Below are 87608 nucleotides of genomic sequence, written 5' to 3' on the forward strand. Positions count from 1 at the left end.
CATATGCCAGCTGGCGTACAGGAAACTGGGCAAGAGTAACAGTACCAAAACTAAAGGGTTATACTGCAAGTAGTGCCTTTGTTCCTGCAGAAAAAGTAACAAGTGATAGTCAAGACCAGCAAGTAGATATTTACTACACTGCTGATAAGTAATAAGGAGGTTTCTAGATTTAAATAATTTAGAAACCTTTTTTGTTGAAAAATTTCCAGAGTTCACAGAAAATTCATAAAAAGTTCAAATAAATATGTAATCATATAGTTAAATAATAATCGTTATTTAAAATGGAGGAGAAAAATGAATAGTAGAAATAGAAGTCTACTTATTTCGTCTGCAGTTGCAGGACTAGTATGTGGAGTTGCCTTAACTCAACAACAAGTAAAGGCGGCAACAGAAGATCCAGCAACAAGCAGTGAAAAAGTAGTAGAAGTGCAGGCTCCAGGAAGTAAGACTGAAGCAGATACAAGTGTTAATGATTCAAATGGACTAACTGATGCAGATGCAAATAGTGGAAGCGAAATAAATACCACCACTAACGAGTCTACTGAAGTAGATAAAAACGTTACTAATCGTCAATCAACTGAAGCTAAGCAGCAGGTATCAATCAAGGCAGGCCAGGGCAGTGAAGTAATTGACCAAGGAACATGGGGTACGAGTAAGTGGGAATACACTCGTGAGGGTGACGACTACGTTTTACATTTGCATGAAGGAACTTTAGGATTACCAAAATGGTATTCTGATAAATTTGCATATGCAGGTGTAGGCCAGCTAAATGAAAACTTTAAGAACCAATTAACTAAGATTAAATTTGATTCTGGTGTAATTGCAAACCAAAATTCGGCAGGTTTATTTTATGGTTTAACTAATTTGAAATCAATTGAAGGATTAGAAAATCTTGACACTTCAAATGTAACGAATATGCGCCAAATGTTTGAAGATTCTTCGAATTTGACTGAACTGGATTTAAGCAAATTTAATACGTCAAAAGTTACTAATATGTATAATATGTTTATGGGGTGTACTAATCTAAAGAGCTTAGATTTGAGCAGTTTTGATACATCAAAAGTCACAGATATGTGGAGAATGTTTTTTGGATGTGAAAAATTAATTAGCATCGATGTAAGTCATTTTAATACTTCAAATGTAACGACTATGAGTGAAATGTTCTTAGGCTGTAAGAAATTAGAGGAAGTTGATGTAAGCAATTTTGATACTTCAAATGTAACAGATATGTCCTGGATGTTTGAGCAATGCTATAGTTTAAAGACTATTGATGTAAGTAATTTCGATACTTCAAATGTAACAGATATGTCCTGGATGTTTGACGGCTGTTATAGTTTGAAGAACATTGATGTAAGTAATTTTGATACTTCTAAAGTGACAAAGATGAATTCTATGTTTATGGGGTGTTCTAATTTAAAAAGCATTAATGTAAGTAATTTCGATACTTCAAATGTAACAGATATGTCATTTATGTTTGACAGTTGCTCTAGTTTAAAGAACATTAATGTAAGTAATTTCAATACTTCGAATGTAACAGATATACATTCAATGTTCTATAGCTGCCATAGCTTGGAAAATATTGATTTAAGTCACTTTGATACTTCTAAAGTAGAAGAAATGACATTTATGTTTAATAGCTGTTGGAGTTTAACTGACTTAGATTTAAGCAACTTTGATACTTTTAATGTAACAGATATGAAGCATATGTTTAGAGGCGATGATAAATTAGACCACTTAGTTCTCGGTATAAATACTAAGTTCTCAGCTGATACTGCTTTACCTGTAAATCAAGCTAATGGTAAGAAGATTATGTGGAAAGCTACAGAGGGCTATCAAAAGGGTAAGCGTTACAGTTCAGATGAGTTAATGGCAATGCCAGGTCGTGACCAAGTTACTACTTATGACTGGTCAAATGAGAAGAATATCATCAAAACAACTACTGAAAGTAAAACTGTAACCCGCTTAATTAACATTCACCAACCAGTTGGTGGAGTTAAGAGTGTTGAACAAACTGCTGTAATTAGTAGAGCGGTCAATACATATGATGATGGCACTACTGATTATGGTGAATGGTCAAAATCACAATGGAATGCCTGTGAGATTCCAACATTTGCAGGATATGAAGCAAATATCAAAGAGATACCAGCTCAAGTTGTAACTGATCAAACCACCAATCAAACCATTGATGTTACTTATGGCCCTGCTAAGCAAATCGTTACTATTCAATATATCGATAAGGGCAATGTAATTGGTACCCAACAAATAAGAGGTGAAATTGGCGAGAAGATTAAGCCAAACTATGAAGTACCAGCTGGATACATCTTAGTTTGTCCGCCAACCATAATTACAGTAGATAAATCAGGAAATCAAGTAGTTAAAATTAACGTTAAGCATGAGATTGTCAAGGGAACAGAAAGTAGAACTGTAACGAGAACAATCAATGTGCATCAACCAGACGGTTCAGTTACAACTACTAAGCAGGTAGTAACGCTTAGCCGTTCGTATACAGAGGATAAAGCGACCGGACAAAAGACATATGCCAGCTGGCGTACAGGAAACTGGGCAAGAGTAACAGTACCAAAACTAAAGGGTTATACTGCAAGTAGTGCCTTTGTTCCTGCAGAAAAAGTAACAAGTGATAGTCAAGATCAACTAGTAGATATTTACTACACTGCTGATAAGTAATAAGGAGGTTTCTAGATTTAAATAATTTAGAAACCTTTTTTGTTGAAAAATTTCCAGAGTTCACAGAAAATTCATAAAAAGTTCAAATAAATATGTAATCATATAGTTAAATAATAATCGTTATTTAAAATGGAGGAGAAAAATGAATAGTAGAAATAGAAGTCTACTTATTTCGTCTGCAGTTGCAGGACTAGTATGTGGAGTTGCCTTAACTCAGCAACAAGTAAAAGCAGCAACAGAAGATCCAGCAGCAAGCAGTGAAAAAGTAGTAGAAGTGCAGGCTCCAGGAAGTAAGACTGAAACGGATGCAAATGGTAATAATTCAAATGGAATAAATGATACAGATGCAAGTAGTAGTAATTCAACTAGTGAAAGCGCGGAAAATAGCTCCACTAACCAGTCTACTGAAGTAGATAAAAATGTTACTAATAGTCAATCAACAGAAGCTAAGCAGCAGGTATCAACCAAGGCAGTCCAGGGCAGTGAAGTAATTGACCAAGGAACATGGGGTACAAGTAAATGGGAATACACTCGTGAGGGTGATGACTACGTTTTACATTTGCATGAAGGAACTTTAGGATTACCAAAATGGTATTCTGATAAATTTGTTAGTGCAGGTGTAGGACAGCTGAATGCAAACTTTAAGAATCAATTAACTAAGATTAAATTTGATTCTGGTGTAATTGCAAATCAGGATTCGGCCGGTTTATTTTGTGGATTAACTAATTTGAAGTCAATTGAGGGTTTAGCCAATCTAAACACTTCTAATGTAACAAGCATGTATGCGATGTTTCAAGACTGCTCTAATTTGACTGAATTAGATTTGAGCAAATTTAATACATCAAAAGTTATTAATATGTATGCGATGTTTTATAGATGTACTAATCTTAACAGCTTAGATTTGAGCAGTTTTGATACATCAAAAGTCACAGATATGTGGAGAATGTTTTCTGGATGTGAAAAATTATTTAGCATCGATGTAAGTCATTTTGATACTTCCAACGTTATAAACATGCAAGATATGTTCGGTTCATGTAAAAGCTTAGAAGAACTCGATTTAAGCAACTTTGAAACATCAAAGGTTACAAATATGAGAGATATGTTTTACGGGTGTTCTAGTTTAAAGAGTATTAATGTAAGTAATTTCGATACTTCAAATGTAACAAATATGTCCTGGATGTTTGAATCATGCTATAGTTTAAAGACTATTGATTTAAGCAATTTCAATACCTCGAATGTAACAGATATGCATTCAATGTTCTATAGCTGCCATAGCTTGGAAAATATTGATTTAAGTCACTTTGATACTTCTAAAGTAGAAGAAATGACATTTATGTTTAATAGCTGTTGGAGTTTAACTGACTTAGATTTAAGCAACTTTGATACTTCAAATGTGACAGATATGTCATATATGTTTAATGGTTGTTGGAGTTTAATTAGCTTGAATCTAGGTAACTTCGATACTTTTAATGTAACAGATATGAAGTATATGTTTAGTGGCGATAATAAACTAGATCACTTAGTTCTTGGGGTAAATACTAAGTTCTTAGATGATACTGCTTTACCTGTAAATCAAGCTAATGGTAAGAAGATTATGTGGAAAGCTACCGAGGGCTATCAAAAGGGCAAGCGTTACAGTTCAGATGAGTTAATGGCAATGCCAGGTCGTGACCAAGTTACTACTTATGACTGGTCAAATGAGAAGAATATCATCAAAACAACTACTGAAAGTAAAACTGTAACCCGCTTAATTAACATTCACCAACCAGTTGGTGGAGTTAAGAGTGTTGAACAAACTGCTGTAATTAGCAGATCAGTCAATACATATGATGATGGCACTACTGATTATGGTGAATGGTCAAAATCACAATGGAATGCCTGTGAGATTCCAACATTTGCAGGATATGAAGCAAATATCAAAGAGATACCAGCTCAAGTTGTAACTGACCAAACCACCAATCAAACCATTGATGTTACTTATGGCCCTGCTAAGCAAATCGTTACTATTCAATATATCGATAAGGGCAATGTAATTGGTACCCAACAAATAAGTGGTGAAATTGGTGAGAAGATCAAGCCAAACTATGAAGTACCAGCCGGATACATTTTAGTTTGTCCGCCAACCATAATTACAGTAGATAAATCAGGAAATCAAGTAGTTAAAATTAACGTTAAGCATGAGATTGTCAAGGGAACAGAAAGTAGAACTGTAACGAGAACAATCAATGTGCATCAACCAGACGGTTCAGTTACAACTACTAAGCAGGTAGTAACGCTTAGCCGTTCATATACAGAAGATAAAGCGACCGGACAAAAGACATATGCCAGCTGGCGTACAGGAAACTGGGCAAGAGTAACAGTACCAAAACTAAAGGGTTATACTGCAAGCAGTGCTTTTATTCCGGCAGAAAAAGTAACAAGTGATAGTCAAGATCAACAAGTGGATATTTACTACACTGCTGATAAGTAATAAAGAGGTTTCTAGATTTGAATAATTTAGAAACCTTTTTTTGTTGAAAAAATATAAGTGTAATCATATAATTAAATAATATATGTTATTTAAATCGGAGGTAAAAATGAACAGTAGAAACAGGAGTCTACTTATTTCGTCTGCAGTTGCAGGACTAGTATGTGGAGTTGCCTTAACTCAACAACAAGTAAAGGCTGCAACAGAAAATCCAGTAGCAAGCAGTGAAAAAGTAGTAGAAGTGCAGGCTCCAGGAAGTAAGACTGAAGCAGATACAAGTATTAATGATACAAATGGACTAACTGATGCAGATGCAAATAGTAGTAATTCAGCCAGTGGAAATGAGGAAAATAGCTCCACTAACGAGTCTACTGAAGTAGATAAAAACGTTACTAATAGTCAATCAACAAAAGCTAAGCAGCAGGTATCAACCAAGGCAGGCCAGGGTAGTGAAGTGATTGACCAAGGAACATGGGGTACAAGTAAATGGGAATACACTCGTGAGGGTGATGACTACGTTTTACATTTGCATGAAGGAACTTTAGGGTCGCCTAGTGATATTTCTGATGAAAATTGTCGTGTAGGTGTAGGTGTACTCCAATTAAATGAAAACTTTAGGAATCAATTAACTAAAATAAACATCGATCCAGGTGTAATTGCAAATGAATGTTCGAATGGTTTATTTTATGGTTTGACTAAATTGACTTCAATTGAAGGATTAGAAAATCTAGATACTTCAAAAGTTTATAGTATGTATAGTATGTTTAAAGATTGTTCTAGTCTAACCAAAATAGATTTGTCACACTTTAATACTTCAATAGTATTTGAATATAGTGAAATGTTCCGCGGTTGTACTAATTTGGTTAGTATAGATTTAAGCAATTTTTCAACTCCTCCTGAGCTTGGAGGACCTAGTACTATAGATATGTTTGATAACTGTATAAGTTTAACTGATTTGAAACTTGGTGCCTTAATTTCTGGTGATGCGTTTGAAATGTTCGCTAATTGTACTAGTCTAACAAGTTTGGATTTAAGCAAGTTTATTATGCCAACGGGAATGACCACAGGCATGTTTAAAAATTGCAGTAAGCTTAATCATTTAATTATTGGACCTAATTATACAAGCTTAATTAACACCAAATTACCTATTCCTCCAGTTGGTACTGTGATTCCAGGTACTAATAAAAAAGTCGCAGCTCCATATTGGGTAGCAACAGAAGGATATCAAAAAGGACAACTTTATACTTCAGAAGAGTTAGTATCACTAGAAGGACGTGATCAAGTTACTATTTATGATTGGGTTTCTACTGATCAGACAGCCAAAGAATCAACTGAGAATAAGGCTGTGACACGATTAATTAGCATCCATTTGCCAAATGGTGGACTTCAAAATGTCCCACAATCTGCAATTATTAGTCGCAAAGTTTATACATATGAAGATGGCTCCGTGGATTATGGTGACTGGACAACAGCTCAGTGGGATGCATATGAAGTGCCCGTTTTTTCAGGTTATAAACCAAGTAGTAAAGAAATTCCCGCCCAAGCTGTAACTGGGACAACTGTAGACCAAACGGTTGATATTTACTATACTCCTGCAAAGCAAGTAGTGACTATTCAATATTTAGATAAGGGAAAAATTGTTGGAACGCAGCAGGTAAGTGGTGAAATTGGCGAAAAGATTAAGCCAAACTATGAAGTACCAGATGGATATGTAGCAGTTTGCCCACCGTCTACCATTACAGTTAATAAATCAGGAAATCAAATAGTTAAAGTCAATGTTAAACATCAACTTGTTCAAACTAGTGAATTAAAGACTTTGACAAGGACAATAAATCTCCATTTACCAAATAATAGTGATCAAGTTTACAGCCAAATTGCTACAATTACTCGTCTTGTCACTGAAGATAAAGTAACAGGACAAAAGACATATAGTGCTTGGAAAACTGCAAAATGGGATAGATTTGAAGTGCCAAAATTTGCTGGTTATACTGCAACAAGTGCGGTAATTGCGGCTAAGACAGTTACAAGTACAAGTAAAAATGAAGTAATAGATATATATTACACAGCTAATAAGTAATAAAGAGGTTTCTAGATTTAAATAATTTAGAAACCTTTTTTGTTGAAAAATTTACAAAGTTCACAGAAAATTCACAAAAAGTTCAAATAAATATGTAATCATATAGTTAAATAATAATCGTTATTTAAATTGGAGGTAAAAATGAACAGTAGAAACAGAAGTCTACTTATTTCGTCTGCAGTTGCAGGACTAGTATGTGGAGTTGCCTTAACTCAACAACAGGTGAAGGCAGCAACAGAAGATTCAGCAGCAAGCAGTGAAAAAGTAGTAGAAGTGCAGGCTCCAGGAAGTAAGACTGAAGCAGATACAAGTGTTAATGATGCAAATGGACTAACTGATGCAGATGCAAATAGTAATTCAACTAGTGGAAGCGAAATAAATACCACCACTAACGAGTCTACTGAAGTAGATAAAAACGTTACTAATACTCAATCAACAGAAGCTAAGCAGCAGGTATCAGCCAAGGCAGGCCAGGGCAGTGAAGTAATTGACCAAGGAACATGGGGTACAAGTAAATGGGAATACACTCGTGAGGGTGACGACTACGTTTTACATTTGCATGAAGGAACTTTAGGGACACCTAAGTTTTTAGGTATAAATCAATTAAATTCAAATTTTAGGAATCAACTAACTAGAATAAAAATTGATTCAGGTGTAATTGCAAATGAAGATTCCTTAGGTTTATTTAGCGGCTTGACTAAATTAAACTCAATTGAGGGCTTAGCCAATCTGGACACTTCAAATGTAGCGAATATGTACCAAATGTTTAAAGATTCTTCGAATTTAACAGAACTGGATTTGAGTAAATTTAATACGTCAAAAGTTACTAATATGTATGCAATGTTTGATGGATGTACTAATCTAACAAATTTAGATTTGAGTAAATTTAATACGTCAAAAGTTACTAATATGTCTGCAATGTTTTATGGATGTACTAATCTAACAAATTTAGATTTGAGCAGATTTAAGACATCAGAAGTAGAAGGTATGGCTGATATGTTTACAAACTGTACTAGCTTAACAAAATTAGATTTGAGTAGTTTTGATACGTCGGCTGTCATTGGTATGATAGACATGTTTTATGGATGTAAGGAATTAACTAACATAGATGTAAGTCATTTTAATACTTCGAATGTAAAGAATATGAGATGTATGTTCTACAACTGTGAAAAATTGGAAGAAGTTGATGTAAGCAATTTTGACACTTCAAATGTAACAAATATGTCCTCAATGTTTGACGGTTGCTATAGTTTAAAGAACATAGATGTAAGTAACTTTAATACCTCAAATGTAACAAATATGTGCGCAATGTTTGAAAGTTGCTCTAGTTTAAAGGGTATAGATGTAAGTCATTTTAATACTTCGAATGTAACGACTATGAGTGAAATGTTCTTAGGCTGTAAGAAATTAGAGGAAGTTGATGTAAGCAATTTTGATACTTCAAATGTAACAGATATGTCCTGGATGTTTGACGGTTGCTCTAGTTTAAAGACTATTGATGTAAGTAATTTCAATACTTCAAATGTAACAGAAATGTATGCAATGTTCAGGGGTTGCTCTAATATAGTCAGTCTAGACTTAAGTAGCTTTGATACTTCTAAAGTGACAGATATGGCATCTATGTTTAATGGTTGTCGTAGTTTGAAGAACAATGATGTAAGTAACTTCAATACTTCAAACGTAACAAATATGTCCTTGATGTTTGAGGAATGTTGGAATTTAACTGATTTAGATTTAAGCAACTTTGACACGTCAAAAGTAGAAATAATGGTGTCTATGTTTTATAATTGTGTAAGTCTAATTGATTTAAATCTAAGTAATTTCGATACTTTTAATGTGACAGATATGAGGTATATGTTTAGTGGCGATGATAAATTAGACCACTTAGTTCTCGGTATAAATACTAAGTTCTCAGCTGATACTGCTTTGCCTGTAAATCAAGCTAATGGTAAGAAGATTATGTGGAAAGCTACAGAGGGCTATCAAAAGGGCAAGCGTTACAGTTCAGATGAGTTAATGGCAATGCCAGGTCGCGACCAAGTTACCATTTATGAATGGTCAAATGAGAAGAATATCATCAAAACAACTACTGAAAGTAAAACTGTAACCCGCTTAATTAACATTCACCAACCAGTTGGTGGAGTTAAGAGTGTTGAACAAACTGCTGTAATTAGTAGAGCTGTCAATACATATGATGATGGCACTACTGATTATGGTGAATGGTCAAAATCACAATGGAATGCCTGTGAAATTCCAACATTTGCAGGATATGAAGCAAATATCAAAGAGATACCAGCTCAAGCTGTAACTGATCAAACCACCAATCAAACCATTGATGTTACTTATGGCCCTGCCAAACAAATCGTTACTATTCAATATATCGATAAGGGCAATGTAATTGGTACCCAACAAATAAGAGGTGAAATTGGCGAGAAGATTAAGCCAAACTATGAAGTACCAGCTGGATACATCTTAGTTTGTCCGCCAACCATAATTACAGTAGATAAATCAGGAAATCAAGTAGTTAAAATTAACGTTAAGCATGAGATTGTCAAGGGAACAGAAAGTAGAACTGTAACGAGAACAATCAATGTGCATCAACCAGACGGTTCAGTTACAACTACTAAGCAGGTAGTAACGCTTAGCCGTTCGTATACAGAGGATAAAGCGACCGGACAAAAGACATATGCCAGCTGGCGTACAGGAAACTGGGCAAGAGTAGCAGTACCAAAACTAAAGGGTTATACTGCAAGCAGTGCTTTTGTTCCAGCAGAAAAAGTAACAAGTGATAGTCAAGATCAACTAGTAGATATATATTACACAGCTAATAAGTAATAAAGGGGTTTCTAGATTTAAATAATTTAGAAACCTTTTTTGTTGGAAAAATTTCCAGAGTTCACAGAAAATTCACAAAAAGTTCAAATAAATATGTAATCATATAGTTAAATAATAATCGTTATTTAAAACGGAGGGAAAAATGAACAGTAGAAACAGAAATCTACTTATTTCGTCTGCAGTTGCAGGACTAGTATGTGGAGTTGCCTTAACTCAACAACAGGTGAAGGCAGCAACAGAAGATTCAGCAGCAAGCAGTGAAAAAGTAGTAGAAGTGCAGGCTCCAGGAAGTAAGACTGAAGCAGATACAAGTGTTAATGATGCAAATGGACTAACTGATGCAGATGTAAATAGTAGTAATTCAAATAGTGGAAGCGCCGAAAATAGCTCCACTAACGAGTCTGCTGAAGTAGATAAAAATGGAATTAACACTCAATCAACAGAAGCTAAGCAGCAAGTATCAACTAAGACCGGCCAAGGCAATGAGTTAATTGACCAAGGAACATGGGGTACAAGTAAGTGGGAATACACTCGTGAGGGTGATGACTACGTTTTACATTTGCATGAAGGTATTCTAGGATCACCTAATTATTCTATAGAAGAATATGCTGGAGTAGGCGTAGGACAATTAAATGCAAACTTTAAGAATCAATTAACCAAGATTAAATTTGATTCAGGAGTAATTGCAAACCAAAATTCGACTGGTTTATTTTATGGCTTAACTAATTTGAAATCAATTGAGGGTTTAGCCAATCTAGACACTTCTAATGTAACGAATATGAGTCAAATGTTTCAAGATTCTTCGAATTTGACTGAATTAGATTTGAGCAAACTTAATACAGCAAAAGTTACTGATATGTACGCAATGTTTTATGGGTGCACTAATCTTAACAGCTTAGATTTAAGCAGTTTTGATACATCGGCAGTTACAGATATGATGAGGATGTTTGCTGGATGTAAAAAATTAACTAGTGTTGATGTAAGTAACTTTAATACTTCAAATGTAACAAGAATGACATTTATGTTTGACAGATGCTCTAGCTTAAAGAACATTAATGTAAGTAATTTTGATACTTCAAATGTAACAATTATGCCTTGGATGTTTAATGGTTGTCATAGTTTGAAGAACATTGATGTAAGCAATTTTGACACATCAAAAGTGACAGACATGTCTGAGATGTTTGGTAGCTGCCATAGCTTGGAAAATATTAATTTAAGTAACTTTAATACTTCAAATGTAACAAACATGTCATTTATGTTTGACAGTTGCTCTAGTTTAAAGAACATTAATGTAAGTAATTTCGACACTTCTAAAGTGACAGGTATGCCTTGGATGTTTAATGGCTGTCATAGTTTGAAGAACATTGATTTGAGCAATTTCAATACATCAAATGTAACAGATATGTATTCAATGTTTAATGGATGTTGGAATTTAACTGATTTAGATTTAAGCCACTTTGATACGTCAAAAGTAAAAAGAATGACATTTATGTTTAATGGCTGTTCTGACTTAGTCAGTCTAAACTTAAGTAATTTCGATACTTTTAATGTGACAGATATGAAGTATATGTTTAGTGGCGATAATAAATTAGACCACTTAGTTCTCGGTATAAATACTAAGTTCTCAGCTGATACTGCTTTACCTGTAAATCAAGCTAATGGTAAGAAGATTATGTGGAAAGCTACAGAGGGCTATCAAAAGGGTAAGCGTTACAGTTCAGATGAGTTAATGGCAATGCCAGGTCGTGACCAAGTTACTACTTATGACTGGTCAAATGAGAAGAATATCATCAAAACAACTACTGAAAGTAAAACTGTAACCCGTTTAATTAACATTCACCAACCAGTTGGTGGAGTTAAGAGTGTTGAACAAACTGCTGTAATTAGCAGAGCGGTCAATACATATGATGATGGCACTACTGATTATGGTGAATGGTCAAAATCACAATGGAATGCCTGTGAGATTCCAACATTTGCAGGTTATGAAGCAAATATCAAAGAGATACCAGCTCAAGTTGTAACTGACCAAACCACCAATCAAACCATTGATGTTACTTATGGCCCTGCTAAACAAATCGTTACTATTCAATATATCGATAAGGGCAATGTAATTGGTACCCAACAAATAAGTGGTGAAATTGGTGAGAAGATCAAGCCAAACTATGAAGTACCAGCCGGATACATTTTAGTTTGTCCGCCAACCATAATTACAGTAGATAAATCAGGAAATCAAGTAGTTAAAATTAACGTTAAGCATGAGATTGTCAAGGGAACAGAAAGTAGAACTGTAACTAGAACAATCAATGTGCATCAACCAGACGGTTTAGTTACAACTACTAAACAGGTAGTAACGCTTAGCCGTTCATATACAGAAGATAAAGCGACGGGACAAAAGACATATGCCAGCTGGCGTACAGGAAACTGGGCAAGAGTAACAGTACCAAAACTAAAGGGTTATACTGCAAGTAGTGCCTTTGTTCCGGCAGAAAAAGTAACAAGTGATAGTCAAGATCAACAAGTGGATATTTACTACACAGCTAATAAGTAATAAAGTTTTTTTAACCAAGTAAAAAGGAGCTCCTTTGAGCTCCTTTTTTGTATCTAATTGAAGGAATCAAGGCTTTATACTTGGTTTAGAGTTAGTTCACCGTGGTCATAACGATTTCGCGTTTGGGAGTACTCAAAGGGGATACCATTAGTCAAATAACAAACTTGTTCAACTTCAAAAACCGGATCAGTTTTGCTGCACTTTAAATATAGCTGATCATACGCATCTGGTTTATCAGCACGAAGAATTCTATTGGCCTTGCCAACTTTTAAATGAAGCGTATTTTCAATATATCCATAAACTGACTTCCTAAGAACTTCTTCAGTAATACCTGGAATAACCTTTACAGGCATCACTGTATATTCAAGACGTACCGGAAAATCACTTAACAAGCGTTGCCTAATTATGTCATATACTAAATCGCTGCGACTAATTTTTAAAAGAGCAACTTCTTTATCAGTTGGTTCGCGGAGGTCAAATGACACAATGTGATTGGTTAATAGAGCCGTGTTCTTGATTCGTTCGGTAAAGCCGACGTGCTCATTAGCATTATCCTTTTTGGCAATTTCAACTTCTTTTTCTGTCAAAATCAGGGTTCCGTGGCCACGAATCGGTTTGACAACGTTTTGATAGCTCAGAAAGCGAATGGCTTTTACAATTGTAACTTTACTAGTTGCATAATCTGTTGCTAGCTGGTCGATATGAGGTAGCTCTTTTTGATATTTATGCATTAGAATATCTTCTTCAATTTTGTTAGCAATTTTTATGTATTTAGGTCTTGTGATCATCATGCACCTCCAATTGTAAGTAAACTATTTACTTTACTTACAGCTTGCCAATCATTTACTTAAAAAGCAAGATGAAATATGATTATTTTTGAAAGCGCTTTTAATAAATAGAAAGAAGTTATGATAATGACAAAATTTTTCTGGGGCAATTCCAGTTCAAGTATGCAAACAGAAGGTGGGTGGAACGAAGGCGGTAAGAGTTTATCTGTTTATGATGTTCGTAAGTCCGGCCCGCATATTAGTGACTGGCACTTTGCAAATGATAACTACCATCACTTTGATGAAGACTTTGATTACATGAAAGATCTTGGAATGAATATGTATCGGTTCCAGATTTCTTGGTCACGTGTCATCAAGGATGGCGACGGTGAAGTTAATGAGGAAGGGCTTAAATATTATGACAAGCTAGTAGATGGTCTACTAGCACGCAATATTGAGCCAATGATATGTCTTTACCATTTTGATATGCCTTTACACTTAGCAGAAGATTACAACGGTTTTATTAGTAAAAAAGTGTGTGAAGACTTTATTCGCTATAGCAAGATCGTGATCGATCACTTTGCAGATCGAGTTAAGTACTGGATTACTTTTAATGAACAAAACTTGTATCACACTTCGGGTGTATTTCAAATTGCTGGTTATTTAAAAGGTGATAAGACTTTAACCGATATTTATCAAATTGCTCATAATGTTATGTACTGTCATGCGGTGGTTGCTAATTATTTACATGATCAAACAGATGCAAAAATTGGTGGGATGTTAGCTTACAACCAAGTTTATGGTGCAACTGCAAATCCTGCTGATGTCTTTGCGGCACATCAAATAGACGAATTCCTGAACTTTGATTTACTAGATGCGTTTAGCTACGGTAAGTACTCAGATGCAGTAATTAATTTTGTTAAACAGAATAAGTTAGAACTTGATGTTAATGACAAAGAAATGGCAGAAATTTCACGCCTTAAGAGTGATTTCCTGAGTTTTAGTTACTATGCTTCCAGTACGATTGATGCAAGTAAGATACCTGCTGGCACAGCACCAAATCTCTACCAGGATTATGGCAAAAAGGACAATCCTTATCTCAAAACGACCGAGTGGGGTTGGCAAATTGATCCCTTAGGTTTCCGTGATGTTTTAAGCAAGATCTATCTACGCTACCACTTACCTGTATTTCCAATTGAAAATGGGATTGGTGTGCGTGAGAAGTGGGATGGAGAACATCCTATTAACGATGATTACCGAATTGAATATCACCGCAATCATATTAAAGCTATGAAAGCAGCGATTGAAGAAGATGGAGTGGAAGTTATCGGCTACCTTGGCTGGGGACTAATTGATATTTTGAGTTCGCAAGGTGATATGGAGAAACGCTATGGCGTGGTTTATGTTAACCGAACGAATCATGACTTGCGCGATATGAAGCGCGTACCTAAGAAAAGCTATTATTGGCTCCAAAAAGTAATTAAGTCTAACGGACAAGACTTATCTTAAACATGTGAGGTGTTAAATATGAATGACGTTAGTAATACACAAGCTCATCCAAAGCTGCAACGGTTTTTGGATAAGTTTACGGACATATCTGTAAAAATTGGAAATCAAGTTCATTTGCGTTCTTTGCGAGATGCCTTTGCCACACTGATGCCGATGTTTATCTTGGCCGGAGTAGCAGTATTTTTTAACAACGTATTATTTACTTGGGTGCTCAAGGGCGACATGTTAGCAAAGTTTCAAGTATTTGGAACATCTTTAACCAACGGAACGCTAAACGTTGCAAGTATCCTAATTGCGCCAATGATTGCATACTATTTGGCCAAAAACAAGTCTTACGATAGTCCAATTTCAGCGGCGGCAATTGCTCTTTCCGCAGTTTTTATCATGTTGGCTATCCACGTTAGTGTGACTCCAGATGGAGCAAAAAAGGCAGTAGAAGTTACAGGAGCAGTGCTATATTCTCAAGTTGGTACAACGGGGATGTTTGCAGGTATTATTATCGGTTTATTGGCAACTGAAATATACTTACGACTTTCAAAAGTTAAAGCTTTAAAGATTAACTTAGGGGATCAAGTTCCACCTGCCGTAGGTCAGAGTTTTTCTGTTTTACTACCATCCTTATTAACGCTGGGATTATTTGGTGTATTTGCAGCAGTATTGGCATACTTCAATGCTGACTTGGTAACACTTATCTCACGGTTAATTCAAGAGCCATTGCGTTCAGTTAATACGTCACTGCCAGGATTCCTGCTAATCTACTCAACCGGTAATTTCTTATATACATTAGGAATTCACCAAACTGTAATTAATGGCTCCTTACTTGATCCGTTGAACTTGGTTAATATGAATGAAAATATGGCTGCTGTTCAAGCGGGCAAACAGGCTACACATATTATTAACACAGACTTCGTAACTGTTTATTCACAAATGGGTGGAACAGGTTTAACAATTGCCCTAATTATTGCCGTTTTGCTAGTTTCACACTATAAACCATATAAGGATGTAGTTAAATTGGCAGTTATCCCAGGAATTTTTGAAATCAATGAACCAATTATCTTTGGTTTCCCAATTGTCTTTAACATTCCAATGATTATTCCATTTGTTTTGAGCCCTGTTATTGGCTCGTTAATCGGCTACTTTGCAACTGCAATTGGTTTTGTAAAACCTTTGGCATACTTAGTTCCTTGGACTACACCACCAATTTTAAGTGGTTTGCTGGCCAGTGGTGGAGACTGGAAAGTAGTGCTAGTTCAAATCGTTATTTTAGTGGTCTGTACCTTGTTCTATATTCCATTTATCAAGATTTCAGAACGTGTTGCATTGAAGCAGGCTGAGCTAAATAATCAGTAGATTGATTCTAGCACTTAACAAAAGAAACTAATTTCTTCCTTGTTACATAACAGAAAAAGGTTAATTATTAGAATTCTCAATGTTACAATAGTAAATGATATTTTTAGAACTAGTGAGGATAATTAACCAATGAAGAAGGGCGTAAAGCTACTTACAATTTCTGCAGCCATCGCACTGTTTTCGGTTGCAACTGGTACAATCGCAACATCAGTTGTTGACGCATCAACCAGCGAGGAAAGTAAACAAGAGGCAAAGACCGATGAAAAGGCGTCAATCCGATTAGCTAAAGCAGGTTATGTTTTTAGATTAAATCATGATGCCACTATTTCCCTAAAAGCACATCAAGCAGCGCACCTACCCAAAGCAGAAGTAGAGAAGTTGGTTAATGATCAGGTCCTCTTTAAGGTGGATCAGGTTAGTTCATTAAGAAATGGCGTACAGGTTCATATTGTTGATCAGACTGGTCAAGCAAAAGGCTGGGTTAACATTGTTAGTGACTTATACAATGTTAATGCTCAAAAAAAGAGCCTTAAAAAGTTAATTAAGGCCGAGCTGAAGGTGATGGATTATTGCGATATTATGCAAATGAAATCAGCTAAGAAGCAACTCAAAAAGGCAACTAAACTAGCAGACCAAGTAAAAGATCCGGAAGAGCGAGCAATTGCTAAAACCTCCGTTAAAGAATTGAAAAAATGGATGGGTCAACTTGAATACAAGGATATTCCAGCACTGCTAATCGGACTATATCCTAGATATTAGTTCTGTTAATACGGGACTTAATAGGTAAAGTGAGAATTGATTTTTAGTTAACAGATTTTAAGAGCGTACTAATATAAGTCGACAAAAAAAGAAACGTGTATTCTTTTCTAGATATATCCGTGCATACTTTTTATTTTGCTGATATACTATACGTAGCAATTGAACGCAAACGGCTTTGTTAGTAGATTGCTACACACATTTTTCTTATAACTTTCAATACCGCCATGATAATCATGATGTTTCAAAAATTTATGTACTCAAATTGCTACCTCGAATGAAGAACTAGTTTTGAGCTGATTTATGGAAAATCTCTCCTCCTTCGTCTCAAAATAATTTTTAAAATTTTTCGCTGTATAATTCCACCTTGCAATTTAAACCGGTATTGAGAGAGTACGCTGTAAAAAGATAGGATACTTTATGTCCTATCTTTTTATTTACCAATTTTTTGACTGAGAAGTTAATTTGGTCAAAGTGATTTGAGAAAAAGAGCAAACAAAATAATAGGACAGAATTTTTAGGAAGCGCTAAAGATAAAAACTGAAGAATTGACTAAAAATGATTCTGAATTAAAAGGATTTGCTGATCAGTATGATTGTCAATTAGAAGCAGCAGTTGCGGGTACCATACTTAAAATGTTGGTTAAAACTGGTGCAGCTGTTGGTAAACACCTTTCCATTTCTTATGGTTAAAGACGTTGTGCAGATTGAAGTTCATGATTTTATTATGAACAAAAAAGAACCGTCATATCGGCTCTTTTTGGATTTTATTTTAAGTTAAAAATTAGCAATCAGCACTTACAACAAATGTCACTCCATTTACATAGTAGCCATTGGAGTGGGTCATTGCTAAGCCGATCCCAAAATACTTTAGCATAGGATCTTTTAAATGATTCCGGTGAGCATAGTTTGCACTAGCATCATTATTTATAAACTGGTCAAATGCTTGTTGTGCCATCTTTTCAGGGCTGCCATAGGAAACTAAGCAAAGTAACTCTCCAGGAGTCTTTGAACCAGCGTGTTTGTCAGACTGATGATACTTATCATAGTACTGGGCGACTTCAATAGCTCTAGATGCTTCATAGTCAAAGTTAAAGTCGGATTTCTGGGTAGTGTAGACCACTTTTGTTTGAATACCTTGTTGCATACGCCATTCATTAACAAGGCTTTCAAAGATTCTGCCTGTTTCTTCTATAGTATTTCTGTTTAGTGCAGTTCCGGTTGGAATAGAGTTCTGCTTTTCCTTTTGAACCTCTATACTTGTATTGTCTTCTGGGTCGTCCCAATTGTCAGAAGTTGGAATCTCTTCATCTTCTTTTGGTTTTGACTTTTGAGTATCAGTGGCTTTGGCCCAGTTTTTATATGGTAGGCGATACCATTCTAGTCCATTAGCATCCTTATATATTTCATATACCTTTTGTTTACCAATAAGTGTTTCCCGTGATGATTCTCCGTTTGGTCTAGAATAAAGAGTTATTCCAGGTTTCAAATAAACTGAAAATAAAACTGGGCCTTTATCTATAGTTTCATCGGGTGGTACTACTGCATTGTTAAACTTAATATATTTCCCTTTACCAATTTTATAATATTTCTTACCTCTGATGGATTTTTGACCAAGAGTTTGGAAATAAGTTCCTCTTTTTAGTGAAGACTTGCTTTTTCTTTTTCCTTTTGCAGAATACACATAAGCATTATGTCTTAATTGAATTCTTGGTGATGTACTTGCTTCAACAGGTTGTGTGGCTTGAGGCAAGGAAATAGTACTTAGGCCTAATAGAAACGACATTGAAGCCGTAGCTAATATTTTTTTATTTGACATGGATATTTACCTTTTTAAATATATTAGAACTTTACGATACTTATTATTTTAGACGATAAAGAACTTTAAATCATAAAATTTATAGGTTTTATGATTTAAAGTTGCTTTTTTCTTTTTGAGTAGAAGATGCTTAATTAAATAAGTAAAACTAGTGTATCCCGCAAAAGTGCCCAGGCATCTGTAATTTTTTGCTTTTGGCCACCAGACAAGTTCGTTCCATAGTTGGTTAATAAAGTGTTTAACCCATCAGGCAAATGTTCGATTGTTTCATCAAGACCACACGCACTTATTACTTGCTTTAATCTACTTTTTGAGTTGATTAAAATTAATCAAGTAACCAAAAATGGCACGCATTACATAGGCTAAGACCATAGTTATAATCCAGATTAAAAATTGCTGTGCATGTAGCTTAAGTTATTTGAGTTAAAGCATTGGCTCTAGCAATTTCCGCCAGAATTGTAGAACCAGCATTAATGACTGTTAAGGCAATTACCAAACTAAATTGCCACTTTGTTTAAAATTTTTGAATAGCGTTATATCTCTCCTAAAACTTATTTATAAATAGGAACTAAAATAGTATTTCTAATAGCTAAAAATGGCATTATTATTAGTTCAATGCCTGTTTTTAATATTAGCTTTAAAATATTTGCTTTATTTAGAAGAGATTATGCAGTTTAAAGTAGGGTATGGCTCCTTTTTAAGTGTCATAGTGCAAAATAGTAATAGCGGTTAGCAATTAAAAGAGAGCTGCACTCCGCTATTAAGCTAGTGCTTAAAAGATAAGATATTTTACATCCTATTTTTTTGGCAAAATTTTAACTATAAAGTTAATTCATTAAAAAATATTTAAATTAAACAGGCTTTATGAGTAGTTTTGTTAAACTTGAATTATTAGTTTGAAATTTTGTTTGTATTTAAGGAGACCACATATGCTAACAATTAACAATCTATCAATTAAAACACGCCAACCAATTTTACATGACTTTACTTATCAGTTTAAGCCAGGAGAGTTTTATCAAATTGCTGCAGAAAATGGTTCGGGAAAAACAAGCTTTCTTCGTGCAATCACAAATTTAATTCCAATTTCGGCAGGAAGCATTTTGCTAGATGGAGAGCCATATGCAAAGAAAAAGCAAAACTTCTTTTTCTTTGAAAGTAATGATTGGTTTAATGATAACCTCAACAGCTTGGATTATCTTAATTTTGTTAAAAAGCTATGGCACTCGAATGCAGACCTTGATCGAGAAATGGCCTTTTTGGGTGTTAATGAGTTTGCTAAGGTTCCAATTAAGAAATATTCCTTAGGGATGAAACAAAAGTTAATTGTAGCAATGTACTTTACAAGTGATGCTGATTACTATCTGATGGATGAAATAACTAATGGCTTGGATGAAGAAAGTCGTAATAAATTATATCAGCGACTAAATGATGAGATTACAAATAGGAATAAGTGTATTATTTTAACTTCGCATTATAGCAGTGAAGTTAAAGTTAATAATCTTCATCGGCTTGTTCTAGAAAAACAAATGATGCATGAGGTATAGACATGGGTACTTATTTTTCTTTACAACGCAAAAAAATCACTAAATCTAAGTTAACAGTAATCTCAGTAGTCATACTGCTCATCATTTCGCTTACTGTACTTTACTTAAATTCTAAAGATCTGAATAGTAACAATTCTTCCATTAAAGGCCAGCTACAAGGTAATATTATGTTGCAGAAAAATTTTGTTGCAGAAAGCAAGCGAAAACTCAGCGAGCTTAAACCTACGGATCACAGATACCAATCAACTAAGAAAGATTTGAAGGAAGTCGAGACTTCGTTAGCCAAAAAACAAAAATTGCTAGAGGATATCAACAATAATCATTGGGTGCCCGTATATGAAGAACAAATAAGGGCAACAAAAGAGTTGAAAAAAAATAATTCCGAAAGTAATTCGAAGAACTTTGTGAATGGCATTGAGCTGCGCTTTAAATATTTAAAAGCGCATCCGATGCCTTATGAAAGTGATACGCCAGTTTCAGGTATTCAAATTTTGCTAAATCTAAATGAGACATATTGGCCGATTTTATTAACTTTAGTCATGATTTTTATTTTGACCTATCTATATTCTGGTTCATATCGCAATGGAAAAGACATTACGATGGTTTTGCCAATAGGTAGAATCCAGAGTATTTTAACTAACGCAAGCATTGGCTGGATATGTGGAATTGTAATTTTGTTAGGAATGAGTTTATTAGTTTTTGCCTGTGCATCCTTGTTTTTTGGTACAGGTAATATTGCTTATCCATACATTATCCATCAGGTAGTAAACGGAAAATTTGCCTTGGGAATTGTTCCAGTAAGTCAAATTGTACCCAACGCATTGATTTTACAAATTTTTGCAATTCTATTTATTGCACTTTTTACGCAACTTATTGCTAAAATTTTCCTTAATCAATTGCCGTCATTGCTGCTAACAATTTTATTGTTAATTGGTGGCTCCTTAATAACAATAGTGATACAGCCGTTAAACGCGATTGCTCAATGGCTTCCAAGCACTTATCTAAATCCACTTAAGACAGTTTCTGGTACTTTGGCGTATGAGTTAGAGAACGTACAGGTTAATTTTGGAAACGGGATGCTTACATTGATTATTAGTTCCTGTTTTCTAATCGTATTACTGATTTTGGTCGATTATATTCAAACTAAGAATGAGTCAAAGAGGTAAATGAATGAGTACGTATTTAGCTTTTCAATTAAAAAAAGTCTTTAAAAATATCCTAACTCCCATTTCACTTCTATTAGTTATTGGTGCTTTAGCAGTCGTTCTGGTAATGAACAAGCGAACTGAATCTGATTTTAGACTCGAACAAATGGCAAAGACTAGTATTGAATACTCTGAAAAAGAGATTGTTAAAGCAAAAAAGACACTGTTAACTTTCCCAAAAGATAGTAAAAAAGTTGAGCAGGCTAAATTTTCTTTAGCTGAAAACAAGAGAAGCGAGAAACAAGATAGGAAGATAATAAAAGCAGTCAAAGCTGAGAATTGGAAAAAAGCATACGAGATATTATGGCAAAAAAGTAAGAGATTTATAGCCGCAGACGAACAAAATATGGTGGGTGCAGAGAAGGAAATGGCTCTTTACGGCTATTTAAAGAATAACCCACTAAAGTATGAAACGCAGGAAATGCCAGTTACTGGTTGGCAAATTTGGATGCAAGTCAATGAAATGTACTTGCCATATCTTTTTGCCATAGTAGCACTCTTTTTGCTCAGCCTACTTTTAACAGATTCTTATCGTCAAAAATTGGCGACAGCTAAGTTTTTACCACTCAGCAAATGGCAACGGGCTACAAGTGAAAATTTTGCCGGCTTTTTGTTGATTGCTGGTAGTTTCTTCGTTGCTAACTTATTGCTATTTATTTTTGCATCAGTTTTTTCTGGTACGGGTAATTTGGCTTTTCCGACAATTATTCAGCAGTTTGTTAAGGGAAAAACTGTCATAAAATGTGTTCCAACAGGTGATTTGATCTTACCAATCATTATTTTGCAAATTATGTACATATTTTTTATAGTTGCTTTGACCAGATTATTGGCTTGTATTTTCCGTGATAAAATGCCGACTTTGCTTGTTGCACTACTAGTGGTTCTTGGTATTAACCTTGCGACAATGGTGGCAGATCCTTTAAAACGAATTAGTGCATGGCTACCAATGACCTATCTTAATGCAGTAGATGTTGTTAATGGTAAATTGGGCTTGCAGTATCAAAACGGACAGATTAATTTCCAGACAGGTTTGGTAGTTTTGCTTATTGGCACAATACTTATGATAACTTTAACGGCAATCATTAGTAGTCTTCAAGACAATAAAAAAGTTTGACGCATTTTTATATAATGATGCATCTGCAAATTACGCTCACTGGGAACATTTGAAGAAGCCCAAGCTGCGCGCTATTGGAATTGGTTTAGCAACTTCTTATTGTAATGGCTATTATAAAAATGGTGTTTCATTTATTGTAAGTGAAAATATATAAATAAGGCTTTGCTGTAATTTTTAAAAAGGACTATCTTTCCAATATTTGAAAAGATGGTTCTTTTGTTTTTCATTTTCTTGAATAAATTAACTTAACTAATTAATTAAATGATACAATATTACAGAAAAAAGATTGATATTTAGGTATATTGCTAAAACTGCATATTGTATGATTTAGTAAAAAACTTTTTGTTAATTTAGTGCTATGTTCCTAAAATTAGTTTAAAGGGTCTAAAGATAAGTGAGGTGATAGCGTGCATGCTTATTTTTTATTTCAATTGAAAAAAATTGTTAAACAGAATCTAAAGCCTATTATTTTTTGTATCCTATTAATTGCGCTATTTATTTTTCTTGATTTGGACTTAAATATCTTAAAAAATTGTAGTTTCATTGAAAATCAAAATAATAGTGTAGTAACTGCTAGAAGTGTCGTCGTTTTGGATAGCGAACATCCTGAAGGCAAAGAAGGAGAGCTTCTAATTGATAAGAAAAAACCGCATAAAGATAAGCAGTTTAGCAAGCGTAAAGACTTAATCGCAAATGAAAATAGTGCTAGGCAATGGAGCAAAGTACCTAAGTCTAAGAAACATCATAGCAATAAGTTAGAAATTAGTTATCAAACCCCAGCAAAAAGAAGTTGGTTAAATCGGGCAAATAAGTTTTTGAAAGCACTACATGAATCGAAAATACCAAAGCGAAAGGATAATGCGCTGGCTGGCATTCAACTATTTCTAGCTCTGAATAATAAGTATTGGCTCACACTTTTTCTTTTACTAATTATTTTTATTTTGGCTAAGTTTTATACCAGTTCATATCAGAATGGCGAAGATCTTACACAGATTTTACCAGTTGGTCGAATGGGAAAAATAATATCTAACTTGGGTGTAGGGTTGCTGGTCATCTGCTCTACGTATTTGATAATTGCTTTTTCATTTTTTGCTAGTTCTATTCTATTTTTTGGCCAGGCTAGCCTAAGGTATCCGCTGATAGTTCACCAAACATGGGGATATAAAGCAACAGTAGCCACTGCTCCGGCAGTTAAATTAGTACCAACAACAGTTGCTCTTCAACTTTTAAACATTTTAACATTAGTAATTTTTATTAATTTGGTGGCTAAAGTATGTCATAAGCTATTAACAACGATTTTAGTTTCAAGTGCAACTATTGCTTCTCTTGTTTTGGCAACAATGTTTCTAACACCTTTCCATCAAATTGCGCAGTGGTTACCAACTACTTATCTTAGTTCATTAAGGATAAATACAGGCTCAATTTCTTATTATATGAACAATTTTTCAATTAATTTTGAGCACGGTGTGTTGACCTTAGTAATTAGTTCCTTGCTGATGTTGGTTTTAACCCTTATCGTTGATTATCGAAGCGAGTCTAGAATAAGACAAGCAAATATAAGCAACTAAAAAAGAAACATCATAGTGATGTTTCTTTTTAGTTTGGTGTTTTTTATAAGCTGTCCTTAATATTGTCAGCCAAGAAGTTATATAGCATACCTTCTTTTAGTGGCTTAGTATCAATACCTATAGCATCTGCAATTGCATAGGCAAAGGCCCAAGCAGTGGCTGGACCACGACTAGTGATGATTTTGTGTTCATTATCGGTTACTGTGATTGTTTCTTTAAAATGACCACTAGGTGCATCCGCTTTTGTTTGCTCATCAAAGCCAGGATAGCAGGTATAATCTGCATCATTTAAAACGCCATAACGCGCTAATGCGATTGGAGCAGCACACATTGCAGCGTCCCATTTTCCTTCATTATGGCGTTTATTCATTAATTCAGCCAATTTGGAACTATCACGAAGGTTCTCCGCACCGGTTTTTCCACCAGGAAAAGCGACGAGATCATAATCTAGCAAACTGTCATCAACCACTTTGTCACAGGTTAATTTGATTTGATGGTCACCATTGATATCCTTCTTGTTCAGACCAACCATGTCCGTTTGAACACCCAAGCGGCGCAAAACATCAACTGTGCTAAGACCTTCAACTTCTTCACATCCGTCAGCAAAAACTACTGCAACTTTACACATTTTAAAAGACCTCCAATCTATTTCTTTTATTATAAACTAGTTTAATTCAAGATAAAAAAGCAAGTCACTGAGTTTAGTTAAATACAGAGTAGGTCGGGGACTAATTGGCATTTTAACCTTTTTCGGTGCAATCCATAATGATTGCAAGCCAGCGTTTTCTGCTCCTTGAATTTCTTCAACTAAATCTGTCCCGATAACTAGGCAATTATCTGGATCTAATTCTTGCTCTTTTATAATTTGAAACAGGACATTTTTATTTGGCAAAGGATTAGCAAAATCTTCTTTAAAATAGGAAGCAGAAAAATAGTTAAGTAATTCGCTATCAGATAGGCGAGCTGAGATTAGTTCACGTTCTTCTTTGGCAAGGAGAATTAGCTTAACTTGGCTTGTTACTTGGTCAAGAAATGGAATAGCATCTTTGACTAGTTGTCGCTGACTTCCTAATTTTGTTTTGAAAATTTTTTCGGCCTCAGCCAAATCGTCGGCACAAAAATTTTGCAGGGTTAGTGCAATGCGCTCACTGAAACCCATTATTTTAACTTGTCCTTGTAAGCTAGAATATTTTAGGCGTTCAGCTGGTCCAAAATCATGTCCGAGTTCTTTTAAAGTTTGCCTGAGTGCGACTTGTTCAGCCGTTTTTTCATTTAATAAACTACCTTCAGGAACAAAAATTAACGTTTGATATTTAGTCACTTGAAATTACCCTCTTAATTTACTCTTAACTGCATTATAATAGATATTAATGCTAAAAAGGAAGTGAAGTTTTATGCCATCAATTTTAACACTTGTTTTCCTACTAATCGGGGGAATAGCAGGTGGATTACTGTCCTCAGTTGCATCAATGGCATCCTTAGCGTCATATCCGGTACTACTTGCAGTGGGAATTCCACCGGTATATGCTAATGTGACAAATGATGCTGCTTTGATTTGGACTGGAATAGGATCGACTATTTCGTCACTCAAGGAACTAAAAGGACACTGGAAACAGGTTGCTTTTTACGGCACCTTTACAGTTATCGGGTCACTAGTGGGGTGCCACCTATTACTAGCTTTTCCCTCAGCTGTTTTTGAAAAAGTTGTGCCGTTTTTCATTGCAGGATCAGGAATCATGGTAATTGTATCGGCTAAGCATCATAGCTTGGAACCACACAAAAGACCACTATGGCAAGAACTGCTTTCTATTGCAGCTCTTTTATTTATGGGTGTTTATACGGGCTATTTTGGTGCTGCGGCTGGCGTGATTGTGATAGTTTTGTTAACCTATGTAACAGATGAAAAATTCATTGTAGTCAATGCAATCAAAAACGTAATTTGCGGGTTGGCAAACTTAGTTGCCTTAATAGTTTTTGCTTTCACTTCGCATATCTATTGGATACAGGCAATCCCACTTGCAATTGGCATGTTTATTGGTGGCTACTTTGGTATGGATATTTTGCGTGTTGTTCCTGCTAAATATGTGCGCATTTTTATTGCTGTATTAGCATTTTTACAAGCGGGCTATTTCTTTTATAAAGCATATATGTTATAGTTTACCAACACTATTTGAATGAAGGGAGAATACAAAATGGCAACAGAAGTTTATCTAGTACGTCATGGCGAAACAATGTTTAACCAGTTGGATAAAGTACAGGGATGGTGTGACTCCCCTCTGACAATCAAGGGAATTGATGATCTTAAGTCAACCGCGCAGGCGCTTAGTCAGGTTCACTTTGATAACATGTATTCTTCTGATTTAAAAAGAGCAATTGACACAGTACACTTAATGAAAGATGCCAATCAAGTTTCTGAAATTGGCAAAATTAAAAAACTTCCGGAATTTCGTGAAGTCTTTTTTGGTTCATTTGAAGGCGATGATATCGCTACGACTTGGGAGCAAGTCAGTGAAGCAGCCGGAATTGGGCCTGAAGATGATGTTACTAAAATCATCAATCAAGTTGGCATTTATGAGTTCCGTGAAGCAACAAAAAAGGCTGATCCACGTCATTTGGCGGAAAATAAACGTGAACTTGATGAGCGGATGGAGCGAGCTGTATCTGTTCTGGGTGAATTGACCAAAATTGAACAACGTGTGCTAATTGTTTCGCATGGTGATTTTATCAAAACGCTGGCCATCAAATACTGGAATCAGAGTGATGGCTTACATGACATTGTTTTTCCTAATAACGGTAGCGTTACACGGGGGATACTCCACGATAACGGTCGCTTTGAAATTGTGGATTATAATGTTAATGCAGAAGATATGTAGAGTCCTACTGTAAAGGTAGGACTTTTTATTAAGTTAAGACAATGGGGTAAATTAATGAAGGATCAAACAACTAAGCGCTATGCCTACGTAACGGCACTGAACGTAATTATTACAGTTGCGGAATTTATTGGTGGATTCGTTTCTGGATCTTTATCATTGCTTTCAGACGCTGTGCATAATTTGAGCGATGTTGGCGCAATAGTTATTTCTTTTGTCGCCCATCTAATCAGTAATCGGCGTAGTAATAAGCAAAAGACTTTTGGCTATGAGCGCGCTGAGACCTTAGCGGCTTTTACAAATGGCGTGGTGTTAATTTTAATTAGTATTGTTCTATTCGTAGAGGCAATTGAACGTTTCTGGCAGCCAACGCAGATTAGCGGTGGCGTTATGTTAATTGTCTCAATCATTGGCTTAGTTGCTAATATTGTTTCAATGCTTGCAATGCACGAGGATGGCGAAAAGAACCTTAATGTCCGTTCAACCTTTATCCATATGATGAGTGATGCACTTTCGAGTGTAGCTGTCGTTATTGGGGCAATTTTTATTTACTTTTGGAAGATTACTTGGCTTGATCCTTTGATGACACTTCTTGTTTCCGTGTTTGTATTTCATGAAGCATGTAGTTTAACGAAAAAGGCAGCTAACGTTTTGATGGAATCTAATCCAGATATCGATCTTGACGAAGTTAATCGCATCGTTTTATCATTTCCAGAAATAAAAAATATTCATCATGTGCATGTTTGGCGTTACAGTGATCGTTACATTATGCTCGACGCACATGTTAACGTAGATCGAGATCTAACAGCAGGCCGGTTTGAAGAATTGACAGATGAAATAAGTCAAAAACTAGCTGTGTTGGGCATCAATCATACCAATTTTCAGGTTGAGTGCGAACGTGGTAAAAATGATCAGATGATTGCATCAGATCAGGACAAGAGGGGGGCTGAATAATATGTCATTAGAAGTTAATCTTTTTACAGCGGTTATTGTTTTAATTGTTGGCTTATATGACATGGCTTATGCCTTTAACAGAAGATATAAGTCGAAAAAGGGTGGTTTTGGTCCCTTTATGGTTTTGGGCATCATATTCACTATTTTTGGAATTTATTTACTAATTAGACACTGGATGGGATAAAAATGGTCAAATTAGTGTTGTTGAGGCATGGGGAAAGCACAGCCAACTATGCTAATGTTTATACCGGTTGGAATGATGTTGAACTAACTGAAAAAGGACGCAAACAGGCTGAAAATGCTGGTCAGTTAATTAAGCAAATTCCTAATTTTAATCCAACCCATCTGCATACGTCAGTTTTATTGCGGGCAATTGTTACTGCTAATATCGTCGCAGAAGTATGCGGTTGGCTCTACTTACCAATTACTAAGACTTGGCGTTTGAACGAACGGCACTACGGGAAATTGCGTGGCATAAATAAGGATCAATCACGCGAGATTTTTGGGGATGAACAAATCACTGAATGGCGGCGTGGTTTTTATGCAGTTCCACCAGAAGGTGGTGAAGTCACTGCCGCTTGTTACGCATCGTGTGATCGGCAACGCTTGCCGAGGGCTGAAAGTCTTTATCAGACACAAAAACGTTTAATGCCTTATTATTATGATCAAATTGCGAGTAGACTACGGCTAGGGGAGGACCAATTGGTTGTAGCCCATGGCTCAAGTTTGCGTGCTTTAATAAAAAAACTTGAAGAAATTGACGATTATGACATTGTTAAGCTTGAAGTTCCCAATGCGGAGCCAATCATTTATACTTTGGATGATCAATTAAATATCATTAAGAAAGAAATATTACATTAAATTTTCAGCGCTTTTCAGTTAAGTGTAAGTATTCTCCTTGATATATGTTAAAATCTAATACGATACTAAATAGATTTTTTTACATTCTTAGTTTGGAGAATTGGTATGCGTAAAATATTTTTATTACGAGGCGCACCCGGCTCCGGTAAATCTTCATTTATTGCTCGTCATCACTTACAGCCTTATGCGATTAGCCGTGATCAAATAAGGTTATTATTGGCGAATTTGACTTACTATTATGAAGAAGATTCCGATTGCTTACATCAAGTAATTCCGCGATATGCAAATGAGCAAACGGAAAAAATGGTGGATTACCTCGTAGAAGAGAAGATGAAGCGTGGCGAAACCGTAATTGTCGATAGTACCCACATTGTTCAAGAAAGCATCGAGCACTATAAAAAGTGGGTTGAGTGCTATCGCTATGAGTTGTTTGTCGTTGACTTAATGCATCATAAGAACTTGCGGGGGTTGCTCAATCGCAACGAGGTTCGCAGGCAATATGACTGGGTTAAGCCGGAAGTAGTTAAAGAGATGTATTTGACCTATCAGGATAATTTACATGTCCCTGAGTGGGCACACGTTATTAGTCCGACGCAGATGCCTAAGGCCTTATCACAAAAGGAGAGTAATTTAGATCACTTCTCTCATGTGGTTGCAGTTCCTGATCAGGTCGCTGAGGAAGACTTTCCTCATGTTCACATCTCTAATTTTTATTTTTCATTTAATGATCAATTTACAAAGAAATATGGCACATATCGAAATGTGATTACCATTGGTAAAACAAGAGATGAAATTATTAATGATTTTCGCTTACCATATTTTGTGTTTAAGTTTCATCACAAGCACTTTTTAATTTCTGCTGTTCCCATTAGAAATGAAATGCTTGATCCGATTAAAAAGAATAAGGGAACCTGGACTTATTCAACTGGCCTCGTTAACTTGGCTGACTTTGTTGAAGAATATCCGGAAAGTGAACCTGAGCATGTGCACCAATTTAATTTGAGTAAATTGCGTCATGATAAGTTATTACATATTTGGTAAATGAATTAAAAATACGATTTTGCGTTATAGCAGAATCGTATTTTTTTTGCTAGTAAAGAACCCTGATGGAAAGATTGCCGTCCAACTTAAAAGCAGTATAATTAACTTGTTAGAATTATTGATAGCGCTTTATTTAAAGGAAGAAAAATGAAAGTTGAAGCATTAAAACAAGCATTTTCAAAAGTTTATCATGAGAAGCCAACTGGATGTTACTTTTCACCTGGTCGGATTAATTTAATTGGCGAGCACACTGATTATAATGGTGGTCACGTTTTTCCTTGTGCCATTTCTTTGGGCATTTATGGTGCTTCGAGTCCGCGTACGGATCAAAAATTCTGTTTTTATTCGGCTAATTTTGAAAAACAAGGCATAATTGAAGCAGATTTAAAGGAGCTTAGTTTTGTTGTGGAAGATTCCTGGGCAAATTACGCTAAGGGAATGCTCCTTTTTTTACTAAAAAGTGGAGCAAAAATCACGCATGGCTTAAATATCTATATAAATGGCAATATTCCTGATGGAGCAGGATTATCTTCTTCGGCGGCTTTGGAAATGCTGATTGGAGTGATTGTGCAAGATCAATTTAAATTAACTATAGATCAACTCGAATTAGTAAAAATGGGCGTAAAAACGGAAAATGATTTTATTGGCGTAAATTCAGGAATAATGGATCAGTTTGCGGTTGCAATGAGCAAGCAAAACTATGCGATTTTACTGGATACGGAAAAGATAAAATATGAATATGTGCCGCTTGATTTAAAAGACAATGTAATCGTAATTATGAATACGAATAAGAAGCGTACATTGGCTGATTCCAAATATAATGAGCGTAGGAGTGAATGCGAGAAGGGTCTAAAATTATTACAAGAAAAACTTGCAATTAACTCACTAGGTGAATTAAATAGTTTAACCTTTGATGAATATAGTTATCTTTTTACTGATGAAAAATTGTTGAAGCGTTGCCGACACGTTGTTTGGGAAAATGAACGCACCTTGAATGCAAAAATAGCTCTTGGAAAAGGCGATTTGAATGAATTTGGCCATCTAATGAATGCTTCTCATGTTTCGCTTGAAAATGATTATGAAGTTACTGGCAAAGAACTTGATACTTTAGTACATACTGCGTGGCAACAGCCAGGTGTTCTAGGTGCCAGGATGACTGGCGCTGGTTTTGGTGGTTGTGCAATAGCTTTGGTCGCTAAGAAGCATGTGGAAGACTTTCAAGAAAAGGTCGCAGCCGCATATGAACAAGTGATTGGGTATCAACCGTCATTTTACTTGGCAGCAACCGCTGATGGTACAAAGATTATAGAATGACGGGATTATTGAGATGAATAAAACCAATTTAGTTGATAAGTTTGTTACTCAAGTGATTGCTGAAAGTGATTTTACTGAACTTGATCGTATCTATTTATACAATCGGGTCTTAGCATTGGTTGGCGATGCCGCAATGACGGCAGAATCTGAAAGTACCAACTTATTAGATTTAAAAAAAGAATTAGTTGCACTTGCCCAACAAAATGGTAAATGTGCTCGGAATAACTCTGCCCAAGATATTTTGGGAGCAGAACTTATAAGCTTAATTTTGCCTGCACCTAGTATCGTTAATCAACGCTTTTGGCAATCCTATGAAACCTCTCCAACAGCAGCAATTAGTAGTTTTTATCATATGAGTAAAACCAGTGACTATATAAAAACTAGGGCAATTGCAAAAAATATTTATTTCATTGCCAAAAGTAATTATGGCGATTTAGAAGTAACGATTAATTTGTCGAAACCTGAAAAAGACCCCAAAGAAATAGCTGCCGCGAAAGATGCAGTCGCAAGTGATTATCCGAAGTGCCAATTATGCATGGAGAACGAGGGCTATCAAGGACGTCTAAATTATCCTGCTCGTAGCAATCATCGCATCATCCACTTTAGTTTAGGTCAAGAAGAATGGGGCTTTCAATATTCACCTTATGCTTATTTTAATGAGCATTGTATTTTTTTATCTTCTAAGCATGAGAAAATGAAAATAGATGTTCAGACGTTTTCTAATTTACTGACAATTGTTGATAAATTTCCTGGCTATTTTGTTGGAAGCAATGCGGATTTACCAATTGTTGGTGGCTCAATTTTAACCCATGAGCATTATCAAGGTGGGCGCCATCAGTTTCCGATGGGGAAGGCACCACTGATTCATAAGTTTCGCTTTGCAGGTTTTCCTGATGTGGAAGCAGGAATTGTTAAATGGCCGATGTCGGTTATTCGTTTACGTAGTTCGAATAGTGTGCTTTTGGTTGAGCTTGCGGGGAAAATTCTAGCCAAATGGCAAAATTATAGTGATGAGCAAGTAAGTGTTCGAGCTTTTTCAAACAATGCGCAGCATCATACCATTACACCGATTGCGCGCATGCATGATAATGAATATGAACTTGACCTAGTTTTACGAGATAACCAGACTTCAGAAGAATATCCAGATGGTATTTTTCACCCTCATCCCGATGTTCAGCACATTAAAAGGGAGAATATTGGCTTGATTGAAGTTATGGGTTTGGCAATTCTGCCACCACGATTGGTAGGTGAAATGACAGAAGTTAAAAAGTTTTTGCTTAAGCAGCCAAATCAAATTTCCAAAATCCACTTAGAGTGGGCGTCTGCGATAAAAGAAAAACACAACATAACCGCTGAAAATGTTAATCAGGTTTTGCAAGAGGAATTAGGGTTAGTTTTTGAGCGCGTTCTTGAAGATGCAGGAGTGTTTAAGCAAACTGTTGCCGGTAAAGCAGCCTTTATGAGATTTATTGCTGAAGTTGGGTTGGCTTAAGAAATTGTCACATCTTTTGAATTAATTGAAAATACAAAAAACGCTACTTTTTAAAAGTAGCGTTTTTCGTTTTTAAACTTTGTTTTTATTTAAAAGCAAGAGCTCCCATTGGATCCCATGGAAGTAACTCGATTGGGTCCTTAGCACCTTCGTCGAATTCTTTCTTCACGTCATCCGACAAGAATTTCTTGTTAATAACTGCTTGGTAAACAAATGAATCAAACCAAGCATCACTCATAATGAAGTAACCCTTAAAGCCAGGCTTATCACCCCATGAGTTTTCGATCTTCCACTTAGTTGGTTTGCCGTTTACTAGATCAACACCAGTAATAACCATAGCGTGGTCCATCATGCTTTCACCTGAATCAAGCTTTTCAGCTTTTGACATTGATAAATCAACGTCAAATAATTCATCGCGCTTGTAAATATTGGTATCAAGAAGACCAAGTTGTCTTTCAGAATCTTTGCTGACGTTAGAACCAAACCAAACAACTTCTCCTGATTCAAGTTGCTTAATGATTAAGTCTTTCATTTCGTCAATTTCTAAGTTAAGGTGACGAACTTGACGACCGCCAACAACGTTACCAAGGTATTCAACTGAAAATACTTTGTGGTAAGGCTTGTCATCAGTAGGTGAGTTGATAATTGAAACGTGATCTTCTAAGTTCATGCCAACGTACTTGTCAAAGAATGCCTTAGGAGTAAGATCTGCATCACGGTGGTAATTACCGTCATCATCTTTGTATTCGAAATCAAATTTCTTTGGTGGAACGCCAAGAGAAACAGCCAAAACGCGGAAAACATCATTTAGGAATTCATTCTTGCGTTGTTGTACTTCGTCTTCTGATTTACCACTGTTGACTAATTCACGTAATTCCAAACCATCTTTACGTAGTAAAGTGTTTAAAGTGTCGTTTAAAGCACTTGAGTTAGTTGCATTAGCAGTTTCTGGGTAAACAGATTTTGGTACGATACCATACTTTTCAATTAAGCCGCAAAGCATATCCCATTGGCCACCATCTTGTTGAGGCGTAGCGAATAAGAAGCTTACCTTACGGTCGCCAAGTGGTTTATCTGCTGAAGCAATTACATTTTCGAAGAACCAGTTTGATTTTTCAAACTTGTCCCAGAAGTTAGTGTAATTTTGCGATAATTCAAAATCCTTAACCTTGTATTCCTTTTGCAATGGGTGACGCATGGTGTTCAATGCTGAGAACATCCAGCAGCGACCTGATTGCTTTTGATCAGCTGGCTTACCAGTATCAATTTCAACTGAAAATGTAGGGGTAAGGTCAATTTGAGATTGTAAATTTTGACTAGCCTTGAAAATGCCGTTTTGTTGTGCAGCATGGCTAGCAATGTTAATACCAGGGTGCTTTGCTAGGTCATCAGTATAATTGGCAATAGCATCATTTGTAATTTCTTTTGTCATTAATGTTATCCTCCTTAAGTTAATAACTACCATTTTATCCCATCTAGATTAACTAGTCTATTATAGGCTAAATGATTTTATGAATAAATTGTTAATTAATTGCTGCTGAGTGTTAAATTTTGAAAAACAAAAAGAAGCAATTATACTAATTATTTGCTTGGACAGGACGATGATACCAAATTTTATGAAACTCAGGGTGACGCTGGAAATAGTCAATTACTAGTGGATCAAGAGGCCAAATTGGTAATTTGGTATTCTTGGCAAATTCCATTACTAAGGCCATATTATTGTCCAGAACTGCTTCTTTATTTTGGTTTGGAGCAATAAACATGTGGTTAATTACCCAAACTTTTCCGTCAGTTCGCTCAATTTTGTCCATTGACCAGTGGTAGATTAATTGCTCGTTATCATCGTATTCTTTAAAAAATTGGTGTGGATCATAGAAGGTAAACATTACTTTTTCTCCTGTTAAAAAATGGACTGCTTTTTTACGAATTTAATTATAGAACTAGTTTTGCAATGTAAAACTAGAGGAACATATTTCTTTTAGCCAATAATATAAATTAGCGCTACAAATTTTTCCTACTTACAAGTTATAATGTTTATGATACTTTAACTGAAACAAAAAGTCTTTACCAGCCAAAGGAGAAAAAATGAACAGAACACGTGGCTTTGAAATCGTATCTAAATACCAAGATGAAGATATTACGCTACCGAGACGCCAGACAACTGCTAGCGCAGGATATGACATTGAAGCGGCTCAAGACATGGTGATTCCAAGCATTTGGCGGTTAAACTTTGTCCGTATTTTCCGCCTGATTAGAAATGGGCATCAACTCTATGAACCTGATTACGAAATGGCAGATAAAATAATCAAGCCATTTTTAATTCCTACTGGGGTCAAGGTCTATATGCCAGAAGATGAAGTGCTGATTTTGGCTAACCGGTCGTCAAATACTTTTAAAAGAAACTTGAGCTTACCTAACGGGATTGGTGTTATTGATGCAGACTACTATAATAATGATGCTAATGAGGGTGAGATTTTTGTTCAGGTACTTAATTATGGTGTTCGACCAATAAAGATTAAAAAGGGTGAGCGAATTGCTCAAGGAATTTTTATTCATTATTTGAGAACAGATGATGATGAGCCAGTCAGTCGTCAACGCGCTAATGGCTTTGGCTCAACTAACAAGGAGGAGTAAATGGCCAAAATTAAAACGAAATATAAGTGCCACTCCTGTGGCTATATTTCGGCTAGCTACTTAGGAAGATGTCCTAATTGCGGTGCCTGGAATCAGTTTGAAAAAGAAACCGAAACTGTCCAAGCACATTCTGCAAAAGGTAGTCCAAGTAGACTAATTAAAAAAACTGGAATTAATGAACCAGTTAAAATTGAAGCCGTAAAGGCTGAAAAAGAGGAACGAATCCAAACAAGTATGGGTGAACTTAACCGTGTTCTTGGTGGTGGAATAGTTCCTGGCTCGCTTGTGTTAATTGGTGGAGACCCTGGAATTGGTAAGTCTACTTTAATGTTACAAATCATGAGTGAGCTATCCCAAAAGTTCAAAGTCCTATACGTTTCGGGAGAAGAATCGGCTAATCAAATCAAGTTGCGTGCAGATCGTCTAGGACTTGCTGCGAATGATATGTTGCTTTATCCAGAAACAGACATGGAAGACATTCGCCAGCAGATTGACACAATTAAGCCTGATTTTGTCGTAATTGACTCAATTCAAACAATGAATGAACCTAGTCTTGATTCAATGACGGGTTCCGCATCACAGGTTCGTGAAGTAACCAGCGAATTAATGAAAATTGCTAAGATGGATGCAATTACGGTTTTTGTGATCGGTCATGTTACCAAGGAAGGTGCAATTGCTGGACCTAAGATTTTGGAACACATGGTGGATACAGTTCTTTATTTTGAAGGTGATGAACACCATGCATACCGAATTTTGCATTCCGTAAAAAATCGGTTTGGTGCTGCTAACGAAATCGGTATGTTTGAAATGGTCAACAAAGGGTTGCAGGAAGTCACCAATCCATCTGCAATTTTTCTTGATGAGCGATTACCTAACTCAACGGGATCTGCGATTGTCGTCTCGCTTGAAGGAACAAGGCCGATTCTAGCGGAAATCCAAGCATTAGTTACACCGACCGCATTTGGCTATGCCAAAAGAACTACTGCCGGTATTGATTTCAACCGAGCAGGATTATTGTTAGCAGTTTTAGAAAAGCGTGGCAACTTGATGCTACAAAATCAAGATGTTTATCTAACTGCTACCGGTGGTATTCGCTTGAATGAGCCTGCGGTTGATTTGGCGGTAGTGATGGCGATTGCATCAAGCTATAAGAACCAAGAAATTTTACCAACTGATTGCTTCGTGGGTGAGGTTGGTTTAACTGGTGAAGTTAGACGAGTTAACCAAATTGATGCGCGGATTAAAGAAGCAGCTAAAACAGGGTTTAAGCGAATTTTTATTCCTAAGCATAATATGCGCTCAAGCTTGCAAAATATGGGAATAGAAGTAATTCCTGTTTCAAGCATCCCCCAAGCGTTAAAATTGGTTTTGGCTTAAGGAAAGATTGAACTTTTCCGTTATTACGGGTAAACTAAAAATGTTTATATTTACTTTTTGAAAGAGGCATGAATTTTGGCAAAACAAAAAATTCGGGTAAGATATGCCCCAAGTCCAACAGGGCACTTACATATAGGTAATGCGCGAACTGCACTATTCAACTACTTGTTTGCGCGTCATAATAAAGGTACTTTTGTTTTAAGAATTGAAGATACTGACCAAAAACGTAATGTCGAAGGTGGTTCTAAATCACAAATGGAAAACTTACGTTGGTTAGGTATTGACTGGGATGAAGGTCCTGACAAGGGCGGCGATTTTGGCCCATATCGTCAATCTGAACGTAAAGATATCTATAATAAGTACATTCAACAACTGTTAGATGAAGGTAAAGCTTACTATTCATACAAAACAGAAGAAGAGCTTGAAGAACAACGTGAAGAGCAACGGGCAATGGGAATTGCTCCACACTATACTTACGAGTATGAAGGCTTGACTGCCGATGAAATTGCGCAAAAGCAAGAAGAGGCAAAGGCAAAGGGCTTAAAGCCAGTTGTTCGAATTCACATCCCTGAAATGGAAACATATTCTTGGGAAGATATCGTTAAGGGCCACTTAAGCTTTGAGTCTGACACAATTGGTGGCGATTTTGTTATCCAAAAACGTGATGGTATGCCAACTTACAACTTTGCAGTAGTTGTCGACGATCATTTAATGGAAATAACTCACGTTTTACGTGGGGATGACCACGTTTCTAACACACCTAAACAGCTTGCTGTTTATGAGGCATTAGGCTGGGAGCCACCTAAGTTTGGTCACATGACTTTAATTATCAATGCGGAAACTGGTAAGAAGTTATCTAAGCGTGAAGAAGACAAGTCAGTATTGCAGTTTATTGAGCAATACCGTGATTTAGGCTACCTACCAGATGCAATGTTTAACTTCATTACACTTCTTGGTTGGTCACCTGTTGGTGAAAACGAAATCTTTACTCAACGCGAATTGATTAAGCAATTTGATCCTGCTCGTTTATCAAATTCACCTGCGGCTTTTGACAGAAGAAAGTTAGAGTGGATTAACAACCAATACATCAAGAAGGCAGATCGTGATACTTTACTAGACTTAGCACTTAACAATTTACAAGAAGCTGGTTTAGTTGAAAAAGATCCAAACCCTGAAAAGATGGAATGGGTACGTCAATTAGTTAACATTTACTCTGTGCAAATGTCATATACTAAGCAAATTGTTGATTTAGCTAAGATTTTCTTTGACGCACCAAAAGATTTGAGCGATGAAGAAATTGACGAAATCCGCAAGGATGAAGCAAGACCTGTTATTGAAGAATTCAAGAAGCAAATTGATTTAATTCCTCGGTTTACTTCACCACAAATTATGAAGGCGGTTCAGGCAACTCGTCAGGAAACTGGCATTAAGGGTAGACGCCTATTCATGCCAATCAGAATCGCAACTACTAGATCAATGGTTGGCCCTGGAATTGGCGAAGCAATGGAGCTTTTGGGTAAAGAAAAAGTTCATGAGCACCTTGACTTAACCTTGAAACAAATGAGCGAAAACGGCTTATAATTTAATGCAATAAAAGAGCACCTATTTTTGATTGATAGGCGCTCTTTTGTTTTGCCGTTTTCCGATAAATTATTTTTTAAAAGCTAGAAACTACTATTGTTTCTGTTAGAATGGAGATAAAGTTTTAGAAAGGCAAGTTAGCCGTCGTGAAAATATATAATACTCTGACGAAAACTAAAGAAGAATTTCAACCAATTAACCCTGGGCAGATTACGATGTATGTCTGTGGCCCAACGGTTTACAATTACATTCACATCGGTAATGCACGAAGTGCAATCGCTTTTGACACCATTAGACGCTATTTTGAATACCGCGGATATAAAGTTAATTATGTGTCTAACTTTACTGACGTTGACGATAAAATGATTAATGAAGCACGTGCCGAAGGCATTACTGTGCCTGAATTAGCTGATCGCTACATTGAAGCTTATGAAGAGGATACGGCCGCTTTAAATATCGAGCCCGCAACTAAGAATCCCCGTGCAACTAGTGAAATTGCCTCAATTATCAGTTTTATTGAAAAGCTAATTAAAAAAGGTTATGCTTATGAATCTGCTGGTGATGTTTATTATCGAGCAAAGAAATTTGCGCACTATGGTGAATTAAGTAGTAAGAACATTGCTGAATTAGAAGAGGGCGCTTCGGAACACGTTAACGAGGAAGAACAGAATCGTAAAGAAGATCCAATTGATTTTGCCCTTTGGAAAAAGCAAAAACAGCCTGATGAGATTGCTTGGGAGTCTCCTTGGGGCAAGGGACGGCCAGGCTGGCATATCGAATGTTCAGTCATGTCAACCAAATACTTGGGCGATACAATTGACATTCATGGTGGTGGGCAAGATCTTGAATTTCCACATCATGAAAATGAAATTGCTCAGAGTGAAGCCGCTACAGGTAAAAAATTTGTTCATTATTGGATGCATAACGGTTTTGTTACTGTAGGTGCTGATCAAGAAAAAATGTCGAAGTCGTTGCATAATTTTGTAACGGTTCATGAAATTTTGAAGGAAGTTGATCCGCAGGTTCTTCGTTTCTTTATGGCCAGTGTTCAGTATCGGCGCCAGATTAACTATTCAGAAGAAAACCTTAAGCAAGCACAGACTATTTTGCAGCGTTTTAAGAACACGTTGATTAACTTAAATTATCGTTTAAAAGACGACACTTCTAATGTTGAAGACGCTAATTTACGTGAAATTTTGGCTAAAACGGAAGCAGATTTTGTTACCGCAATGGATGATGACTTTAACGTTCAAAACGCGTTAACAGCAATTTATGATTTATTACCAGTGTTAAATGCTAATATTGCGGCTGAAAGTGTCGATAAAGACGCATTAATGAAGGCGCAAGCTCTATTAACAGATTGGTTGGGTATCTTTGGTATTGATACCGCCGAGTTGATTAAGCAAAATGAAACACAAGGTGATGAGGAAATTGTTGCCTTGATTGAGCAGCGTGATGAAGCGAGGAAGAACAAAGACTGGGCTAAAAGTGATCAGTTGCGTGATCAATTAAAAGAAATGGGAGTAATCATTGAAGATACTCCGCAAGGAACAAGGTGGATTCGTGAGTAATAGTAAAAAGTTGGTCGAAAACGAAATTAATCCAGATACATTAAACGGGCAGACATTAGCCTATTTAGGGGATGCTGTTTATGAAGTTGATATTCGGCGGCATTTAGTTAAATGTGGCATTGTTAAGCCACAAGCTTTGCAGTTAAGAGCAACACATTATGTGTCAGCCAAGGCTCAAGCGGCTTTGATTACTAAGATGCAGGAAGATGGCTTATTGAGTGAGGATGAACTAGCAACTTTTCGTCGCGGTCGTAATTCTAAAACTTATAGCAAGGCCAAGAATACTAGTTTAGCGACATACCAATTGTCGACAGGATTTGAAGCAGTTTGGGGCTATTTGGAATTACTTGGTAAAAAAGAGCGGCTTCAAGAATTAACTTCTTGGTGTATTGAAACAGTGGAGAATGGTGGCATTGATGAATATGACTTCAAGTGATAGTGATTTTGTTTTTGGTAGACATGCTGGAATTGATTTTTTAAAAACGCAGGATGCTGGCAGAATCAATAAGGTTTTTTTGCAACAAGGTGTGCAGGAAAGCTTTGCAGATGAAGTGTTCGGTTTAGCAAGGGAAAAAGGAATTGTTGTTCAAACTGTTCCTAAAAATAAGCTTGATCGCCTAGTTCAAGGCGGCAATCATCAGGGACTTGTTCTGACTGTTGCTAGTTTCGAATATGCGGATTTGGATGATTTACTTGATCAATTTGATCAAGAGGAGAAACAACCATTTTTGTTAATGCTTGATTCAATTGAAGATCCGCACAATCTGGGTTCGATTTTGAGAACAGCTGATGCAACTGGGGTCGATGCAATCATTATCCCGAAAAGACACGCAACGGGTTTGACGTCTGTTGTGGCTAAAACCTCAACTGGTGCGATTGATTACGTTCCGGTTGCCCGCGTTAATAACCTTGTACAAACTAGTCAAATGTTGAAAAAACGTGGTTACTGGCTTTTTGGCACAGATATGGACGGAACAGACTATCGTCAGTGGGATAGCAATGGTAAAACTGTTCTTGTAATCGGAAATGAGGGTAAAGGCATTTCACGCTTACTGAAAGAACAAATGGATCAAATGATTACTTTGCCAATGGTTGGCCATGTGCAATCTCTCAATGCAAGTGTTGCAACTGGTGTTTTGCTATATCAAATGCTGGATACTAGAAATCATCATAAATAAAAAAGTTAAATGGGTGCCCATACAAAATGTGCGCTCATTTTTTTTGCAAATTTTGTTCTGACAACCTAAAGTGAATTTTGCTGTTATTAACCGTTACATTTACCTGTTAGTGAAAAATTTAAACATTGGTTCGTTTAAATTAAATTTTGCTTCTCAGTATTCTTTAGTTCAGATATCAACTAAAGGAGAATAGCAATATGGCTAAAATAGAAGTAGCAGGGGAAGAAACAGAGTTAATTATGCAAATCAAAAGTGGGCAGACTGATGCACTACGTAAGCTTTGCTTTTTGTATCGTCCACTAATTGCGAATATTAAGAAAAAATATCATCTTCGCTCTTACGATAATCAGGATTGGGACCAGGATGCGATGATCATTTGTTATTTAGCTGTGAAAGATTTTGATCCAAAAAAGGGTAATTTCGCTAGCTATTACAAAGTTCGGCTGGTAAATCATGCCAATACGCTTCTTAGACGTGAAATGGCATACCGCAGAAAGGCTTGGGCCAAAGCAATTTCTTTTGAAGCAGCAGTTACTAAAGGAATGAATCCTATTCGGCGGCCAGAAACTTTTTTACCAGAAGTGCCGCTAAGCATAAAACTAGCTGAATTAGTCAACAAGCTATCGATTTTAGAAGTTACGGCTTTATTAATTATTCTCGGACTTTGTCAACCAGAACAGATAATTAACGACTGGCAAATTTTGCCAATGACCTTAGTAAGGGCACGCTCGCGTCTGTTGCAAAAAGCACGATTAATTTTATTAGACTCTGTTTAATAGAAAATGATGAGAATTTAGCGTATAATTAATAATTGTAGAATTATTTTATAGGAGGTAGATTAAGATGGCAGAAGATGTTATCAAGACTGCATTGTTAGATCGTCACATGAAAGAGGTTTTTGACTGGAGTGATTCAGACATGCCAGTTAGGGATGCTCTTTGGGACTATTTCATGGAAAAGAATGGTAGAGATACCATGAAGACGGAAGAAGATATGCTTCCGTTCCTTGATTATTCTGACGATAAAATCGAATCCTTCGTAAATGAAAATCTTAAGAAGTAAATCCGACTATTACAATGTTCTACGCCCGGTGGTTACGCTTTTGTTTGACCACCAAAAACAGCTGCTTAATAAGTAGCTGCTTTTTATTTAAAGAGAAAAATTGACTTGAATTTTAGGGCAATTATTAAATGAATTGCTTATACCTGTATTTTTTGCTAAAATACAATAGTTTGGAAGTGAGATTATGGCAGTGAAAAAAGCATCATTAGCTTGCAGCGTATGCGGCTCGCGTAACTACTCAATCACCGCAGGCAAGAATCGCACGAAGCGGCTTGAATTGAATAAATTTTGTAAACATTGTGGCAAAATGACATTACACAAGGAAACGAGGTAAATTGAATGATTAAGTTTTTTAAGAGCGTAGCACACGAAATGCACTTGGTAACATGGCCAACAGCTAAACAAAATCGTCATGATACTGGAACAGTCATTACTACTTCAGTTTTATTCGCCTTGTTTCTAGGAGTGTTAGACTACTTGTTCAGCGTTTTAACACAAATGTTCATGTAAATAGAAATGAAATTCTATTCGTGATATAATAAATAAAGTTAAAGAAAAAACCTCTGAGTGGAGGTTTTTTTGTTTGCCAAAATAAAAGGAGAAATTTGTAATGATTGAAACAACAAAGAAGCAATGGTACGTGCTTCATACTTATTCAGGATACGAAGATAAGGTTAGATCTGACTTATTATCACGTGCACAAAGCATGGGGATGCAAGATTATATCTTTCGGGTAATGGTTCCTGAACAAGAAAAAATCGAGAAGGTCAACGACAAGAAAAAAGAAGTTGAAGAAAAAATCTTCCCTGGTTACGTATTAGTTGAAATGGTCATGACTGACGAAAGTTGGTTTGTTGTTCGAAATACACCTAACGTAACTGGATTTGTTGGTTCACACGGTGGTGGTTCTAAGCCATCTCCACTTCTTGAAGAAGAAGTTAATCGTCTGTTGCGTCAACAAGGGGAACCTGCAAAACGTCCTCAAGTTGATTACGAAGTTGGAGAAACTGTCACTATTATTGATGGTGCATTTAACGGTGTTGAAGGCAAGATTACTGAAATTCAACCTGATAAATACAAGCTATTTGTTTCAGTTGATATGTTTGGTCGTGCAACTACAACCGAGCTTGACTACGATCAAGTAGAAAAAATCAGCTAAACTTTTACGAGAGATTGCAAATTTAAAAAAACGATGGTACCATATTAAAGTACTTTTATTATTGTGGGAGGAAAAGTAGGTAACTTTTCCATTTTAACCACGCACGGAATCAAGGAGGTTTTGACCGTGGCAAAAAAAGTTATTAACGTTGTCAAATTACAAATACCAGCTGGTGCTGCAACACCCGCTCCTCCAGTTGGTCCTGCTTTAGGTCAAGCAGGAATTAACATTGTAGGTTTTACTAAGGACTTCAATGCTAGAACTGCTGACCAAAAAGGCATGATTATTCCTGTAGTCATCACAGTTTATGAAGACCGTTCATTCGAATTCATAACTAAGACTCCACCAGCTCCAGTTCTTTTGAAGCAAGCTGCTAAGATCGACAAGGCATCCGGTGAACCTAACACCAAGAAAGTTGGTAAGGTAACTAAGGATCAAGTTAAGGAAATTGCTGAAACAAAGATGAAGGACCTTAACGCTGCAGATGTTGAAGCTGCTATGCGAATGATCGAAGGTACTGCTAGAAGCATGGGTATCGAAGTCGAAGACTAATCCTGTTATTTATAACAATTTAGGTGGGAGAGCTTGAGGCTCGTTTGACCACATATTAAGGAGGAAATCACATGCCAAAGCATGGTAAAAAATATTTAGAAGCTGCTAAAAAAGTAGATTCAAAGAAATTATATTCAGTTGCTGAAGCAATTAAGTTAGTTAAAGAAACTTCATATGCTGGTTTCGATGCATCAGTTGAAGTTTCATACAACTTAGGCGTTGACCCTAAACAAGCTGACCAACAAATTCGTGGTTCACTTGTTTTGCCAAACGGTACTGGTAAGACCCAAAAGGTTATTGTCTTTGCTGAAGGTGCTCAAGCTGAACAAGCTAAGGCTGCAGGTGCTGACGAAGTTGGTTCTGACGACTTAGTAGAAAAAGTTCAAAACGGTTACTTAGACTTTGACGTTGTTGTTGCAACACCAACAATGATGGCTAAAGTTGGTCGTTTGGGTCGTGTACTTGGACCTAAAGGTTTAATGCCAAACCCTAAGACCGGTACTGTAACAATGGATATCGAAAAAGCCGTTAAGAACGTTAAGGCTGGTCAAGTTGAATACCGTGTTGACCGTCAAGCAGCTATTCATACTGCTATCGGTAAGGTATCATTTACTGATGAACAATTAGTTGAGAACTTTGATGCTCTCCGTGACGTTATTTTACGTGCACGTCCATCAGCTGCTAAGGGCCAATACATCAAGAGCGTTGCAGTTGCTGCAACCTTTGGTCCTGGGATCAAGCTTGATCCATTAAACTTGGATTAATTCAAAGAAAATAAGGAAGCAACTCTGCCACATGAGCGAGTTGCTTTTTTTATCGACTTTTTAACCTTTAATATTTATCAATTGCAAGATATTTGATAAACTAAGCTTAATCCTATTGTCAAATTGAGGAAAGTATAATGCGTAAAGAGAATGTGGGCAAATTGCTGGCAGTCCTTTTGATTGTGCCACTTTTTTTAGTGGGTTGCAGTCAAAGTAAGGAAAAGATCACGATTGTTGGATCCAGTGCTTTGCAGCCATTAATTGAGCAAGCTGGTAATGATTACCATTTGGCTCATCTTGATAGTAATATTGTTGTTCAAGGTGGTGGTTCTGGAACAGGACTTAGCCAGGTTCAAGCAGGTGCGGTGCAAGTAGGAACATCCGATGTTTTTGCTGAAACCCAAAAAGGAATTGATGAAAAGAAGCTGCAGGACTATCCTGTTGCGGTTGTTGGAATTGTCCCAATTGCCAATAAAGGTGTCGGTGTTAAGAACTTATCCAAGAAGCAACTAGCTGCCATTTTTACGGGAAAAATAACTAATTGGCGTCAAGTTGGTGGTAAAAACTTGCCAATCATTGTGATTAACCGTTCTCGTGGTAGTGGTACAAGAACAACCTTTGAAGATCTGATTTTAAATGGGAAAGATGCTGTCAATTCGCAGGAACAGGATTCTAACGGAACGGTTAAAAAGATTGTTAATTCTACACCAGGAACAATTTCATATATTTCATTTCCGTATGCAAATGATGAGAACATTCAGAAAATCAGTATAGATCATGTTCAACCAATCAATAAGAACATACCAACTAATAAGTGGTCACTTTGGTCATATGAACATATGTACACTAAAGGTAAGCCTAACAAGGCAACTGCTAAGTTTATTAACTATGTCTTAAGTAAAAAGGTACAAAGAGATTTAGTACCTAAAATTGGCTATCTAAGTATTCATGAAATGAAAGTTTCGCGCGATAGTGAAAATAAAGTTACGAAAATAGGTAATTAGTATGTCAAAAAAAGAACAAGACTTGCAGGAAGTTGTTGAACAAGCAATTGCTCAACAAAAAGTTCCTCACGTCAAAATTAAGGGGATTGATCCGCATAGTATTGATATTGCGCGGTTAACTAAACCTTCTAAGGAAACCAGACAAGAACGCTGGGGCAAAGGTTTAACTGCTTTAGCAATTTTACTAATCGGTATTTTGATTGTCTCCATTATTGGTTTTGTTGGTAGTCATGGTTTAGCAACCTTTTTTACTGATAAAGTTAACATCTTTCATTTTCTGTTCTCAACTGATTGGAATCCAAGTGCTGGTCCTAATCACGTTGGTGCTGCGGCAATGATTGTTACTTCTTTTGCAGTTACGTTGCTTGCAGCCCTTATTGCTACTCCATTTGCAATCGCAGTAGCACTCTTTATGACTGAATACGAATCAGGCAAGAAAGCAAACCTTCTGCAATCAGTTATGGAACTACTTGTTGGTATTCCATCAGTTGTATATGGGTTCTTGGGTTTAACTGTTGTTGTTCCCGCTGTTAGAACTGTCTTTGGTGGAACAGGTTTTGGTATTTTGACGGCCACCTTAATTCTTTTTGTTATGGTGTTACCAACAATCACTTCTTTAACAGTTGACGCCTTTAAGGCAGTTCCAAAGGAGCTACGTAAATCTTCTGCTGCGCTAGGAGCAACGCAATGGCAAACTATTTACCATGTCGTTCTAAGAGCTGCTCGAGCACGTATTATGACAGCGATTATTTTCGGAATGGCGCGTGCCTTTGGTGAAGCCTTAGCTGTTCAGATGGCGATTGGTAATGCAGTCTTAATGCCTTACAACTTGGTTAGTCCAGCAGCAACCTTAACTAGTCAATTAACTAGTCAAATGGGTAATACAGTTATGGGCACATTGCCTAACAATGCATTATGGAGTTTGGCATTACTACTATTAATAATGTCATTAGTGTTCAACTTCTTAGTACACTTAATCGGAAAGAAGAGTTAGTAGCAAAATGAATTCAAAGAGAAATGATCGTATCGCTACTGGCGTAATCTATTTGCTAGTTGGCATCGTAATCCTACTTTTGGTTGGTATTATTGGAAACATCTTGATTTCCGGTGTACCACACTTATCATGGCACTTTTTAACCTCTGCTTCTTCTTCATTTGAAGCTGGCGGTGGAATAAGAGATCAATTGTTTAATTCACTCTATTTGTTGATTTTAACTTTATTGATCTCACTACCAATTGCTTTGGGTGCAGCAATCTACTTAGCTGAATATGCAAAGGACAATTGGGTAACCCAATTAATTAGAACTACGATAGAAATTCTTAGTTCACTTCCTTCAATCGTTGTTGGGCTTTTCGGCTATTTACTGTTTGTTGTTCAATTTGGTCTCGGCTTTTCAATTATTGCCGGTGCGTTAGCGCTAACCTTTTTTAATTTGCCAATTTTGACTAGTAACATTGAAGAAGCAATTAAAGGTGTGCCACAAACCCAGCGTGAAGCCGGTTGGGCACTTGGCTTATCTAACTGGAAAACAATCCGCGGCATTGTTTTGCCTGCGGCACTTCCAGGCATTATCACGGGTATCATCCTAAGTGCTGGACGCGTTTTCGGTGAGGCAGCTGCTTTAATTTATACTGCAGGACAAAGTGGTTCAACTGTTGATTATTCTAATTGGAATATGTTCAGTCCAACCAGCTTTTTAAACGTGATGCGTCCGGCTGAGACTTTGGCTGTCCATATCTGGAAAGTTAATACTGAAGGAATCATTCCCGATGTTACAGTCGTTTCAGCTGCTACTTCTGCCTTATTGGTTATTGTAGTCATTATCTTTAATTTTGGCGCTCGTGCGTTGGGTAATTGGTTATACAATCGCTTGACCGCCGCTAAAATTAAATAAGGAAAATTCTATGGAAAATTGGCAAACTCAAAAGACTTACATTAAGACTTTTAAAGATGAAGATTGTGCTATTTACACTGAGGACTTAAGTGTTTTTTATGGCGGTACAATTCAAAAATTATTTGATGTAAGTTTAGGATTTAAGAAAAACACGATTACAGCACTAATTGGTGCTTCAGGTTCAGGGAAATCAACTTTTTTACGATCGTTAAACCGCATGAATGATCGTGTAGCGCGTGTAGATGGCAAGATTATGTTTCATGATCTTGATGTAAATCAACAGAAAATCAATGTTTATGAATTGCGCAAAGCGATTGGGATGGTCTTTCAAAAGCCTAACCCGTTCCCTAAGTCAATTAGAGAAAATATAACTTATGCGCTAAAGGCTAATGGTCAACAGGACAAACAAAAGCTTGATCAAATTGTTGAGGAAAGTTTGCGAGCTGCTGCATTGTGGGATGAAGTTAAAGATAAACTTGATAAAAGTGCCTTAGCTCTTTCTGGTGGGCAGCAGCAGCGTTTGTGTATTGCAAGAGCAATCGCACTGAAACCTGAAATTTTGCTCTTAGATGAGCCAGCAAGTGCTCTAGATCCAGTTTCAACTGCTAAGTTGGAAGATACTTTAAAGCAATTGCGTAAGAAGTACACTATGGTAATGGTTACGCACAATATGCAGCAAGCATCCAGAATCAGTGAGTACACTGCTTTCTTTCATTTAGGACATGCACTTGAATATGATACGACTACAAATATTTTCACTAATCCACAAGGTGAGATTACTGAAAAGTACATTCAAGGTAGTTTTGGCTAAAGGAGCGATCATATGACAAATATTATGGAGGCCCAAAACGTCAAATTAAGTTATGGCAAATTTGAGGCGTTGCATGGCATCAGTCTTAACTTTCCAGAAAAGCAGTTAACTGCTTTGATTGGTCCATCAGGATGCGGAAAATCAACCTTCTTAAGATGCTTGAACCGGATGAATGATGACATTGATAATATCAACATTACAGGTAAGATTTTGCTTGAAGGTGAAGATATTTATCGTGCCAAACTGGATTTAGTTGCATTACGTAAAAAAGTGGGAATGGTTTTCCAACAACCTACACCTTTTCCCTTTCCAGTCTATGACAATGTTGCCTACGGCTTAAGGGTTGCAGGAGTTAAGGATAAACAATTAATTGATCAACGAGTTGAAGAAAGCTTGAAGCAAGCGGCGATTTGGGATGAAACCAAGGATAATTTGCAGCGTAATGCCCAGGAGTTTTCCGGGGGACAGCAGCAGAGAATCTGTATTGCACGTGCGTTAGCTGTTAGACCTGAAGTAGTTTTACTCGATGAGCCGACTTCAGCACTTGATCCAATCTCAAGTGCCGAAATTGAAGAAACTTTAATGGGCTTAAAAAAGAAGTATACATTCATTATGGTTACGCACAACTTGCAACAAGCGAGTCGTGTTTCTGATCAGGTTGCTTTTTTAATGGATGGTGAATTGATTGAGTCTGGGTCAACCGAGCAAATGTTCTTGGCCCCTAAGAAGGAAATAACTAGTAATTATCTTAATGGTCGTTTTGGCTAAATTTGGAGGTGGATCATGCACGAAATATTTTTGGATGAACTGAAAAAGTTAAATACACAATTTATGGAAATGGGAGTCCAAGTCAATGAATTAATTGACAAGGGTACTCGTTCATTTGTTGACCATAATAAAAAGATGGCTCAAGAAATGATTGAACAAGATAAGGTTGTTGCCAAAGAAGCAATTACAATCGAAAAAAAGGCACTTGACCTGATGGCATTGCAACAACCAGTTGCAACTGACTTCCGTGTGGTAATCAGTATTTTAAAAGCAACTACTGACTTAGAACGAATTGGTGAGAATGCCAATAGTATTGCCGTTGAAACAGTTAGAGTGAAGGGTAATCCTCGTATTCCTGATGTTGAGGAAATCATTTCACGCATGACACACCAAGTACGTACGATGTTAATCAAAGTATTGACCGCATATGTTCAAGACGATGAGAAGACTGCTCGTGAAATGCTTGATGGCCATGCAGATGTTCACTATGACTACCGCAAGGCTAGAAAAATGATCATTGATGGTGTCAAAAAGGACCCTAATGTTGCCGTTGCTTCAGCAAGTTACTTTGTCATCATTCGTTTGTTAGAGCGAATCAGTGATCACATTGTTAACTTAGCAAGCTGGGTTATTTACAAGTCTTCCGGTGATTTATTTGAATTAATCAATTCAGACAAGGAAACTTCTGAGAAGGAAACCAAGGAAGAAGCTCCAAAGAAGAGCAAAAAAACTAAAAAGAAATAAAGTTTAAAAGGAACTATTACAGTAGTTCCTTTTTATTAACAAAATTATTGCTTGCATTTAAAAAGTAACCCTGCTATAGTTAATAAAGTGAATTCTACCTAAGACTCGGGTGGCTAACGCCTCAATATCCCGCCGAGGCCAGAAGATTATGAAGATTTCAAATGCTCCATGTCTTTGTTGGCATGGAGTTTTTTTAAGGCCTTATAGAATTTATCAAAAAAATTAATGGAGGTGAATTCGATTGAGTAAAGCTGCTATTGCTGAAAAAGAAAAGTTCGTTGATGCGTTTGCTGAAGATCTTAAAGCTGCAAAAGCTATTTTGGTAATTAATTACCTTGGTTTAACTGTTGAAGAAGTTACTAACATGCGTAAGGAACTTCGTGATAACGATGTTAAGATGAAGGTTGTTAAGAACACTTACCTAAGACGTGCTGCCGCTAAGGCTGGCATTGAAGGTCTTGAAGATACTTTTGTTGGACCTACAGCTGTTGTTTATACTGATAACGCTGATGACATCACTGAACCAGCTCGTATTGTTTCAAAATACGAAAATGACTTTGATGTTATTGACATTAAGGGTGGTGTGCTTGAAGGCAAGGTAACTTCTAAGGAAGATATCAAGGCTCTTGCTGCTATTCCAGGACGCGAAGGATTACTATCAATGCTTGTTTCTGTATTACAAGCCCCTGTACGTAACGTCGCTTATGCTATTAACGCTGTTGCTGATTCAAAAGACGAATCTGCTGAATAATATAATGTAATTTATATCTAATAAAAATATTTCGGAGGATATATAAATATGGCTTTAGATACTGAAAAGTTTATTGAAGACTTAAAGAGTGCTTCAATTCTTGAATTAAACGACCTTGTAAAGGCTATTGAAGATGAATTTGGCGTTTCTGCTGCTGCACCAGTTGCTGCTGCAGGTGCTGCCGGTGGTGAAGCTGCTGCTAAGTCAAGCTACGATGTTGAATTAACAGAAGCTGGTCAAGAAAAGGTTAAAGTTATTAAGGTTGTTCGTGACCTTACTGGACTTGGCCTTAAGGACTCAAAGGACCTTGTTGATGGTGCTCCTAAGAACGTTAAAGAAGGCGTTTCTGAAGATGAAGCTAACGACATCAAGGCTAAGCTTGAAGAAGTTGGTGCTTCAGTAACTTTGAAATAGTTACAGTCCAACTGGACAAGCTAAATAGAAAAAGCGTAATCCCAATATGTTTGGGGTTGCGCTTTTTTGTTTGTAAAAATATAAACTTTTATAATTAGGATTATCTACTCAGCTTAATTTTTAAAATAATTAATCATAATCATTAGTTTGTAATATAATTGGATTTATAGTAAAAGTATACAAAGCAGTTAGTGTATTTGTATTTACTAGGAGTTTTTTATTAAAAATAATCAAGAATGGAGAAAACTAATGAGAAAAAGCAAATGTCGCCAAGCTTTAACAGCACTTGTGGCAATTACAAGTTTGGTAAGCTGTCTAGCATTAAATGCAGAGTCTTCAGAAGCTAAAAAGGTAACTAGTAGAACTGAGCTAACTGTTCCGGCCGCAAAGATAGGCCGTATTACCAAAAAGACAAGTTTGTATAATGGAAAAGGCCACAAAATAAAAAAATCAACCTTAAAAAAGGGTAAAAAATTAGCATTAGTTGGTAAAGTAAAGATTAATAAGAAGAAGTACTATAGGGTTGGCTACAATAAATATGTTTTAGCTAAGTATGTAACTATTATCAAGCCAACACCACAACAAGATACTACCAACCCAAGTACAAGCACACCTGTAACACCAACTACACCAAATACTAATGCGACATCAGAAACATCAAAAACACCAACTATACCGAAGACACCAAGTAAGTCTAAGGATGATGCGGTAAGCAATTTTTCAATTTCTGATTTTAGAAAAGCATTTTTAGATGGTTTAAATGCTGAAAGGGCAAAACGCGGCCTTTCAGCAGTATCAGAGGATTCTCACTACGATGAAGTAGTTCAGGAGAGAACAAAGCTGTTGCCAAATAATTTTTCTCACTTTGACTCAAACAATAAGTTCATTCTTGAAAAATGCTTTGAAGATGCAAATATTAAAAGTGCAAGTGTTGCAGAATGTATCGCAATGTTTCCATGGGGCTTCAGTGTTGACCATTCTACTAATGAGCTAGTTCCTGCAAAGAATGCTTCAAGTGCTTTGGTTGCTCAAGGGATGCTCTACGAATATATTTATAACGATGCAGCTTCAAACTGGGGGCACCGTGATATCTTGCTAAATCCAAAAGACAAGACAATTGGTTTGGGTGCAGTTATCGGACAAGGTGGTCAAATTTTTTCATCTGTAGGAGTTACTTATTAAATAAGTCAATATAGGGACAAACTTGTTAATAAAACAGGGTTGCCTCTTTTTATTTACATTGGTAAAGTGCTTTAAGATATCTTACTACATGATATATTATTTTTCCTTTTCTTAAATTATAATTTTAGTATGAATAATTTTGATACAGATAATTTACAAAAGAGGGTTGAATGAAAGAAAAAAGAATAGTTACTTTTTCTCTATCTTTATTGGTTTTAGTTTTTTTCTTTGGAAAAAGTATTCCTGTAAGTGCGGCTAGTACCGACAATACAAATGAACAAAACAAGACTAACGTAACAGAAGAAAAGAACAATAGAGTTCCAAAAACGGATTCAAAAAATAACTCTGATTCTATTCAAAATAATGAGAAACAAGGTTGGGTAACAGAGAATGGACAAACTTATTATTATAAACTAGGTAAAAAGCTTACAGGGTTGAAAATCATTGATAACTCTTATTATTTGTTTAATAAGGATGGTGTAAGGCTAAGTGGAGTTCGCAAAACCCCACATCAATCAACGTATAGCTATTATGGAGAAGATGGCAAAAGAATTGAGTCTACAATAGCTACCCCTAAAGCATATTACTGGATAAAACAGGGAAAAATTACTGGTATTAAAAATATGGTTAAAGTGATTTCTCAGCGGCCACAATTACCAACAGGATGTGAGATGACTGCAGTGACAATGATGCTTAATTTTGCAGGCGTTAAAATTTCTAAAACGCAAGTAGCAAATATGACACCGAGAAGTAGCAATCCTAACAAAGGATTCATTGGTTCACCATATAAGAAATATCCCCAAGGATATTGGGTCGCTCCAAATGGCATTAAAAATGTAGTAACTAAATGCCTAGGTACCTCAAAGGTAATGACAGGTGCAAGTTTAAAATCAATCAAAAATAAACTATTACATTCTCATCCTGTAGTTGTTTGGGTAGCAGGAATAGATGGATTTTCAAATCATGCCTTAACTCTTACAGGCTATCAAAATGACTATTTATACTATAATGATCCTTGGACTGGCAAGAAAAGCTCAATTTCTACCAATAGTTTTATGGAACACTGGCGTGCTAACGAATATCGGGCTTTAAGTTATTAATTTATTGATGATTATCTGCTTATTGTTTGTGCTATTATATTTTTAGAATGAAATAAAAAATGTTGAAGGAGAAAGTATGAAACGTAAAAATAGAATATTTGCTAGTTTAGCTGCTATTCTGATATTGTTTGAATCTGCATCAGGAACTGTTGCTTCTGCTCAAACGGTTGATCCTCAAGTAGAAAGTAGTAATTCACAAATTGCAAATAATGATGAAAAAGAACCAAGTACAATTAATTCTGAAAAAACTGTAACTTCTTTTCAAAATTTATATACCAAATATAAATGGACAGCAGGAGATGAAATATCCAATCAAGTAACTTTAAACACTCCCGAAAAAAGGATAGTTTATTTACAGAAATGGAATGGGAAAAAGTACGTTAATGCTAAGGAATTCACCACAGATGAAAAAGGTGGATTAACAATCGTTTATCCATCAAGTTGGTATCATCAATTGCAATCAAAATGGAGATTAGTTGCTCCAGAAACTGCTGATTCAACTGCAGCAACAAGTAATCAGATAACAATTTCAACGGTTCGACGCTATCAGATTCCTAAAAAATATCGTCAATTACATATGCATGATTTACATTTGAAAGGCTATTATACTAGCCCACTTGATAAAAGCTTGAATTATGCTTCGACAAGAAACGACTATGTTGAAGCATTTATCAAACGTGGCTATGAGTATAAAAATGCAGGCACCGCATGGGTTAATTTCACTACTAAGAAGCCAGGTACTTCAGTTGACTGTTCTGGTTTGGTAATGCAGTGTATGTATGCAACTGGAATTGATCCATCTCCTGCTAATCCTCGCTGGCATGCTACTCACGAATGGGGCTGCCGCTCATTTGTAAAAAGTCCAACCTTGCAAACAGTTAGTCTGAAGAATTTAAAACGTGGTGATTTAATTTTTTATGGACGACCAAAACCAAGCTGTTATCATATTGGAATTTATTTAGGCAAAAATAAGGTTTTACATTCTTGGCCAAATGCTGGTGTAACTGTATGGTCAGCAAACTTTAACAGATATTATTATGCAAAGCGTGTATTTCCAGATACAAAAAATGTAGCAATTCACGAAAAAAGCTAGATAAAATTATATAAAAGCTTTAAATTAAAGCCTTAAACCCTGAAATTTAGATAGTTTCGGGGTTTTAGTTTATCCTAAAATGTTTGCAAAATTGTCATTAAATAATTGTAGAAGAATACCTCTAAGTAATGAAGTGGATTTTTTGTTCTTTCTAATTTGCAAAAGTGAAATGGTTCGTTAAAATTATTTACAGTAAAACTGTTTAAAAAAGAAACGAGTAAATAATGAGTGACCAAGAAAATCAAATGTATTATGCTGCTAATCCTACAGCTAAACATGATGAGCATATAATTGATTATCAAATAAACAATATTGATCTAAAATTTACAACAGATGCAGGCGTTTTTTCAAAAATGCGTGTAGATTATGGCTCAGGCGTTTTAATCAAGCAAATGGCCGAAGTTGATTTTCCAAGTAGTAACATCTTAGATGTTGGTGCTGGCTATGGTCCGATTGGCCTCTTTGCAGCCAAGTTTTGGCCTGAGCAAACTGTTGATTTAGTTGATGTAAATGAACGTGGTCTTAACTTGGCAGCCCAAAATGCTGAACTGAATGGCATTACTAATGTTAATATCTACAAATCGGATGTGTATGATGAAGTTCCCAGTGAACGGAAATTTGGTTTAATTGTTACCAACCCTCCAATTCGGGCAGGGAAAAAGGTTGTTTCAAGTATTTTAGCTGGTGCAAAGGACCATTTAGTTGAAGATGGTGTTTTACTAGTCGTTATCCAGAAAAAACAGGGAGAACCGACCGCACGTAAGCTGCTGAAAGAAACTTTTGGCAACTGCACAATTCTAATTCGTGATAAGGGTTACTACGTTTTGCAGGCGGTGAACTCCTAATGTCTTTTTCAAGTGAAGAAAAGAAAAAATACATGCAATTAGCTTTTAAACAGGCTCGAAAAGCTGAGGCAAAAGGAGAAGTTCCGATTGGTGCAATTTTGGTTGACCCTGAAGGACAGGTAATTGGTGAAGGGTATAATCGTAGAGAACTTGATCAAGATGCAACGCAGCATGCTGAAATGATGGCAATCCGGCAGGGATGTGAAAAACTAAAAACTTGGCGTCTGCTTGATTGCAGTCTTTTTATAACTTTGGAACCATGCCCAATGTGTGCAGGAGCAATCATTAATTCTAGAATAAAGAACGTCTTCTATGGTGCGCTTGATCCTAAGGCAGGTGCAGCTGGTAGCGTAGTTAACTTGTTTGAAGTGAGCAAGTTTAATCATCATCCCAACGTAATTCGAGGCTTATACCGAGATGAAGCAAGTCAGATGCTCAAATCTTTTTTTAGGGAGATCAGAAACAAGCAAAAAGAAGCTAAAAAGGGAATGGAAAATAGCAAAAATTCTGTAAATTAGTGGAAAAAAATCTCAAAGTACGTTAGTATATCTATTGGGCAATGTTTGGCTTCCAAAGCGTGTCAGGACCGGAAGGTAGCAGCACTAAGGTCGTTCAGGCATGTGCCTTTTATTAGACATTAACAAACTCTTAACTCTTTCGAAGAGTTAAGAGTTTTTTACTAGAGAAAGATAAATCAATGGCTTATCAAGCGTTATACCGCAAATGGCGACCACGCACTTTTGACAGTGTTATTGGTCAAGAAGATATTACGAATACTTTGAAAAATGCGATTAAGCGCGGCACGATTTCACATGCTTTTTTATTTGCAGGACCGCGCGGTACAGGTAAGACTTCGTGTGCCAAGATTTTTGCCAAGGCACTCAACTGTACTAACCTTCAAGATGGCGAACCATGTAATGAGTGCGAGAACTGTCTTGCTGCTGATAAGGGTGCGATGGCTGATATCATGGAAATTGATGCGGCCTCGAATAATGGGGTCGATGAAATCCGTGAAATACGTGATAAGGTTAAATACGCTCCGACTCAGGGAAAATACAAAGTCTACATTATCGATGAGGTTCATATGCTTTCAATGGGGGCATTTAATGCTCTATTGAAGACTTTGGAAGAGCCACCTGAGCATGTTGTCTTTATTTTAGCGACTACTGAATTACAAAAAGTCCCAGCTACAATTATTTCTCGAACGCAGCGCTATAATTTTAAGCGAATTTCGCAAGCTGACCTTGAAAAGAGGATGAAGTATATCCTTGATCAAGAAAATATCAAATATGATGACAAGGCGCTGGCTGTAATCGCTGAAGTAGCTGACGGTGGGATGAGGGATGCCCTTAGTATCCTTGATCAGTTGCTCAGTTATGAAAATGATTCGGTTGAGTATGATGCGGCACTTGAAATCACTGGCTTTGCTGCCAAAGAAAAAATTGAACAGATTTTATTAGCAATTTTAAATAAATATGCAAGCCAAGCTCTTGCTTTAGCCCAGACAGAATTGCAGAATGGTGCGAGCTCAAAAAATATATTAGATGAGTTAATTGATATGGCCACGAACGCTTTGATTTTGCTAAAAGCTGGTGGAGAAAATAAAAGTAACTTTTTAAGTCAGGATTTCGTTGAGCAGATTAAGGATATTCCTGAACAACGCTACTTTAATTTAATTGCATCTGCCAACACTGCGCTAAATGATTTGCGGTATACTAATCAGCAGCAAATTCCCTTAGAGGTCTTCTTGGTTGAAAGTACTAATCAGGAAGTAGCGCCAACCACTGCAGCTGCGCCAGCTACTTCTCCAGTAGTAGAAAAGCAGGCAGCTGATGGTCAAGAACTGCAAGCTGAAGTAACTGCGCTTAAAAAGCAAGTGGTTGAATTAACTGAAAAAATTGCTAAGCTTGGTAAAACGCAAAACGTAAACAGCGACCGCATTTTCCACCTTGATACTGAAATATCAAATGTAGGTAAAATGTCCCAACCTTCTGAAGAAGCTGCTAAACCTAAAACTCATAAAAAGAAGGTCCGCAACGATCAACATGCAGACGAGCAGAATCGCAAACAGGTCTATCATGTTTTGGAAAATGCCACTAAAAAAGATCTACAGGCAATCAAAGATGTATGGCCAGATTTGCAATCTGTTTTAGCTGTTTCGCAGCGAGCACTGCTTGATGTGCTTGAGCCTGTGGCGGCTAGTCCGGATCAGGTAGTGATGAAATGCAAATATGCGCTTTGGTTTGAAAAAGCTAGCTCTGATGATGATCTGCTTGATATTTTGACTGATCAGATTGCGAAATTTACTAAGCATGAGTACCAAATTGTGCTTGTTCCGGATAAGGACTGGTTCACAGTTCGGAAAGAATTTTTACAGTCGCACAGGGATGAACTACTTAAACGGCAGAAAAAATCTGGTATTGAAGAGCCGGAGGCAGAGGAACCAGTGCAAGAGAATAACGATGAAGTTGTTCAAAAAGCGAAAGACTTATTTGGTGACGCTGTTAATATTAAGGATTAAAATTTAAAGGAGAAAAACAATGAGTAAAAGACCTAATTTTGGTGGTATGGGCGGCATGAACATGCAACAAATGATGAAACAAGCTAAAAAGTTGCAAGAGCAGATGGCCCAAGAGCAACAAACTATCACTGCCCAAGAATTCGTAGGAAAGTCTGCAGATGATATGGTAGTTGCAACCTTTAGTGGTGACCGCAAATTGAAGGATATTAACATTAATAAAGATGCAATTGATCCTGATGATCCGGATATGTTGCAGGATTTGATTATTGATGCTGTTAATAAAGGCTTATCAGAAATTGATGAAGCGACACAGCAAAGTTTAGGTAAATATACGAAGGGTATGATTTAATTGCAATATCCAGCACCAATTGCACATTTGATAGATTCTTATATGAAATTACCTGGAATTGGTGAAAAAACAGCAACCAGGTTAGCTTTTTATACCTTAGATATGCCTGATGAAGATGTTCATGACTTTAGCACTGCTTTAAATGAAGTAAAAGAAAAACTTCATCGCTGTTCAATTTGTGGCAATATTACCGAGCAAGATCCATGTACAATTTGTAGTGATCCAAACCGTGAGCAATCAACAATTATGGTGGTTGAACAACCCAAAGATGTAATGGCATTTGAAGAAATGGGTGAATATAACGGTTTGTACCATGTTCTGCATGGGATTTTGTCGCCAATGGATGGCATTGGACCTGAAGAAATCAATATCAAATCCTTGATTGTTCGCTTGCAAAAACAGGAGCAAGTTAAAGAAGTGATTTTGGCACTAAACTCAACGCCGGAAGGCGAGTCTACCGCAATGTATATTAGTAAATTAATTAAGCCATCTGGTATCAAAGTTACGCGCTTAGCAGCTGGTTTGGCAGTTGGTAGTGATATTGAATATGCAAATGCAATTACTCTAAAAAGAGCAGTGCAGGGGAGAACTTCAATCTAATGGCACACGATAAGATTAAAAAACTAGGCGATCAGCGGCTGATCGCTACAATTGAAACACTACAAGAAGAAATTGCGATCCAAAAAAGTCTAGATCCAACTACCCTTGACATGTCAGAAGACAATATCATTGTAGGTAAAATATTGCAGGCCAAGTATTCTTTTTTATATGATGAAGCTCGTCATCGACATACAAGATTTAGTGGTTTTACAAATGCAATTTCAGAATAAAAAAGCTCTAATTTAAGGGCTTTTTTATTTTTACTAAAATTAAAGGACCTTGGGGTGTTAATATAAGACAATCTCTTGTAAAATAGACTCATGGAGAGTTTTATGAATAGCTATTTTATCAGTTTCGAAGGGCCTGATGGGTCCGGTAAAAGCACGGTTTTAGAACAAGTGGTTGCCCAAATTGCACCGCTGCTCAAAACACAATATCTAGTAACGCGCGAACCAGGCGGTTCAATAATTGCTGAAAAAATTCGGCAGCTTATTTTGGATCCGACTAATGAAAAAATGAGTGCAAAAACTGAAGCACTATTATATGCAGCTGCTCGTAGCCAGCATATGAGTGAAACAGTAATTCCAGCACTTAAAGCAGGCAAGGTGATTTTTTCTGATCGCTTTGTCGATAGTTCATTGGCATACCAGGGTGCAGGACGTGATCTTGGAATCGATGCAGTTAAGCAAATTAATAATTTTGCAACTAGTGGCATTGAACCGAATCTAACTCTTTTCTTAGATGTTAAGCCTGAAGTTGGTCTTGCACGAATTGAACGTGCTCGCGCGGGTCAGGAAGACCGTTTGGAACAGGAAAAATTAGCCTTTCATCAAAAGGTTTATGAAGGTTATCTTGAAATTAACCGTAAACATCCAGAGCGAATTGCCATTGTCGATGGAGATCGACCGGTTAATCGAGTAGTAGAAGACTGTGTTAATATTATTAAAAAACGGATACCAAAAGATTTGCTAAAGGACTGATTTGAATGAAATTAATAATTGCAATTGTTCAAAGAGAAGATGCTAGCCGGCTACAACATGCTTTTGCTAAAGAAAACATTCGTGCAACTAAGTTGGCGACAACTGGTGGTTTTTTAAGTGAAGGTAATACAACTTTCTTAATCGGAATTGATGAAAAACACGTCAAGAAAGTGATGCGCTTAATTCAAGGCGAATCACAAGGACGTGAAGAGTACATGAATCCTAATTTATCAATGACTGGATTTGATGTTAGCAGTCAACCAGTAAAAATTACAGTTGGCGGTGCAACATGCTTTGTACTACCTGTAGAAGAATTTAAGCAATTTTAATGAAAATCGAACTAGCAAAAAGGGGCAAAAAACAAGCCCAGTTTTTACAACATGCTTATGAAGAAAATAAGTTGGCTCATAGCTATTTATTTGTCGATGCAAATGAAAAGCAAGCCTTAAATACGGCATATTGGCTAGCATGTTTATTCAATTGTACAGGTGAGCAAAAACCGGACGGTACTTGTCAAAATTGTCGCCAAATTATCTCTGAAAATAATCCAGATGTGTTGTTAGTTACACCTGAAAATAAGCAGAGTTTAGGAATCGATCAGGTTCGAATACTAAAAGAAGAATTAGCAAAGAGCCCAGTTCAAAGTAGCACGCGCTTTTTCATCATTGATGAGGCACAAAAGCTGACTCTAGCTGCAGCTAATGCTCTTCTTAACTTGTTAGAGGAACCAGTCGCTCCAGTGGTTACAATTTTGATTACTAATAATACGGATCAAATTTTACCAACAATTCGATCGCGTACCCAGATTGTTAATTTTACTGATGGCAAGAAACCTGATAATAAAACGACACTTTTGTTGGAAAATGGTTTTAGTCAAGATGAGATTGATGAATTGGGTAATACTAGTAGTCTTGATCAGGCAATCAAGTATTTTTATCAAGAAATGCTAGAGCACAATTCATTGGCATTGGTAAGTGCGCATAAATTGGCTGAATTGGCTAAAGGCAAGGCCGAGCAGAATTACTTGCTGGTTATGCTAAAACAAATGGCGCAAAAAGATTTAAATAGTGGTAATCAAAAAGCTGGTGCAAGAATGCTGAAGTACTTAGTGGAAATTGACAAAATGCAATATAGCAATGTTAGTTTTCGTAATCTTCTTGATTATCTTGCTTTGCAGTGGAAAAGGTAGGTGTTTTTATGGTTGATTCTTATTCAAAATTAGAGCAGCTCCATGAATCGATGGTTAGTATGACTAAAACCATTGAAAGCTTGGAAAATAGTATCTTGGATACACTTAGAGAAAATACAGAACTTAAAGTCGAAAATCAGTTGTTGCGTGAAAAAATGGATAAGATGAGCAATGCCCATAACAACACGATTAAGACGCAAAGTGGTCTTGAATCTTTACGCAAAATATACAATTCAGGTTATCACATCTGCAATATGTACTATGGTTCTCATCGTGACCCTAGTTCGGATTGCATGTTTTGCTTAGATATTTTAGACAATTTTGGTGAAAAGAAGAAAAAACATTAAGGACTTGAGATAGATGCAGCGGCAAAGTAGCTATGCGACAGACAAGGGTAAACTTTATTTAGTACCAACTCCGATTGGTAATTTAGAAGATATAACCATTCGGGCCAAAAAAGTTTTACAGAGCGCGGATTATATTGCAGCCGAAGACACACGAACAAGTGGGATTTTATTGGAAAAGATTGGCGTTCATAATCACATGCTGTCTTTTCATAAATATAATTCTAAACAACGTGCTCCGGAACTAATTAAACTAATGCAAGAAGGAGCTGTAATTGCTGAAATCAGTGATGCTGGTATGCCAGTTATTTCTGATCCTGGTTATGAATTAGTGCAGGAATGTATCAAAAACGATATTCCAGTTGTACCACTTCCAGGAGCTTCTGCCTTTACGACAGCCCTGATTGCTTCAGGTTTTGATGCGCAACCTTTCACTTACTACGGCTTTTTACCACGAAAAGCTGGCGAGCAGAAGCCGTTTTTTGAACAAATGAATGAGGCAAGAGCAACGTCAATTTTTTATGAAGCACCTCATCGCTTAGTTAAAACGCTTAAAAACATGGCAACAGTTTTTGATTCTGACCGACAAATTGTTGCTGCCAGAGAATTAACCAAAATTCATGAAGAATTTGTTCGCGGTACGATTACTGAATTAAATGATTATTTTGAGGAGAATGTTCCGCGAGGCGAATTTGTAATATTGGTATCACCAAATGTCAAAGAGCAAGAGCAACTCTCCTGGGATGAATTAATTGCATTAGTTGATCAGCGTGTCCAGCTTGGTGATAGTAAGAAAGTTGCAATCAAAGAAGTTGCTCAGGCAAATAATGTCTCGAAGAATGAGTTATATGATCGATATCATCAAAAGTAGGCAAGTAATATGAAATATAGTGAACAACATACAGTAAATTATTATGAATGTGATGAAAACCGGCATTTAAGGTTACCAGCAATGATTAACTTGATGATGAGTGTTTCCGAGAATCAACTAGCCGATAGCTCTGGTAGCACCGAAGAGTTGACACGTCGCGGCCTGGGCTGGGTAGTAACACAGTACCATTTAGATGTTAATAGATGGCCTGAGCCTGGTGAAGTAATTACTCTAACGACTGAACCAATTGGTTATAACCGGTTCCTGGAGTATCGTGATTACCAATTTACTGATGAAAAGGGCAATACTCTGATTACTGGTAAAAGCGAATGGGTTCTATTTGATTTAAGTAAACGTAAATTGGTTTCAACAGATAAAGAAATGATGGATGATTTAGGCATTCCTTTATTGAAAAAGTTGCCACGCTTTCCACGTTTGAAGCCACAAGATGAATATCAAGATAAGCGTCAGTATCGCGTTCGCTATGACGATTTAGATACTAATCATCATATGACTAACGGCCACTACTTTAACTGGTTTATTGATACTTTGGATCGTGATTTTCTTAAGACTCATGTTATTAGTGGGATTGACATCAAGTTTAACCTTGAAGTACGCTATTCGCAGACGCCATTTGCTTGTGTAAAGTTGGTTGAAAACGAAGATGAAATCAAGTCATACCACACAATTGCTGATGAAGAACGGAATGATAAAGCCGTTTGTGAACTAACTTGGCGTAAATTATAATATAATTAGACGAGGTTATTAAACCAAGTTTATTACGAAAGAAGTGCTGCAAAATGACTACAAAGGAAATGTTTAAGGTTGAATTGCGCGATCTAGTCCTTTTAGGCTTTGTTGTTGCCATCAAAGTTGTTCTTAGTCGCTTTAGTCTTGGAACAACAGTTGTTCATGTTAGTCTAGGTTTTATTGGAAGCGTCATGCTTGGCTATTTATTTGGCCCAGTTTGGGGTGCGATTGGCGGTGGAATTAGTGACTTCGTGTCCTCAGCGCTATTTGGCAACCAAGGGGGCTTTTTTATTGGCTTCACATTAAGTGCAATGATTGGGCCACTTATTTATGGTTTGCTTTTTTACAAAAAACCAGTTAAAATTTGGCGCATTATTCTTGCAACGATTTTGGTCACAGTTGTAGTCAATATTGGATTAAATACCCTATGGGTTCATCTAATGTATGGAATGGATCTGAAGGCAGCTTTAATTCAACGCATCCCTAAAGAGACGATTGTGCCTTGGATTGAAATGATTGTTACTTACTTTGTTTTACAAGCAATTTCGCGGGTAAAAATTAGAAGATAGTTTTAAAAAGGTAGAAGTAATCTGAAATGAAAATTTTAAGCATATCAACGGCAACTAATGAGTTGAGTGTGGCTTTAAATGAAGATGAACGCTTAATAGTAGAAAAGAATGAATTGGATGAGCGGAACCACAGTGAACATCTCGATCCAATTATTGATGAAATTCTGAACAAAAATAAGCTTAAGTTAAAGGATATTGACCGTTTTGCAGTCGCAATTGGTCCAGGTTCATACACAGGTCTACGTATCGGTGTCACAACAGTGAAAATGTTTGCCAGCATTTTAAATAAAGAAGTAGTTGGCGTTTCTACTTTACAAGCTTTAGCAGCCAGTTGCTCTGAAGAAGATACTTTAGTGGTGGCTGGAATTGATGCAAGAAATGACAACTTCTTTGCAGGAGCATACCTTAATGAAAATGGGCAGCCAGTTAATGTCATTCCCGATGGACATTACCACATCGATGTTTTACTTACTGCAATCAACGAGTATTTAAATGATCATAAGCCGAAAAAGCTTCTCTTTATTGGATCTGGTTTTGATAAGCAGATTGAGCAACTTGATACGCTTGAACTGCCATATTCATTTGGCTCTGATGAGCAAAATGCAATTCATGCAGGTTTAATTGGCAAGCTTGCACTCAGTCAGGAACCAGTTGATCCTGATTTATTGTTACCAAACTATTTGAGACGGACACAAGCTGAAGTAGATTGGCATAAAAAGACGGGTAATCCGTTTGGTCCAGATAGTAATTATGTGGAAGAAGTTTAAACAGCTAGTTACGTTTCCGCATTCAGCAAATGATTCAAGTGATTTTCACTTCAGGCCATTTGCCTTTAAATTGCAGCAAGAAACGCTTCAAGTAATGAAGGCAAAAACTGATGAAATCACTAATCTACTATTACTTGAAGAAAAAGTCTATAATGGTGCGACACCATGGTCAGCTGCAATTTTTCAAGTTGAACTAATTAAAAAGGATTCACTGTATTTAGTGGTTTATCATGGTTCGAGATTAGTGGCAATGATTGGGATGCGTAAGATGAATACTGAAGCCCATGTTACTAACATAATGGTTGATCCGGAGTGGCAACACCAAGGGTTAGGTACTTACTTGATGAAACTGATGATTGACTACGCGCAAAAAACTAACTGCAGTTTTATTAGTTTAGAAGTGCGAATTGACAATGAAAACGCCAAAAAGCTCTATCAGGCTTTGGGCTTTACAGTTAAGTTAGTTCGCCCAAATTATTATCAAGACGTGCATAAAGATGGATTGAATATGGTGCTGGATTTAAAAACACAAAAGAAAGGGATTGACTTTGGATAGTAAAAAAGATATCCGTATTTTGGCATATGAAAGCTCATGTGATGAGACTTCAACTTCAGTTGTCAAAAATGGTCGCGAAATTGAAAGTTTAATTGTTGCTACACAAATTAAGAGCCACCAGCGTTTTGGTGGTGTTGTGCCGGAAGTGGCAAGTCGCCACCATATTGAAGTAATTAGTCAAATTACTAAAGAAGCTTTGGCTGAAGCTAATGCTACTTGGAATGATATTGATGCCATTGCTGTAACTTATGGTCCTGGACTGGTTGGTGCATTGCTAATTGGTGTTAGTGCTGCTAAAGCTGCTTCAATGGCAACAGGGTTACCTTTGATTGGTGTCGACCATATCATGGGTCATATTATGGCAGCACAATTAACAGATGAAATTGTTTATCCTGCATTGGCACTTCAAGTCTCTGGCGGTCACACTGAAATTGTTCTTTTGAAAGACCCAACTCATTTTGAAATTGTTGGTGACACAAGAGATGACGCTGCAGGGGAAGCATACGACAAGATTGGACGCGTTCTTGGTGTTAATTATCCGGCTGGTAAAACTATTGATGAATGGGCACATCAGGGTAAAGATACATTCAATTTTCCACGTGCAATGATGGAAGATGATGATTATGATTTTTCTTTTTCTGGACTAAAGAGTGCGTTTATTAACACCTGTCACCATGCGGATCAGATTCATCAAGAATTAAATAAATATGATTTGGCGGCTAGTTTTCAAGCTGCGGTGATTGATGTTTTAGCTCATAAAACAATCAGGGCAATCAAGCAGTATCAACCGAAAACCTTCATTATGGGTGGGGGTGTTGCTGCTAATTTAGGTTTACGTGATCGAATGGAAGCTGAAATTGCTAATCTACCAGAGAATTTAACTCCTAAAGTTATTTTGCCAAGTCTAAAATTATGTGGTGACAATGCAGCAATGATAGGTGCTGCTGCCTATAATCTGTATAACGAAGGTGAATTTTCAGATTTAACTTTAAATGCAGATCCTTCGCTCGAATTACCTTACGCAGCAGAAATGTTAAAGTAAAAACAAAAAGACTCAACTTTTAAGGTTGAGTCTTTTTGTTATGGTAAATATTCGTGATAAAAAGCAACTAATTCACCTTGATCACAAGATGAAAAGCCATTTTTTTCATAAAAGGCACGTGTCTCAGGTTCTTCCATTGTCAAAAGCACTTGTTGGCGCACGTGACGAAATTCTTTACGTACTTTATTAATCAATGTTGAGCCAATTCCCTTGTTTTGATACGCAGGTAAAACCAGTAAGTCTTGAATATAAATAATAGTCAAGCCATCACCAACGACACGAATTAAGCCGATTAGTTGATCATGATCGAATGCGCCAAGCACATAAAGCGAATTATGGACAGCTTGCTGAAGTAGTTCAGGTTTTTCTGTATATGAAGTCCAGCCTACACTTTGATACAAGTTAATTAGCTGTTTTAGATTAATATTCTTATCGGTTAAAAAATTCATTTTGTCCTCCTTAATTTATTTACAAATTAAAGAGCAATACGTAATTTCTCCATTTCATAACCTCGCTTTTTAATTAATGGTATTAGGTAACCTTCATTTTATGAAAAGTGGGTCTAAAAGACAAGATGCTTGAGAACTTAATTAGCTATTCAGCATTTAAAGTTGAAATGTTAAACTAGTTATTTATAAAACTAGTGGAGGATATATTTATGCAACACAATTATGTGGCTTTTAGCCAGGCAGATGTTTTTACTCAAATACCTTATCAGGGTAATCCGGTCGCGGTAATTATTGATGGTGACAAGTTTAGCGATGATGAAATGCAAAAAATAGCGAATTGGACCAACCTTTCGGAAACCACATTTTTATGTTCGCCAACGAATCCTGCTGCTGATTATCGTTTACGTATTTTTACCCCTAAAGAAGAACTATCCTTTGCAGGTCACCCAACGATTGGCTCAGCAAAAGTGGCATTGAATAATGGACTAAAGCCTAAGCATCCTGAATTCTTGGTGCAAGAATGTGCTAAGGGATTGGTGACGGTTTACATGAAGCAAGACAAACTATTCTTTGCCTTACCTGAACCTGAAGTAAAACCAATTCCATCAGATTTATTAGAAGCAATTGCTCAGGCTCTAGGACTCCCAAATATTGATTCAATTAAGTTAGCTAAGGTAGTTGATGTTGGAGCCGTTTGGTACACTTTATATCTTGATACGGTTGAAACTGTTCTTAGTCTAAACCCAGAAGACAACCAATTAGCATCATTATTGCCAAAAGGCACTTCAGGTGTAACTGTTTTTGCCTTGACTGATGGAGAAACGGAAGTTGAAGTTCGGTCATTTGCCCCCGCACAGGGTGTCCATGAAGATCCTGTTTGTGGGAGTGGGAATGGTGCGGTGGCAGTTTTGGTTAAAGAAGAGCACCTATTAGCAAAATCTCACTATCTTGCTAGCCAAGGCCAAAAATGTGGACGCTCCGGGATAATTGAAGTTGACTTAGATAATCAAGGTCAAATTCTAATTGGCGGACAAGCTGTTGAGTGTATTAAAGGTCAAATTGCGCTGCCAGAACGGTAATAAAAAGACATTGCAGATTTATGCAATGTCTTTTAGTTTATTCAAAATCATCTAATGCAGTGAGAGCTATTTCCCAGTCATCATTTGCCTTGTCTAATTCGGTTTGAATGTCTGTTAATTTTTCTTGAAGTGGTCCAAGCTTATCAAAATTAGTAGCAATTTCAGGATCAGCCATTTCAGTTTGAATTTCTTCTTGCTGTTTTTCAAGTTGGTCGATTTTTGCTTCAGCAGCTTCTACTTCACGTTGCAACTTCCGTTTTTGTGAATCGCGCTGCTTTTGTTCTTGATAAGAAAGCTTGTTGGCTGATTCATCAGAAGGATTTTCCATTTCTGTTTCATTTTGCTTAACAGGAGCTTCAACCGCAGTATCTGTCGTTTTAGCTTTTTCGTTAAGGTAATATGTGTAATCACCCTCATAAACTTTGGCATGCTGGTCTTTAACTTCAACAATTTTGTTGGATAATTGATTAATAAAGTAACGGTCGTGTGAAACGAACAGTAAAGTGCCATCAAACTTTTGTAAGGCTTGTTCAAGTACTTCTTTAGCTTCTAAGTCTAAGTGGTTAGTAGGCTCATCCATTAGCAAAAAGTTGTTATGCTCAAGGGATAAGACTGTCAGAGTCAGCCTGGCTTTCTGTCCACCTGATAGTTGCCCGACTGTCTTATCAATGTCTTTAGCCGTAAAAAGAAAACTTGCTAGAATTGAACGTACATCCCGCTCGGGCATCGTTTTATGGCGATCCCAAATTGTATCAAGCACTGTTTTGGTCGGATCAAGCAGTTGTAATTCTTGATCATAATAACCGATGTCAAGAGAGGCACCATACTTGATCGAACCACCCTTTGGCTTTAATTCCTTCATGACAGTTTTAAGTAGGGTAGATTTACCAATTCCGTTAGGGCCAATTACTGCAACACGATCGCCCTTGTTAACTTGCAAGGAAATATCTTCGACCATGGTTTTGGTTGGATAACCAATGGTTAAGTCACGTAAAATTAATACTTCTTTTCCGGAAGGGCGTTCACTTCTAAAGTTAATTTGAACCTTGTTTTTATGTTTAGGTGGAGTGATCCGTTCCATTTTTTCTAGTTGCTTACGTCGACTTTGGGCACGCTTAGTGGTTTTAGCTCTGGCAATATTCTTTTGAATGAATTCCTCATCCTTTTTAATTTTTTCTTGTTGCCGCTCGTAAGCCTCTTCTTGCTGCATGTTGCGTAACTCACGCTCAGCAACATAGTTAGAATAGTTTCCCTTAAAAACAGTTAGTTTACCAAACTGCAATTCAAAAATTTGGTTAGCCAAATGATCTAAAAAGTACTGGTCGTGGGAAACAACCAAGATAGCACCAGAATAGCTCTTTAAATAGGTTTCTAACCAGTCCAAAGTATCTAAATCAAGATAGTTGGTAGGCTCATCGAGTAAAAGCAGTGGTGGCTTACGTAACAACAGTTTAACGAAAGCCAATCTAGTTTTTTCACCACCAGAAAGACTACCAATTGTTTTTGTCCATGTTGATTCAGGAAAATTAAAACCATTTAGAATACTCTTAATATCAGATTGATAAGTGTAACCACCTTGTTGCTCAAAGTTAAATTGAAGTTGGTCATACTGTTTTAGCAGCTGCTTATCCTCAGGATGAGCGGCAATTTTTTCCTGCAGAGTTTGAATATTCTGGCTCATTTGAATTAGCGTAGCAAAAACAGTTAACATTTCATCCCAAATGTTGTTCTCTTCGTTTAAACCATTTTCCTGTGCAATATAACCAACGTCGATGTCTTTATTAATCGTGAATTCGCCGTGAGTAGCTTCTTCTTCACCAGTCATAATTTTTAATAGGGTAGTCTTACCAACCCCATTTGGTCCCACTAGACCAATTCGTGCATTTGAATCAATTGAAAAATTGACGTTCTTAAATAGTGTAGTAGCGCCAAATTGTTTCTCTAAGTTGTGTCCTTGTGCAATTATCATAATTTTTCACCTAAAAACTATTTTAGCATACACTGCAGTGCGATAGTGGACGGATTATTGAAGGGAGGAAAAAACAAAGTTAGTGAAGATTTGGTAATTATCAATTTGTTAGGGGATGTACAAATAAGTTTTCACTAAGTCAAAATTTTTTTGGAAAAACTGAAATTAGCCCCTTTTTTATTAATTCAAGATTGTGAAAAAAACATTTGCAAATGCTATCAATTTATAGGTAAAATAATACTAATTGATGAGCTAATTCACAAATAACTCTTAGGCAAAATAAGTTGGAGGCTTTTAAAATGGAAAAAATCAAAATACCGACTGCGACTGCGAAAAGATTACCGCTATATTATCGCTATTTAATTATTTTAAATGAAGCAGGTAAAGAAAAAGTCTCATCGACTGAATTATCTGAAGCTGTTCAAGTAGATAGTGCTTCAATTAGACGTGACTTTTCATATTTTGGTGCTTTGGGTAAGCGTGGCTATGGATATGATGTAAAGAGTCTGCTTACATTTTTCAAAAAGATTCTTAATCAAGATACTCTAACTAATGTTGCCTTAGTCGGTGTTGGTAATTTGGGACATGCGCTTCTTAACTATAATTTTAAGCGGAGTAACAATATCCGTATTTCCTGTGCCTTTGATATTGACCCTAAGATTACTGGTAAAATTTTAAGCGGTGTGCCAGTTTACGAAATGAGCGAGTTGAAGAAGCAATTAAGTGATCAACAAATTACTATTGCCATTTTGACTGTCCCATCTGATTCTGCCCAAAGAACTGCCGATGATATGGTGGAAGCAGGCATTAAGGGCATCATGAACTTTACCCCTATTCGCTTATCTGCTCCAACTGGTGTAAGAATTCAGAATGTGGACTTAGCAACTGAATTACAGACATTGATTTACTTCCTTGACTCGGATAAGGGTAAGAATAGCTAGTAATAAACCTAATAATATCAACGTTTTAAATGAATTAGCACTTTGGTGAAAAAAGTGCTAATTTTTTCTTGCTTTTTTTTGGAAAAGGGGTTATTATCATATTTGTAAGTTAGCACTTGAGTAATAGGAGTGCTAATCGACAAGTAATTAAAAATGAAAATAAACAATAGGAGGGACAAACGTGTTACAACCAATTGGTGATCGCGTGATCGTAAAAGTTAAAGAAGAAGAAGAAAAAACTGTAGGCGGAATCGTCCTTGCTTCAAATGCAAAAGAAAAGCCAACAGAAGGTGAAGTTGTTGCAGTTGGTGAAGGCAGTTATGCTGACAACGGCGACAAGATTCCAATGTCTGTCAATAAGGGCGACGTTGTTCTTTACGACAAGTATTCTGGCACTAATGTTGAATACGAAGGCGAAAAATTCTTAGTCCTTCATGAAAAAGATATTTTAGCAATTGTTAAGTAATCTAAGGAGCGGATATTATGGCAAAAGACATTAAATTTTCAGAAAAAGCAAGACGTTCCCTATTAAAGGGTGTTGATAAATTAGCTGATACTGTTAAAGCAACTATCGGTCCTAAGGGTAGAAATGTTGTTTTGGAACAATCATACGGCAACCCAGAGATTACTAACGATGGTGTAACAATTGCTAAGTCAATTGAATTAAAAGACCACTACGAAAACATGGGTGCTAAGTTAGTAGCTGAAGCAGCACAAAAGACTAACGACATTGCCGGTGATGGTACTACTACTGCAGTTGTTTTAACTCAAGCAATCATCCGTGAAGGAATGAAGAACGTTACTGCCGGTGCTAACCCTGTAGGTGTTCGTCGTGGTATTGAAAAAGCAACTAACGCAGTTGTTGATGAATTACACAAGATCAGCCACACAGTTTCTTCAAAAGATCAAATCGCTCAAGTTGCTTCAGTTTCTTCAGCTTCAAAAGAAGTTGGTGACTTAATTGCTGACGCAATGGAAAAAGTTGGTAATGACGGCGTTATTACCATTGAAGACTCACGTGGTATCGAAACTGAATTATCTGTTGTTGAAGGTATGCAATTTGACCGTGGTTACTTATCACAATATATGGTAACTGACAACGATAAGATGGAAGCTGACTTAGACAATCCTTACGTTTTGATTACTGACAAGAAGATTTCTAACATTCAAGATATCCTACCTTTGTTGCAAGAAATCGTTCAACAAGGTAAATCATTATTGATTATTGCTGATGACGTTTCTGGTGAAGCTCTTCCAACTTTAGTATTGAACAAGATTCGTGGTACTTTCAATGTTGTAGCCGTTAAGGCTCCTGGTTTTGGTGACCGTCGTAAGGAACAATTACAAGATATTGCTGCTCTTACTGGTGGTACAGTAATTACTGAAGACCTTGGTCTTGAATTAAAAGACACTACAATTGCTCAATTAGGTCAAGCACGTCGTATCACTGTAACTAAGGACTCAACTACTATTGTTGATGGTGCTGGTTCAGAAGATGCTATCAAAGAACGTGAAGATTCAATCAGAAAGCAAATTGCTGATACTACTTCAGACTTTGACAAGAAGAAGTTACAAGAACGTCTTGCTAAGTTAACTGGTGGTGTAGCTGTGATTCATGTCGGTGCTGCAACTGAAACTGAATTGAAAGAACGTAGATACCGCATTGAAGACGCATTGAACTCAACTCGTGCTGCTGTTGACGAAGGTTACGTAGCAGGTGGTGGTACTGCTTTAGTTGATGTTGAAGATGCTGTTAAGGGTCTTAAAGGTGACAACGCAGATGAACAAACAGGTATCAACATTGTTTTACGTGCTTTAAGCGCTCCAGTTCGCCAAATTGCTGAAAACGCTGGTGAAGACGGATCAGTTATCTTGAACAAACTTGAAAGTCAAGATCCTGAAGTAGGTTACAACGCAGCTACTGACAAGTGGGAAAATATGGTTGAATCTGGTATTATCGATCCAACTAAGGTTACTCGTACTGCATTACAAAACGCTGCCTCAATTGCTGCTTTATTATTAACTACTGAAGCAGTTGTTGCAGAAATTCCAGAAGATAAGCCTGCAGCTGATCCTAACGCTGCTGGTGCTGGCGCTCCTGGTATGATGTAATAATTATTTTGCTGATTCAAAAGAGTCGTTCAATTGAACGACTCTTTTTTATTGCTAAGTTTTTGCTTTTCATCTTGACTTTCTCAAAAATCGTTTATGAGAAATTTGACAAAAAATGATAATAATATTAATATGTTTGCTTGTATTATATTTTTTTCACAAGAAAGGAAAGCTAATGGAATATTTATGCTTACTTGGCGTTCTAGTGATCGTTGTAGGTTTTGCCCTAGGACTAGACACAATCGCCGTTGTTGTAATTTCTGCTTTGGTATCAGCCTTAGTATCAGGAATTGATTTTGTTTCGTTTTTACGAATTTTAGGAAAAGGATTTATTGATAATCGAATGGTTTCAATCTTTTTCTTAACTTTGCCAACAATCGGAATAATTGAGAGACACGGTCTTAAAAAGGCAGCAGTTAACTTAATTAATAAGATTAAGAACTTAACACCAGGTAGAATTTTTGATATCTATACTGCAATTCGTGAGATTGCTGCACTCTTTGGTATTTCCCTTCAAGGACAAGTTCAATTCATTGCTCCTCTAATTAATCCAATGGCGCAAGCTGCTGGAAAGGTAAATGGTGAATTGACAGAATTAGAAGTTGACCAAATTAAAGGTCGTGCTGCCGCAAGTGAAAACTTTGGTAACTTTTATGCGCAGAACCTATTTATTGGTTCTTCAAGTGTATTGTTAATTGCCAGTACAATGAAATCGCTGGGTCATCCAGTTGAAACAAATTCTATTGTTATAAACACTTTGCCAATTGCGATAATTTGTTATCTTCTATGCTTAGGTTATAACCACATCTTTGATCAAAAACTAAAGAAAGCAAAGGTAAAATAAATGGAAGCGATAATTAATAATTTCTTGTTGGCTTTTTACATTATTATTGGATTATTCTTTTTGGCTGCAGCGATTGAATCATGGCGTGACCAAACAAATCCAGCTCGTTGGGGCACAGGTTTATTCTGGTTGATTTTTGCCGCACTGTTTGCTCTAGGTCAATGGTTACCTAGTGAAATCAGTGGTGGTTTGCTACTTGTGATTGCTCTGCTTTCACTATTTAAGCAAGTGCGTGTTGGTCATATTAAAGAGTTAAGTGAAAAAGTTGCTTCCGAAACGGTTAGTCGAATTGGCAACTGGATCTTTTTACCAAGTATTTTGCTAGCAATTATTGCATTAGTAATTGCACAATTTACTAAACTTGGCGGTCAAGTTGGTATTGGAATTGCAGCAGTTATTTCTTTAATTGTTGCAATGATTTTAACTAAATCAAATATTAAAGTTGCGTATGAAGATACTCAGAGAATGGTGCGTTCCGTTGGATCTGCCGGAATTCTGCCACAATTATTAGCAACATTGGGAGTTGTTTTCACTGCCTCTGGTGTTGGTCAAGCAACTTCAAAAGCAATTTCTGGACTATTTCCGGTTGGTAACCATCTATTAGGTGTTATTCTATACTGTGTAGCAATGGCATTGTTTACTGCAATTATGGGTAATGCTTTTGCAGCTTTTGCGGTAATTACAGCTGGTATCGGTATTCCATTCGTGATTGCACAAGGTGGTTCTCCTGTTGTTGTGGCTGCTTTAGGTATGACTGCAGGCTATTGTGGAACTTTGCTAACACCAATGGCAGCAAACTTTAACACTTTGCCGGTTGCATTAATGGAAATGAAAGATCCACTAGGTGTAATCAAACAGCAGTACCCAATTGCGTTAATTATGTTGCTTGTTCACATTATCTTGATGTACTTCTTAGCTTTTTAGTAGTTAGAAAAGAGAATGAAAATGAAAATTTTAGTAACAGGTTTTGATCCATTTGGTGATGATAAAATAAATCCTGCAATCGAAGCTGTTAAACGGTTAGACGATGAGATTGCTGGTGCACAAATTATTAAAGTTGAAATACCAACGGTTTTTGGTGATTGTGCCGATGTTGTGCATGATGCGATTGAACAACATCAACCAGATTATGTTTTAAACATTGGTCAAGCTGGCGGGCGTTATGCGCTAACTCCAGAACGAGTTGCGATTAACTTTGATGATGGCCGAATTGCTGATAACAAAGGCTATCAACCGATTGCGACACCAATTCATGAAGATGGTCAGAATGCGTACTTTACCCAATTGCCTGTTAAGGCGATGGTTAAAGCAATCCGTGAAGCTGGAATTCCTGCATTGGTTTCAACAACAGCAGGTACTTTTGTCTGCAACCACATTATGTATCAAGTTCAGTATATGATTGATAAGGAATTTCATGACCTTAAAGCTGGTTTCATGCATATTCCATTTTTACCTGAACAAGTCGTTGCAAGACCAGATACACCAAGCCTAAGTTTGGCTGATGATGTAAGAGGTATTACTGCAGCAATTACTGCTATCGTAGAAATGGACGGCAAAAAAGACCTTCAAAGTGTTGAAGGTCACATTGCTTAAGATTTGTTAACTAAGTTAGTAAATTGGTTTACACAATCAAATATTTGTAAAAAAAGAGATCGTTTGTTGCGGTCTTTTTTCTTTTGACAGATAGTTTAGCGTATAATGATAACAGTAACGCAAAAGAAGAAGAGGAACAAATGGCTAAAGCAAATTTAACTCCGATGATGGAGCAGTATCACGAAATTAAAAAGCAATATCCCGATGCTTTTCTTTTTTATCGCGTCGGGGATTTTTATGAATTGTTTGAAGACGATGCCGTCAAGGGTGCACAGATTCTTGAACTAACTTTAACGCACCGATCAAATAAATCAGAAAACCCAGTTCCAATGGCGGGTGTTCCTCATGTTGCTGTTGATTCCTACGTGGATACTTTGGTTGAAAAGGGTTATAAAGTAGCGCTATGTGAGCAGCTTGAAGATCCTAAAGAAGCTAAAGGGATGGTCAAACGAGGTATTATTCAACTAGTTACACCAGGAACACTAATGAACGACAAGCCAAGTGAGGCTAAGGAGTCCAACTATTTAACTTCCGTTGTTACTACTAAAAACAGCTTCGGCTTGGCCTATAGTGACTTGTCGACAGGTGAAATTTATACGACACATTTAAAAACTTTTGCGGCCGTTTCAAATGAACTACTATCCTTGCGAACTAGAGAAGTTGTTTATAATGGACACTTAAGCGACCGCGACAGTGAATTTTTGCATAAAGCTAATATTACAGTTTCAGAACCGGCTGAATTAACTGGTAATCATGCTGAAGTTTCATATGCCCAACAGAATTTAACTAACGAGGCTGAAAAAGAAGCAGTTAAGCAATTAGTCGGTTACTTGTTGCAGACACAGCGTCGCAGCTTAGCGCACTTACAGATTGCTCAGAGTTATGAAGTCAGCCAATATTTGCAAATGTCACATACTGTTCGTGACAACTTAGAACTAACTGCTTCAGCTAAAACAGGCAAAAAAATGGGCTCACTTTTTTGGGTGCTCGATAAAACTCACACTGCAATGGGTGGACGTCTTTTAAAGCAGTGGCTTGCTCGTCCACTTTTGTCGGTTAATGAACTGACTAACAGACAGGAAATGGTCCAAGCTCTCCTTGATGGTTATTTCACACGCGAAAACGTTATTGATTCGCTAAAGGGCGTCTATGATTTGGAAAGACTAACAGGACGAATTGCTTTTGGTAACGTTAACGCCCGTGAACTTTTGCAACTAGCACATTCACTTCAAGCTGTTCCCGACATTTTGACCTCTTTGGCAAATTCTGATAATCCCGTGTTACAGAACTTTGCGCAAAAGATTGATCCACTAAAAGGAGTTGCCGAGTTAATTAGTTCAACCATTGTCGAACAACCACCAATTTTGACTACAGAGGGTGGCTTGATTCGTGAAGGCGTTGACAGTCAGCTAGACCGTTATCGTGATGCAATGAATAATGGTAAAAAATGGCTAACTGAGATGGAACAGACCGAGCGTCAGAAAACTGGAATTGATAATCTGAAAGTTGGCTATAATAAGGTTTTTGGCTATTATATTCAAGTCACCAATTCAAATAAGAGTAAGGTGCCATTAGATCGTTATACGCGTAAGCAAACATTAACTAATGCTGAAAGATATATCACGCCAGAACTAAAAGAACATGAAAATTTGATTTTGGAAGCTCAAACCAAGTCGACAGAACTTGAATATCAATTATTCGTCAAATTACGTGAAGAAGTTAAAAAGGATATTTCTGCTTTACAAAAATTAGGTGCGCAGGTGGCTGAGCTTGACGTTTTTTGTTCGTTTGCGCAAGTGGCCGAAGAAAATAATTACTGTCGTCCAAGTTTCCATACAGATAATCAGGATGTGAAAGTTGTTCTTGGCCGTCATCCCGTTGTTGAAAAGGTTATGAAGTCAGGAAGCTATATTCCAAATGATATCAAGTTGGCAAATGACACCGATATTTATCTCATTACCGGACCAAATATGTCTGGTAAGAGTACGTACATGAGACAAATGGCTTTAATTGCAGTTATGGCTCAGGTCGGTTCATTTGTTCCAGCAGATAGCGCAGATTTGCCGATTTTTGACCAAATTTTCACAAGAATTGGTGCAGCGGACGACCTGATTTCGGGTCAAAGTACTTTTATGGTTGAGATGACCGAAGCAAATGAAGCCTTGCAAAACGCAACCAAAAGAAGTTTGGTTTTATTTGATGAAATTGGCCGTGGGACTGCGACTTATGACGGTATGGCCTTAGCCGGAGCAATTGTGCAGTACTTACATGATGAAGTCGGTGCCAAGGTTCTATTTGCAACGCACTTCCATGAATTAACTGCACTTGAACAGACCTTACCTCGTTTGAAGAATATTCACGTCGGCGCGACTGAAGAAAATGGTAAGTTAATCTTTTTACATAAGATTTTGCCAGGTCCAGCAGATCAAAGTTATGGTATTCACGTTGCTCAATTAGCAGGATTGCCACGTAAAGTTCTTCGACAGGCAACAAAATTACTCAATCGTTTAGAAGCACAAGGTAATGATCTGGGGCCATCTTCGGCTCAGCTTGACTTATTCTCAAGTGCTACTAGTGATGAAGGCGAAAATCCAGTTGAGACGGCTGATTCTGAAAACAAGTTAACAGATAAAGAAAAAGACGTTTTAGATGAAATTTCGAATCTCTATTTGGCTGACCAAACACCACTTCAAATAATGCAGCTAGTTGAAAACTGGCAAGAAGACTTAAAGGATGAGGACTAATCATGGGTCAAATTCACGAATTATCAGTCAATTTATCCAACCAAATAGCTGCTGGAGAAGTAATTGAGCGACCAGCAAGTGTAGTTAAAGAATTAGTTGAAAATGCAATTGATGCCGGTAGTTCACGCATTCGAATTGACTTTATTGATGCTGGCTTGAAGCAAATTGTTGTTCAAGACAATGGCTCAGGTATTCCAAGTGATCAGATTGATCTTGCCTTTACCAGACATGCGACTAGTAAAATTAATAATGAGCACGACTTATTTAACGTGGCAACGCTTGGATTTCGGGGAGAAGCATTGGCCTCGATTGCTGCTGTAAGTCATGTGGAAATTTTAACTAATTCGACGGGGACCATTGGAACTAAAGCGGAATTTTCTGCTGGCGTAAAGAAAAGTCAGGAAGATGCTGCGGCTACTAAGGGAACCCAAATAACCGTTAAAGATTTATTTTTTAACACACCTGCTAGATTAAAATACCTTCGTAGTCCGCGAACAGAAATTATGAAAATCGTTGATATTGTTAATCGAATTGCTCTTGGCTATCCAGAGATTTCGATTACTTTGATGAATGAAGGACGTTTATTGCTCAGAACAGCTGGCAATGATAACTTGAAGCAAACTGTTTCAAGTGTTTATGGCCGTTCAATTGCTGAAAAAATGATGCCATTTCAGAGCAGTGATAACGATTTTGAGATTGAAGGACTAATTTCTAAACCAGGTCTGACTAGATCAACACGCAATTTTATTTCAATCCTGCTTAACGGTCGCTATATTAATAATTTTCAATTGGCTACAGCAGTTATGGATGGCTATGGAACAAATTTGAGCGCCAAGCACTATCCAATAGCAGTGGTCAAAATAAAAGTTGATCCGTTACTTGTTGATGTTAATGTGCACCCGACTAAACGTGAAGTTCGGCTTTCAAAGGAAACTGAACTAAGTCGCTTAATTACCAATGCAATCAGTAGTGCTTTATTAGCTGATGATGTTCAGGCTGACGCGATTGAGAACTTAAATTCTTCGACGGAAGAAACTAGAATTGATCAGTTAAAGTTTAATCTTAATAAGAACGTTGTTGAAACTAAAAGACCTGAAATAACGAGTGATGAAGTTCATGAAGCTCCTGCTACTGAAATTCACCAGGAGCACAATCAACAATATGTTGATTTGAATGAACCGCGTGAAGATGATCGCTACATCATTACAAAAACTTGGAAGGAAAATGTTGCAAAGCAAGTACAACTTAGACCCTTTTCAAAATCAAAGCTGACGGAAGAAGTGATTTCAGCTGGTGACGAAGTTTTAGCAAATAGTATTCCAGAACTAAAGTTGGTTGGACAAACTAGTGTATACTTAATTGCTACTAGTGGGGATGACTTATATTTGGTTGATCAAGTTGCAGCTAGACGATTGATTTCTTTTGAAAAAATTAGGGCAGAAATGTCTGCACAACAAATCAATCAACAAGGATTATTGACACCACAAATTTTAGAGTTTGGCAGTCTGGATTTTATTCAAATAAAAGACAAGTTACCGGAAATCGAAAAAATCGGTATTTTTCTGGAAGAATTTGGGCAAGATACATTTATTTTAAGGTCGTATCCAACCTGGATTGAAGGTGACCTTGAACAGTCAATTAGATTGATTTTGGATAGCTATTTGAATGTTGACCAAAATAATTATGCAAATTTAGTTAAGCGAATAGCTGCTGATCAAGCTCAAAGAGCAGTTCCTGGACGAAAAAAATTATCAGCTGCCGATTGCAACAACATTTTGACGACCTTGCGCCAAATAGGTGATCCTTATCATGATGCAAAAGGAAACGTTGTGGTTGTGCGCTTACGTGAAAATGACTTGCGGAAAATGTTTAAAAAGGGTGAATAGTTAATGTATGAATATCTTTCTGGTGTAATCACTGTGGTGAAACCAGACTACATTGTAATTGACGTTGGTGGCGTGGGCTATAAAGTTTTTAGTCCCACTCCATTTGCGTATCAAGAGGGGCAGAAAGCGAGAGTTTTTATTGAACAAATCGTTAGGGACACTGGAATAACGCTTTTTGGCTTTCAAACTGAAGATGATAAGGGACTATTTTTGAAACTACTCAGTGTAAGTGGGATAGGACCAAAGTCGGCGTTAGCAATAATGGCCGCTGAAGACAGTAACTCACTTGCTGAAGCAATTGAACAGGGAGAAGTGAAATATCTTACTCGGTTCCCTGGTGTTGGCAAAAAGACTGCTTCGCAAATTGTCCTCGATTTAAAAGGAAAACTTGGCGATTATGTTCAGAAAATTGACAAATTTGCTGACCAAGAAGTTTCTCCAGAATTAAATGATGCACTCCTAGCATTGTTAGCACTTGGTTACACTAAGAAAGAAGTTGACCGAATCACGCCTACTTTGGCAGCTGAAAAGGAAACATCAGCTGATCAATATATTAAAAAGGGACTCGCTTTATTGTTAAAGAAGTAGTTTCTGTGATAAGTTAAACAAAAAGGAAGTGAAAATGGTAATGAATGAAGATGATTCAATTGTTTCAAGAGAAGTTCAAGGAAAAAATGAAGAGCAGACAGAGTTTTCATTGCGCCCGCAAAACCTTAAAGAATATTTAGGCCAAACAAGGGTTAAAAAGGAAATGTCTGTTTACATTGAAGCAGCAAAAAAGAGGGATGAGGCACTGGATCACGTTTTGCTATACGGTCCTCCCGGCCTTGGTAAAACTACTTTAGCTTTTGTCATAGCAAATGAACTTGGCGTAAATTTAAAAAGTACCAGTGGTCCTGCAATTGAAAAGGCAGGTGATTTAGTTGCACTATTAACTGATCTTGATCCAGGAGATATTCTATTTATTGATGAAATTCACCGCTTGCCCAAACCAATTGAGGAAGTACTTTATTCTGCCATGGAAGACTTTTATGTCGACATTGTAATTGGAGAAGGACAAACAACTCATGCTGTTCATGTGCCACTGCCACCTTTTACCTTAGTTGGTGCAACAACTTTGGCTGGCCAGTTATCCGCCCCTTTGCGAGATCGTTTTGGAATTGTTGAACATTTACAATATTATGATGTTGATGAACTTCAAAAGATTATTCAACGTTCAAGTGAAGTTTTTAATATTAAAATAGGAGATCAGGCTGCTCATGAGCTTGCTAGAAGATCGCGTGGTACGCCTCGAGTAGCCAACCGTTTATTAAGACGTGTTCGTGATTTTGCGCAAGTAAAGGGTGAAAAAGTTATATCCTATGAGACGACTAGAGACTCACTTAAACAACTACAAGTTGATGATGAAGGACTTGACCAGACCGACCGCAAGATTTTGCGAGTGATAATAGAGAGTTACCATGGTGGACCAGTTGGTGTTCGAACAATTGCCGCAAATACTGGTGAAGATGTTGAAACAATTGAGTCTTTATATGAGCCATATTTATTACAACACGGTTTTTTATTGATGACACCGCGCGGGCGCATGGTAACTGAAAAAGCATATTTGCAGCTTGGATTGCCAGTTCCGAACGAATAGTGCAAATGTTGCTTATGTTTTGTATAATATATTTTTAGATAATTAGAAATTTTAATTTGAGGAGTGTAAACGTGAATACTTTATTTTTAGCTAATGCTAATAACGGCATGAGTAGCATGTGGACAATTGTTATCTTTATTGTTTTGATAGCCTTAATGTACTTTACAATGATTAAGCCACAGAAGAAGCAACAACAAAAGAAAATGGAAATGATGAATGAACTTAAAAAGGGCGACAATGTTATCATGATTGATGGCTTGCACGGTAAAGTTGATTCTGTTGATACTAAAGATAAAACTGTTGTGATTGATGCAGATGGTATTTATTTAACTTTCAGTCGCATGGCTGTTCAACAAATTTTGCCAGATAAAACTGCATCTGCTGAAGCTCCAGCAACTGAAGAAAAAGCTGAAAAGCCAGATTCTGAAAAACAAGTTGAAGAACCAGCATCTAAGCCAGAAGAAGACAAACCTTCTAAGTCAAGTGAAGAATCTTCACCTAAAGAATAGATATAATAAAAAGTGCCCGGTAAGGCACTTTTTTTATTTATGATTATCAAAAACTGTGTTTAACTGAAAAGTAATATAAAATAAAAGTAAAGATTAATAATACTTTGAAAGGACCCTCTCATGAAAAATATTCCAGTTGTAATGATTATTTTTGGTGGTAGTGGCGACTTAGCCCACCGAAAGCTCTACCCCGCTTTGTTTAATTTATATGAGCAAGGCTTAATTCACGATAACTTTGCTGTAATTGGTACCGCTCGTCGGCCATGGTCTCATGAATATTTGCGTGAACAAGTCAGTGATGCTGTTCATGAAACCCACAGTGAAGTAAACGAAAATGATCTAGCCACTTTTGCAAGTCATTTTTACTATCAATCACATGATGTTACTAACGTTGAGCATTATGAAACTTTGAAAAATCTAGCTCAAGAACTTGATGATCGCTATAGTGCACAAGGAAATCGTATTTTTTATATGGCAATGGCTCCACGCTTTTTTGGTCAAATTGCTCAACATATCAATGATCAACATTTGACCAGTACAGGTTTTAATCGAATTGTGGTTGAAAAACCTTTTGGACGCGACTTGACTAGTGCAGAGGAATTAAATAAGCAAATCACTGCTTCATTTGATGAAGACGATATTTTCCGCATTGATCATTACCTCGGTAAGGAAATGATTCAGAATATTTTGCCACTTCGATTAACCAATCCTTTGATTAAAAATGTTTGGAACAATTCTACAATCAAAAATATTCAAGTAACATTGGCGGAACATTTAGGTGTCGAAGCGCGCGGCGGCTACTATGAAACCTCTGGTGCATTGCGTGATATGGTACAAAATCATATTTTTCAAATTATTACTCTCCTAGCAATGCCAGAGCCAAAAGATTTATCCTCAAAAAGCATCCATGCAGCTAAACAGGAATTGCTAGATAGTTTAATTATTCCTAATGAAGCAGAAATTGCTAAACACTTTGTACGAGGACAATATTTAGGAAGTGATGTGACTTTTGGTTATCGCCAAGAACCTAATGTTGCTGAAGACTCAAACACGGAAACTTTTGTCGCAGGTGAAGTAAAGTTTGGTAAAGGTCCGTTAGCAGGAATGCCAATTTACTTCAGAACTGGTAAAGAGATGCGCGAGAAAAAGAATCGTATTGATATCGTGCTGAAGCACATGTCTAACCAATACGGTCAGGCGCACTCAAATAATATAACGATTATCATTGATCCTGACATGCAAATTTATATTACGATTAACGGTAAGAAAATCAATACACCTGGGATTAGACGTGAAAATTTGGCTTATCAGTTTACCAACGAAGAGCAAGACAAGGTGCCAGATGGTTATGAACGTTTGCTCCATGATGTTTTTGTTAATGATTCAACCAATTTCACGCATTGGAGTGAATTGAAAAATTACTGGAAATTCATTGATGTAATTGAAGAAGCTTGGCAAAAAGATAACGAAAATGGTCAAGAGCCAGAACAATACCTGCCTTATCGAATGGGACCAAAAGCTGCAAACGATATCTTTGATTCGCCAACTGAACGCTGGATTTATGACTGATTATAGCGATGGTCTGCTGCCTAAAAACGATACTTCTCGTAAAATTATTCATATTGACATGGACGCTTTTTATGCATCAGTGGAGATGCGCGATAAGCCTGAATTGAAAAATAAGGCAGTCGTAATCGGACACGATCCACGTAAAAGTAATGGTCATGGTGTCGTTTCAACTGCTAACTATGTTGCAAGAAGTTATGGCGTTCATTCTGCTATGCCTTCGATTAAGGCATTTCGCCTAGTTCCGGCCGAAAAATTGGTTTTTTTGGAACCGGATTATAAAAAATATTATTCTGTTTCTGCTGAAGTTCATAAAATGATGCACGAAATGACCGACCGTGTTCAGTCAATTGCTTTAGATGAAGCGTATTTAGATGTAACTCAAAATAAATTAGGCATCAAATCAGCTGTACAACTCGCCATTGATTTACAGACTCGTGTACGGAGAGAATTAAAATTAAATTGTTCTTTTGGAGTTTCCTACAATCGTTTTCTAGCTAAAATGGGCTCAGAATATTCAAAGCCATTTGGACGAACAGTAATTTTGCCCAGTGAAGCAAAAGAATTTTTAGCTGCACAAAAAATTGGACATTTTCATGGTATTGGACCAAAAACAGAGGAAAAATTAGCTGAAATGGGTATAACCACGGGTAAAGGTTTGCAGCAGACGCATGTTCGAGATTTGATTAAAGAATTTAATCGAATGGGTTATTTGATGGCAGAACATGCAAATGGAATTGATTTATCGCGAGTTATCCCAGACGATGAATACAATCGCAAGTCAATTGGAATTGAGCGTAGTTATGAACCATGCGTTTACGATAAGCAAGTAGCCCTGACTAATCTCAGAAATTACGCTAGTGAGTTGGCAGAAAAACTTAGCTATGGAAATTTTTTTGCTAGGACAGTTGTTTTAAAAATTCGTAATACTGAATTTGAAACAATTACTAGAAGAAGCAAATTAGAACATGCCACCAATCAGGCAATTGAATTTTACGAAGCAGCCAAAGAACTTTTTGAACCACTTGCAGACAGTTTCTTAAGCGATGGAATACGACTATTAGGCATTACGGCGACTGATTTTACTGAAGCAGAATTTGAAAACGTTGACTTGAATTTATTTTCAAGTTAGGGTGTTATTTCTGTTAAACTAGTTAAAGTACTTAAGAGATCAAGAAGGAGAAGAAATGAACACTTTCCCAAAAATATATGAAAAAATCGAACAATATTCGACAATTATTTTGCACCGTCACACTAGTCCAGACCCTGACGCTCTAGGTTCTCAGGCAGGACTTGCACGGTCATTAAGACTTAAATTCCCAGACAAAAGAATTTTATGTGCAGGTGAAAATGATGAAGGTGATTTGGCATGGATTAACACCATGGACGAAGTTACTGAAGCAGATTACAAAGGTGCATTAGTTATTACAACTGATACAGGTAATACTGCGAGAATATCTAATAAGCTATACAGTAAGGGTGACTTTTTAATTAAAATCGATCATCACCCAGATGTTGAACCATATGCGGATTTAAGCTTTGTAGATGACGAAGCACCAGCTGCTTCCCAAATTGTTGCGGACTTTTTATTTGAAGAAAATCTGCCTGTCACTGCAGAAGTTGCATACCCACTTTATGCAGGTATTGTTGGTGATACTGGTCGCTTTATGTATCCGGAAACATCAGAACATACCTTCAATGTTGTTGCAAAATTGACAGCAACAGGCATTAACATTAACCAAATTGCTCGTAATATTAGTGATGTAACTTTTGCGCAGGCCAAATTACAAGCAGAAGTACTTGAATATATGAAAGTTGATCCTAGTGGCGCGGCATATGCGATTTTGACAAGGGATGCACTAGAAAAACTAGGAGTAGATTCTGATCAAGCATCATGCACTGTATCAACTCCTGGAAGAATTAAAGACATTATTGCTTGGAATGTTTTTGTTGAAAAACCAGATGGAACTTTTAGAGTGCATTATCGTTCAAAAGGTCCAATTATTAACGAACTTGCTGCCCAACATGATGGTGGCGGACACGCCTTAGCCAGTGGAGCTAATGCTAAAGACATGGACGAAGTTAAGCAAATTTTTGCTGAACTAGTTCAGGTGACTAAGGAATATCGCGAAAAAAATGAATAATATTTTTACTAATGAAAAAATCAGACCAGAGTTACGTGCTGGTTTAAAGAAAATACACTTTAGTCAGCCAACTAAAGTACAGGAAGAAGTTATTCCTGTTTTATTGGAGCGCAAAAATGTCGTTGTTCAAGCCGTAACTGGCTCAGGAAAAACGCATGCCTTTTTGGTACCAATTTTAAATGAAATTGATGAAAAACTTGAATATCCGCAAGCAATTTTGACTGCTCCTAGTCGAGAGTTATCTGAACAGCTTTATCAGGTAGCCCGTCAATTGAGGGATGCTGCTGGTCTGAATATTTCCATTGCTCACTTTGCTGGTGGTAGTGACCGTGAGCGGCAAATGAAAAAAATCAATAATCGCAATCCGCAAGTTATAATTGCCACACCAGGTCGATTACATGACTTTGTCGAGAAGAAAATTTTGTTTTTAGATCACGTGCAAGATTTTGTCATTGATGAAGCAGACATGACTTTGGATATGGGATTTTTAACTGATATTGATTTTATTGCTCAAAGGTTACCTAAGACAGCGACTTTTGCTGCTTTTTCAGCAACCATTCCAGTGAAGTTATCTAACTTTTTGCGGAAATATATGTCACAACCTGAGCAAATTGTCATCGATAATCCTGCTGTAATTTCACCTACAATCAAAAATGATTTGATTGATATTGGCGGAAAAAACCGCAAACGTATACTGTACCAATTACTAACCATGGGGCAGCCTTATTTAGCATTAGTTTTTGCAAATACTAAGCAAACTGTAGATGAGTTGACTAAATTTTTGCAGGAGCAGGGTTTACGTGTAGCTAAAATTCACGGCGGTATTACTGAACGCGAGCGGAAAAGAACTGTTCGCGAAATAAATGACGGTCAATACCAATACGTTGTTGCGACAGATTTAGCAGCACGTGGATTGGATATAGATGGTGTGAGTCTTGTAGTTAATTATGAGATACCACGTGATTTAGAATTTGTGGTCCACCGTGTTGGTCGAACAGGCAGAAACGGACTTTCGGGTCATGCAGTGACTCTTATTCGCGCTGAAGAAATGAACCGAATTGCTGGACTAGAAAAAATGGGAATTCATTTTGATTTTGTTGAAATTAAAAATGATGAACTTGTACCACGTAAGCATTATCACAGCAGAAATGAACGCAGTTCAGACTCATACACAGTTGATAATAAGGTCAATGGCTATGTTAAAAAAGCCAAAAAGAAGCGTAAGCCTGGTTATAAAAAGAAAATTAAGCGTGTGATTCAACAAGATAAAGCGCAAAAAAATAAAATTGAGCAGCGTCATAAGATTCGCAAAGCAAAACAACAGCGCAAGCGAAAACGTGATAATAACTCATAGATTTCAAGCAAAAGCCTTAAAAACGGCTTTTGCTTTTTTCTTTTTCACTAATTAAGCATAAGAAGAATATTATCTAAATAAAGAATAATTATTAACAATTCCTTATAAATGTTTTGTATGATAGCGGTTTAACTGCTATATTTGTTTATTGTATTATAAGAAAAAAGTGTGGTGAAGCAATTAAGTAGAACTAAAAATGATAGTTGATTAAAAGATAGTTTGGAGGAAATAAGAATGGCTACAATAAAGTTTGAAGAGGTTTTAAAGGGAGATCTTTCAAAGAGTATTGTCAGAAAATACACCGTAATTGATTTTTGCAAAAAGGCTGGAATTGAACGAGGTTCTTTTTATCAGCGCTATGGAAATATTTGTGATTTGTTTGCATCTGTAATGGTTTTACAAGTACGAAGAACTCTTCGCGGCTTGGAAAAAGAATCAATCGAAGCAATGATTTTCAGAATGCTTGAAAAGGTTAGAGCTAATAAATTTTATTTCTTAAACATAATCCTAATCTCGAAAGACTCACGAGTTTTTTATGATGTTCTGCGAAAAGAAATTGCTCTTGCAATAGAAAATTATATGCGGCCACGAGGAGCTTTTTCTGTTAGACAGGTAGAGCTAGTTGCAAATGGAATTTATGCAATTACGTACTACTGGATTCTAAGTGAATGCAAACATGATATTCGAGACGTTTATCAATGTATCTGTCTCCTGCTTAAAAATATAAATAAAACCAAAAAAGTGTCTCTAAGTAGCCACATAAATTAGAATGTTAGAAATAACATTCTTTTTTTATAAAAAAAGACTTGCCAAAAAGAGAAATAGTTGCTAGTATTAATAACTGTCGTCAGGACATAGGGCACAACAGCTCGAGCGATTGAACGACAAAAAAATCAAACAAAACCAGTTGACAAAAGTTAGCAGGTTTAGTAAGATAACACACGCTGCTAAGGCAAGTCGAAGATAGCGGTCAGAAAAAAG

The 87608-nt window shown here is 36.8% G+C and carries 86 protein-coding genes, 1 other RNA gene and 1 other annotated feature; of the genes, 79 read left to right on the plus strand and 8 right to left on the minus strand.

Annotated elements, in window-relative coordinates; translation table 11 throughout:
• Positions 1-294: 294 nt before the first annotated feature.
• From H3R25_RS07430 to H3R25_RS07450, 5 genes are all read left to right on the plus strand, one after another.
• A complete protein-coding gene (locus H3R25_RS07430; protein ID WP_198194799.1) occupies positions 295-2685 on the plus strand; it encodes a BspA family leucine-rich repeat surface protein in 2391 nt (796 codons plus the stop codon).
• Between the two features lie 142 nt (positions 2686-2827).
• Positions 2828-5155 (plus strand): BspA family leucine-rich repeat surface protein, encoded by a 2328-nt coding sequence (locus tag H3R25_RS07435; RefSeq protein WP_198194801.1) that lies wholly within the window; start codon positions 2828-2830, stop codon positions 5153-5155.
• 106 nt (positions 5156-5261) lie between these two features.
• Positions 5262-7229, plus strand: a complete 1968-nt coding sequence (locus H3R25_RS07440; RefSeq protein WP_198194803.1) for a BspA family leucine-rich repeat surface protein — start codon at positions 5262-5264, stop codon at positions 7227-7229.
• A 141-nt stretch (positions 7230-7370) separates the two neighbouring features.
• Entirely contained in the window at positions 7371-10064 is a 2694-nt protein-coding gene (locus H3R25_RS07445; RefSeq protein WP_198194805.1) for a BspA family leucine-rich repeat surface protein, read from the plus strand.
• A 142-nt stretch (positions 10065-10206) separates the two neighbouring features.
• Positions 10207-12612 (plus strand): BspA family leucine-rich repeat surface protein, encoded by a 2406-nt coding sequence (locus H3R25_RS07450; RefSeq protein ID WP_198194807.1) that lies wholly within the window; start codon positions 10207-10209, stop codon positions 12610-12612.
• Positions 12613-12686: 74 nt separating this feature from the next.
• On the opposite strand, the gene H3R25_RS07455 is transcribed toward H3R25_RS07450, so the two are convergent.
• Positions 12687-13400, minus strand: a complete 714-nt coding sequence (locus H3R25_RS07455) for a GntR family transcriptional regulator (protein ID WP_074426321.1) — start codon at positions 13398-13400, stop codon at positions 12687-12689.
• A gap of 126 nt (positions 13401-13526) precedes the next feature.
• Between H3R25_RS07455 and H3R25_RS07460 the strand changes: the two genes are divergently transcribed.
• The 4 genes from H3R25_RS07460 to H3R25_RS07475 all read left to right on the plus strand — a co-directional run bounded on the left by H3R25_RS07460 (position 13527) and on the right by H3R25_RS07475 (position 17686).
• Entirely contained in the window at positions 13527-14888 is a 1362-nt protein-coding gene (locus tag H3R25_RS07460) for a glycoside hydrolase family 1 protein (RefSeq protein WP_198194809.1), read from the plus strand.
• Positions 14889-14906: 18 nt separating this feature from the next.
• Positions 14907-16238, plus strand: coding sequence for a PTS sugar transporter subunit IIC (locus H3R25_RS07465; protein WP_046307477.1), 1332 nt, complete (start codon positions 14907-14909; stop codon positions 16236-16238).
• Between the two features lie 129 nt (positions 16239-16367).
• Entirely contained in the window at positions 16368-16997 is a 630-nt protein-coding gene (locus H3R25_RS07470; protein WP_198194811.1) for a hypothetical protein, read from the plus strand.
• Positions 16998-17542: 545 nt separating this feature from the next.
• Positions 17543-17686: a hypothetical protein gene (locus tag H3R25_RS07475; RefSeq protein WP_198194813.1), complete on the plus strand. Its 144-nt coding sequence runs from the start codon at positions 17543-17545 to the stop codon at positions 17684-17686.
• A 91-nt stretch (positions 17687-17777) separates the two neighbouring features.
• Here the strand turns inward: H3R25_RS07475 and H3R25_RS07480 are convergent, their stop codons facing one another.
• The gene (locus H3R25_RS07480; protein ID WP_198194815.1) at positions 17778-18812 is read right to left on the minus strand and encodes an SLAP domain-containing protein; all 1035 of its coding nucleotides are present in this window, start codon (positions 18810-18812) and stop codon (positions 17778-17780) included.
• A 929-nt stretch (positions 18813-19741) separates the two neighbouring features.
• Between H3R25_RS07480 and H3R25_RS07485 the strand changes: the two genes are divergently transcribed.
• The 4 genes from H3R25_RS07485 (at position 19742) to H3R25_RS07500 (ending at position 24243) form a co-directional block, all read left to right on the plus strand.
• Positions 19742-20356, plus strand: coding sequence for an ABC transporter ATP-binding protein (locus H3R25_RS07485; RefSeq protein WP_198194817.1), 615 nt, complete (start codon positions 19742-19744; stop codon positions 20354-20356).
• Positions 20357-20358: 2 nt separating this feature from the next.
• Positions 20359-21522: a hypothetical protein gene (locus tag H3R25_RS07490; RefSeq protein WP_198194819.1), complete on the plus strand. Its 1164-nt coding sequence runs from the start codon at positions 20359-20361 to the stop codon at positions 21520-21522.
• A 4-nt stretch (positions 21523-21526) separates the two neighbouring features.
• The gene (locus H3R25_RS07495) at positions 21527-22675 is read left to right on the plus strand and encodes a hypothetical protein (protein ID WP_198194821.1); all 1149 of its coding nucleotides are present in this window, start codon (positions 21527-21529) and stop codon (positions 22673-22675) included.
• A 431-nt stretch (positions 22676-23106) separates the two neighbouring features.
• The gene (locus H3R25_RS07500; RefSeq protein ID WP_198194823.1) at positions 23107-24243 is read left to right on the plus strand and encodes a hypothetical protein; all 1137 of its coding nucleotides are present in this window, start codon (positions 23107-23109) and stop codon (positions 24241-24243) included.
• 43 nt (positions 24244-24286) lie between these two features.
• Here the strand turns inward: H3R25_RS07500 and H3R25_RS07505 are convergent, their stop codons facing one another.
• Positions 24287-24871, minus strand: a complete 585-nt coding sequence (locus H3R25_RS07505) for a DJ-1 family glyoxalase III (protein WP_198194825.1) — start codon at positions 24869-24871, stop codon at positions 24287-24289.
• A gap of 36 nt (positions 24872-24907) precedes the next feature.
• On the minus strand, positions 24908-25564 hold the full coding sequence (locus tag H3R25_RS07510; RefSeq protein WP_198194828.1) for an HAD hydrolase-like protein: 657 nt from the start codon (positions 25562-25564) through the stop codon (positions 24908-24910).
• 73 nt (positions 25565-25637) lie between these two features.
• On the opposite strand from H3R25_RS07510, the gene H3R25_RS07515 reads away from it, so the two are divergent.
• From H3R25_RS07515 to galT, 8 genes are all read left to right on the plus strand, one after another.
• Positions 25638-26399 (plus strand): sulfite exporter TauE/SafE family protein, encoded by a 762-nt coding sequence (locus H3R25_RS07515; RefSeq protein WP_046307464.1) that lies wholly within the window; start codon positions 25638-25640, stop codon positions 26397-26399.
• Between the two features lie 36 nt (positions 26400-26435).
• Entirely contained in the window at positions 26436-27116 is a 681-nt protein-coding gene (locus tag H3R25_RS07520) for a histidine phosphatase family protein (protein ID WP_198194829.1), read from the plus strand.
• A 54-nt stretch (positions 27117-27170) separates the two neighbouring features.
• Positions 27171-28067, plus strand: coding sequence for a cation diffusion facilitator family transporter (locus tag H3R25_RS07525; RefSeq protein WP_198194831.1), 897 nt, complete (start codon positions 27171-27173; stop codon positions 28065-28067).
• Between the two features lies 1 nt (position 28068).
• Positions 28069-28251: a DUF308 domain-containing protein gene (locus tag H3R25_RS07530; RefSeq protein WP_074426305.1), complete on the plus strand. Its 183-nt coding sequence runs from the start codon at positions 28069-28071 to the stop codon at positions 28249-28251.
• Positions 28252-28253: 2 nt separating this feature from the next.
• On the plus strand, positions 28254-28928 hold the full coding sequence (locus H3R25_RS07535; protein WP_198194833.1) for a 2,3-diphosphoglycerate-dependent phosphoglycerate mutase: 675 nt from the start codon (positions 28254-28256) through the stop codon (positions 28926-28928).
• 105 nt (positions 28929-29033) lie between these two features.
• Entirely contained in the window at positions 29034-29969 is a 936-nt protein-coding gene (locus H3R25_RS07540) for an AAA family ATPase (protein ID WP_074426303.1), read from the plus strand.
• A gap of 147 nt (positions 29970-30116) precedes the next feature.
• Positions 30117-31283, plus strand: coding sequence for a galactokinase (locus tag H3R25_RS07545; RefSeq protein WP_198194835.1), 1167 nt, complete (start codon positions 30117-30119; stop codon positions 31281-31283).
• Positions 31284-31296: 13 nt separating this feature from the next.
• Entirely contained in the window at positions 31297-32775 is a 1479-nt protein-coding gene (galT, locus tag H3R25_RS07550) for a UDP-glucose--hexose-1-phosphate uridylyltransferase (protein ID WP_198194838.1), read from the plus strand.
• A gap of 85 nt (positions 32776-32860) precedes the next feature.
• On the opposite strand, the gene pepC is transcribed toward galT, so the two are convergent.
• Positions 32861-34207, minus strand: a complete 1347-nt coding sequence (gene pepC, locus H3R25_RS07555) for an aminopeptidase C (RefSeq protein ID WP_046307458.1) — start codon at positions 34205-34207, stop codon at positions 32861-32863.
• A 145-nt stretch (positions 34208-34352) separates the two neighbouring features.
• Positions 34353-34661 (minus strand): hypothetical protein, encoded by a 309-nt coding sequence (locus H3R25_RS07560; RefSeq protein ID WP_198194840.1) that lies wholly within the window; start codon positions 34659-34661, stop codon positions 34353-34355.
• Positions 34662-34860: 199 nt separating this feature from the next.
• On the opposite strand from H3R25_RS07560, the gene H3R25_RS07565 reads away from it, so the two are divergent.
• From H3R25_RS07565 to tsaD, 41 genes are all read left to right on the plus strand, one after another.
• Positions 34861-35409: a dUTP diphosphatase gene (locus H3R25_RS07565; protein ID WP_122035698.1), complete on the plus strand. Its 549-nt coding sequence runs from the start codon at positions 34861-34863 to the stop codon at positions 35407-35409.
• Positions 35410-36786 carry a DNA repair protein RadA gene (gene radA / locus H3R25_RS07570; RefSeq protein ID WP_046307452.1) on the plus strand — a complete coding sequence of 459 codons (1377 nt, stop codon included), beginning with the start codon at positions 35410-35412 and terminating at the stop codon, positions 36784-36786. It abuts the gene before it with no gap.
• A 75-nt stretch (positions 36787-36861) separates the two neighbouring features.
• Positions 36862-38367 carry a glutamate--tRNA ligase gene (gltX, locus tag H3R25_RS07575; protein WP_074426298.1) on the plus strand — a complete coding sequence of 502 codons (1506 nt, stop codon included), beginning with the start codon at positions 36862-36864 and terminating at the stop codon, positions 38365-38367.
• A 146-nt stretch (positions 38368-38513) separates the two neighbouring features.
• Positions 38514-39938, plus strand: coding sequence for a cysteine--tRNA ligase (gene cysS, locus H3R25_RS07580; protein WP_198194842.1), 1425 nt, complete (start codon positions 38514-38516; stop codon positions 39936-39938).
• Positions 39931-40374, plus strand: a complete 444-nt coding sequence (locus H3R25_RS07585) for a Mini-ribonuclease 3 (protein WP_122035694.1) — start codon at positions 39931-39933, stop codon at positions 40372-40374. The genes cysS and H3R25_RS07585 overlap by 8 nt, the downstream gene beginning before the upstream one ends.
• Positions 40361-41116 (plus strand): 23S rRNA (guanosine(2251)-2'-O)-methyltransferase RlmB, encoded by a 756-nt coding sequence (gene rlmB / locus H3R25_RS07590; RefSeq protein ID WP_109716047.1) that lies wholly within the window; start codon positions 40361-40363, stop codon positions 41114-41116. The genes H3R25_RS07585 and rlmB overlap by 14 nt, the downstream gene beginning before the upstream one ends.
• 197 nt (positions 41117-41313) lie before the next feature.
• Entirely contained in the window at positions 41314-41892 is a 579-nt protein-coding gene (locus H3R25_RS07595) for a sigma factor (RefSeq protein WP_198194844.1), read from the plus strand.
• 67 nt (positions 41893-41959) lie between these two features.
• Positions 41960-42178, plus strand: coding sequence for a hypothetical protein (locus tag H3R25_RS07600; RefSeq protein ID WP_046307443.1), 219 nt, complete (start codon positions 41960-41962; stop codon positions 42176-42178).
• Between the two features lie 184 nt (positions 42179-42362).
• Positions 42363-42512: a 50S ribosomal protein L33 gene (gene rpmG, locus H3R25_RS07605; RefSeq protein WP_074426294.1), complete on the plus strand. Its 150-nt coding sequence runs from the start codon at positions 42363-42365 to the stop codon at positions 42510-42512.
• A 5-nt stretch (positions 42513-42517) separates the two neighbouring features.
• On the plus strand, positions 42518-42688 hold the full coding sequence (gene secE, locus H3R25_RS07610; protein WP_046307442.1) for a preprotein translocase subunit SecE: 171 nt from the start codon (positions 42518-42520) through the stop codon (positions 42686-42688).
• Between the two features lie 100 nt (positions 42689-42788).
• Positions 42789-43337 (plus strand): transcription termination/antitermination protein NusG, encoded by a 549-nt coding sequence (nusG, locus tag H3R25_RS07615; protein ID WP_198194846.1) that lies wholly within the window; start codon positions 42789-42791, stop codon positions 43335-43337.
• 126 nt (positions 43338-43463) lie between these two features.
• The gene (rplK, locus tag H3R25_RS07620; RefSeq protein WP_046307440.1) at positions 43464-43889 is read left to right on the plus strand and encodes a 50S ribosomal protein L11; all 426 of its coding nucleotides are present in this window, start codon (positions 43464-43466) and stop codon (positions 43887-43889) included.
• 71 nt (positions 43890-43960) lie between these two features.
• Positions 43961-44653 (plus strand): 50S ribosomal protein L1, encoded by a 693-nt coding sequence (gene rplA / locus H3R25_RS07625; protein ID WP_122035690.1) that lies wholly within the window; start codon positions 43961-43963, stop codon positions 44651-44653.
• A gap of 137 nt (positions 44654-44790) precedes the next feature.
• Positions 44791-45657 carry a phosphate ABC transporter substrate-binding protein gene (locus H3R25_RS07630; RefSeq protein WP_187158654.1) on the plus strand — a complete coding sequence of 289 codons (867 nt, stop codon included), beginning with the start codon at positions 44791-44793 and terminating at the stop codon, positions 45655-45657.
• A 1-nt stretch (position 45658) separates the two neighbouring features.
• Positions 45659-46651 carry a phosphate ABC transporter permease subunit PstC gene (gene pstC / locus H3R25_RS07635; protein WP_074426292.1) on the plus strand — a complete coding sequence of 331 codons (993 nt, stop codon included), beginning with the start codon at positions 45659-45661 and terminating at the stop codon, positions 46649-46651.
• 7 nt (positions 46652-46658) lie between these two features.
• Complete coding sequence (pstA, locus tag H3R25_RS07640) at positions 46659-47552, plus strand: phosphate ABC transporter permease PstA (protein ID WP_046307436.1); 894 nt, start codon at positions 46659-46661, stop codon at positions 47550-47552.
• Between the two features lie 10 nt (positions 47553-47562).
• The gene (gene pstB, locus H3R25_RS07645) at positions 47563-48363 is read left to right on the plus strand and encodes a phosphate ABC transporter ATP-binding protein PstB (protein ID WP_074426291.1); all 801 of its coding nucleotides are present in this window, start codon (positions 47563-47565) and stop codon (positions 48361-48363) included.
• Between the two features lie 12 nt (positions 48364-48375).
• The gene (gene pstB / locus H3R25_RS07650) at positions 48376-49131 is read left to right on the plus strand and encodes a phosphate ABC transporter ATP-binding protein PstB (RefSeq protein ID WP_046307434.1); all 756 of its coding nucleotides are present in this window, start codon (positions 48376-48378) and stop codon (positions 49129-49131) included.
• A gap of 15 nt (positions 49132-49146) precedes the next feature.
• Positions 49147-49875 carry a phosphate signaling complex protein PhoU gene (gene phoU, locus H3R25_RS07655; RefSeq protein WP_187158655.1) on the plus strand — a complete coding sequence of 243 codons (729 nt, stop codon included), beginning with the start codon at positions 49147-49149 and terminating at the stop codon, positions 49873-49875.
• A 79-nt stretch (positions 49876-49954) separates the two neighbouring features.
• Positions 49955-50079: a sequence feature (ribosomal protein L10 leader region), on the plus strand.
• Positions 50080-50116: 37 nt separating this feature from the next.
• Complete coding sequence (rplJ, locus tag H3R25_RS07660; RefSeq protein WP_122035684.1) at positions 50117-50626, plus strand: 50S ribosomal protein L10; 510 nt, start codon at positions 50117-50119, stop codon at positions 50624-50626.
• Positions 50627-50674: 48 nt separating this feature from the next.
• Complete coding sequence (rplL, locus tag H3R25_RS07665; RefSeq protein WP_122035682.1) at positions 50675-51040, plus strand: 50S ribosomal protein L7/L12; 366 nt, start codon at positions 50675-50677, stop codon at positions 51038-51040.
• 249 nt (positions 51041-51289) lie between these two features.
• Positions 51290-52222, plus strand: coding sequence for an SLAP domain-containing protein (locus tag H3R25_RS07670; protein ID WP_198194848.1), 933 nt, complete (start codon positions 51290-51292; stop codon positions 52220-52222).
• 170 nt (positions 52223-52392) lie between these two features.
• Positions 52393-53322 carry a C39 family peptidase gene (locus H3R25_RS07675; RefSeq protein ID WP_198194850.1) on the plus strand — a complete coding sequence of 310 codons (930 nt, stop codon included), beginning with the start codon at positions 52393-52395 and terminating at the stop codon, positions 53320-53322.
• A 76-nt stretch (positions 53323-53398) separates the two neighbouring features.
• A complete protein-coding gene (locus H3R25_RS07680) occupies positions 53399-54415 on the plus strand; it encodes a C40 family peptidase (RefSeq protein WP_198194852.1) in 1017 nt (338 codons plus the stop codon).
• Between the two features lie 224 nt (positions 54416-54639).
• A complete protein-coding gene (locus H3R25_RS07685) occupies positions 54640-55260 on the plus strand; it encodes a class I SAM-dependent methyltransferase (protein WP_198194854.1) in 621 nt (206 codons plus the stop codon).
• On the plus strand, positions 55260-55778 hold the full coding sequence (gene tadA / locus H3R25_RS07690) for a tRNA adenosine(34) deaminase TadA (protein ID WP_198194856.1): 519 nt from the start codon (positions 55260-55262) through the stop codon (positions 55776-55778). The genes H3R25_RS07685 and tadA overlap by 1 nt, the downstream gene beginning before the upstream one ends.
• Positions 55779-55803: 25 nt before the next feature.
• An RNA gene (gene ffs, locus H3R25_RS07695) (signal recognition particle sRNA small type) lies at positions 55804-55903 on the plus strand.
• A gap of 54 nt (positions 55904-55957) precedes the next feature.
• The gene (dnaX, locus tag H3R25_RS07700; protein WP_198194858.1) at positions 55958-57781 is read left to right on the plus strand and encodes a DNA polymerase III subunit gamma/tau; all 1824 of its coding nucleotides are present in this window, start codon (positions 55958-55960) and stop codon (positions 57779-57781) included.
• A gap of 19 nt (positions 57782-57800) precedes the next feature.
• Positions 57801-58130, plus strand: coding sequence for a YbaB/EbfC family nucleoid-associated protein (locus tag H3R25_RS07705; protein ID WP_046307416.1), 330 nt, complete (start codon positions 57801-57803; stop codon positions 58128-58130).
• Positions 58131-58730, plus strand: a complete 600-nt coding sequence (recR, locus tag H3R25_RS07710) for a recombination mediator RecR (RefSeq protein ID WP_074426282.1) — start codon at positions 58131-58133, stop codon at positions 58728-58730.
• The gene (locus H3R25_RS07715) at positions 58730-58960 is read left to right on the plus strand and encodes a YaaL family protein (RefSeq protein ID WP_109715716.1); all 231 of its coding nucleotides are present in this window, start codon (positions 58730-58732) and stop codon (positions 58958-58960) included. The genes recR and H3R25_RS07715 overlap by 1 nt, the downstream gene beginning before the upstream one ends.
• A gap of 102 nt (positions 58961-59062) precedes the next feature.
• Positions 59063-59710, plus strand: a complete 648-nt coding sequence (tmk, locus tag H3R25_RS07720; protein WP_198189112.1) for a dTMP kinase — start codon at positions 59063-59065, stop codon at positions 59708-59710.
• Positions 59711-59715: 5 nt separating this feature from the next.
• Positions 59716-60039, plus strand: coding sequence for a cyclic-di-AMP receptor (locus H3R25_RS07725; RefSeq protein WP_046307408.1), 324 nt, complete (start codon positions 59716-59718; stop codon positions 60037-60039).
• Entirely contained in the window at positions 60039-60899 is an 861-nt protein-coding gene (locus H3R25_RS07730; RefSeq protein WP_198194860.1) for a DNA polymerase III subunit delta', read from the plus strand. Before H3R25_RS07725 ends, H3R25_RS07730 begins: the two co-directional genes overlap by 1 nt.
• Before the next feature lie 8 nt (positions 60900-60907).
• Positions 60908-61246 (plus strand): DNA replication initiation control protein YabA, encoded by a 339-nt coding sequence (gene yabA, locus H3R25_RS07735; protein WP_046307404.1) that lies wholly within the window; start codon positions 60908-60910, stop codon positions 61244-61246.
• A 13-nt stretch (positions 61247-61259) separates the two neighbouring features.
• Positions 61260-62114 (plus strand): 16S rRNA (cytidine(1402)-2'-O)-methyltransferase, encoded by an 855-nt coding sequence (rsmI, locus tag H3R25_RS07740; RefSeq protein WP_198194863.1) that lies wholly within the window; start codon positions 61260-61262, stop codon positions 62112-62114.
• A gap of 9 nt (positions 62115-62123) precedes the next feature.
• Positions 62124-62861: an acyl-[acyl-carrier-protein] thioesterase gene (locus tag H3R25_RS07745; RefSeq protein ID WP_046307402.1), complete on the plus strand. Its 738-nt coding sequence runs from the start codon at positions 62124-62126 to the stop codon at positions 62859-62861.
• 53 nt (positions 62862-62914) lie between these two features.
• Positions 62915-63433, plus strand: coding sequence for a folate family ECF transporter S component (locus tag H3R25_RS07750; protein ID WP_198194865.1), 519 nt, complete (start codon positions 62915-62917; stop codon positions 63431-63433).
• A gap of 26 nt (positions 63434-63459) precedes the next feature.
• Positions 63460-64200: a tRNA (adenosine(37)-N6)-threonylcarbamoyltransferase complex dimerization subunit type 1 TsaB gene (tsaB, locus tag H3R25_RS07755; protein ID WP_198194867.1), complete on the plus strand. Its 741-nt coding sequence runs from the start codon at positions 63460-63462 to the stop codon at positions 64198-64200.
• The gene (gene rimI / locus H3R25_RS07760) at positions 64184-64756 is read left to right on the plus strand and encodes a ribosomal protein S18-alanine N-acetyltransferase (protein ID WP_198194869.1); all 573 of its coding nucleotides are present in this window, start codon (positions 64184-64186) and stop codon (positions 64754-64756) included. The genes tsaB and rimI overlap by 17 nt, the downstream gene beginning before the upstream one ends.
• A complete protein-coding gene (gene tsaD / locus H3R25_RS07765) occupies positions 64749-65798 on the plus strand; it encodes a tRNA (adenosine(37)-N6)-threonylcarbamoyltransferase complex transferase subunit TsaD (protein ID WP_198194871.1) in 1050 nt (349 codons plus the stop codon). The genes rimI and tsaD overlap by 8 nt, the downstream gene beginning before the upstream one ends.
• Positions 65799-65836: 38 nt before the next feature.
• Here tsaD and H3R25_RS07770 read toward each other — a convergent pair whose 3' ends face one another.
• On the minus strand, positions 65837-66247 hold the full coding sequence (locus H3R25_RS07770) for a GNAT family N-acetyltransferase (protein ID WP_198194873.1): 411 nt from the start codon (positions 66245-66247) through the stop codon (positions 65837-65839).
• A gap of 209 nt (positions 66248-66456) precedes the next feature.
• On the opposite strand from H3R25_RS07770, the gene H3R25_RS07775 reads away from it, so the two are divergent.
• The gene (locus H3R25_RS07775; protein ID WP_198194875.1) at positions 66457-67326 is read left to right on the plus strand and encodes a PhzF family phenazine biosynthesis protein; all 870 of its coding nucleotides are present in this window, start codon (positions 66457-66459) and stop codon (positions 67324-67326) included.
• 37 nt (positions 67327-67363) lie between these two features.
• On the opposite strand, the gene H3R25_RS07780 is transcribed toward H3R25_RS07775, so the two are convergent.
• Positions 67364-69295 (minus strand): ABC-F family ATP-binding cassette domain-containing protein, encoded by a 1932-nt coding sequence (locus tag H3R25_RS07780; protein WP_198194877.1) that lies wholly within the window; start codon positions 69293-69295, stop codon positions 67364-67366.
• Between the two features lie 299 nt (positions 69296-69594).
• On the opposite strand from H3R25_RS07780, the gene H3R25_RS07785 reads away from it, so the two are divergent.
• The 16 genes from H3R25_RS07785 to H3R25_RS07860 all read left to right on the plus strand — a co-directional run bounded on the left by H3R25_RS07785 (position 69595) and on the right by H3R25_RS07860 (position 87395).
• On the plus strand, positions 69595-70236 hold the full coding sequence (locus tag H3R25_RS07785) for a redox-sensing transcriptional repressor Rex (RefSeq protein ID WP_109715705.1): 642 nt from the start codon (positions 69595-69597) through the stop codon (positions 70234-70236).
• Between the two features lie 181 nt (positions 70237-70417).
• Complete coding sequence (groES, locus tag H3R25_RS07790) at positions 70418-70702, plus strand: co-chaperone GroES (RefSeq protein ID WP_046307385.1); 285 nt, start codon at positions 70418-70420, stop codon at positions 70700-70702.
• Between the two features lie 17 nt (positions 70703-70719).
• Positions 70720-72348 (plus strand): chaperonin GroEL, encoded by a 1629-nt coding sequence (gene groL / locus H3R25_RS07795; RefSeq protein WP_109715704.1) that lies wholly within the window; start codon positions 70720-70722, stop codon positions 72346-72348.
• Positions 72349-72523: 175 nt separating this feature from the next.
• A complete protein-coding gene (locus H3R25_RS07800) occupies positions 72524-73192 on the plus strand; it encodes a DUF969 domain-containing protein (protein ID WP_198194879.1) in 669 nt (222 codons plus the stop codon).
• Entirely contained in the window at positions 73193-74116 is a 924-nt protein-coding gene (locus H3R25_RS07805) for a DUF979 domain-containing protein (RefSeq protein WP_109715703.1), read from the plus strand. It abuts the gene before it with no gap.
• A gap of 21 nt (positions 74117-74137) precedes the next feature.
• On the plus strand, positions 74138-74785 hold the full coding sequence (gene pcp, locus H3R25_RS07810; protein WP_198194880.1) for a pyroglutamyl-peptidase I: 648 nt from the start codon (positions 74138-74140) through the stop codon (positions 74783-74785).
• 164 nt (positions 74786-74949) lie between these two features.
• A complete protein-coding gene (gene mutS, locus H3R25_RS07815; RefSeq protein WP_198194890.1) occupies positions 74950-77529 on the plus strand; it encodes a DNA mismatch repair protein MutS in 2580 nt (859 codons plus the stop codon).
• Between the two features lie 2 nt (positions 77530-77531).
• Complete coding sequence (gene mutL / locus H3R25_RS07820; protein WP_198194882.1) at positions 77532-79415, plus strand: DNA mismatch repair endonuclease MutL; 1884 nt, start codon at positions 77532-77534, stop codon at positions 79413-79415.
• Positions 79416-79418: 3 nt separating this feature from the next.
• Positions 79419-80003, plus strand: a complete 585-nt coding sequence (gene ruvA, locus H3R25_RS07825; protein ID WP_074426260.1) for a Holliday junction branch migration protein RuvA — start codon at positions 79419-79421, stop codon at positions 80001-80003.
• A gap of 34 nt (positions 80004-80037) precedes the next feature.
• On the plus strand, positions 80038-81054 hold the full coding sequence (gene ruvB / locus H3R25_RS07830; protein ID WP_046307375.1) for a Holliday junction branch migration DNA helicase RuvB: 1017 nt from the start codon (positions 80038-80040) through the stop codon (positions 81052-81054).
• Between the two features lie 71 nt (positions 81055-81125).
• Positions 81126-81563 (plus strand): preprotein translocase subunit YajC, encoded by a 438-nt coding sequence (gene yajC / locus H3R25_RS07835; protein ID WP_074426259.1) that lies wholly within the window; start codon positions 81126-81128, stop codon positions 81561-81563.
• Between the two features lie 120 nt (positions 81564-81683).
• Complete coding sequence (gene zwf, locus H3R25_RS07840) at positions 81684-83132, plus strand: glucose-6-phosphate dehydrogenase (RefSeq protein ID WP_198194884.1); 1449 nt, start codon at positions 81684-81686, stop codon at positions 83130-83132.
• Positions 83125-84261, plus strand: coding sequence for a DNA polymerase IV (gene dinB / locus H3R25_RS07845; protein WP_232354587.1), 1137 nt, complete (start codon positions 83125-83127; stop codon positions 84259-84261). Before zwf ends, dinB begins: the two co-directional genes overlap by 8 nt.
• Positions 84262-84316: 55 nt before the next feature.
• Positions 84317-85273, plus strand: coding sequence for a bifunctional oligoribonuclease/PAP phosphatase NrnA (locus tag H3R25_RS07850; RefSeq protein WP_198194886.1), 957 nt, complete (start codon positions 84317-84319; stop codon positions 85271-85273).
• Positions 85266-86627, plus strand: coding sequence for a DEAD/DEAH box helicase (locus H3R25_RS07855; protein WP_198194888.1), 1362 nt, complete (start codon positions 85266-85268; stop codon positions 86625-86627). The genes H3R25_RS07850 and H3R25_RS07855 overlap by 8 nt, the downstream gene beginning before the upstream one ends.
• Positions 86628-86861: 234 nt before the next feature.
• Positions 86862-87395 carry a TetR/AcrR family transcriptional regulator gene (locus H3R25_RS07860; RefSeq protein ID WP_074426254.1) on the plus strand — a complete coding sequence of 178 codons (534 nt, stop codon included), beginning with the start codon at positions 86862-86864 and terminating at the stop codon, positions 87393-87395.
• Positions 87396-87608: the final 213 nt, after the last annotated feature.

Origin of the sequence: Lactobacillus sp. M0390 (genome assembly GCF_016102085.1) — a bacterium.
Lineage (GTDB): Bacteria > Bacillota > Bacilli > Lactobacillales > Lactobacillaceae > Lactobacillus > Lactobacillus apis.

What these genes read in the sequence shown, in the direction of transcription:
- ruvB (WP_046307375.1), top strand. Translation starts at nt 80,038, where the DNA reads ATGGTAATGAATGAAGATGATTCAATTGTTTCAAGAGAAGTTCAAGGA.
- H3R25_RS07785 (WP_109715705.1), top strand. Translation starts at nt 69,595, where the DNA reads ATGGAAAAAATCAAAATACCGACTGCGACTGCGAAAAGATTACCGCTA.
- H3R25_RS07530 (WP_074426305.1), top strand. Translation starts at nt 28,069, where the DNA reads ATGTCATTAGAAGTTAATCTTTTTACAGCGGTTATTGTTTTAATTGTT.
- H3R25_RS07490 (WP_198194819.1), top strand. Translation starts at nt 20,359, where the DNA reads ATGGGTACTTATTTTTCTTTACAACGCAAAAAAATCACTAAATCTAAG.
- pstC (WP_074426292.1), top strand. Translation starts at nt 45,659, where the DNA reads ATGTCAAAAAAAGAACAAGACTTGCAGGAAGTTGTTGAACAAGCAATT.
- H3R25_RS07460 (WP_198194809.1), top strand. Translation starts at nt 13,527, where the DNA reads ATGACAAAATTTTTCTGGGGCAATTCCAGTTCAAGTATGCAAACAGAA.
- rsmI (WP_198194863.1), top strand. Translation starts at nt 61,260, where the DNA reads ATGCAGCGGCAAAGTAGCTATGCGACAGACAAGGGTAAACTTTATTTA.
- H3R25_RS07455 (WP_074426321.1), bottom strand. Translation starts at nt 13,400, where the DNA reads ATGATCACAAGACCTAAATACATAAAAATTGCTAACAAAATTGAAGAA.
- H3R25_RS07565 (WP_122035698.1), top strand. Translation starts at nt 34,861, where the DNA reads ATGAACAGAACACGTGGCTTTGAAATCGTATCTAAATACCAAGATGAA.
- rplA (WP_122035690.1), top strand. Translation starts at nt 43,961, where the DNA reads ATGCCAAAGCATGGTAAAAAATATTTAGAAGCTGCTAAAAAAGTAGAT.
- H3R25_RS07705 (WP_046307416.1), top strand. Translation starts at nt 57,801, where the DNA reads ATGAGTAAAAGACCTAATTTTGGTGGTATGGGCGGCATGAACATGCAA.
- pepC (WP_046307458.1), bottom strand. Translation starts at nt 34,207, where the DNA reads ATGACAAAAGAAATTACAAATGATGCTATTGCCAATTATACTGATGAC.
- H3R25_RS07440 (WP_198194803.1), top strand. Translation starts at nt 5,262, where the DNA reads ATGAACAGTAGAAACAGGAGTCTACTTATTTCGTCTGCAGTTGCAGGA.
- H3R25_RS07560 (WP_198194840.1), bottom strand. Translation starts at nt 34,661, where the DNA reads ATGTTTACCTTCTATGATCCACACCAATTTTTTAAAGAATACGATGAT.
- H3R25_RS07515 (WP_046307464.1), top strand. Translation starts at nt 25,638, where the DNA reads ATGCCATCAATTTTAACACTTGTTTTCCTACTAATCGGGGGAATAGCA.
- H3R25_RS07685 (WP_198194854.1), top strand. Translation starts at nt 54,640, where the DNA reads ATGAGTGACCAAGAAAATCAAATGTATTATGCTGCTAATCCTACAGCT.
- dnaX (WP_198194858.1), top strand. Translation starts at nt 55,958, where the DNA reads ATGGCTTATCAAGCGTTATACCGCAAATGGCGACCACGCACTTTTGAC.
- H3R25_RS07680 (WP_198194852.1), top strand. Translation starts at nt 53,399, where the DNA reads ATGAAACGTAAAAATAGAATATTTGCTAGTTTAGCTGCTATTCTGATA.
- tadA (WP_198194856.1), top strand. Translation starts at nt 55,260, where the DNA reads ATGTCTTTTTCAAGTGAAGAAAAGAAAAAATACATGCAATTAGCTTTT.
- rpmG (WP_074426294.1), top strand. Translation starts at nt 42,363, where the DNA reads ATGGCAGTGAAAAAAGCATCATTAGCTTGCAGCGTATGCGGCTCGCGT.
- H3R25_RS07505 (WP_198194825.1), bottom strand. Translation starts at nt 24,871, where the DNA reads ATGTGTAAAGTTGCAGTAGTTTTTGCTGACGGATGTGAAGAAGTTGAA.
- H3R25_RS07750 (WP_198194865.1), top strand. Translation starts at nt 62,915, where the DNA reads ATGACTACAAAGGAAATGTTTAAGGTTGAATTGCGCGATCTAGTCCTT.
- H3R25_RS07670 (WP_198194848.1), top strand. Translation starts at nt 51,290, where the DNA reads ATGAGAAAAAGCAAATGTCGCCAAGCTTTAACAGCACTTGTGGCAATT.
- zwf (WP_198194884.1), top strand. Translation starts at nt 81,684, where the DNA reads ATGAAAAATATTCCAGTTGTAATGATTATTTTTGGTGGTAGTGGCGAC.
- pstB (WP_074426291.1), top strand. Translation starts at nt 47,563, where the DNA reads ATGGAAAATTGGCAAACTCAAAAGACTTACATTAAGACTTTTAAAGAT.
- H3R25_RS07725 (WP_046307408.1), top strand. Translation starts at nt 59,716, where the DNA reads ATGAAATTAATAATTGCAATTGTTCAAAGAGAAGATGCTAGCCGGCTA.
- H3R25_RS07470 (WP_198194811.1), top strand. Translation starts at nt 16,368, where the DNA reads ATGAAGAAGGGCGTAAAGCTACTTACAATTTCTGCAGCCATCGCACTG.
- H3R25_RS07595 (WP_198194844.1), top strand. Translation starts at nt 41,314, where the DNA reads ATGGCTAAAATAGAAGTAGCAGGGGAAGAAACAGAGTTAATTATGCAA.
- H3R25_RS07495 (WP_198194821.1), top strand. Translation starts at nt 21,527, where the DNA reads ATGAGTACGTATTTAGCTTTTCAATTAAAAAAAGTCTTTAAAAATATC.
- H3R25_RS07545 (WP_198194835.1), top strand. Translation starts at nt 30,117, where the DNA reads ATGAAAGTTGAAGCATTAAAACAAGCATTTTCAAAAGTTTATCATGAG.
- H3R25_RS07480 (WP_198194815.1), bottom strand. Translation starts at nt 18,812, where the DNA reads ATGTCAAATAAAAAAATATTAGCTACGGCTTCAATGTCGTTTCTATTA.
- mutS (WP_198194890.1), top strand. Translation starts at nt 74,950, where the DNA reads ATGATGGAGCAGTATCACGAAATTAAAAAGCAATATCCCGATGCTTTT.
- H3R25_RS07780 (WP_198194877.1), bottom strand. Translation starts at nt 69,295, where the DNA reads ATGATAATTGCACAAGGACACAACTTAGAGAAACAATTTGGCGCTACT.
- H3R25_RS07770 (WP_198194873.1), bottom strand. Translation starts at nt 66,247, where the DNA reads ATGAATTTTTTAACCGATAAGAATATTAATCTAAAACAGCTAATTAAC.
- yabA (WP_046307404.1), top strand. Translation starts at nt 60,908, where the DNA reads ATGGTTGATTCTTATTCAAAATTAGAGCAGCTCCATGAATCGATGGTT.
- H3R25_RS07450 (WP_198194807.1), top strand. Translation starts at nt 10,207, where the DNA reads ATGAACAGTAGAAACAGAAATCTACTTATTTCGTCTGCAGTTGCAGGA.
- H3R25_RS07525 (WP_198194831.1), top strand. Translation starts at nt 27,171, where the DNA reads ATGAAGGATCAAACAACTAAGCGCTATGCCTACGTAACGGCACTGAAC.
- H3R25_RS07715 (WP_109715716.1), top strand. Translation starts at nt 58,730, where the DNA reads ATGGCACACGATAAGATTAAAAAACTAGGCGATCAGCGGCTGATCGCT.
- H3R25_RS07675 (WP_198194850.1), top strand. Translation starts at nt 52,393, where the DNA reads ATGAAAGAAAAAAGAATAGTTACTTTTTCTCTATCTTTATTGGTTTTA.
- mutL (WP_198194882.1), top strand. Translation starts at nt 77,532, where the DNA reads ATGGGTCAAATTCACGAATTATCAGTCAATTTATCCAACCAAATAGCT.
- H3R25_RS07430 (WP_198194799.1), top strand. Translation starts at nt 295, where the DNA reads ATGAATAGTAGAAATAGAAGTCTACTTATTTCGTCTGCAGTTGCAGGA.
- H3R25_RS07630 (WP_187158654.1), top strand. Translation starts at nt 44,791, where the DNA reads ATGCGTAAAGAGAATGTGGGCAAATTGCTGGCAGTCCTTTTGATTGTG.
- H3R25_RS07435 (WP_198194801.1), top strand. Translation starts at nt 2,828, where the DNA reads ATGAATAGTAGAAATAGAAGTCTACTTATTTCGTCTGCAGTTGCAGGA.
- H3R25_RS07520 (WP_198194829.1), top strand. Translation starts at nt 26,436, where the DNA reads ATGGCAACAGAAGTTTATCTAGTACGTCATGGCGAAACAATGTTTAAC.
- H3R25_RS07775 (WP_198194875.1), top strand. Translation starts at nt 66,457, where the DNA reads ATGCAACACAATTATGTGGCTTTTAGCCAGGCAGATGTTTTTACTCAA.
- H3R25_RS07730 (WP_198194860.1), top strand. Translation starts at nt 60,039, where the DNA reads ATGAAAATCGAACTAGCAAAAAGGGGCAAAAAACAAGCCCAGTTTTTA.
- H3R25_RS07445 (WP_198194805.1), top strand. Translation starts at nt 7,371, where the DNA reads ATGAACAGTAGAAACAGAAGTCTACTTATTTCGTCTGCAGTTGCAGGA.
- H3R25_RS07540 (WP_074426303.1), top strand. Translation starts at nt 29,034, where the DNA reads ATGCGTAAAATATTTTTATTACGAGGCGCACCCGGCTCCGGTAAATCT.
- H3R25_RS07535 (WP_198194833.1), top strand. Translation starts at nt 28,254, where the DNA reads ATGGTCAAATTAGTGTTGTTGAGGCATGGGGAAAGCACAGCCAACTAT.
- H3R25_RS07850 (WP_198194886.1), top strand. Translation starts at nt 84,317, where the DNA reads ATGAACACTTTCCCAAAAATATATGAAAAAATCGAACAATATTCGACA.
- pstB (WP_046307434.1), top strand. Translation starts at nt 48,376, where the DNA reads ATGACAAATATTATGGAGGCCCAAAACGTCAAATTAAGTTATGGCAAA.
- ruvA (WP_074426260.1), top strand. Translation starts at nt 79,419, where the DNA reads ATGTATGAATATCTTTCTGGTGTAATCACTGTGGTGAAACCAGACTAC.
- H3R25_RS07745 (WP_046307402.1), top strand. Translation starts at nt 62,124, where the DNA reads ATGAAATATAGTGAACAACATACAGTAAATTATTATGAATGTGATGAA.
- H3R25_RS07465 (WP_046307477.1), top strand. Translation starts at nt 14,907, where the DNA reads ATGAATGACGTTAGTAATACACAAGCTCATCCAAAGCTGCAACGGTTT.
- H3R25_RS07600 (WP_046307443.1), top strand. Translation starts at nt 41,960, where the DNA reads ATGGCAGAAGATGTTATCAAGACTGCATTGTTAGATCGTCACATGAAA.
- radA (WP_046307452.1), top strand. Translation starts at nt 35,410, where the DNA reads ATGGCCAAAATTAAAACGAAATATAAGTGCCACTCCTGTGGCTATATT.
- dinB (WP_232354587.1), top strand. Translation starts at nt 83,125, where the DNA reads ATGACTGATTATAGCGATGGTCTGCTGCCTAAAAACGATACTTCTCGT.
- H3R25_RS07805 (WP_109715703.1), top strand. Translation starts at nt 73,193, where the DNA reads ATGGAAGCGATAATTAATAATTTCTTGTTGGCTTTTTACATTATTATT.
- secE (WP_046307442.1), top strand. Translation starts at nt 42,518, where the DNA reads ATGATTAAGTTTTTTAAGAGCGTAGCACACGAAATGCACTTGGTAACA.
- H3R25_RS07800 (WP_198194879.1), top strand. Translation starts at nt 72,524, where the DNA reads ATGGAATATTTATGCTTACTTGGCGTTCTAGTGATCGTTGTAGGTTTT.
- rplL (WP_122035682.1), top strand. Translation starts at nt 50,675, where the DNA reads ATGGCTTTAGATACTGAAAAGTTTATTGAAGACTTAAAGAGTGCTTCA.
- rlmB (WP_109716047.1), top strand. Translation starts at nt 40,361, where the DNA reads ATGACTTCAAGTGATAGTGATTTTGTTTTTGGTAGACATGCTGGAATT.
- phoU (WP_187158655.1), top strand. Translation starts at nt 49,147, where the DNA reads ATGCACGAAATATTTTTGGATGAACTGAAAAAGTTAAATACACAATTT.
- rimI (WP_198194869.1), top strand. Translation starts at nt 64,184, where the DNA reads ATGTGGAAGAAGTTTAAACAGCTAGTTACGTTTCCGCATTCAGCAAAT.
- H3R25_RS07485 (WP_198194817.1), top strand. Translation starts at nt 19,742, where the DNA reads ATGCTAACAATTAACAATCTATCAATTAAAACACGCCAACCAATTTTA.
- pcp (WP_198194880.1), top strand. Translation starts at nt 74,138, where the DNA reads ATGAAAATTTTAGTAACAGGTTTTGATCCATTTGGTGATGATAAAATA.
- nusG (WP_198194846.1), top strand. Translation starts at nt 42,789, where the DNA reads ATGATTGAAACAACAAAGAAGCAATGGTACGTGCTTCATACTTATTCA.
- H3R25_RS07860 (WP_074426254.1), top strand. Translation starts at nt 86,862, where the DNA reads ATGGCTACAATAAAGTTTGAAGAGGTTTTAAAGGGAGATCTTTCAAAG.
- groL (WP_109715704.1), top strand. Translation starts at nt 70,720, where the DNA reads ATGGCAAAAGACATTAAATTTTCAGAAAAAGCAAGACGTTCCCTATTA.
- galT (WP_198194838.1), top strand. Translation starts at nt 31,297, where the DNA reads ATGAATAAAACCAATTTAGTTGATAAGTTTGTTACTCAAGTGATTGCT.
- tsaB (WP_198194867.1), top strand. Translation starts at nt 63,460, where the DNA reads ATGAAAATTTTAAGCATATCAACGGCAACTAATGAGTTGAGTGTGGCT.
- tmk (WP_198189112.1), top strand. Translation starts at nt 59,063, where the DNA reads ATGAATAGCTATTTTATCAGTTTCGAAGGGCCTGATGGGTCCGGTAAA.
- pstA (WP_046307436.1), top strand. Translation starts at nt 46,659, where the DNA reads ATGAATTCAAAGAGAAATGATCGTATCGCTACTGGCGTAATCTATTTG.
- H3R25_RS07855 (WP_198194888.1), top strand. Translation starts at nt 85,266, where the DNA reads ATGAATAATATTTTTACTAATGAAAAAATCAGACCAGAGTTACGTGCT.